The sequence below is a fragment of the Pseudoflavonifractor sp. genome, assembly GCF_050943825.1.
Classification (GTDB): Bacteria; Bacillota; Clostridia; order Oscillospirales; family Oscillospiraceae; genus Pseudoflavonifractor.
This window is the reverse complement of sequence record NZ_JBMNPX010000002.1, coordinates 55,218-170,560: the sequence shown is the minus strand read 5'-3', so window position 1 is coordinate 170,560 and position 115,343 is coordinate 55,218. Positions and strand designations below refer to the sequence as shown.

The window sequence follows — 115,343 nt, the reverse complement described above, 5'->3', positions numbered from 1 at the left end:
CCTCTCGAGTTTGACCGAACCGGTCAAATCCATTATAGCATGTTTGACCGAATCGGTCAAACAAAGTATTTAAAAAATGCGGCATCCGGATAACCGGATGCCGCATTTGGTTGGCGTATAGCGGATGCCGTCAGCGCTGTCCCTTGTCGTAGGGAATACCCTCGGCCTTGGGTGCGCGGGACTTGCTGGAGGTAAAGGCCAGGATGATAAGGGAGATGATATAGGGCAGCATGTTGTACACGCTGCTGGGCAGGTTGAGGGCAGCCAGGAAGTCGAAGCCGGTGTACACGTTGCCCAGGGCACGGAACAGGCCGAACACCAGAGCGGCCAGGGCGATGCGGGTGGGCTTCCACTGGCCGAAGATCATGACGGCCAGGGCCAGGAAGCCGAAGCCGGCCACGCCGTTCTCAAACTTCCACTCGCTGACGCCGGCGGTGATATAAACGATACCGCCCAGACCGCCCAGCACGCCGGAGATGAGCACGCCGGCATAACGCATCTTGTACACGTTGATACCCACGGAGTCGGCAGCCTGGGGATGCTCGCCGCAGGCACACAGGCGCAGACCGAAGCGGGTCTTGTACAAAGTCACATAGGCCAGCACCAGGGCGATGAGGGCCAGGAGCATGAACCAGTTGAACTCAAAGCCGGCGATGTTGACGATAAAGGCCTTCTTAGGCTCGATATACTGGATGGTGGAGGAGACGTTATTCACGTTCTCCGCGGTGTTCATAGCCTTGACGAACACGGTGGCGGCAGCGGTGCCCAGCAGGTTCATGGCGGTACCCACCAGGGTCTGGTCCGCCTTGAAGTTGATGGCGGCCACGGCCAGCAGCAGGGAGTATACCAGGCCCAGACCCATGGCGGCCAGGACCACCAGCAGGATCATCACTGGCGCGGAAGTGCCGGCGGGCAGGAACTTCATCATCAGTGCGCCGCCCAGGGCACCCATGACCATGATGCCCTCCAGGCCGATGTTAATGACGCCGGAGTGCTCCGAGAAGCAGCCGCCCAACGCCACCAGGATCAGGACGGAGGCAAAAATCAGTGTATACTGAATGAGCAGTACCATTACTTGTCCCCTCCTTTCCCGTTTTCACCATCATTCTTAGCAGCCAGAGCCTTGGCTTCCGCCTTGCGGTCAGCCCGCTTGTCCATGAAGCTCTTGAAGAACAGCACGAAGCCGCACAGGTAGATGATCAGGGCAGAGATAAAGTCAGCAATCTGGGCGGAGTACATGGTCTTGTCCACGTAGGCGCCGCCGTTGGTGATATGCTGGATGAAGTAGGAGGAGAAGATGGCGCCGATGGGGTTCAGGCCGCCCAGGAAGGCGGCGGCGATGCCGTTGAAGCCCATGGCGGGCACAGAGGAAGCGGTGGTCTGCCACTGCTCGAAGCCGGTGAGGTAGAACATACCCGCGCCCATGGCGGCCAGTCCGCCGGCAATGACCATGGTGAGGATGATGTTCCGCTTCTCCTTCATACCGCAGTACTTTGCAGCATACTTGTTGAAGCCGGTGGCCTTCAGCTCATAGCCGAACATGGTCTTCTCCAGCACCACCCACACCACGATGGAGATGATGACGGCCAGGGGGATGGCGATGGTCACGTACTGGTTGTTGCTGAAGAAGCTGCCCAGACCCAGGCTGGGCAGGATGGCGCCGGGATTGGTGCTGGAGAGGGTCAGGGTGTAGGGGCTGGCGGTCTCCTTCACGTTGGCCAGCAGCATGTTGACCGCGTAGAGGCTGATCCAGTTGAGCATGATGCAGGAGATAACCTCATTGACGTTGCAGTAGGCCTTCAGAGCGCCGGAGATGCCGCCCAGGATGCAGCCGGCAACGATGGCAGCGATAAGGCACACATACCAGGGCATGCCGAAGGCAAGGGCACAGTAGAGGCTGGCGCCCGCGCCCACCACGTACTGACCGGCGGCGCCGATGTTGAACAGGCCCACCTTATAGGCAAACAGGATGGACAGGGAGCACATAATCAGGGGCACAGTCTTGACCAGGGTGTTGCCCAGATACTTCAGCTGTGCCGCGGGGCTGGGATAGTAGAGGAAGTTCTCCACAATGGTCTTGATGGCTTCCGTCGCGCCGGCGGGATTGATGATGAGCAGGACGATATAGCCCACCAACAGTCCGATCAGGATGCACAGCAGCGAGGCGGCCAGCGACTGAACGCCTTTGTTTTTCCAGATGGAACCGGACTTTTTTCCTTGCTTCATCCTTTATTTCCCCTCCCTCTTGGCGCCCGACATGTACAGGCCCATTTCTTCCACCGTGGTGGTTTTGGGGTCCAGCTCGCCCACGATCTCACCCTCGTACATGACCAGGATGCGGTCGCTCAGGGCCATAACCTCGTCCAGCTCCAGGCTGACCAGGAGGACGGCCTTACCGGCATCCCGCTGGGCCACAATCTGGCTGTGGATGTGCTCGATGGCGCCCACGTCCAGGCCGCGGGTAGGCTGGACGGCGATGAGCAGGTCGGGATTCTTGTCGATCTCACGGGCCACGATGGCCTTCTGCTGGTTGCCGCCCGACATGCTGCGGGCAATGGTGATGGGACCCTGTCCGGAGCGGACGTCGTACTCCTCAATGAGCCGCTCGGCGTAGGCGCGGATAGCCTTGCGCTTCATGAAGCCGGCCTGGACAAACTCGGGCTCAAAGTACCGCTGGAGCACCATGTTGTTCTCCAGGGAGTAGTCCAGCACCAGGCCGTGCTTGTGACGGTCCTCGGGAATATGGCTCATACCGGAGGTGGAGCGCTTGCGGATGGGCATGTGGGTGATGTCCTGGCCCTTGAAGGTGACCGTACCCGAGACAATGGGCTCCAGGCCGGTCAGGCCGTACACCAGCTCGCTCTGGCCGTTGCCGTCGATACCGGCGATACAGACAATCTCTCCGGCCCGGGCCTGGAAGGACACGTTCTTCACGGCGTTGTTCTTGTGGACCTTGGAGGCTACGGTCAGCCCCTTCACATCCAGCACCACCTCGCCGGGCTTGGCAGGCTCCTTGTGGACCACAAAGTCCACGTCGCGGCCCACCATCATCTTGGACAGCTCTTCCTTGGTGGTGTGGGCCACGTCCACGGTGCCGATATACTTGCCCTTGCGCAGGACGGTGCAGCGGTCGGCCACGGCCATAATCTCGTTGAGCTTGTGGGTGATGAAGAGGATGCTCTTTCCCTCCGCCCGCAGGCCCCGCATGATCTCCATCAGCTCGTCGATCTCCTGGGGAGTGAGCACGGCGGTGGGCTCGTCAAAGATGAGGATCTCGTTGTCCCGGTAGAGCATTTTCAGAATCTCGGTGCGCTGCTGCATACCCACGGTGATATCCTCCACCATGGCGTCCGGGTCTACCTTCAGTCCGTACTTCTCGCTGAGGGCCATGACCTTTTTCCGGGCCTCGTCCTTCTTCAGGAAGGGACCCTTGGTGGGTTCCACGCCCAGGATGATGTTGTCCAGAACGGTGAACACCTCAACCAGCTTGAAGTGCTGGTGCACCATGCCGATGCCCAGGTCGTTGGCGTCGTTGGGGTTCTTGATGGAGACCACCTGGCCATCCTTTTTGATGACGCCCTCCTCCGGCTGATAGAGTCCGAAGAGCACGCTCATCAGGGTGGACTTGCCTGCGCCGTTCTCGCCCAGAAGGGCATGGATTTCTCCCTTTTTTAACTGAAGCGTGATGTTGTCGTTTGCGATGATGCCGGGAAACTTCTTGGTGATGTTCAGCATTTCGATAGCATATGCTTGTTCCAAGCCGACGACCTCCCCCTCGTATAGTTCCGCGCCGGGCCTCTGCCGGAGGGCAAAGCCGCCTTGCGCTTAATTGACAATATCATTATACAATATCCATCGGTTTCTTCCAAGGAAATTTGACGGATTTTATAGGAAAATTCACACTGCTTTTGTCTGACTTATCCATTCAATAAAAAGAGGGCGGGACCTGGCCCGCCCTCTTTTCAGGATCTGTTTCTTACTTGATGTTGTCGTAGCTGTTGACAGTGATGGTGGTAGCATTGTCAGCAGGAGCCACGGACACGTCGTTGGAGACGGTGACCTCGCCGTCGAACATGGCCTTCACCAGGGCCTTGTAGTCGTCCTGGGAGAAGCCGTCGCCCCACTGAGTGGTCTCCATGGGCAGCTGGACGTAGTTGGCAGTGGGATCGTCGCCGGACACCAGGCCCAGGCTGTCGATCTTGCCGCCGTAGTTGGCAAAGTTGCCGTTGACGGCCTCGTCGATCATGTGCTGGGTGGTGTTGGCCAGACCCTTCATGGCGGAGGTAACGGTCATGTCCTCACCGTAGGCAGCGAGGATGCCGCTCTGGTCCACGTCCACGCCGATGACCTTGCCGCCGACCTTGGCAGCGGCCTCAGCAGCGGAGGTGTAGATGCCGCCGCCGCAGGCAAACACGACCTCAACGCCCAGGGACTGATACCAGTTGTCCATGTAAGCGGTGATGTCGGCGTCGCCGAAGAACTGGTTGCCGTAGACGTACTCCAGAGTGACGGAAGCGCCGGTCTCAGCGGCGGCAGCGTCAGCGCCCTGGATGTAGCCGTAGCCGTAGCGCTGGACAGCGGGCACAGCCATGCCGCCCAGGAAGCCCAGGTGAGTGTAGCCCAGCTTCACAGCGGCGTAGCCGGCCATGTAGCCGCACAGCTCTTCCTGGTACACGGCGCAGTACACATTGGAGGGAACCACATAGTCAGCACCCAGGTCGCCCTCGCCCACGTCCAGGGCGATGAAGGTGGTGTCGGGGTACATGTCAGCGGTCTCCTTGATGGCCTCAGCGAAGGCGTAGCCGGGGAGCACGATGATGTTGTAGCCGTCGGCCACAGCGGCGTCGATCATGGCCACACGCTCGGGGGTGGAGTCACCGGCGGGCTTGTAGTACTCGAAGGGGATGCCGGCGGGCTCACAGTAGGCCTTGCAGGCCTCATAGGTGGTCTGGTTGAAGGATTGGTCGGTGATGTCGCCATAGTCGGTGATCATGGCCACCTTCACGTCGGTAGCGGCGGGCTCGGTAGCGGGGGTCTGGCTGTCCTCCACAGGCTGGCTGCCGGAGGGAGCGGGGCTGTTGGTGTCTCCGCCGGTCTGCTGGTTGCCGCAGGCGGCCAGCGCGAAGACCATCGCCAGAGACAGAACAAGAGCCAGGATCTTACGAGACTTCTTCAATGTGATCTACCTTCCTTTCAAGAAACAGATCGCCCAGGTTCGGCAACAGACCTATCTCCGTCCCTCCCTGGGCTTGCAACGCTATTATAACGCAGACTTTACCAAAGAGCAATCGTCATTTGACTGTTTAGTCCGAATTTTTTACAAGTTCCATGTAATATTTCCTTGTTGGGACAGGCATTTTGAACAAATGGCCCAGTATTTTTGCCTCTTTTGACCATTTTTCCCGCATCCGCCCTGTCAAATATTTTTCTATCAATTTTTTACTTGACCAAAATGAAATTGTGTGGTAAAGTATATCAGCACAATAAAGCAGGAACGGTACCGCCGTCCTCACCTCCAGCCACAGGCGAAGGGGTCAACATGGTTCAGCGCGCGCCGCTCCACAGGATGCGGCGGGTGTTGTTGTGTTGGACGCGGGTACCGGTTGGTAGCCGCTTTTTTGCGGTTTCAGCCAGGTGCAGGCTTGGCTTGCTTAACGAATTGGAGGTGCTTTCCTATCAGCAAACAGGGTCATCAGCTCAATGAGGAGATTCGGGACAGAGAGGTCCGTCTGGTCGGCGCCGACGGCGCGCAGCTGGGCATCATGTCCGCCAGAGAGGCTCTGGAGAAGGCCATGGAGCAGGGCCTGGACCTGGTCAAGATCTCTCCCACCGCAGTCCCTCCGGTCTGCAAGCTCATGGACTACGGCAAGTTCAAGTTCGAGCAGCAGAAGCGGGAGAAAGAGGCGCGGAAGAACCAGCGTGTGGTTGAAATTAAGGAAGTGCGCATGTCTCCCGGCATTGACGTCAACGACTTCAATGTGAAGGTCCGCAATGCGCAGAAGTTCCTCTCCGACGGCGACCGGGTCAAGGTGACGGTCCGCTTCCGCGGCCGCGAGATGGCCCATACCGAGATCGGTAAGGACCTGCTGCTCAAGTTTGCCGAGCAGTGCGCCGAGGTGGCCACGCTGGACAAGGACCCCAAGCTGGACGGACGGCACATGTCCATCTTCCTGTCCTCCAAGGTCGGTAAGGACGCCAAGAAGTAAAACCGCTGTCCCGGCGGCTGTCCCAGGTATTTAACAGTAAAGGAGATCACGAAAATGCCTAAGCTTAAAACCCACAGCGGCGCCAAGAAGCGCTTCAACCTCACCAAGAGCGGCAAGGTCAAGCGCGCCCACGCCTTCAAGTCCCACCTGCTCAACGGCCACGGCAAGGACACCAAGCGCAAGAGAGGCCTCCGCGCCGGCGCTTACGCGGACAAGACCAACGAGTCCGCCATCAAGCGCATGATTCCCTACAAATAAGAACACTACCTTTTACTCATAACATAGGAGGCTTTTAACAAATGGCTAGAGTTAAAGGCGCGATGATGACGCGCAAGAGAAGAAATAAGGTCCTCAAGCTGGCCAAGGGCTACTGGGGCGCCAAGAGCAAGCACTTCAAGATGGCCAAAGAGCAGGTCATGAAGTCCCTGAAGTACGCTTACACCGGCCGCCGGCTGAAGAAGCGCGACTTCCGTCAGCTCTGGATCACCCGCATCAGCGCCGCCTGCAAGATGAACGGCATGAACTACTCCACCTTCATGAACGGCCTGAAGAAGGCCGGCGTGGAGATCAACCGCAAGATGCTGGCTGAGCTGGCCGTCAACGACAAGGCCGCCTTCACCGCCCTCACCGAGATGGCGAAGGCTCAGCTGGGCTAAGTCCTGAAATCCAGCCTGATACAAGCGGGGCATGGCAGACGCCATGCCCCGCTTTTTTGTCTTCCACCGCATAAATTTGTGCTTTCACGCAGACAGGGCCTCGGCCATCAGCTCGAGGATGTCTGCAGCGGCGGTGCCGCCGCCGATGTACTCCACCGTCAGAATCCTGTTCCCGCTGACGGCGCACAGCTCGACAGTCTGCTCCATCTCCGCGTTCACCAGAGCGAAGTCCACACCCTCGGGGAGCTCGTTTTCTTCGATAGGAACCGCGTCATACAGAAAGATTCTCTTCGCCATCGCCTGCGCGGCTGCTTTCGTACCGACGGGAACGCGGACCTCGACGTAGTGCTGAAACAGCGCCGGGAAGCCGCCGTCCGGGCCGTTCAGCTGCGTACAGTCCAGCTGGAAGGATGCCAGCGGCGACGCGCAGAAGTCCACTGCGCCACTCTCGACGCCGCCCATGCCAGTTCCGGAAAACAGCTCGTTGCCGGGCTCAATCTGCTCAAGGCGGAGCAGATGCCCGTCGCCCGGGGCGCTTCCCAGCGGTGCGGAACGCGGCAGAAGCGACAGGAATGAAACAATCAGCGTGGCGGTCAGCAGCGCCGTCGCCGCGGTCTCCGCTCGCCGCAGCAGAATGCCCCGGCGCAGCCTCTCCCCTTCCGGTCTTTTCCCAGCGCGCAGGCAGCGCACATACTGCGAAAAGTGTACGAACGCCGCGGCCACGGAGGCGACCAGCGCCAGGACGAACAGCAGCAGTATGGGCAGAATCCAGCCCAGCTGCACGAATGCGATGCAAACCGTGTCGCCGAGCGTCATACCGCGGCTGAACATCAGCCTGTTCGCAAACAGCAGCGCCACCCAGAACACAGCGTAGACCGCCTTCGCGATCACATCGTTGCGCAGGCTGCGGCGCACGGGCGCGAGCGTCTCGCTCTGCCACTCCGGGTCGGTGTGCAGCTCCGTCGTACCGGGTGCGGCAGCGTACAGATTGAACCAGTCACTCTTGCACACAAACTCCCATCCGCTGTCTTCATACAGGCGGCGCTGCTCGTCCGGCGGCTCTGCGCCGCGCCTGAGCGCGGCGTCAAGGCGGTATAGCCGCCTGGCCGGCTCACCGCGCTCAAAGCGCGTCAGAACTGCCCCGCAGCGGCGGACAAACAGCCCGCGCGCGGCCATCCGCGCGTAATACTCCTCCCGCTCCGCGACAGCCCACACGGGCAGAGAAATTCTGTAAACCCGTTTCACAGCCGGTCCACCTCCATCTTTTCGCCGTCGGACACCAGCGCCCTCAGCCTCTGGTATTCCGCGCGCAATGCCTCGCGTCCGGTGTCAGTCAGGGCATATGTCTTGCGGCGTTCGTCCTGCTTTTCCAATGCAATCAGGCCCTCTTTTTCCATCTTGGAGAGAAGGCCGTACATCGTCCCCGCGCCCATCGCAATGCGGCCCCCGCTCGCCTCCGACACCTGCTGCATCAACCGGTAGCCGTGCGCGGGGCGCAGAAGTGCCAGAAGCAAATAATACATCGCTTCGGTCATTGGTGTGTTCTGCGCCATGTGTCCTCCCCTCTATCGTATCGTGATATATCGTATCGCGATATATTTTCTCTTTTAGCGTAGCACACGGGAAAAGTATCGTCAAGGCAGAAAAGAGCCCCGCGGAAAATTTTCCGCGGGGCTCTTTGTCTTATTCGTGTTTGATGCACTTCTCCAGCGCCTAGTAGAGCAGCGCCACGTCAATGGGCTTGGAAATATGTCCGTTCATCCCCGCCTTGGTGGTCTTGTCAATGTCCTCGGCAAAGGCATTGGCGGTCACGGCGATGATGGGCACTGTGGCCGCATCCGGCTTGTCTAGGGCCCGGATTGCCCTGGCCGCCTCGCAGCCGTCCATCTCCGGCATCTGCATATCCATCAGAATGGCGTCAATGGAATAAGGGGCCGCCCTCTGGAAGATACGCACCGCCTCCGCGCCGTTGACAGCCTGGAGCACCTCCACGCCGTTCATGCTGAGAATCTCGGTGGCAATTTCCATGTTCAGCTCATTGTCCTCGGCCAGAAGGATTTTCCGACCCGCCAGCTGGAAGGGAGCCTCCTGCTCCTCCTTTCTTTTCTCCTGGGCGTCCTCCTCCACAGCCACCGCCTCCAGCGGCAGGGTGACGGTGAACCGGCTCCCCTTCCCCAGGGTGCTCTCCACGGAAATCTCGCCGCTCATCTGCTGCACCAGGCTCTTGACAATGGGCATGCCCAGGCCGGTACCCACGGTGGCCGCGCTGCTGAAGCAGGTCTCGCGGGAATACGGGTCAAAGAGGTGCTCCAGGAAGTGCTCGGACATGCCGATTCCCGTGTCCTCCACCACAATCTGATACTTGCTGTGCCGCTGGAAGTCAAACTGCCGGATTTCCAGCCGGATTTCCGCGCCGGGATTGCTGTACTTCAGGGAGTTGGAGAGGAGATTGTTGAGAATCTGTCCGATTTTGAACTCATCACCCACCACAATCTCGTTGCGGATGTCCAGCTCGGCGGAGAAGTGCTTTCCCTGGTGCTCCGCCTGCTCACGGAAGATGTCCGCCGCCTCCTCCACATACTTTTTCAGGTCGAAGCGTTTGTTGTTGAGGGCGTTCTTCCCCGCCTCCAGTGCCTCCTGAAGGATGATAGTGTGCTGGAGCTGCTGCCGCTTTTCAATATCCACGTCCCGGAAGCAGAGAATTACCTCGTCAGGCGCCAGCTTCTCATCGTAAAGCGTGCGGATATTCACCCACTTGTAGATCTCGCCAAAACGGCGCCGGTAGTCGCCGCCGTAGTCGGCGATGTGCTCGCTCACCCGCTGGCGGATGCTTTCCAGCGAAAAGCTCAGCTCAAATTCCTGGTAGGTCCCCGACTCCACCACCTGCTTTACCGTGGCCAGCAGAAAGTCGTATCCTCCCGTCCGGGGCATCTGGGGCTCCAGATCCCTGGACATCTTGATGGCCTCATAGGTCCCTTCGCGGAAGTTCACCCGGTAGACGGCGTAAAAGGAGTCGCTGAGAATCCGAATGGTGTTGCCCGCCTTTTTGATCCGCTTGTTCTGCTGCAAATCCCGGATCACCATGGCGGTCAGGACCACAAAGAGCAGCACACCCACACCGGCCAGCACGTTTGCCGCCGCGTTGCGGTCCCCCAGAAGGATGTCCCGGATGGGAATGGTCATAATCACAGTCCAGCCGTTGCTCATGACCGAGTAGTAGGCTCCACGCTCCACCCCCTCCATGTCTTCAAAGGAGGCGTCGTAAGCGGAGAGGGAGCCGTCCTGAATTCCCGCCAGCAGGTAGTCGACATAGGTCTGAAGGGTCTCCTCGTCCGCATCCCACTGAGTCACGGAGTAGAGCATGGTGCCGGCGGCGTCGCACAGGTAGTAGGAGCTGTCTTCCGGCAGGGCCTGGGCCGTATTGTGGAGCCCCTGGTTGCGGATATAGACGTCCATGGCCAGCACATCTCCACCGCGCTCCAGAGCCTTGGAGATGGTGAACACAGGGGCGCCGGTGATGGCGTCGGTGTACACGTCGCTGAACACCACCTCGCCGTCAGCCTCCAGCGCGTTGCGGTACCAGTCGGTGGTCTGATAGTCGTAATCGGCATCTCCGTCCCAGGGATTGGCTGCCACAATCTCCCCGTCAATCACCGCATAGGGGTCCACCATACTCTTTCCCTGCAGCGCCGTCAGCTTGGCAAAATACTCGCTGAGCCAGTGCTGGATTTCATCGCTGTTTCCGGCCTCACTGTCAATCTCGTTTACATACTCGGCGGCCAGGTTGATGGTCCGCCGGAAATTGTCCAGGTGCATCTCCTCCTCCACGGCGTAGCTCTGGGCCAGGGCCATGCCCAGGTCCTGGGTGTTCTCCAGCAGCTTGGTCCGCACAAGGAAGATGCTGAACGTCAGCAGCACAGCCACCAGAACCAGCATGAGAATGCTCAGCGCCGTGTTGGATGAGATGAAATTCTTTTTGCTTTTCAATGGAAGTCCTCCTTTATATCCCGCAGGCCGCTCTGCGGGATACAGCTCGGCATTGCGCCGGTTACAGCAGGGGTGCAAACAGCCGCAGCAGGCACTGTCCGCCCCGCAGCACGGCGGAGCGCGGGGCGCTGTACTGCTCCGTCACCTCCCGGCACTGGGGGAAGGTGTCCAGAAAATCCTGCTCCACCTGCCCCACCGCGGTGCAGCCGTGGAAGAGCACCGCGTTTTCAAAGTGGAGATACAGGCTGCGGTAGTCCATGTTGATGGTACCCACCACGGCGGTCTTTCCGTCGGCCACGCACTGCTTGGCGTGGATAAAACCGGGCGTGTACTCGTAAATCCGCACGCCGCTGCGGACCAGACCGGCATAGTAGGACCGGGTGACGCTGTACACCAGCTTTTTGTCTGGGATGCCGGGGGTGATGATGCGGACATCCACACCCCGCCGGGCCGCCAGGCCCAGCACACGGTTCATCTCATCGCTGATGATGAGATAGGGCGTGGTGAACCACACCCGCTCCTGTGCCCCCTCCGCCATACTCAGATACACGTTTTCCCCCATAAACTCCTGGTCCAGGGGGCTGTCTGCGTAGGGCTGGACAAAAGCGTCCTCCCTGCTCCGGCAGGGAGTCCTGGTCAGGTAGGCGCCCATGTCGCTGTCGGTGGGCCGGACGGCGTTCCACATCTCCAGGAACTGCTCCGTCAGGCTGACCACCGCCTCCCCCTCCAGGCGGATGCCGGTGTCCTTCCAGCGGCCGAAGGGGTGGGTCAGATTGAAGTATTCATCGGCCAGATTGTACCCGCCGGTAAAGCCCACCGCGCCGTCGATGACGGTGATTTTCCGGTGGTCCCGGTTGTTCATGAACACGTTGAGCACAGGGATGACAGGGTTGAACACCCGGCACTGTATCCCCGCCTGCTCCATGCGGCGGATGAAGTCCCGGTCGATAAAGCCGATGCTGCCGATATCATCGTAGAGGAAACGGACCTCCACTCCCTGGGCAGCCTTCCGGGAGAGCACATCCTTCAGCCGCCCAAAGGCCGCGCCCTCCTGTACGGCGTGGTATTCCATAAAGATGAACCGCTCCGCCTGCTCCAAATCCCGCAGCTGAGCCTCCAGCCCGTCGGCGGCGTCGCTGTAAAACGCCACGTCCGTGTTCCGGAAGAGGGGATAGCCTGCAAAGCGCTGGAGATAGCCCGCCAAATTGCCCGCCACGGCATCCCGGGCCTTCAGCTCCTCCACCGTGCCCTCCGGCCCGGCGGGCATAGCCTGCTCCAGCGCCCGATCCACCGCTTCAAACCGCCGGGCCATCCGTCTGGTGGTTCCCTGACGGCCCATCAGCAGATAAAGGCACACACCCAGCACCGGAAACGCCAGCAGGAGCAGCATCCACGGCATTTTAAAGGCCGCGTTGATATGCTTTCCGTACAGCCGCAGCACAATCGCCAGCGCCGCCAGGCGGGTAAACACGCTCAGAATGGCGGAATACTCGTTGAGCCTGATGCACAGCAGGACGATCCACAGCACCTCCAGCAAAATACACAGGCCCACAAATACCAGGCGGCCTATGCTGTTCTGCACGCTGGTTTTCTGCTCGGCTGTCATACGACCCCTTCTCTCTTCTCTCCGGCGGGCTGCCCGGCCCGCCGCGGGTATTTCGGCATGATTATACCAAATTTTCCGGCCGATGTTAAGAGCAGGTGCAGCACAACCCGCTCCGGCCCGCAAAAAACGGCCTCCGGTGCCCGATTTACGGGCTGCCGAAGGCCGTTTTCTCCGCCTACTCCTCCACCAGAATGGCGTTGGGATAGACGTGTTCAATCCGCTCGTCGGAATAGTGGCGGTCCAGGAAGTCGGAGAGGACCGTGGTGGGTGCGTCGGGCACGGTCTGCCGCTGGGTGTACCGGGCCAGGGCCAGGGCGGAGATCGCCGCGTTGCACACCATGAACACCACCAGCACCCAGGTACCGATGCGGCCGATTTTGGGCGGAATCCGCTCAATCAGGCCGGAGAGTTTGGGGTAGATGCCCTTGAGCCACACCACCGCCGCGATGCCCCAGAAGAAACAGTAGAGCAGGTTGATGCGCCCCCCCAGATTGAAGGGGATGTGGCTGTAATCCCAGAACACGGTGCCGAACACCAGCTCGGTGAACACGCTGCACGCATACTCATAGGCGCCGCCCAGAATGGTGCCGGCCAGGAAGATATACCGGTCGCTGCGGTCCTTGTATTTGTACAGCACGGCGGTGAACATCACCGCGCCCAGGCCCCAAACCACGCTGAATGCACCGTAAATCAGGCTGCTCCGGCTCATCCACACCCCCGCCGTCACCCGGCAGAACAATGTCTCGATGATGTCGCCCAGGAAGGCGGCGATGACAAAGAGCCACACCAGCTTGTGGAAGCAGCAGCCCTCGGCAAAGACGCCGCTCTTCTCCGGCGCCTCACTCTGGGCCTCCAGCAGCTTTTCCGCCTCCAGGTTGTGGGCCCGGAGAACACGGCGCTGCACCCTGCGGGTGATGGCGTTGCCGAACAAATTGGACAGATCCCGGAAATCCTCCGACATGCGGGCCAGCCGCTTGAGCCGGAAGCGGAGCTGGAGCACGGACACCAGGGAGACCACAAAGTCGGCCGCCACAAGTCCCCAGCACACCAGCAGGACAATCAGGCCCACAAGGCCGGGAAGGCGGTCAATCAGCCCGGCCAGCAGCGGGTCCAGGAACCAGATGGACACCAGGGCCAGCAGGCCCCAGATCAGCAGCAGCGGGAAGGATATGTACCCTTCGAACTGGAAGCGCCGTCTGGTGTAGTCCCACCAGCGGCGGTGGAAGATGCGCTCCAGCAGGAAGCCGGAGAGGAAGGTGACTACCGCGGCGATGATGGCGCCGCCCACCACCAGGAAAAAGGGGCGCTCGGCCAGCTCGGGCAGGAACACGGCGAAGAGCACCGCGCCGAAGCCGTAGGACGGATTGAGCGGCAGGTTGAGCAGGCCGCTGTTGACAAAGGTATGGCGCCGCACCGCAGCGGCCGCCACGCTGATGCACCATCCGGCCAGGGAGTAAATCAGAAAGAACCAGGCCAGCTGATAGAGGCTGTAATACATAATTTCTCTCCTTCCGGGGCACGGACCCCTCCGTACCCTCACGGAAGCTATTCTGCCATACTTTCCTGCCCATTGCAACCCGTCCTTTTCCGCCCCCTCCCCTTCTGTCAAACTTCTCCTTGAAATGCCGCCGGATTTCCTGTATAATACGGAGTAACGCAGTTGGAGGCGGGTGTCCGTTTCCTGCTCTCATACGCCGGTGTGATGAAATTGGTAGACGTAGCGGACTCAAAATCCGCCGCTGGCGACAGCGTACCGGTTCGAGTCCGGTCACCGGCACCACGTCGCCGCGGACGACATATCGTTCGCGGCGACTTTTTTCAAAAGTCACCTCTCACTCATTTTGTCGCGGCTCCTCTCCAAATCGAACCCGCTGCGCTGGGCTTCGATTTGGTTTTGGGTGCAAATCCGGATGCTGGCGGTATCCATACGGTTGCGGCCAGCTTTTTTATTTTTCTGCAAAGCTCATTCATATATATTAAAAGGAGGACACCCTCAGGGGTGTCCTCCTCTTTTTACAAGCGCTTTTCCGCCGAGCGTCTGTGAAACCTCAACCGGTATATCCCATCAGGAACGTGTCAACCTCGCTGGCGGCGGAGCGTCCCTCCTGGATGGCCCACACCACCAGGGACTGGCCCCGGTGCATGTCCCCGGCGGTAAAGACGCCGGGCACGTTGGTGGCGTACCCTCCCGCTTCCGTTTTCACACAGGAGCGGGGCGTGAGCTCCAGCCCAAAGGCCTCCGGCACATAGCTCTGGGGTCCCAGGAAGCCGGCGGCAATGAGCAGCAGTTCGCAGTCCATCACCTGCTCCGTGCCCTCCACAGGCTTGAGCTTCCCATCCAGCTTGACGGTCCTGATGGCCTTCAGGCTGCCGTCCTCGCCCGGGATGAGCTCGGTCACCGTGGTCTGATAGATGCGGGGGTCATGCCCGAACACCGCGATGCACTCCTCCTGGCCGTAGTCCGTCTTGCACACCCTGGGCCACTCGGGCCAGGGATTGTTCTCCGTCCGGACGTCAGGTGCCTTGGGCATCATCTCCAGCTGGACCACGCTGGCGCAGCCGTGGCGGATGCAGGTGCCCACACAGTCGTTGCCCGTGTCGCCGCCGCCTACAATGACCACATGCTTGCCCCTGGCGCTGGGATAGGCCCCGTCGGTCAGGTTGGAGTTGAGCAGGCTGCGGGTGGTCTCCTTGAGGAAATCCACCGCGAACATGACCCCGCCGGCCTCCCGGCCGGGAACGGCCAGGTCCCTGGGGTTGGCGGCGCCGCAGCAGAGCACCACGGCGTCATACTGCTCCCGCAGCTCCTGGGCGGTCACCGTCCTGCCCACATCCACGCCCGTGCGGAACTCCACGCCCTCGGCGGCCATCTTGTCCAGCCGCCGCTGGACGATGGATTTCTCCAGCTTCATGTTGGGGATGCCGTACATCAGCAGGCCGCCGGGCCGGTCCTCCCGCTCGAACACGGTGACCGAGTGGCCCCGGTGGTTGAGCTGGTCGGCGCAGGCCAGCCCGGAGGGGCCGGAGCCCACCACAGCCACCCGTTTCCCGGTGCGGCTTTTGGGCGGGCGGGGCTGGAGCAACCCTCGCTCCCAGCCGTCCTCAATGATGCCCAGCTCGTTCTCCTTGACGGTCACCGGGTCGCCGTGGAGGCCGCAGGTGCAGGCCGCCTCGCACAGGGCGGGGCACACCCGGCCGGTGAACTCCGGGAAGTTGTTGGTCTTGAGCAGCCGTTCCAGGGCGTGGCCGAAGTTTCCGGTGTAGACCAGGTCGTTCCACTCAGGGACCAGGTTGTGCAGCGGACAGCCGGATACCATGCCGCTCAGCACCGCGCCTGACTGGCAGAAGGGCACGCCGCACTCCATGCACCGGGCGCCCTGCCGTCTCCGGTCCTCCCGGCCCAGCCGGGGATGAAACTCGTTATAATGCCTGATGCGCTCCAGCGGGGACTGTGTGGGATTCCCCTGGCGCTGATATTCCATAAATCCAGTCGGCTTTCCCATACATTACTCCCCCGTTTTTCTGGTATTGACGTAGAAGGCCTCGACCTCGGCCTGCTCTCTGTTCATGCCTTTTTCCTCATACTGGGCAATGGTGCGCAGCATCCTGTCGTAGTCGTAGGGCAGGAGCTTCTTGAAGTGGGGCAGATAGTCCTCAAAATAGTCCAGAATCTCCCTAGCCTTGGCCGATCCGGTGGCGTCGGCATGGGCCTGGATCAGGGACTTCAGCTCGGCGATGTCATGGCGTTCGGTGACCTGGTCCATGGACACCAGCTCCTTGTTGACCCGCAGGTACAGGTCCTGGTGTTCGTCCAGCACAAAGGCCACGCCGCCGCTCATGCCTGCGGCAAAGTTCTTGCCCGTGGGGCCCAGGACCACTACCCGGCCGCCGGTCATATACTCGCAGCCGTGGTCGCCCACGCCCTCCACCACCGCGGTGGCGCCCGAGTTGCGGACGCAGAAGCGCTCACCTGCCACGCCGCTGAGGAAGGCCTTGCCGCCGGTGGCGCCGTACAGGGCCACGTTGCCCACCAGAATGTTCTCCGCCGGGTCAAAGGCGCTGTCTCTGGGCGGATACACCACGATGGTGCCGCCGGACAGGCCCTTGCCCAGGTAGTCGTTGGCGTCGCCCTCCAGCTCCAGCTTCAGGCCCTTGGGCAGGAACGCGCCGAAGGACTGGCCGCCGCCGCCGGTGCACTTGATGGTAAAGGTGCCCTCGGGCAGGCTGCTGCCGTGGAGCCGGGTGATATCGGAGCCCAGGATGGTGCCCACCGCCCGGTCCGTGCTGGAGACGGACAGCTCCAGCTTTCTGGGCTCACCCTTCTGGAGGGCCCTGCCCAGCTTCTTCTCCAGGACCTTCAGGTCCACGGTGTCCTCCAGGCGGAAATCGTACACATCCGCGGGGTCAAAGTGGGTCTTGACGCCGGTGCCCACGTAGGGATTGTCCAGCAGGGCGGACAGGTCCACCGTGGCGGCCCGGGCATTGACGGCGGGCTTGCGCATCTGAAGCAGGTCGGTCCGGCCCACCAGCTCCTCCACGGTGCGCACGCCCAGGCGGGCCATGTGCTCCCGCAGCTCCTGGGCGATGAAGCGCATGAAGTTGGCCACATACTCCGGCTTGCCCTTGAAGCGCTTGCGCAGCTCCGGGTTCTGGGTGGCCACGCCCACGGGGCAGGTGTCCAGGTTGCACACACGCATCATGACGCAGCCCATGGTCACCAGGGGCGCGGTGGCAAAGCCGAACTCCTCGGCGCCCAGCATGCAGGCGATGGCCACGTCCCGGCCGCTCATCAGCTTGCCGTCGGTCTCCACCACCACACGGGAGCGCAGGCCGTTCTGAATGAGGGTCTGGTGGGTCTCGGCCAGGCCCAGCTCCCAGGGCAGGCCCGCGTTGTGGATGGAGGTGCGGGGGGCGGCGCCGGTGCCGCCGTCAAAGCCGGAGATGAGCACCACCTGGGCGCCCGCCTTGGCTACGCCGGCGGCGATGGTGCCCACGCCCGCCTCGCTGACCAGCTTCACGCTGATGCGGGCCTGACGGTTGGCGTTCTTCAGGTCGTAGATCAGCTGGGCCAGGTCCTCAATGGAGTAGATGTCGTGGTGGGGCGGGGGCGAGATGAGGGTGACGCCGGGGGTGGAGTAGCGGCACTTGGCCACCCAGGGGTACACCTTTCCGGCGGGCAGATGGCCGCCCTCGCCGGGCTTGGCGCCCTGGGCCATTTTGATCTGGATCTCCCTGGCGCTGACCAGATACTCGCTGGTGACGCCGAAGCGGCCCGAGGCCACCTGCTTGATAGCCGAATTGCGCTCCGGATCGCCCAGCCGGTCGGGCTCCTCGCCGCCCTCGCCGGAGTTGGACTTGCCGCCCAGCATGTTCATGGCCTGGGCCATGCACTCGTGGGCCTCGCGGGAGATGGAGCCGTAGCTCATGGCGCCGGTCTTGAAGCGCTTGACGATGGAGTCCACGCTCTCCACCTCGTCCAGGGGGATGGGCTCATCGCTGTATTTAAGATCCAGCAGGCCCCGGAGGGTGTGGGGTCTGGTCTCGTCGTCCACCAGGGCGGTGTACTGCTTGAACAGGTCGTAGTCTCCCCGGCGGGTGGACTGCTGGAGGAGGTGGATGGTCTGGGGATTGTAGAGGTGGTCCTCCCCGCCCGCGCGGGCCTTGTGGGCGCCCAGGCTGTCCAGCTCCAGGTTCACGTCCAGGCCCAGGGGGTCAAAGGCCTTGGAGTGGTTCCGGTCCACCATGTCCGCAATCTCCTTCAGGCCGATGCCGCCCACACGGGAGATGGTGTTGGTGAAGTAGCGGTCCACCACCTCCTTGCTGATGCCCACCGCCTCGAAAATCTGGGCGGACTGGTAGGACTGGAGGGTGGAGATGCCCATCTTGGAGGCAATCTTTACGATGCCGTGGAGGATGGCGGCGTTGTAGTCGGCCACCGCGGTGTGGAAGTCCTTGTCCAGCAGGCCCTCCTCAATGAGCTCCACAATGGTCTCCTCCGCCAGATAGGGGTTGATGGCCCGGGCGCCGTAGCCCAGCAGGGCGGCAAAGTGGTGCACATCCCGGGGCTCGGCGGACTCCAGCAGGATGGAGACGGCGGTGCGCTTCCTGGTGCGCACCAGATGCTGCTCAATGGCGGACACCGCCAGCAGCGAGGGGATGGCCACATGGTTCTCGTCCACGCCCCGGTCGGAGAGGACGATGATGTTGGCGCCCTCGCGGTAGGCCCGGTCCACCGCCACGGCCAGCTGCTCCAGCGCCCGCTCCAGCGGCGTGTTCTTATAGTAGAGGATGGAGACGGTCTCCACATGGAAGCCGGGCTGCTTCATGGCCTTGACCTTCATCATGTCGGTGGAGGTGAGGATGGGGTTGTGGATCTGGAGAACACGGCAGTTCTCCGCCTTCTCCTCCAGCAGGTTGCCGTCATCGCCCACATAGACGGTGGTGTCCGTGACCACTTCCTCCCGGATGGCGTCAATGGGCGGGTTGGTCACCTGGGCGAAGAGCTGCTTGAAGTAGTTGAACAGGGGCTGATCCTTGTTGTCCAGCACAGCCAGGGGAATGTCGATGCCCATGGCGGCGATGGGCTCGCTGCCGGTGCGGGCCATGGGCAGGATGGTGTTGCGCACATCCTCGTAGGTGTAGCCGAAGGCCTTGCGGAGCTGCTGGCGGCGGGTCTTGCCGTAGTGCTCCACCCGCCGGTTGGGGATGGGCAGGTCCGCCAAGTGGAGCAGGTTCCGGTCCAGCCACTCGCCGTAGGGGTGGCGGGCAGCGTAGGACTCCTTCAGCTCGCCGTCCTCAATGATGCGGCCCTGCCGGGTGTCCACCAGCAGCATGCGGCCGGGCTGGAGACGTGACTTCTCCACAATCTGTTCCGTCGGGATGTCCAGCACGCCCACCTCGGAGGACAGGATGAGCCTGCCGTCGGCGGTGACATAGTACCGGGAGGGCCGCAGGCCGTTCCGGTCCAGCACCGCGCCCACCACGTCGCCGTCGGAGAAGAGAATGGAGGCCGGGCCGTCCCAGGGCTCCATCAGGGTGGCGTAATACTGATACAGGTCCCGCTTGGTCCTGGTGATGGTCTTGTCGCCCATCCAGGGCTCTGGGATGCAGGTCATAACGGCCAGCGGCAGGTCCATGCCCGCCATCATCAGGAACTCCAGGGTGTTGTCCAGCATGGCGGAGTCGGAGCCCTCCACGTTGACCACCGGGAACACCTTGTCCAGGTCCGCGCCCAGCAGCGGGGTGTGCATGGTCTCCTCACGGGCCAGCATCCGGTCCACATTGCCCCGGATGGTGTTGATCTCGCCGTTGTGGGCGATGAGGCGGTTGGGGTGGGCCCGCTCCCAGGAGGGGTTGGTGTTGGTGGAGAAGCGGGAGTGGACCAGGGCCACAGCGGACTCGTAGTCCGGGCTGCGCAGGTCGGCGTAGAAGGCGCGGAGCTGGTTGACCAGGAACATGCCCTTGTACACCACGGTACGGCTGGAGCAGGACACCACATAGGTGTTGTCGTTGGACTGCTCAAACACCCGGCGGGCCACATAGAGCTTCCGGTCGAAGTCAAGGCCGGGCTCCGTCCCCTCCGGCCGCCGGACAAAGCCCTGCTCAATATAGGGCATCTTGGCCCGGGCCTTGTGTCCCAGGATGTCCGGGCACACCGGCACGGTGCGCCAGCCCAGGAACTCCATCCCCTCCTTGGCGGTGATGACCTCAAACATCTTTTTGGCCTGGCTGCGCTTGAGTACATCCTGAGGGAAGAAGAACATGACCACGCCGTAATCCCTGGGGCCGGGCAGGGCGATGCCCGCCTCTCCGGCCGCCTTGGCGAAGAACTGGTGGGAGATCTGGACCAGAATACCCACGCCGTCGCCGGTCTCACCGGCGGCGTCCTTACCGGCCCGGTGCTCCAGCTTCTCCACGATTTTCAGCGCGTCATCCACCGTCCTGTGGCTGGGGCGGCCCTGGATATCCACCACGGCGCCGATGCCGCAGGCGTCGTGCTCAAAGGAGGGATGGTACAGTCCGCGCTGTCGATAACCTTCTGCATACATGTGCGTTTCCCCTTTCCGGGCAGTTTTGTGTAAAAAAGCGGCAGCCGCGCTCCCGGACTGCCGCCTCGAGACCGCCTTGCCCCATCATTATTTGAATTCTGCACCGTTCCATACCCGCAGTCCCGGACCGGTCCGCTGCTCTGCCCCGACCTGTTCAAGGCGGGAGTGGCACACGCCGCAGCACGGCGTTTTGCAGGCTATCAAGCGCATTCTTTCAAATAAAAAAGGGCAAAGACGTTCCTCTCACATAGGAAGGAACGTCTTTGCCCTTAACTATGAACGAAGTATACCGCCCAATACAGAAAATGTCAAGTATCTTTTTTCTCTTTTCAGTATTTTCTTTACCTTCCAAAAGCATGCTGCTTTTTATTTACGCCCTCACACGCGCAAGTTTTCTTTCAAAAACTTTCATATCCATGAGCAAATGGCTTGCCTCACCCGTGCGGCAGAAAACTTCATGCGCATATGTGCTGTGCCGCTTTTGCATAGAAAAAACAGCCGGGCAGAGCGTTTGCTCTGCCCGGCTGCCCGGATGTACCGTAATTTATTTGTTGCTCGTGGGGATAAAGGGACGGATGGCCATGGCCACACTGCTGATGGGCATGGTCTGGAGCCACACCTTGCCCGGGCCGGTGAGCAGGGTGTTGAACACGCCCTCCCCGCCGAAGAACATGTTCTTCAGTCCGGGCACCTGCTGGATGTCCATGGACACCGTGGGCGCAAAGCCCGCCACGTTGCCCGTGTCCACCACCAGCTGCTGGCCAGGAGCCAGGTCGTACTCCACCAGATCGCCGTCAATCTCCGCAAAAGCCATGCCCCGGCCGGAAAGCCGCTGCATGATGAAGCCCTCGCCGCCGAAGAAGCCTGCGCCCAGCTTTTTGTTGAAGTGGATGGACAGCTCCACCCCCGCCTCGGCGGCCAGGAAGGAGTTCTTCTGCAGAATCATCTCCTGGCCCGGAGCGATTTCGATGGGCATGATTTTCCCGGGAAAGCTGGAGCCGAAGGTGATCATACCGTCGCCCCGGGCGGTGTAGATATTCTGAAAAATATTCTCACCGGAGAAGGCACGGGAGAACATCTTGCCCAGCCCGCCGCCGGAGGTCTCCATCTGCATATTGGGGGACATCCAGACCATGGAGCCGCTCTCGGTGATCATCTTTTCGCCGTTCTCTAAGTAGCACATAACCACGGGGAACGTACCGCCTGCAATTTCGTATCTCATAGCCATCCTCCTTATATGTTTTGGGGATATCTCCATCATAGATGCTGCGCCCCGGGCCGTCAAGCAATTATTACGGATTTCGAAAATTTCTCCCCAATCCCGACCGGATTCTGGAAAAAGGCCCCCAATTCGCCCGGACGTGACAATTTACCGGGGGTATGGTATGATAGTGGCTGCTCAAGCAACTGCTTTTTGAAGAAAGGAAACGCTTATGAGAGAGAATAATAAAATCAAAGTCCTGATGGTGGCGGTGCCGCTGATCATCGCCTTTTTCTCCGTGTTCGTGGTGTCCGGCATCGCCTCGTCCGTGGAGTTCCACGCCGACTCCATCGCCGCCCTGGACGAAAAGCAGACCACTGTTCTGGAGCTGACCGCCGCCTCCACTGCGGCCTCGGCGGCCATTACCCTGCTCCCCGGCGACACCGCCACCCCCATCGCCGAGAAGCTGGCCGACCTGAGTTCCGGCTTCCTGGTGGTGCTGTGCGCCATCTACCTGGAGAAGTACCTGCTGACCCTCACCGGGTTTGCGGCCTTCAACTTCCTCATCCCCATCTCCTGCGTGCTGTACGCCGCCAACGTGTTCCTCAAACGGGACGGCATCCGCACCCTGGCCAAAAAGCTGCTCATCTTCGGCATCGCCATCGTGCTGGTCATTCCGGTCAGCGTCCGGGTATCCAATCTGATTGAGGACACCTATCAGGCCTCCATTGAGGCCACCATTGAGAACGCCAAGGAGACCACCGGCGAGGTAGAAAACAGCACGGAGGAGCTGACCGGCGAGTCGGAAAAGGGCTTCCTGGAGGGGCTCATCTCCAAAATTACCGACGGCATCTCCAACGTGGCCTCGGGCATCTCCGAAAAAGTGGGCGACATGATCAACAGCTTCATTGAGGCCCTGGCCGTGCTGCTGGTCACCTCCTGCGTCATTCCCATTCTGGTCATGCTGCTCTTTGTGTGGCTGGTGAAGGTCACCTTCTCTGTCTCCCTGCCCGTCAGCTACACGGGCGCGGTGAAAGGCGTCAAGGGCGCCTTCCACCGGGAGGGCAAGGAGGACAGTCAGTCCTGACCCCACCATACATATTCCCACCGCCGCTGCATATGCTATCCCCGGGTGATTGCGTATGAACAAGCACACATGGAAGATTTACGGCCTCTGGATTCTGCTCTCCGAGGCGGTGGGCGGCCTGTCCGGCTGGCTGACCCGGGACGGCGTCAAAATTTACAGCCAATCCATCGTCCAGCCGCCCCTGTCCCCGCCTCCGCTGGTCTTCCCCATCGTGTGGGCCATTCTCTTCGCCCTTATGGGCATCGGCGCGGCCCGGGTATTCCTGGGCCCCGCCTCCGCCGCCCGCACCAGAGGCCTGCGGCTCTTCTTTGTCCAGCTGGGCTTCAATTTCCTGTGGAGTATCCTCTTCTTCTGCCTCCAGGCCTTCGGCTTTGCCCTGATATGGCTGGTGGCCCTGTGGGCCCTCATCCTCTGGATGCTCTTCACCTTCCTTCAGGCGGACAGAGTCGCCGGCTTTCTCCAAATTCCCTATCTGCTGTGGGTGACCTTTGCCGCCTACCTGAATCTGGGCGTCTGGATTCTCAACTGAGTGCCCGAACCGTTTCCCCCTCAAAGCCCGGAAGCAGCAAAGCTGCTTCCGGGCTTTTTCTATCTCTGCCTCCCCGCGGTCTTCCGCATGCGAAATTTAAGGTTAAATTCAGACTTCTAGCTATTTTGTTCTATTTTTATCACAAATATCAAATATTAAAATGTTAGTTAGCTTACATATTTACAATTCATTCACATTTACTCCCACCCAGTTAACGTTCTGTTTTAAAAGGGCAGATACAATATTCCCAGCGCACATCCGGACATGGCGCGCCGGCCAAGCAGCTCCGGTCCGGCATTGGGGGAGGTAGTATGGTTGGGAGAGCTCTGGTTTGAGGTTTTGATCTGCTTTCTGGCGGGCGCGGGTGCGGGACTGGGCACCGGCTTTGCGGGGATGAGCGCCGCCACGGTAATCAGTCCCATGCTGGTCACCTTTCTGGGCATCCCCGCCTATGACGCCATTGGCATCGCCCTGGCAAGCGACGTGCTGGCCAGCGCCGCCAGTGCCCGTACCTACGCCAAAAGCGGCGCGCTCGACATCAAAAACGGCCTTGTGATGATGTGCGGCGTGCTGACCATGACGCTGGTGGGCAGCTGACTGTCCACCTTTGTGCCCAACACCACCCTGGGCTCCTTCTCCGTGGTGATGACGCTGGTTCTGGGCCTGCGGTTTCTCATTTTTCCGGTCACCTCCACCCGGCGCACCCTTGCGGGCGCCAGCACACGGGCCCGGATTGTCAAGGGCGCGGCAGGCGGCGCCTGTATCGGGCTGGTATGCGGCTTCTTCGGTGCAGGCGGCGGCATGATGATGCTGATGGTCCTTACCGTCCTGCTGGGCTACGAGCTGAAAACCGCCGTGGGCACCAGTGTGTTTGTCATGACCTTCTCTGCCCTGACCGGCGCGGTCAGCCACTTCGCCCTGGGCAGCATGCCCCGGCTGGACCTTCTGGTCCTGTGCGTGGTGTTCACCCTGGTGTGGGCCCAGATCGCCGCCAAAATCGCCGCCAAGGCCGACGCCGTGCTGCTCAACCGCCTGACAGGGCTCATCCTCACCCTGCTGGGCATTGTTCTGGTGGTCATCACCTTCCTGTAAGGTGACACAATACGCTCTAAGGAAAGCGAGAGAATACAAATGATATCGAAGCGTCTGAAAAAGCTGCTGCTGGCCGCCGTCATCCTTGTTGTGGTGCTGGCCATCTCAGTGCCCATTGTGGTGATGGCGGTCTCCAAGTCCTTCACCGCCCAGGAGCACGTAGTGCGCACCGACTGGGAGATTGACGCGGGCACTGTCATCGACCAGAGCGAGGAGTTCCAGGTGGATATCGCCCAGGCCAAGCTGGGCGACGGACTGAGCGCCCTCCAGCTCATCCCCCAGGACATCGATGAAGAGGGCTTCACCTACTACGACCTGGACGTGCAGCAGCGTCTGGACGGCGCCCTCCAGAGTTTAAAGGAGATGCCCGACATCTCCTGGACCGCCACCACTCCTCTGGCGGTGCTCAATCCCTTCGGCACAGGCAGCAACGGTCTGTACCTGTATTTTGAGACCGACATGGCCACCAAGGTCACCTACACGGTCCATGTGGAGGGCAGCGATATCTCCGACTTCACCGCCGACGCCGCCGACATCTCCGGCCAGGAGTTCACCAAAACCCACGAATTCCAGCTCATCGGCCTGGTGCCCGGCGAGACCAACCAGGTCACCCTGACCATCACCGGCCAGTGGGGCAACACCCGGCAGATTGTAACCTTCACCGTGGACATGCCCGAGACCTCCTCCGGCTACTCCACCCGCCTGGAGGTGGAGAATGGCGACTCGGACCAGGCCCAGTCCGACGGTCTCTTCGCCATGATGCGGGTCAACGGCTATCTGGGCTACGGCTTTTTCTTCGACAACGACGGGGTCCTGCGGTACGAGATGGTGCTGGAGGGCTACGGCCTGGACCGGCTGCTGTTTGACGGGGACGAGATCATCACCTGCGTCTCCTCCTCCAAGCTGGCCCGCATTGACGGGCTGGGCCGGGTGACCCAGGTGTATCAGCTGGACGGATACGACCTGCACCACGACATCGGCTTCGGCGCTGACGGCGAGGTGCTGGCGCTGGCCGAGGTGACCGGCGGCGAGACGGTGGAGGACAGGCTGCTCTCCATCGACCTGGAGACCGGAGCGGTCACCGAGCTGGTGGACTTCAGCCAGCCGATGGAGCCCTACTTTGAAACCACCCGGCCTGTGGGCCCCGGCGACGACTTCTTCTGGCAGGCGGGCGAGTGGGACTGGCTCCACCTCAACAGCGTGCAGTACATGGCGGAGGACGACAGCGTGATTGTCTCCTCCCGGGAGACCTCTGCCATCATCAAGGTGACAGGACTCCACAGCACCCCCACCGTCGACTGGCTGGCGGGCGACGAGCGCTTCTGGGAGGACACCGCCTATGCCGGCCTCTGCCTCACCCAGGAGGGGGACTTTGTCCCCCACTACGGCCAGCACTGCGTGGAGTACTACGCCGACGGCGAGGAGGACGGCGTGTACTACCTGGCGCTGTACAACAACAACTACTGGTCCCTCAACAGCCGGGACTTCACCCTGGAGGTGGCGGACAGCGTGGGCACCGACCTGTACGGCGCTGGGGACGAGACCAGCCAGGTCTATATCTACCGCATCGACGAGAACGCCCGCACCTATGCTCTGGTCTCCAGCTTTGACGTACCCTACTCCAGCATTGTGTCCAACGCCTCTCTGTGCGGGGATAACTGGGTGGTCAACAGCGGCGTGGCCATGGTGTTCGGCGAGTACGACAGCGAGGGAAATCTGATCCGGCAGTACACCTATAACTGCACCATGCAGAACTACCGCACCTTCAAGTACGACATGACCATCTGGTTCCAATAAGTTTCCTGTCTCCCGGAGGGCCTGGGACAGCTGCATCCCGCAGCTGTCCCAGGCCCTCTTTTTCTCCTCCCCCGCCGGTTTCTTTAGTGCCGCTTTAGGGCGGAGCACTATATTGAATCAGGTATGGGCGGCTCATGCCGTCCGGAAACCGCCATTCAAGGCGAGGAGGTTCCGCAATGATAAAAGTTGAGCACTTAACCAAGTACTACGGCGACTTTCTGGCGGTCGACGACCTTTCATTTGAGATAGATGAAGGGCATGTCTATGGTTTCCTTGGCCCCAACGGCGCGGGCAAGACCACAACCATGAACATTATGACCGGCTGTCTCTCCGCCACCTCGGGCCATGTGGAGGTGGGCGGGTACGACATCTTCGAGGACGCCAACAAGGCCAAACGGCTGATTGGCTATCTCCCTGAGCAGCCGCCCCTCTACATGAACGAGACACCGGAGGAGTACCTGCGCTTCGTGGGCGAGGCCAAGGGCCTGCGGGGCAAGGAGCTGGAGGACCAGATTGACAAGGTCATCGACCAGGTGAAGATCCAGAGTGTGCGCGGCCGCCGCATCTCCGCCCTGTCCAAGGGCTACAAGCAGCGTGTGGGCATCGCCCAGGCCCTGCTGGGCAACCCCAGGGTCATTATCCTGGATGAGCCCACCGTGGGCCTGGACCCAATCCAGATCATCGAAATCCGCGACCTCATCAAGCAGCTGGGCCAGGAGCACACCGTCATTCTCAGCTCCCACATCCTCTCGGAGGTCCAGGCCATCTGCGAAAAGATCCTCATCATCGCCCACGGCAAGCTGGTGGCCTTTGACGGGCCGGACAATCTGGAGAAGAACCTGCTGTCCGGGAACGAGATCGTCTTTACCACCGACGCGGAGGAAGAGATGGTGATGGACATTCTCTCCGGCGTGGAGCACATCTCCGCCGTGCGGCTGGAGGAGAAGGAGAACGGGCTGGTGTCCGCCCAGCTGAAGACCGACAGCAGCGATATCTACGGCGTATCCCGCCAGCTGTTCTTTGCCTTCGCCCAGCGCGGGCAGGCCCTGCTGGAGCTGTCCCTAAAGAAGGCCAGCCTGGAGGACATCTTCATCGAGCTGACCGAGAGCGGCGACCCCGGCCAGCCGGGCCCGGGTGAGCCGGAAGATATACCGGAAGAGCAGACCGAAGCGTCCTCTCAGGACGGGGACGAGACCTCCGCCGGTACAGAAAGTGAGGCAGATCAGGTATGACTGCGGTACTGAAACATGAATTGAGGAACTATTTCCACTCCTTCACCGCCTACGTGTTCGGCGCCTTTCTGCTGGCCATCGTGGGCATCGGCTCCATGCTGTACAACCTGCAGGCCGCGGTGAGCAACTTTGAGTACGTGCTCAGCTTCGGCTGCATTGTGTTCGTGGTCATCGTGCCCATCCTGACCATGCGGGTCATTGCCGAGGAGCGCAAGCAGAAGACCGACCAGCTGCTCTACTCCCTGCCCATCACCACCACCCAGGTGATCGCGGGCAAGTATCTGGCCCTGCTGGTGGTCTACCTCATCCCCCTGGCCGTCATCTCCATCTACCCCCTGATTTTCTCCCAGTTCGGCGAGGTCTACCTCCCCACCTCCTACGGCTCCCTCTTCGCCATCTTCATGATGGGCGCCGCACTCATCGCCCTGGGGGTGTTCATCTCCTGCCTGACCGACAACCAGGGTCTGGCCGCCGGCATCGGCATCGCGGTCATTCTGTTCAACTATTACAGCGTCAGCCTGTCTGAGTACGTCTCCTCCACCGCCTTCGGCTCGGTGGTGGCTCTGGCCGTCCTCATCCTGGCCCTGGGCGCTATCATCCGGTACCTGACCAGAAACGAGCTGCTGGCCTACGGGGTAAGCCTGGTGCTGGCGGTGGCAGTGTGCGTGGTGTGCTTTGTGGACGCCACCATGTTCGAGGGCCTGCTGCCCGCCATCATGGAGCAGCTCTCCCTCTTCGAGCGGTTCAACGCCTTTGTCAACGGCGTGTTCGACATGACCGCCATCGTATACTACCTGTCTGTGATCGGATTTTTCCTGTTCCTTTCGGTCCAGTCCCTTGAGAAACGGAGGTACAACTGATGAAGCGCTGGAAGCTCCTTGGCGACGCGGAACAGGCAGGCAGAAACCGCATCGCGCTTCAGGGCGGTTCTTATTCCATTATCATCACGGCCGTGGTGCTGGCCATTCTCATCGCAGTGAATGTGCTGGTATCCGCCCTGCCCACCACCCTGACCAAATATGATATCAGCTCAACCAAGCTCTACTCCATCACCAGCAACACCAAGGTTGTGGTGAACGCCCTGGAGGAGGACGTGACCATCTACTGGATCGTCCAGTCCGGTGAGGAGGACGCCGTCATTGAGAACCTGCTGAACAAGTATGACAGTCTGTCCGACCACATCTCGGTGGTCAAGAAGAACCCGGACGTATACCCCACCTTCGCCGAGCAGTACACCGACGAGACGGTGCAGAACAACAGCCTGGTTGTGGAGTGCGGTGACCGCAGCCGCTTCATCGGCTATGACGACATCTACGTCCAGGAGGCGGACATGTACTCCTACTCCTACAACACCTCCTTTGACGGCGAGGGCGCCATCACCTCCGCCATCGACTACGTGGTCACCGAGGACCTGCCCCAGCTCTACGTGCTGGAGGGCCACGGCGAGCAGGAGCTGCCCTCCACCTTCAGCGACCAGATCGCGAAGGAGAACATTGAGGTCAACACCCTCTCCCTGCTGACGGTGGACGAGATCCCCGAGGAGGCCGACTGCATCCTGATCTACGCCCCCTCCTCCGACATCTCCACCGAGGAGAAGGATATGCTCGCCGAGTACACCAAAAATGGCGGCAAGCTGATGGTGGTGGCCGGTCCCGTGGAGGACGGCAGCCTGGACAACCTGTACAGCCTGCTGACCGACTACGGCGTGGAGCCCTGCGAGGGTATTGTGGTGGAGGCCGACCGGGAGCACTACACCCTCCAGCCCTATGTCCTCCTGCCCGACATGAACAGCGATGAGATCACCGACTCCCTCATTGACGAGCACTACTACACCATCATGCCCATCTCCCTGGGCCTGGATGTGAGCGGCGCCGACAGCTCCGTCACCACCCTGATGACCACCTCCGACACCTCCTTCAGCAAGATTGCCGGCTATGACCTGGCGACCTACGAGAAGGAGGACGGGGACATTGACGGCCCCTTCGCCGTGGCCGTGTCCGTGGACTGCGACAACGAGGGCCAGATTGTGTGGTTCACCTCCTCCGCCTTCCTGGAGGACATGTACAACGCCTTCTCCTCCGGCGCCAACTCCGACCTGGCCATGAACGCCCTCTCCTCCCTCATTGGCGAGCGGGAAGCCATGGCCATCCGCAGCAAATCCCTGAACTACAACTACCTGAATATCAGCAGCTCCACCGCTTCCCTGCTGAAGGTGCTGATGATCGGCGTGTTCCCCCTGGCCTATCTGGGCATCGGCATTGGCGTGATTCTGAGAAGAAGGAGGCTTCAGAATGAAGCGGGCTAAACGGATCTATATCCTGCTGGGCGTGCTGGCGGTGGTGTGTATTGCCGCCTTCGCCGTCATGCAGTACCAGGAGCAGCAGGAGATCATTCAGAACACCGACGAGATCATCCTGGAGGTGGACGCCGGCACGGTTCAGTCCCTCTCCTGGGAGTACGAGTCGGAGACCCTGGCCTTCCATAAGGACGGCACCTGGCTCTACGATGAGGACGAGGCCTTCCCTGTGGACGAGGAGAAGATGAACGAGCTGCTGGAGACCTTCCAGGCCTTCGGCGCCGCCTTCATCATCCACGACGTCACCGACTTCGCCCAGTACGGCCTGGATGACCCCGTCTGCACCATCGACCTGACCACTGAGGACACCAGCTATGAGATCCAGCTGGGCGATTACAGCACCATGGACGCCCAGCGGTATGTCTCCATCGGGGACGGCAACGTGTACCTGGTCCAGGAGGACCCGCTGGACACCTTCGACGTGGAGCTCAGCGACCTCATCGACAACGACGAGACCCCCAGCTTTGACCAGGTGGAGTCCATCCAGTTCACCGGCAGCGACTCCTATCAGGTCATTTATCAGGAGGAGAGCACCTACTCCTACTGCGCCGACGATGTGTACTTCAAGGAGCAGGACGGGAACTATCTGCCCCTGGACACCTCCCTGGTGGACAGCTACCTGAGCGGCATCACCAGCCTGAGCCCCACCGACTATGTGACCTACAATGCCGCCGAGGAGGACCTGGCCACCTACGGCCTGGACAATCCGGAGCTGACCGTCACCGTCACCTACACCCCCGAGACGGACGAGGACAGCGAGGAGGCCAGCGAGCCCGTTGTCTTCACCATCAGCGTCAGCCGTGACCCCGACGAGCGGAGCGCGGCGGAGGAGGCGGAGACCACCGAGGAGGAGGACGCCGCCGACATCACCGCCTACGCGAGAATCGTCGAGTCCAAGATCATCTACCAGATCACCGGCTCCCAGTACCAGTCGCTGATGGCCGCCTCCTACAACGACCTGCGGCACCAGGAGGTGTTCTACGCCGACTTTGCCGACGTCACCAGCCTGGACATCACCCTGGAGGACGCGGTCTATACCATCACCTCCGAGGGCACCGGCGACAAGAAAACCTTCTCCTATGACGGCGAGGAAATCGAAATTGAGGACCTGCAGGACGCCCTGGAGGCCATGACCGCCTCCAGCTTCACCGACGAGAGCCCCGCCCAGAAGGAGGAAATCAGCCTGACCATCCATCTGGACAACGAGACCTATCCGGAAATCCATATCCAGCTGTACCGCTACGACGGCGAGCAGTGTCTGGCCGTGGTGGACGGCGAGCCTGTCTCCCTGGTCTCCCGCTCCTCTGTGGTGGACCTCATCGAGGCGGTCAACGCCATCGTCCTCTAATCTGCCTGCAAACGCAAAAAACCAGGACCGCAAAAGCGGTCCTGGTTTTTTGTATTACAGCTTTACCCGGAAGCGGATGGCACGTCCGTCCAGGCTGGAGACGGTAATTTCACCCCTGTGCTTCTCCACAATGGCCTTGGCAATGGACAGCCCGATGCCAAAGCCGCTGCCGTAGGTTCTGGCCTTGTCGGCCCGGTAGAAGCGGTCAAACAGGCGGCCCAGCTCCACGCTGTCCACCGCGGCATAGCTGTTGTCCACGGTCAGCACCGGATGCCGTCCGCCGGACAGTCCCACCCGGATGGTCCCGCCCTTGTCGCAGTACTTCACCGCGTTGTCCAGAAGAATGGAGAGAAGCTGGCGGATGGCGGCCTCATCCCCGGTGCAGCACACCCCCTGCGGCACGTCCAGCGACAGGGTCATGTCCCGCTCACGGGCCGTCCCGTCAAAGGCCGCCGCCGTCTCGCTCACCGCCTCGCTCAGGCTGAAGCGGGTCATCTCCAGGGTGCTCTGGTCCTCGTCCATCCGGCTGAGCATCACCAGCCGGTTCACCAGCTCGGTCATGATGCCTGTCTCCTCCCGGATGTCGCTGAGCCACTCGTTGGGGCCGTTCTCCGACTCCATAATGTCCAGATTGGTGCGGATCAGGGTCAGCGGCGTCTTGAGCTCGTGGTTGGCGTCGGTGACAAACTGCCGCTGCTTCTGGTAGCTCTCCATGGCTGGCTTCACCGCATGCTTGGAAATCAGAATCACCAGCAGCAGCACCACCACGCTGCCCGCCACAAACACCGAGGAGGCGGTCAGCAGAAAGCGCTGGTTGAGCTCCCTGGTGTCGGTGCCGTTGATGAACACCACCGCGGTGCCCTCCGGTGTGTTGTACACCTTGTATCGGAAGTTCTCAACCCACCCCCGCTCGGCGCCCTTCTCCAGAACAGCGGAGGCGTACTCCTGGGCCTCCTCCCCGCTCACGCTGGCGATGGCCCGGATATCCACCGAGGCCAGCTCTCCTTCCCCGTCGAAGCGGACGGTAAAGAACCGGGTGGTGAAGGGAGACTCCTGGTTTACCCCTTCCGGCGGAAGAATCTGCCCCTCATCCAGACCAAACTGCTCAAAATCCGGGAAAATGCCGTCGTTCTCCGATACCAGGTCGGCCAGGGTGTCCAGCCGGGCGCTGGTCTGCACCTCGGTGACCAGATAGATGGCGATGAAGAGGATGAGAAACACCGCCGCAAAGGACAGCATGCAGATCCGGATAAACTTTCTTCTCAGCCGGTCAATCATGATTCCTGCTCCAGGGTGTAACCGGCGTTGCGGACAAAGCGGATGGTGGCGGGCGCCTTGAGGGCCGCCAGCTTTTTCCGGAGGTTGGAGATATGCACCCACACCACGCTCACGTCCACCTCGCTGTCCCAGCCCCACACGTGGGACATGAACGCGTCGGTGGTGATGATGAAATTGGGACGCTGGAGCAGCATCTCCATGATCTGAAACTCCCTGCCGCTGAGGGCCTGGGTCTGTCCGTTGCAGCTGAGCTCGTAGGTGGAGCGGTTGAGCACCAGCTCCCCTGCCCGCAGCAGGTCCGGGACGTAGTTGTCCTTCCGCCGCAGCATGGCCCGCACCCGGGCCAGCAGCTCGGAGGTGGAGAAGGGCTTGGACAGGTAGTCGTCCGCTCCGGCGTCCAGCCCCTCCACCCGCTGGTCCACCTCGGTCTTTGCCGTCAGAAACAGGGCCGGTGTGGAGATGCCCTGTCCCCGGACGCTGCGCAGCACCGCAATGCCGTCCAGCCCGGGCATCATGATGTCCAGCACCATGCCGTCGTACTCCTCCGTCTCGGCATAGGCCAGGGCCTCCGTCCCGGTGGAGACAGCGTCCACTATGTACTTGTTCTTCTCAAAGATGTGCTTGAGGGATTTCAGCAGCTTCAGGTCGTCCTCCGCCACTAGCAGCCGCATAAGCTCAACCCGCCTTCCTTGCGTCATATTTCCGAGCTGGTGGCCGCTTTTCTCCCTTCGTTTCTTTCCCTGGATTATTATAGTATTCCGCCGCTCCGGTATCAACGTGCGCAGCATTTCGTTTACAAAATGTTTTGATTTTCCGGGGTCTTTAGTCCGGCTTTAGTCCGGAGACGTATCATAACCGGGAACACTGCGCCGGAGGCGTGATATCCCAGTGAAAGAAAGGTTGAATACCATGGCTGAAATCATAGACAACGCCCGCAAAGGCATCCCCGAGGCGATGCGCACCCTCTACGACCAGAACAAGGACCGGATTATGTTCCTGTGCCAGGCGCTGCTCCTGGACGAAAACGCCGCCTGCAACGCCGTGTCCCACGTGTTCAAGGCCATGTGGGAGCTGGTCGTCTCCGGGCAGGTTATCTCGGAGCAGGATTTCCAGGACACCGTCACCAAAAAGGCCGTCAATTACTGTAAGGCCCAGACCGTGAAGAAATATCCAAAGGCCTTCCGGGTGCCTGCCAACCGGAATTTCATGAACACCCCCTAAGACGCGGGAAAAATGACGCTCAGCGGCCAGCCCTGGGAAATCGTCCTGAAAAATCTGCCGCACCTCCACCGCTTTATCTACGTGCTCCACGGGGTGTGCGGGTACGATGACATGCGCATCGCCAAGCTCTTCAACACCTCCACGGAGACTGTCCGGCTGGCCCTCCAGGCGGAGGAGGCCAACATCAGCCGTATTCTCTCCCTGACTCCCGACCACGGAACAGCGGCTATGACAGCGGAGGCCTTCCACCAGGCCCTGCTGGAGCAGCAAAAAACGGTTGCCATTCCCAGAACCGTCACCATTACCGTCCATATGGGCATCGACAACATCTGCCAGCCCTTCCTGGACAAGCGGAAAAAGCAGCGGACCAGGCGCACCGTGCTGATTGTCTCCCTGCTGGTGGCGGTGTGTCTGATTGTGGGAATCTCGGTGGCTGTGGGCGGCGGTACGGCCCAGACCGACCCGTCGGCCACTCCCTCTGAATCCGCCCAGGTGTCCGAGACGCCCGAGCCCACCGACAGCACCGGCACCGATGAGAGCGGCACGGAGACCGGTGACACCGCCGAGGCCGAGACCGCCAGCTACTACGCGGACATCGAAATCCAGGACTACGGTACCATCACCGTGGCGCTGGACGCGGAGGCCGCCCCTGAGACGGTGGCCAACTTTGTGTCCCTGGCGGAGTCCGGTTTCTATGACGGCCTCACCTTCCACCGGATCATCGAGGGCTTCATGATGCAGGGCGGCGACCCCAACGGCGACGGCAGCGGCGGCAGCGGCACCACCATTGTGGGCGAATTCAGCGAGAACGGCTATGAGAACAACCTGTCCCACACCCGCGGTGCCATCTCCATGGCCAGGTCCGACGACTACGACAGCGCCAGCTCCCAGTTCTTCATCGTTCAGGAGGACTATCCCTCTCTGGACGGAAAGTACGCGGTGTTCGGCTATGTGACCGAGGGCATGGACATTGTGGACGCCATCTGTGAAGCCGCCCAGCCCACCGATGGCAACGGCACCATCCCCGCCGAGGAGCAGCCCGTTATCACCTCCATCACCATCCGCACCCCGGAGGCGGAGAGCAGCGGCCAGTAACGGCGGTCTGACAGCGGCAGGGAGTTTCCTCCTTCCTGCCGCTGCTTTTTTCATTCCATATGGGCGGAAAGTCTGCTATACTGGAGACAGCACAGAGCGGCTCCCCCATTTGGCTGGAAGCGAGCCGCCGGAGGAGGGACCATCTGTGATTGTCTATTTTACCGGTACGGGAAACAGCCGTTACTGCGCCAAGCTGCTGGCGGATAGGCTGGGCGACCACTGCACCGACGCCTTTCACTTCATCCGGGACGGCGTGGCGGCCGAGCTGTCCTCCACCAAGCCGTGGGTCTTTGTGTGCCCCACCTACGGCTGGCAGCTGCCCAGGGTGTTTGTCGAGTTCATCCGCGCCGGACGCTTTTCCGGCAGCAAGGACGCCTACTTTGTCATGACCTGCGGCGCCGAAATCGGCAACGCCGCCCCCAAAAACCGCGCCCTCTGCGGTGAGAAGGGATTCCGTTACCGGGGCACCCTTCAGGTGGTCATGCCGGAGAACTACATCGCCATGTTCAACGCGCCCGAGCGGGAGGAGGCCCTGGGCATTGTGGCCGCCGCCCGCCCGGTTCTGGAGCAGGGCGCCGGTTACATCCAGCGGGGCGAGGACTTCCCCGACCGGAAGGCGGGCGCTGTGGATAAGCTCAAGTCCGGCCTGGTCAACACCCTGTTCTACCGCTTCAACGTCAGGACCAAACCCTTCCACGTGGCGGGCAGCTGCGTCTCCTGCGGCAAGTGCGCCGCAGCCTGTCCCCTGGGCAACATCCGCATGGAACAGGGCCTGCCGGTGTGGGGCAATCGCTGCACCCACTGCATGGCCTGCATCTGCGGCTGTCCCACCGGGGCCATTGAGTACGGAAAAATCAGCCGGGGCAAGCCCCGCTACCAGTGCCCCGACTACCAGGGCTGAGCCCAAGGTCAACTATTCCCCACAGAGAAAGGAGCTGAGCGCATGATCTACTGCATGTCCGACCTCCACGGCGAGGAGGACCGCTTTCACGCCATGCTGGAAAAAATTCAGTTCTCCGACCAGGACACGCTGTACATCATCGGGGACGTCATCGACCGAAGCCCCGGCGGCGTATCCATGCTCCAGGAGATTATGGCGGCGGACAACATCCATATGCTGCTGGGCAATCACGAGCAGATGTGCCTGGACACCCTTGGCCCCAACAGCGTCTACGGCAGCCGGGACCTCTGGCGGCACAACGGCGGCAACTGTACCTACCGCCACCTGCTCTACATCTCCTCGGCCCGGGAGCGGTGGGAGATACTGCGGTTTATCGCCAGCTTGCCCGATCATCTGGAGGTAACCGTGGGAGACCGGATCTTCCACCTGGTCCACGGCATGCCGTCGGAGGACCCGTACCGGCGGATCTGGGACCGGCCGGTGCCCGACTGCATCGCCCCATTCCCCGACCGCACCGCCATCGTGGGCCACACCCCCACCTGCTTCCTTACCGGGCGGATGGACGAGACTCTGACCATCTGGCATGGGGACGGGATCATCGACATCGACTGCGGCTGCGGCAACCCCAGCGAGCACCGGCGGCTGGCCTGCCTGCGGCTGGACGACATGGCCGAGTTCTATGTATAAAATCGAACGGGGACAGACAGCGTCTCAGCTGTCTGTCCCCGTTTTCTCTTATCTCCGGCCGCTCCCCGCTCTGACGGTGCACAGCCGCTCCATGTCGTAAGTACGGATAAAGGGCGCCACACTGGAGCCAGAGCGCAGGTGGTGGAGAAGAATCTCCCCGCAGGCCAGACTGTCGCTGCCGGCGTGGTGGTGGTCAAGTTCCAGGCCCAGATAGTCGCTCAACGTGTTCAGCTTGTGGTTGGGCAGCTGGGGCAGCAGGCGGCGGCTCATCTGGCAGGTGCAGGCGTAGCGCACCGTAGGGTGCCAGTAAATGCCGTATCCCCGCAGGCATTTGGCCAGCACCGACATGTCAAAGGGGGCGTTGTGGGCGATGAGCAGGCCGCTGTCCATCAGGGGACCAATCTCCCGCCACAGCTCCGGGAAGGTGGGCTTGTCTGCCACCATCTCAGGTGTAATGCCCGTCAGGGCGATATTGAACCGGTCAAAGCGCTGCTCCGGGTTCACCAGCGTGTAGTACTCCCCCGCAATCTCCCCCGCCTCCACCACCGTGACGCCGATGGCGCTCATGCGGTCGTTGGCGTAGTTGGGGGTCTCCACGTCAAAGGCGATATATCTGCCGTTCATCTCTTTCTCCTCCCGCGGCTGCGTCTCTGATCGGGGACTCCGTCCCGCGCCTGATTGTACCACAGCCCGGACGCCAGGGCAAGCCGGCTCAGAGATACCGCTGGGCAAACCGCTTCATGGGCTTGTTAACCTGCTTGGCAATGAGGCCCACGCAGATGGCCGCCGCCACCGTGCCCTCCCGGACGCCGGTCAGCTTTCCCAGGAACAGGAACGACAGGACAGTAGCCAGCACCACCAGGGTCACATCAAAGCCCACCTTGGCATTGGCAAACTTCACACGGAACGCCTTACACACGGCCAGGACCATGCCCTCGCCGGCCAGAGTGACCACCCCGGCGGTGACCTCAAAGCTGACGCCCACGCCCACCAGCAGAATGCCCACCACGCACAGCAGCCACGCCATGGGGTAGGAGGTACAGGTAATGCCCCGGAGGGCCCACACGCTGAAGTCGGTCAATGTGCCGAACACCAGCGCCACCGGCAGCTGAATGAGCTGGACAGGGTCATACTGCCTGCGCAGCAGCAGGATTTGCAGCACAATCAGCGTGACGTGCATGGCAATGGTGGCAGTGCCCACGGTGAGGGGTGTGAACTGGCTGAGCACGTAGGGCAGGCTGGAGATGGGAGAGGTGCCCAGCCCCCCCTTGATAGAAAAGGCCACTCCAAAGGCCATGATAACAAGGCCCACGCACAGCAGGATATACCGCTTAACATACGCTCTGATTTTATTCTGAAGTTCCGTCTCCATCACCCGTTCTCCCTTCCGTCAGGCGACACCGACGCGTATACTTTTTCCAACAGCACCTGCAGCTGCTCCTGCTCCTCCGGTGTCAGCTGTGCCGCCGCCTGGGCGTCTGCCCGCCGGAAGATATCCGCCATCTGTTCCCCCAGCTTCTCCCCCTCCGGTGTCAAAGACACGTAGAGGGACCGGCGGTTGCCGTCCCGCTGGGTCCGGCGGATCAGGCCGTCCCGCTCCATGCGGAGCAGAATACTCCCCACCGTGGCCTGCTCAATCTCGCAGAAGGCAGCGATGGCCTTCTGGTTGCTCTCCCCCTGCTGCATCAGGCACTCCAGAATCTTGGGCTGTCCCGGCGACAGGCCAAGAGCGGCCGCCTCACTCAGAATCCAGCGGTTCAGGTTGGTGTGGGTCTTCATCAGCAGATAGTGCAGCGCGTCCATATCAGCTCACTCCAATAATAAGCTTTCTTATTATATTGATGCTTATTATAGTCCACCTGCTTCGCCTGTCAAGTCCTGACCACAGAAACGCCCCCGCTCTGTATGATACAGAGCGGGGGCGTTTCTCAGCTTTTATCCGCTTATAGGTGCGGTCAGTCCAGGTTGAGGAAGTCCTTCCGGTAGTTGACGCCGAAGAATTCGGCCAGCTCCTGCATCTGGCTGTCCAGGATGGTGTTCTTCCGGGGCAGGTGGGCGGTGAGCATGTAGATCTGGGCGGCCTTCTCCACGGTCTCAATGAGGCCGAAGGTCTCGTCCAGGGTCTTGCCGGCGCCGTAGATGCCGTGCATGCCCCACACCACCAGGCGGAACTCCTCCATCTTCTTGGCGGTGGCCTCACCGATGGAGTTGGTGCCGCAGAGCATCCAGGGCAGCACGCCCACGCCGTCGGGGAACACGGCGATGCACTCGGTGCACATCTCCCACAGGGTGTGGGTGAACTTCTTCTCGTCCAGCTCGTGGACAAAGTTCATGGCCAGAGTGTAGGTGGGGTGGCAGTGCATGACCACACGGTTCTCCGGGTCCACCTTCAGGCGGGCCATGTGGCTCATCAGGTGGGCGGGCAGCTCGGAGGTAAACTTGCCGCCGTCCTTGTAGCCCCACAGCAGCTCGGCGGTGGTGCCGTCCTGGGCGATGCGGATGACGCCAAGGTTGGTCTCCGGGTCCTTCTCCACGTTCTTGAAGTACTTGCCGGTGCCGGTGACAATGAAGTACTTGCCGATGAGGGGCTTGGCGTCAAAGCCGGTGGGGATGGTGCGGATGACCTTGTTCAGGTCCAGATACTCGGCTACCTCCTCCTCGGGCAGCAGGTAGCTCAGGTTGCCGCCGTTGCGCTCGTCCCAGCCCAGCCGGTACATGTTGGCGGTGGTGCTCTTCATTTCCTCCACAAAGGGAGCGGTCAGAATATCTTTCATTGCGTCTCTTCTCTCCTATCTCACATCAGCTGGCGGAACAGGGCCTTGAAGTCCTCCACGGTGGCCTCTCTGGGGTTGCCGGGGGCGCAGGCGTCGGCGGCGGCGGACTGGGCCAGGAAGTCCAGGTCCTCCTCCTTCATGGCGGGCAGCTTGGTGGGAATGCCCACGTCCACGGACAGCTGGCGCACGGCGTCAATGGCGGCCTTGCGGTAGGCGGCCTGGTCCATACCGGTGGTGTCCACGCCCATGGCCTCGGCGATGGCCTTGAACTTCTCGCCGGTGTACTCCTGGTTGAACTCCATCACGATGGGCAGCATCATGGCGCAGGCCACGCCGTGGGGGGTGTCGTACACGGCGCCCAGGGTGTGAGCCATGGAGTGGGCGATGCCCAGGCCCACGTTGGAGAAGGCCATGCCGGTGACGAACTGGCCCAGGGCCATGCCCTCGCGGCCGTCATCCTCGTTGTTCACGGCGCCCCGCAGGCTCTTGGAGATGAGCCGGATGGCCTCCAGGTTCAGGCAGTCGGCCAGGGCCCAGGCGGCCTTGGTGGTGTAGCCCTCAATGGCGTGGGTCAGGGCGTCCATGCCGGTGGAGGCGGTGAGGCCCTTGGGCATGGTGGACATCATGTCGGGGTCCACGATGGCGATGTCGGGGATGTCGTTGGTGTCCACGCAGACGAACTTGCGCTTGCGCTCCACGTCGGTGATGACGTAGTTGATGGTGGCCTCGGCGGCGGTGCCGGCGGTGGTGGGCACGGCGATGGTGAACACGGTGCGGTTCTTGGTGGGGGCCACACCCTCCAGGGAGCGGACGTCGGCGAACTCGGGGTTGTTGATGATGATGCCGATGGCCTTGCCGGTGTCCATGGAGGAACCGCCGCCGATGGTGATCATGTAGTCGGCGCCGGACTTCTTGTAGGCCTCCACGCCGGACTGGACGTTCTCAATGGTGGGGTTGGGCTTGATGTCGGAGTAGATCTCATAGGCCATGCCGGCCTCGTCCAGCAGGTCGGTGACCTTCTTGGTGACGTTGAACTTGACCAGGTCGGGGTCGGAGGCGATGAAGGCCTTCTTATAGCCCTTGGCGGCCACCAGACCGGGGATTTCCTTGATAGCGCCCTTTCCGTGATAAGAGATAGCGTTGAGCACAAAACGATTGACCATGGTAATACTCCTCCTGTTATCTTTCAGCTTTGTTTTTTCAATTCAGCGCTTGGAGAGCACGTCCTGCTCGTACTGGAGCACGGTGTCCAGCCAGGCACCGTCCAGGGGTGCGCCGCACCGGCGGCAGTACTCGTCCCATACGTCACCGAAGGGCATGGTCTTCAGCTCGTCCTGACGCACCAGCACGGCGGTCAGGTTGCCCGCGTCCTGGTCGGCCTTCAGGCTGTCGCTGGGGGTGAGCAGGGCGTTGAGCAGGGCCTTCTGCCAGTTGCGGAAGCCCAGGGTCCAGGCGGCCACACGGTTGACCGAGGCGTCGAAGTAGTCCAGAGCCATCTTCACGCTGCCTTCCAGACCGCCGCAGCGGACGATCTCCTTGGCCATCTCCCGGGTCTCATCGTCAAAGAGGACCACGTGGTCGCTGTCCCAGCGGACGGGGCGGGTGATGTGGAGGGCAATCTCGGGGAAGAACACCAGCAGGGCGGGAATCTTGTCGCTCACCACCTCGGTGGGGTGATAGTGGCCATTGTCCATGAGGGGGATGCACTTGCCGGGGTTGGCGGCGGCGTAGCTCAGGGAGAACTCGGCGCTGCCCACGGTGTAGGCCTCCACGCCGATGCCGAACACCTTGGACTCCACGCAGGGCTTGACCTTGTTGAAGTCAAAGGGCTCGGAGAGAATCTCATCAATGGACTCCTTGTAGCGCATCCGGGGGCCCATGCGGTCGGCGGGGATGTCCTTGAAGCCGTCGCCGGTCCAGATGTTCATGACGCAGGGCTGGCCCAGCTCCTCGGCCAGGTACTGGCTGATGCGGATGCAGGCCTTGCCGTGGTCGATCCAGAAGCAGCGGGTCTCCTCGTTGGGGGAGGACAGGGTGAGGGGGTCGCACTTGGGGTGGGAGAAGAAGGTGGGGTTGAAGTCGCAGCCCAGACCCCGCTCCTTGCAGAAGTCCACCCACTTCTTGAAGTGCTTGGGCTCCAGCTTGTCCCGGTCCACCCAGCCGCCGTTCTCATCGTCAAAGATGGCGTAGTTGGCGTGGAGGTTCAGCTTCTTCATGCCGGGGCACAGCTTGAGGACCATGTCCAGGTCGGCCATCAGCTCCTCGGGAGTACGGGCGCGGCCGGGGTAGTTGCCGGTGGTCTGGATGCCGCCGGTGAGGGGCTTGGTGGGGTCGGTGTCAAAGCCTCGGACGTCGTCGCCCTGCCAGCAGTGGAGGGAGACGGGAGCCTTCATCAGGCGCTCCATGGCCTGCTCGGTGTCCACACCCAGAGCGGCGTATTTCTCTTTCGCTTCGTTATACATATGCAGCCTCCTGCAGCAGAATATTTCCCAGGGCAGTGGCCTCAGGGGAGCCGGTGATCACGCTCCGGCCGATGGCCTGCTCTGTCAGTTGGTTGAGATAGGTGTTGTTGGCGCCGCCGCCCACAATGCACAGCACGTCGAACTGCTCGCCGGTGATGCTTTCCAGCTCGTCCAGCGCGGCGGCGTAGGCGTGGGCCAGGCTCTGATAGATGGCGTGGGCATACTGGCCGGGGTTCTTGGGCACGGGCCAGCCCTTCTGGGCGCACTCGCCGTCAATCTCCGCCATGACCGACTTGGGGGCCAGGTAGCGGGCGCTGTTCACGTCCAGATGGTAGTCGAAATTGGCCTCATCCCTGGCCATCTGAGCCAGCTGGGCGAAGGAATACTGGTCCTTCAGCTCCCGCTTGAGGCACTGGACCAGCCACAGGCCCATGATGTTCTTGAGGAACCGGATGGTGCCCACGCCGCCCTCGTTGGTAAAGTTGGCCTTCATGGCCGCTGGGGTGGTGACGGGCTGGGCCAGCTCGGCGCCCAGCAGGGACCAGGTACCGCTGGAGATGTAGGCCGTACCCTTTTGGGGCAGGGCGGCAATAGCTGAGGCAGTGTCGTGGGTGGCGGGGAGAACCACGTCGCAGTCAAAGCCCACCTGCGACCCGATGTCCGACTTCAGGCGTCCCAGCTTCACAGGGGGCGTCTGGGGCGTGGCGGCGAAGAGCCGCTTGGGCAGGCCCAGGGCGGAGACAATCTCCATGTCCCAGGTTCTGCCCTTGGCGTCCAGCAGGCCGGTGGAGCTGGCGTTGGTGTACTCGTGGGCCTTCACACCCGAGAGATAGAAACTCAGGTACTCGGGCAGCATGAGGAAATCCGCCGCATGGTCCAGACGTCCGTGGGCCTTGTCCCAGCAGAGCTGGTAGATGGTGTTGAAGGGCTGAAACTGGATGCCCGTCCGCTCGTAGAGCTTCTCAAAGGGGATTACCTTGTGGGCCAGCTCGGCGCCCTCAGCGCCCCGGCTGTCCCGGTAACAGTACAGGGGCAGGATGGGCTGGTCCCGGCTGTCCAGCAGCACATAGTCCACCGCCCAGGTGTCGATGCCCACGCTGTCGGGCACAATGCCCTGCTCCTTACAGGCTCTGAGGCCGCTCACCACCTCCCGGCACAGCCGGTCCAGGTCCCACACCAGGTGGCCGTCCCGCTCATCGGGCAGGTTGGAGAAGCGGTAGACCTCTTTCATCTTCAGTTCGCCGTCCTCCCGCCAGGCGGCAATGTGCCGCCCGGAGGACGCGCCGATGTCAATGGCTAAGTGTATCATGAAGCTCAGTCCTCCTGCTTGTGCCGTGCGGCGATGGCAGCCTGCTCCTCGGGCAGCTTCTTCTCCACGGTGAAGAAGAAGATCAGCGCCGCGCACACCACATAGGCGATGGTCTCCACCCAGATGTAGCCCACGGTGATGGTGCTCTGGACAGCGGCGGACTGGACAAGGGTCTCAGCGGCGCCGGTGGGCTTCTGGTAGTTGACCGCGCCCAGCATGGCCATGAATACGGCGTTCATGATGGGGGTGGCGGCCACCATCAGGGAGGAGTAGATGCTCATGGTCAGGCCGTCGGTGCGGATGCCGCGCTTGAACTCGATGTGGTCGATGACGTCGGCCAACATGGCCAGAATCAGGTAGCAGGCGGGTGCGGAGCCCAGGCACTTGAGGGCCACGCCGATGGCCACCAGCACGAAGTTGTGGCTGCCCACTCCGGCGATGATACCGCCCACAGCGCCGGCCAGCATACCCACCATGCACACGGTGCGCTTGGAGAACCTGTTGGCCAGGGGCACCACGAACAGGGCGGCCACCGCCATGGGGATGGCGCCCAGGACGGACAGAACGGTCTGGGCCAGGCCCCAGTCGATGGTGCCGGTAGCGCCGATGACCCACTCGCAGAAGTAGCTCATGGAGCCGTTCTTCATGGCGCCCGCCCACTGGAATCCCAGGTAGAAGAGGATGACAATCCACCACCACTTCTCGCTGGTGACGGCCCCCAGCTGCTGGCCCAGGGAGGCGGCCTTGGCCTTGGTCTCCTGGCTGCCGCCGGAGGTCATGGCCTCCTCGGTGACCCGCTCACGGGTGAACTTGTACTGGAGGAAGATGGTCAGGGCGGAGAAGATGGCCACCGCCAGCATGACCATGAACCACATGTTCTGGTCGTTCTTCATCACCTGGCTGACCAGGATGGGGAACACCATGGAGCCCACGCCCATGACGCCCAGACCGGCCACGTTGGTGAAGGAGGCCAGAGCGCCCCGCTGCTGGCTGTTGCGGGTGGACACGGGGATGAGGGTGGAGTTGGCGGTGTTGTAGATGGGGTAGGCCACAGCGTAATAGAGGTTGTAGGCGATGGCGATCCAAACCATCTTGGCCGTGCCCTCAAAGGGGACGATGAACATGAGCACGCTGGCCACCGACAGCGTCAGGGCGGACAGCAGCACCCAGGGCCTTGCCTTGCCCGCCATGCAGCGGGTGCGCTCGATGAGCTGGCCCACAATCAGGTTGGCGGCCACGATGAGGAGGGTGGACACCACCTGGAGCACCGAGAGAAAGGCCTCGTCCAGGGCCAGCACGTCGGTGAAGTACTTGTTGAGGAAGCTGGTAAAGATACCCGAAGAGAGCAGGGCGCCGAAGGGACCGATGAAGTAGCCCAGCAGCATCTCGGGGAGCCGGACTTCTGAGGAGCGGATGAGGGAGCTGGTGAGGGGCGTGCTCCAGAAGTCATTCTTTTTATTGTTCATAGTCCATGTCCTTTCTCAGAGCTTGCAGGAGCAGGTGTGGGTTCCGCTGCCATAAATTGTATGACTTCCATCGGGCAGCGTCAACTCACAGCTTGCGCCCACAGGCACCGCCACTGTCACGGTCAGCGTACCGTTCTCCGCCTTCCAGTCCACTGCGGCCCGGCCGTAGGGGGTCTCCACCCAGGCGCTGGCCCAGGTGAGGCCGCCGCCCACCAGAGGCTTGACGGCAAAGCGCTTGTAGCCCGCCTCCAGGGGCTCGATGCCCGCCACGCGGCGGTAGAGGAAGTCGCCCACAGCGCCGGAGGCGTAGTGGTTGTAGGAGATCATCTTGTCGGTGCCGTCGTCCCCGATGGGGCACTGGCCGTTCTCGTCCAGGCCGTCCCAACGCTCCCAGATGGTGGTGGCGCCCACCTTCACCTCGTAGAGCCAGGAGGGGCACTTGGTGTTGAGGAGCATCTTGTAGGCCGTATCGGCGTGGCCGTTGTCGGCCAGGGCGAAGAGGATGTAGGGCGTGCCGGGGAAACCGGTGCCGATGCAGAAGTCGTTCTTCTCCACCAGACGGGCCAGATTGTCCGCCGCCTTGGTCCTGGTCTCCGGCGGGAACATGCCGAACTGGAGGGGCAGGACATAGGCGGTCTGGAACTCGTTGAGGAGCCTGCCCTGACCGTCGGTGAACACAGAGCAGTAGGCGTCGGCCACCTTGGCGCTCAGGTCCCTGTAGTAGGCGGCGTCTCCTGTCTCACCCAGCAGCTGAGCCACCCTGGCGGTCACCGCGCTGGTGTTGCACAGGCTGGCGGTGGCGGTCCACTTGCTGCGGGCCTGCCACTGCTGCATCTTGGGCACATCGGGGGCCACCCAGTCCCCGAAATGGAGCACCGAGGGAGTGCTCCAGATGTACTTCTTCTTGCCGAAGCTGAGCAGTCCCGCCCAGAATTTGCAGGCCTTCACATACTTCTTCATCACGGGGTAGAACTTTTTCAGGATGGACAGGTCACCCCGGGCCATGTACTCCGCCCAGGGCACCAGCACGCAGGCGTCGCCCCACCAGTCCACCGCCATGGCGGGCATAGTGGCTGGGAAGCCGTAACCTTGGACGGGCACCGTGTTGGGGATGCCGCCGCCGGGCAGCTGCTCGGCCTGCACGTCCAGCATCCACTTCTCCAGGAAGCGGCTCATGTCGAAGTTGTAGCAGGCGGTGGGAGAGAACACGGCGATGTCGCCGGTCCATCCCATGCGCTCGTCCCGCTGGGGGCAGTCGGTGGGGATGTCCACAAAGTTGGACTTGGCGCCCCAGCGGATGTTGGACTGGAGCTGGTTGAGCATCTCGTTGGAGCAGGAGAAGCCGCCGTTGTCGTGCAGGTCAGAGTAGAGGGCGGCGGCGGTGACGTGGATGTCCTCCGCGTCAATGCCCTCCACGCCCACATAGCGGAAGCCCATGTAGGTGAACCGTGGGGAGTAGGTCTGCTCCCCGTCCACGCAGGTGTACTCAATGCGGGCCTTGGCGGTGCGGAGAAAGGCGGTGTTCAGGGAGCCGTCCGGGTTGAGGATCTCAGCGTGGCGGACCACAATCTTCTGGCCCTTCCTGCCCCGGATGTCCAGTCTGACCACACCGGCGAAATTCTGGCCGAAGTCGTAGACCAGGCAGTTATCCACCCTGGTACAGGAGATGGGGGAAAATTCCTCGTGGGCGGTGACCGCCGGGCCGTAGGCCGCCCGGATGGAGGGGGAAACCCGCAGGCGCTCTATCACTGCGTTCCGCCAGCCGGTGGTCTCGGCGGTGGCGTCGTACACCTCGCCGTCGTACAGGTCGGCCTCCTTAAGGGGGCCCTCCTCGGTGACCTGCCAGGAGGTGTCGGTGCCCACAATCTCCTCCGAGCCGTCCTCATATGTAACCCGCAGCTCCAGCAGCAGGGCCTGCCGGTCGGCGGTGACCCGGTTTTTCCGGGTGAACACAAAGGAGCCCACCGCCCAGCCGCCGGCCACCACCGCCGTCAGGGTGTTGTCCTCCCGGAGACAGCCGGTCACGTCGTAGGTCTGGTATTGCAGATTGGTCTTGTAGGAGGTAAAGCCGGGGGCGAAGTACTCGTCTCCCACGGCTGCGCCGTTGAGGGTCAGCTGGTAGATGCCCATGGCGGTGGAACGGATTTTGGCCTCCTTCACCTTGCCCCGGAGGGCAAAGGTCTTGCGGAAGGTCATGGGCACGGGGGACACCTTTTTTTCTTTAAAGGAGTAGGCCCCGTCGCTGATCCACTGGGCAGCCCAGGGGGTGTCCAGCCGCCCGGTCTCAAATTCCAGGTCAGCCCGGGCGGTCTCCCCGGCGTCGTCCACCGCCGTCAGCTCCGCCCGGTACCGGGTAAAGGGTTTCAGGGCCGGGCCGCCGTAGGGGATGGCGGCCTGTTGGTCGGTCTCCACCGTCCAGCCGTTGACCGTCAGAACGGCCTTGGCCAGCGCCGCCCCGGCCCGGTCGCTGTCCAGGGAGAAGCCGAACCGGGGGGCTGCCGCGTCGGTCACGCAGTGTTTCCGCTGATTTTCACAGGTGAATGTTCTGATGGTAAGCATATGCCACTGACCTTTCTCATACAGCGTAGGTTCTTTCCGCTCCGCATTCGCGGTCAAAATGGGAAATTGCTGTGCCCGGGGGGAGCACCCGGGCACAGCAATTCAAACCCTGTTCAGGCCTTCAACGCTTGCCCGAAGGTTTCTCAGGCCTCTTTCTTGGTGAGGCGGAAGAAGGCTGCCGCCATGGCGACAACGGCGGACACCGCCAGGCAGATCATGTTGGCGATGGTGCCGGTGGCGGAGGACAGGTTCTCGGGGGTCTGCACCTCCAGGGTGACATCGGCGTTGGAGAAGTAGATATAGCCCAGGCCCTCAGCTCTGGCCGCAATCAGGTTGATGAGGCAGAGGGTGAGGAGCACGGGGACGGCGATGCGCATGGCGCCGGAGATAATCTCCACCGCGGCGGCAGCGCCGCCGGTCAGCTTCAGCTGGGCCAGGACAATCACCAGCACCAGCAGAATAATGGCGGGGATACCGTAGTTCATCATGCTGCTGACGGTAGCGTTCTGGAAGTAGCCCTCGCTGGAGATATTCACGCCGTAGACAATCAGAGAGGCCACTGCCAGGATGGCGGCAATCAGGTTCACCCAAACGCCAGCGGACTGTTTCTTGATGTTCATGGTTATACCTCCTCCTTCTTCTTCTCGGGCACCAGGGTCAGGGCAATCCAGGCCACGGCAGTCACAACGGCCAGGGCGCCGCTGACATAGGTGACGGCAGCCAGCGCGTCATCCCACCAGGTGTTGACCTTCTCGGTGGACACGTTCATGATGGCGCTGTTGGCGTAGGTGTAGAGCTGGTACTTCAGGTTATCCCGGGCCTGCTCCACCAGGTCGGCGTCGCCGCTGACGGTCTCTACGGAGATATAGGGCCAAGTGGCGTCTACGCCGCCCTCGCCCAGATTGATGTGGTTGTCCTGAGTGGCAAAGTCGGCCACCTGGGTGATGCCGGCCATGACCATGGACTCGGCGTTGAAGTAGTACTTGTTGTTCATCATGTCGGTGGAGATAAGGCCGGTGTAGCCCCACTCGTTACGGAGGATATCCACCAGCATGCCGGTGTGGTGGGAGGCGTTGGTGGCGCCGATGCGGTTGAAGGCGATCATGACGGCCATACCGTCGGCGTCGCTCAGGCCGCCCTGGAAGCAGCGCAGGTCGGTCTCACGGAACTTCTGCTCGTTCATGTAGGCGGAGATGCCGCCGCGGTTGTGCTCCTGGTCGTTGAAGCCCATGTGCTTGGGACCGTTGAGGATGCCCATGTCGGCGCAGCCCTGGAGGATGCCGTAGCCGATGCGGTTGGTGAGCATGGGGTCCTCGGAGATGTACTCGTAGTTACGGCCGTTGTAGGGGGTGCGGCGCTGGGTCAGGCCGGTACCCCACAGGTGGTAACGCTTGAGCCACAGGCCGGAGTTGCCCTCAATGCGGCCCCACTCGTAGGCCAGGTCGGGGTTGAAGGAGGAGCCCATCAGGGTCTGGGAGTGGACGTTGAAGCGGTAGGTCTCGCCGGTGGTCTCGTCAGTGTAGGTGGCGGTGAAGCCGCTGACACCCTCGTTCTGGATGACCACGGGGTTGTCCACGTTGGTCAGCACGTCGGACTGGCTGCCGCCGTGGATGACGGCGCCCACAGCCTCGTCGATGGTGATGGAGGAGACCAGGGTATCCCAGAAGGGATCGTCGATGTTCTCCAGCTGCTCGTACTGAATGCTGGTGGTGTCGAAGCGGACGCCCTGGTCGCCGCCCTCAGTGGCGGGGTTCCCGGTCTGGATGGTGTAGGTCTGGCCGCGGAGCTCGGCAATCCACTCGTCCGCCTTGGGGCTGTCGGCGATGTAGATCTCAACCTCGTTATAGTTGATGGGATAGGTGCTCTCCCAGTCGCTGCGGGACAGGTAGGTGACGGTGTCCTCGCCGGTCCAGTAGTTCAGGTCGGCGTCGTCGGCCACGTTGGTGACGGCGGTGCCGTTGGAGACGGAGAAAGTGGTGTCGTCCAGCTCACCCAGGCTCCAGACCTGAGCGGTGCCGGAGGCCTCGGCGTCCATGCCGTCGGCGGTGGTGTAGCCCTGGACAGCCAGGATGTTGTTCACGGCCTCGTGGGCACCGGCAGCGGCGGTGAAGTAGTAGTCGCCGGCGTCCAGGATGTAGGTCTTGGCATTGGTGTAGTCGTAGCTGGCCAGGTACTTGGTGGGCACGGTGATGGTCACCTCAGCGGTGCCGCCGGCGGGAACCTCAGTCTTGGCGGAGTTGAGGAACATCACGGCGGACTTCTCCACCTTGTTCTGCACGTCGTAGTCGGTGTAGGGCTGCTGGACATAGAGCTGAGCCAGGAAGTAGCCGTCCTGGTCGCTGTTGTTCTTGATCTCCACCACGGCGGTGATATTGCCGTCGGGGGTGCGGTCCACGTCCACACTCTTCAGGGTCTGGGTGTAGTCCAGATAGCTCAGGCCGTGGCCGAAGGTGTAGAGCACTTCCTTATTGTAATCCCACGTGGCGTCCTGGGTGGCGCCTGCGCCGGAAGAAGCGCCGGAGGCGGGATTCACGATGGAGTCGTAGTAACGGGTCTCGTAGTACTTGTAGCCCACGTAGATACCCTCGGCCTCCACAATGTAGTAGCCGCCGTTATAGGTGTCGCTGCCGCCAAAGGAGCCGGCGGTGGTATTGGCGATCTCCACGCCGGGATAGCGGGGATCGTCGCCGTCGCTGCCCACGATCTCGTAGTCGGCATAGTAGCCGCCGCCGAAGTTCATCACAGCGGGGTTGGAGGCGTTGTCAGCCACATAGGTGTCGGGCAGGGCGCCGGTGGCGTTGACCTGGCCGGTGAGCACATTCACCACGCCGATGGCCTGGTAGTCGTTGAGGCAGCCGATGTAGGCGATGCCGTCCACTTCGTGGGCGCCGCCGGCGGCAATGTCCTTGATGACCATGGTGTTGCCGGTGTTCAGGAGGACGATGACCTTGGAGCAGGTCTCCTTGGCCACGTCGATGACAGCCAGCTCATCCTCGCTCAGGGCCAGGGGGTCCTCACCGGTCTCCTCACCGGCGTAGTTGACAGCGGAACCGGGGGCGTAGGTGTTGCCCTCGCCGGCGCCGCGGGCGAACACACAGATGCCCACGGTGTTTTCCTTGTCCACCTGGCTCTTCCAGTCGGCGGGAGCGCCCAGCTTCTCGTACTCCGTGGGGGGAACCTCGGCGATCTGGTAGGTGGTCATGTCGCCGGGGGAGGCCACGTAGATGTGGTCGTAGGCCACGGCGGTCTCCATCTCACCGGTCCACTGGTTGGGAACCTCCTCAGTGTGCTTGTTGAGGATGCCGTTCTGGTAGAAGTCCTTCACAGTCTCGTTAATCTTCACGCCAGCATCGGTGAGGGCCTGGACCAGGTCTACCGCGTCGGCGTTGCCGGCCTTGTGGTCGCCGCTGGTGTAGGGATAGGGTGCGTAGGCGGCCAGGCCGAAGAGGGCGACGGTGGTGTCGGAAGCCAGAGGCAGCACGTCATTGTCGTTCTTCATGATGACGGTGCCCTCTTCGCCTTCCTTGATGGCGATGTTCTTGGCGGCAGCCTTCATCTCATCGATGGTGGCATAGTCGCTCTGGAAGCGGGCGGAATCCTCATCGGTAAGGGTGACATAGCTGCTGGTTCCAAGGAAGCCGTCCAGCGCTGAACGATAGCTCTCCGCAATACCTGTGCCCACGACAGACAGGGCAAGCACGGAGGCCATGACAGCCGAAAGGCCTCGCATGACGGGTGCAATTCGTTTCGCTTTCATCATTTATCCTCCCCATAGTAGCATGAACATTAACGGCCGTTCTGTTGTGAGGAATTATAGCACTGTGGTAATCTTTTGTCCACGTTTTAGTGATAATATCCAAGAAGTAGAAAGAACAGCATACTTTTCAGGCTATTTGAACACAAATGAGCATAAATGAACAAAATTTCAGGTAGCAGACCGGCTTCGTGCCCGTAAACGAAATCCATAATATCCCAATCCCAAGGGATTGTTGACAATAAAATGACCGAATGATACAATATCGGCGAATTATGGAGGGGGTAATTATGCATACAAACGAACGTTTTGACCTAATCCTGGACTACCTGAAAATGCACAAACGCGCAACTGTTGCAGATTTGAGCAAATTGGTATACGTCAGCGAGGCCACCGTGCGTCGGGACCTGAACGAGATGCAGCGGATGGGACTGCTCCGCCGGACCCACGGCGGCGCCATGTACTCCGACGGCTCGGAAGAGGTGTCCATCTTCGTCCGGCAGGAGGTCAACGCCACCGGAAAGGAGGTCACCGTCTCCATCGCCCTGCCCCACCTGCCCGAGTTCCATACCATATTTATTGACAACTCCTCCACCTGCCTGGCCCTGGTGCAGCGGATGAACCTGCGCCACAAGGTGGCGGTCACCAACGGCATCCAGGCCGCCACCTGGCTGGTGCAGCAGGATGACGTACAGGTCATCATGCCCGGCGGCGAACTGAAGCTGAACACCGGCTTTACCGGCAGCACGGCCTGCAACGCCCTGCGGGGCTTCCGGTTCGATGTGATGCTCTGCTCCTGCGCCGCCATCGACATGGAGGGCACCTACGAGAACTCTCTGGCGGTGAAGGAGCTGAAGGTCACCGCCATGGACCTGTCCGACCGCTGTATCCTCATCACGGACAAGACCAAGTTCAGCCTGAAGTCTCCCTACCACACGGTAAGCCTGCGGAAGTACGACTGCATCTTTACCGACGCGGAGGACGAGCTGCTGACCCCCTACCGGGAGGCCGGGCTCCAAATCATCAACCGGTGACCGGGCGCAAGGGGGCCTTTTGCGTGAGAATCCGCAGAGTTCCGGAGCTGGCGGGGGTGCTGACCGCCGCGCTGCTGCTCCTGTCCGGCTGCACGACCGGTGGGGAGACTGTGCCCACCTGCAAGGTGGTCTTTGAGGACAACCCGGAGCTGTTCTTCTATAACCAGATCTACGAGACGGAGCGGGGCGGAGATGTGTCAGCCACCGTTGGCGTACCCACCGGCTGTCGGATTGAATCGGTCAGCTTTGACCGGTACACCGTATCAGGCAAGACCGGCTTTTCCGCCAGCTATGACTACTATACCCTCATCCTCCACGACGTCAAATACCCGGCGGTTGTGCGGCTGACCACCGCTCCCGCTCTCACCACCGTCTATGCCCCAGGGGACGGGCATGGAGAGACCATCACCGTCCAGGAGGACAGCCCACGCCTGTCCCCCAACACCCTGCCCTGGCGGGGACAGTTCTCCAGAGAGGGCTTTCTGGCTGTGGGCTGGAATACCGCTCCCGACGGCAGCGGTGTCCATATCGGCTTTGGCAGCCGCTCCGCCAGAGAGGACGGGGCGGAGACGCTGACCCTCTACCCGGAGTGGCTCCCCTGTACGCCGGAGGAGACCTTCACCTGGACCGAGCAGGACGGCGGCGCCATCATCACCGGCTATGACGGCAGAGAGAGGGACCTGGTCATCCCCGAGACCCTGGGTGGGCTGCCTGTCACCGCCATTGCAGCCGGAGCCTTTGGCACTGTGACGGCGGACATTGCGGCCCTGCCGTCCACCCTGACAGCCGTGGAGCCGGGGGCCTTTTCCGCCCTGACAGCGGAGCATCTTTACCTCTTTGATACCCTGGAACAGGTGGACGAAGCCTCCTTTGGGGATTACGCCATCACCCGCCTCCACCTCAACGCCGTCAGGGACCCGGCGTACAGCAGCACCTACTTTGACACCTTCCCCGATAAGGCGGACTATCTCCGGTCGGTGGCGGAGGAGGACAAGCTGGTGCTCTTCTGCGGCTCCTCCGCCCGGTTCGGGTACGACAGCCCCATGCTGGCTGAGGCGTTTCCCGATTACGAGGTGGTGAACATGGGGGTGTACGCCTACGCCAACATGCTGCCCCAGGCCAGAATCGTCCTCCACTATATGAAGGAGGGGGATATTCTGCTCCACTCCCCCGAGCTGGACGCCATTGAGCAGCAGTTCTGCGGCAGTGCCGCTCTGGACAAGGAGACCTTCTGCATGACCGAATCCAACTACGACCTTCTCTCCCTGCTGGACTGCCGGGAGTTCACCAATCTGTTCGGTGCCTTCGGGGACTTCCAGTCCGCCCGGATGGACATGGCGCCCCGGTCCTACCACGACTCCCCCGCCATGTACGATGAGGACGGCAGCCGGCAGGAACAGGCCACCTACAACCGCTACGGGGACTACATCCTCTACCGGGAGAACAACCTGTCCGGGGAGAATTTCGGCATCAAGCGGGCCTTCTACAACGCCAGCCATATCACTGAGACGGACTGGCAGGGCATCAACGCCATGTACGACAGCTTTACGTCCAAGGGCGTGGCAGTGTACTTCACCTACTCACCCCGCAGCCGTACCAGCATCTCGGAGGACAGCACCGAGGAATCCATCACCGAGCTGGACGCCCTGTTCCGGCAGAGGCTCCACGCACCCGTCATCTCCGACATTCAGTCCTCCCTCATGGACCCGCTGTACTTCTACGCCACCGACAACCATCTCAGCACCGAGGGCGTGCACATCCACACCGCCCAGGTCATTGACGACCTGCGCCGGGCACTGGAGGGAGAAGCATGACCTTTGTCTTTCTCCAGTACCCCCTCATTCCCGCCCTGCTGGTTTTATCTCTGATTCTGACCGCTCTGGCCGGGCTGCTCCGCCGGGGCGGCTGTGCGGCGGCGGTACTGGCGGCGTTGTCCGCGTCGGCCATGGTAATCGTTGCGCTGGCCTGCTCAGTGCCCTATGAGGAGCTTCTGCTCCTGCTGCTCCTCCCGGCCCTCACCTGTTTTCTGACTGTGGTAAGGGGGGAGAAGAAATGAGCTTTGTGTCCCCCGGTTTTCTTCTCTTTCTCCCGGCGGTGCTGGCCCTCTACCGGCTCATCCCATGGAAAAAGCGGTGGATGGTGCTCCTGCCCGCCTCCTACTTCTTCTACGCCTGCCACAGCCCCTGGCTGCTCAGCCTTATCTTTCTCACCACCCTGGTGTCCTACGCAAGCGCCCTGCGCATCGAGCGGGCGGAGACCAGAAAGCAGAAGCGCCGGGCGGTGGTTCTGGATGCGGTGGTGTGTCTGGGCATCCTGTTCCTCTTCAAATACCTGGACTTTGCCCTGGGCGGGGTGTTCTCCCTGCTGAAACTGTTTGGGGTGGAGAGCAGCTTTTCCGGCTTCCATCTGCTGCTGCCCATGGGCATCTCCTTCTATGTGTTCCAGACCATGTCCTACACCTTTGACGTCTATCGGGGCACTATCCGGGCCGAGCGCCACCTGGGGTACTACGCCCTGTTTGTCTCTTTCTTCCCCCAGCTGGTGGCCGGGCCCATCGAGCGCCCCGGCGATCTGCTGCCCCAGCTGAAGGCCCCCAACTCCCTGGAGCAGGAGGACATTGCCCAGGGCGTCCGGTTCCTGGTGCGGGGATACGGCAAAAAGGTGCTCATCTCCGACTTTCTGGCCCCCTTTGTGGATACGGCCTATGGGGACGCCGCCGGGGCTGGGGGCGCGGCCATGGCGCTGGCCACCGTGCTCTTTGCCCTGCAGATCTACTGCGACTTCTCCGGCTACTCCGACATCGCCATGGGCTGTGCCCGGCTCATGGGCATCCGGCTCACCGAGAACTTCCGGCAGCCCTACGCTGCCGCATCTATCCGGGACTTCTGGCGGCGGTGGCACATCAGCCTGACCCGCTGGTTCACCGACTACCTGTACATCCCTCTGGGCGGCAGCCGCCGGGGACGCTTGCGGCAGTGCGTCAACATCCTGGTGGTCTTTCTGGTCAGCGGCCTGTGGCACGGGGCCAACCTGACCTTTGTGGTGTGGGGCGGGCTCCACGGTCTGTTTCTGACGGCGGAGACCCTGCTGCTGGGACGGCGGCAGCTCAAGTCGTCCTTGGGCCGGTGGTTCCACAGGGCAGTAACCCTGGTTTTGGTGTGCTTTGCCTGGGTATTTTTCCGTGCGTCCGACCTGTCCCAGGCAGTGTTCATTCTCCAATCCATCTTCACCGACTTCCGCCTGTCCGCCGCCCTGACCGAGCTGAGCATGGGCCGGGTGGAGCTGATACTGGCCTGCCTGCTGGTGCTCCTGCTGCCCCTGCTGGAACGGCTGCCCGCCCTGAGCGTGCAGGAAAACCAGGCCCGGGGGCGGTACGCCGTCCCTCTGCTCTATTTCCTGCTGATTGCGGCCATCGTGATCTGCCGCTGCCTGGTGCTGACGCAGCACGGGGCCACCGCCTTCATCTACTTTCAGTTCTAGGGAGAGGATGCCATGAAACAGCGAAAAACACCCTCCCCTGCCGTCCTCTGCGGCGTACTGGCGGCGGCTCTGTGCCTGCTGGCCGGGCTGCTGCTCCTCTTCGGCTTTGTCCTGCCGCCCCAGTATGAGGACACCTTTCTGGGGGAGATGAAATACAAGATGGAGCGGCTGGAGACCACGAAGGGCCCCCGCATCATCGTGGTGGGGGGCAGCAGTGTGCCCTTCGCCCTGAAAAGCGGCCTGGTGGAGGAGTACCTCCCCGGCTATCAGGTGGTGGACTTGGGCATGTACGCCGGTATGGGCACGGTGGTCATGCTGGACTGGGCCCAGACCCAGGCCCGTGAGGGGGATATCTTCGTCATTGCCCCGGAGCAGAGTGCCCAGACCCTGTCCTGTTTCTTCTCCGGCGAGCTGGCCTGGCAGGCGGCGGACGGCGCCTTTGACCTGCTGCCGCTGATTGACTCCAGCCGGTACGAGTCCCTGGCGGCCGCCTTTCCCGCCTTTGCCGGGAAAAAGCTGTGGTACGCCCTGACGGGAGCCCCGGAACCGGATGGCGTGTATGCCCGGTCCTCCTTTGACGGATACGGCGACATCGTCTACCCGGACCGGACGGCCAACATCATGTCTGGGGGCTACAACCCCAACGACCTCATCTCCTTCTCCCAGGACGTCATCACAGAGGACTTCATCGATGCCCTCAACGACTTCGCCCGGGCGGTGACCGCAAAAGGGGCCAGGGTGGTCTACCACTTCCCGCCCATGAACGCCGCCGCTCTGGAACCGGGCACCGACCAGACGGCGGTGGACGCCTACTATGACTACCTGGACGGACAGCTCCTGTTCCCCATTCTGGGGGACCCGGGCCGCTGCATCCTGGACAGCGGCTGGTTTTACGACACCAATTTCCACCTCAACGCCAGCGGCGCCACGGTGTTTACCAAGCTGCTCATTGAGGATTTGAAGGTCTTTCTGGAGGACACCTCCCCCACCGACATCGTGCTGCCCTCCATGCCCTCCGCCGGGACGGCCGCCCTGGGGACGGACAACTCCGACGGCGCCCTGTTCACCTACCGGCGCACAGAGGACGGCTGGATTTTGTCCGGCCTGACGGAGGCGGGACAGTCCGCCCAGTCCCTCACCCTGCCCGGCAGCTATGAGGGGGAGCCGGTGGTGGGGCTGGATGAGGCCCTCTTTGCGGGAAACACGGTCATCCGCGAAATCAGGGTCCAGCCCAACATCAGCGTGCTGTACGACGGCATGTTCTCCGGCTGCACCGCCCTGGAAAAACTGATTCTCACCGGAGAGGACCCGTCGGCCTACGCAGCGGGGGACGGCCTGCGGGAGGGTGCGGACTTTTTCATCTGCGTGCCGGAGGCGGCCCTGGACCGGTACCGCCGGGACTACTTCTGGCAGACCTATGCCGCCTGGATTCAGCCCTGGCAGGAGGATTCCTGATGCAGTCCGCCATTCCCATTTGAAAGCGGGCGGGTTGTGTGTTATCCTATCAGAAGAGACGGGCCGTGAGCCCGTCCCCTGCAAGGAGTTTCTATGCGGATTATTATCTCACCGGCCAAGAAAATGATTGTGGACACCGACAGCTTTCCGCCGGAGGGCCTGCCCGCCTTTCTGCCCAGGACGGAGCGGCTGCTCTCCGCCCTGCGCTCCATGTCCCCGGCGGCGCTCCAGGCCCTCTGGAAGTGCAACGACGCCATCGCCGCCCTCAACGTGGAGCGGCTAGCCGCCATGGACCTGAGCCGCAGCCTGACCCCCGCCATTCTGTCCTACGAGGGCATCCAGTACCGCTACATGGCCCCCACTGTCTTTGAGCAGTCCCAGCTGGACTATATCCGAACCCATCTGCGCATCCTCTCCGGTTTTTACGGGCTGCTGCGCCCCTTTGACGGCGTCACCCCCTACCGGCTGGAGATGCAGGCAAAGCTGGCGGTGGACGGCTGCCGGGACCTGTACGCTTTCTGGGGCGGAACACTGGCGGAGGCCCTGGCGGCGGAGACTAATTTGGTTGTCAATCTGGCCTCCAAGGAGTACAGCAAGGCGGTGGAGCCCCACCTTCCTGCCTCGGTGCGGTTCCTCACCTGTACCTTCGGCGAGGAAAAAGGCGGAAAGATACTGGAAAAGGGCACCGCCTGCAAGATGGCCCGGGGACAGATGGTCCGCTGGATGGCGGAGCACGGCATTGACCGGGCTGAGGACCTGCGGAACTTTGACGGTCTGGGCTATGCCTTCTCCCCCGCCCACTCCACGGAATCCAATTTTGTCTTTTTGAAAGGAGATACCTGATATGCTGGAAGCCGGAACCAAAGCCCCTGCCTTTACCCTGCCCGACAAGGACGGCAACCCCGTATCCCTGTCTGATTTTGCGGGAAAGAAGGTGGTGCTCTACTTCTACCCCAAGGACAACACCCCGGGCTGCACCAAGCAGGCCTGCGCCTTTGCCGCCGCCTACGGCGAGTTTGAGCGGCTGGGCGTACCGGTTATCGGCGTGAGCAAGGACTCCGCCGCCTCCCACCAGAAGTTTGCCGACAAACACGGCCTGCCCTTCATCCTCCTCTCCGACCCGGAGCTGGCCGCCATTCAGGCCTACGACGTGTGGCAGGAGAAGAAGCTCTACGGCAAGGTGTCCATGGGCGTGGTGCGCACCACCTATGTCATCGACGAGCAGGGCGTCATTGAGAAGGCCATGCCCAAGGTGAAGCCGGACACCAACGCCGCCGAAATTCTGGACTATCTGAAGTCCGGGCAGTGATTTTCTGAGAGGAGGCGCCGGCTGTGAACTGTTCCGAGCACTACGCCGCCGACCTGCTGTTCTACTTTGACGGCAGGCCCCTGGAGCTGTCCCTCTATGAGGCTCTCTTCTCCGCCCTGGACGCCGCCCTTCCCCAGGCCGCGGTCAAGGTACAGAAGAGCCAGATCAGCTTTTACGGGCGGCATCTCTTTGCCGCCGCCTCCCTGCCGGTGCGGCGGAAGAAAACCTGGCCGGAGCACTGCATTCTGGTCACCTTCGGCCTGTCCCACCGGGTGGAGGACCCCCGCATTGCCGTGGCGGTGGAGCCCTATCCCAACCGCTGGACCCACCACGTGGTGGTGGACAAGCCGGAGCAGATTGACAGCCAGCTGCTGTCCTGGCTTCGGGAGGCCTGGGACTTTAGCGAGAGCAAGTGATTTTTTCACCAGGAGGTGTCCCATATGGCGGAGTTTCCCTACTGCAAGCTGGAGATTTTTATTCCGGAGACCCATCTGGCCGTTCTCCAGCAGGCCCTGATGGAGGTAGACGCGGGACACATCGGCAGCTATGACTGCTGCCTGTCCTATTCCCCGGTCACCGGCTGCTGGCGTCCCCTGGCGGGCACATCCCCCTATCTGGGCCGGGAGGGCCAAATCAGTGCCGAGCCGGAACTAAAAGTGGAGGTCACCTGCCGGACCGAGCGGGTGGACGAGACCATCGCCGCCGTCAAGCGGGTTCACCCCTACGAGGAGCCAGTCATCAACGCTATCCCCCTCTACCGTGTGGGGCTGTAAAACGGCATAAAAGGGCGCGTGCTGTATGGTACAGCACGCGCCCTTCTGTCTTATGTATTTTGTACTGCGGCATGGCGCTTATAGAAGTCGGCCAGCAGCACGCTCAGGGCCTCCGGCGCATCCCTGTTGGCCTCGTGACCCCCTTCGGCGATGAGCCGCACCTCCCCATTGGGCAGCATCCGTCCCAGCTTCTCCGCCGCATGGCGGTTGGCGCGGTCCTTCTCGCCGCAGAGCACCAGCGCCGGGCAGGTAATCTGCTCCAGGACAGGCCGCAGGTCCAGCTCCGCCATGGATGTGCACAGCTGAATGGCCGACTGCTTCTCCAGGCCCATTTTACCAAAGCTCTCAGCGGGCATCACCCGGAACAGCAGCTTCTGGAATTTCAGCAGGGCTTTGGGCATGGAAGCCCGGGCGCCGATGAGGGCCAGGCTGTTCACCCGCTCCGGGTGCTCGGCGGCATACTGGAGGGCCAGCACACCTCCCAGAGACAACCCGCACAGGTCCAGCTGCTCCTCCAGGCCGTCACAATATCGTTCAAACGCCCCGTAGAGCGCGGGGTAGTCCTCCCCGTCCCGCTCCAGGGCGTGCAGATTCGGACACAGCGTCCGGCTCCCCTTGTCCAGCCGGTTGATCACCGGGTCCCAGTCTCCGGGTTTCTGTCCCAGTCCGTGCAGGAACACAATGGGCACGGGCAGATCCTCCTTTCTGATGCAGCACGGGTCTGCGCGGCAAACGCCGATTATATGCCCTCAGTATAGAGAATCTCCCGTCTCTCCGCAAGGGGTAAAATTCTTAATTTTACATAAATTTTCTCTTTATTCGGCTGTTTTCCAAACTTTCGGAACAGAAAATGAGCCGTGGGCATATGCTCACGGCTCATTCCCTATTATGGAATTACGCTTCGGCCTGCTGTGCAAATCGCATGAGGATGGTGGCCAGCTGGGCCCGGTCCGTACCGGCGCCGGGCATCAGCTTTCCGCCGTCGCCGCCGGTGATAAGGCCGGTCTCAGCAGCCCAGGCCATGGCGTCCGCCGCCCAGCCGGATACGTCGCCGCTGTCGGAATAACCGCTCAGGTCAGACTCCGTCTCCGGGCTGCCGCTGTACCGGTACAGCATGACCGCCAGCTGCTCACGGGTGATGGTGCCCTCGGGATTGGTACCGTCGGAGATGCCCTCCGCCTCAGCCCAGGTCTGGGCCTTGGCATACCAGCTCTCGCCGCCGTCCGTCTCCTCGCCCGCCATCCGGGCCAGCACGGTCCACACCGTGGCGCGGGTCACGGCACCGTCCGGGTCGAACAGTCCGCCGGACACGCCCTGCATCACGCCCTGCTCGACCGCCCAGGCCACAGCATCGCTGTACCAGGCATCCACAGGCACGTCGGGGAACAGAGGTGTCTTTTCCTCCGCCTTAAAGGTCACGCGCACCGTCACCGCGCTCTTCGGCATGGTGAAGGCATTGTCGCTTACCGCCACAGTCTTGCCGCCGGGAGTGGTTACGGATACGGTGTCCACCTCATAGCCCTCGTCGGGCTGAATGGTCAGCTGCACCTTCCGGCCCGCCCAGGCCCAGGTGGGGCTGGCCTTTACGGTGCCGTGCTCCGCCGCCTCAACCTTGATCTGGTAGGTGGGGACGGTGGGAATATTCTCCTCTGCATCCGCAGTCACCGTGACAACAGCGCTCCCCTTCCAGCTGGGGTCTGCCACCGATGTGGCTGTCACGACCAGCTGTCCGGCCGTCTCATTCCCAGCCACGGTGAGGATACCCTCCGGGCTGACAGCCGTCTCCTCAGACTGATTCCCGCTGACGCTCCAGGTCACTTCCTGAACCGTCTCCGCGCCGGACACTGCGGCGGTGAAGGTTACGCTCTCTCCGGGATGCACCTGTGCGGCAGAAGGCGTCAAATTGACTGCCCCCACAGCGTCGGTATAAATCTTGAAGGCGTCCAGCTTCACGTGGGGGTTTGAGGAGCCGGAGGCCCCGGCCAGACGGATGCTGATGGTATGCTCTCCGTAGGGCAGGCCGGTCTTGGTGAACAGCTCCAGCTGCTTGGTGCCAATGGCCGCGGAGGTGTAGGTGTCCACCGTATCCACCACCTGGCCGTCTATGGACACCTCCACCAGTCCGCAGGATGTGGAAATCTCCGTCACATAGCCCACGCCGGTACCCACAAAGGTCAGGGAGGCCACTGCATCATCGCTGTTGCTGCTGACCTGGTCGCCGCCATAGTAGCCGTCGGCGGCATAGGGCTCCTTCCAGGTGCCGGTGTACACAATGCGGCTGTCCCCGTTGTCCACATATTCCACCGTGGGCTCCAGCGCCGCCAGGGTGACGGTGACCGTATAGACCCGGGTCTTGCCGTCCGCACCCGTGACGGTGTAGGTCACGGAACTGGTGAAGTCCTGGGCCACGCCGCTCTCCGGGGACACCACAGCTCCCTGGGAGACCGTGATTTCAGGGACCAGAGCAGTCAGATCCGTGCCCTCAGGCAGTGCAAGGGTAATGTCCGTGCCGCTGATATGCCCCTGTGTCCCGTTGATGGAGAATGCGGTAATCTGCCTGGGGGAGCCTTCAATCTCCACCGGCTTTTCCATGGAGATGGTCAGGCTGTCCAGCGCGGCGTTAAGGCCGCTGCCGTTGGCGCCCTCACCTGTCACGGTGAGGGTAAAGGTGTTTTCTCCCTCCTTCAGCTCCGCCTGTCCCAGCGCGAGGGTGGTGTAGCCGGAGCCGCTGCTGCCGTCAAAGGCTTCTCCTGTCTCTGTGCCGTTGACAGAGAACTGATAGACCCCGTAGCCGCTGAACTGCTTGAGCCGGAGGGACAGGTCATAGGTTCCTGCCTGGATATCCTTCAGGGTAAAGGTGATGGACTCCCCGGCTTCGTCCGGCTTAAAGGTGACGATGGCGCCGCCGCTGGCAGAGCCGTCCGCCGCCTGGGCAGGGGGAATGGTCATGTCCGGGTTGGAGACGCTGTACTCCAGCGCCTCAAATTCCAGCGTCTGAGACACCGATATGGTGGGCGGGATGATGTCGTCCATCCGGTCGGGGTCGCCGCTCTCCACCTGCAGCGTAGTGATCTGGCCGCCGCTGTACACCAGGCGGACGGCTGTGTTGTAATTGGCGTTGAGGCAGAAATCCACGTCCCACTCCTCCGGCCAGGCCGGGAGGACATAGATCCGCTCCTCATAGCTCTGGAGCAGCATCCGCTGCAGGGCCAGGGAGGCCTGGCCGCCGTTGTCAAAGTCGGGCACCTCGTCGTTGCCCTTCACCCAATAGCCGGGGAATTTGCAGCTGCTGTCCGTGGCGGTGAGGCCATAGGACACGTTGCTCCTGGCGTTCTCCGTCAGGCCCAGAAGCGCGGCCTGGACGCCGTCCTGATGCCAGCACCCGTTCATCTTGAACAGGCGGCTGTTGAAGGTGTTGATGCCCTTTTGCAGGGTCTCCGGGTCGCTGTCGATGGTGGCCAGCCGGTAGGGGAACACGGTGTAGAGCTCCGGATTCTCCGAGTTCTTTGTGGCGCCGTACTGGTAGGCAGGGAGATAGCGGCTGCCGTCGTCGCTCTCCTTGACGGCAGGCAGGGCCTCATAGCAGGCCTGCCACTCCGCCTTCAAATCCGCTGTGGCCGCGCTGTTGGTCAGTGCCAGCAGCCGGGGCAGGATGGCGGTGAGGCCGGCGATGTGGTCGGTGGGATTGGTGCAGTTCCAGTACTCCTCCAGCGCGTTGGAGGGGGTGATGTTCAGCAGGCCGGTGTCCGGGTCGTAGTACATGTTCCAGTAGAACCGGATGAGCTCCTGGGCCAGGGGGACAATGTAGTCCTCCACCATGGTCTCGTCGCCGGTCATGTCGTAGTAGTCCAGCATCATCTGGACCACCTCAAAGCCGTTCTGCCAGTGGTAGGTGGTGTAATCTCCCGTTCCGTCAATGGCCCACTGGAGCTTGTCACGGGTACCGTCAGCGCCGTAGGCGTACATCTGCTCGGGGTAGTAGGCGCCCTCCTTGCCGAAGAATTCCGTGGAGATCTCTTTGCGCAGGGGCAGGGCGTCCAGGTACATGTCAAAGTAGGCCTTCATGAATTCGTAGTCCCCGGCAGCCAGCATAGGCCAGTACACCAGCCGGGTGTTCTGATGCCAGTACATGCTGCCCCAGTCCCGGTAGTCATCCCCCTGGCTCTCGTTGGTGCACATGGTGAACAGTCCGCCGTTGAAGTGGATGGCCTCGTCGGCCCCTCCCATACAGGCCACCTGGTAGCGCTGGAGAATATAGCCCTGGGTCACGGCCTCCGCTGTGGCGTCGCCGGTGATGAAAATCCAGCTGCGGGTCCACACATCCCGCCACCATGCGGTGTGGGCGTCCCAGCGGCTGTCCTTCCCGGCGACCTTGGCAGCCGCCTTCCGCTCCTCCAGCTGCTGCTCCCACTCCTCCGCCGTGTCGGTCTGGGCACAGTGGGTGTAGATGTGCAGGTCAAAGTCCGTCCCCGCCTCGGCGGTGGTCAGGGTCTTGGTATCGGATGCGGTAAAGCCCGCTCCTTCTATCAGGGCGCCGAAGGTATTGTGGAGATAGGGGTCGGGATACTTGGTGTAGTAGTCGGTAATCTCCTGGTCCAGCTTCTGGTAGGAGACCATCTTCTCATAGAGAGAGGTCTCGTTGCGGTGGTACCAGAGGAGCTGATTTTCCCCGGTCCGGTCGGCCACCACATCGGCGCTCTCCGTGGGCAGCTCATCGCCGTAGTTGATGTGGACGCCGATGAAGCTGCGGTTGTTGCCGCCGCTCTTGTCCATGGTCAGCGTCTCGGTGCGCCAGAGGTCGTTGGTCACTGTGAGGGTAATGGGAGAGGCGGCACTGGCCTCCAGCTCCAGCACGTCGTAATCGCCGTCGATCCAGAGCTTGAAGGAGACCTCCTTATCCCCCTCGCCGGCGGTGATGTACACGGCTCCCTCCTCCAGCACCAGCTTCTGCTCAAAAGCTGTACCGGTTGAGAACACATTGCTGCCGTCCTCATATCGGGCGCTCACCCGCACCCGTCCCACCTTCAGCAGACGGGTGGCCTCGCTGTATGCGTCGCTCCGCGAGAGATAGAGCACCAGGTCGCCGTTCTCCTCCACCCAGACATTGGATGCCATGCTGCCGTTGCCGATGGGCATGGAGTCCTTGCTGGTGCTGCCCATGTCGGTAAATACCTGGTCATAGGCCGACAGTTTATCCAGCGCCTGGGACCGGTCAATGGCTCCGCCTGTGTCTGCCGCTGCCGCAGGTGACGCCAGCAGGCCGCAGAGGAGCGCGGTGGTCAGGAGCAGAGAGATGCCGCGTTTTAACATGGGAAGGCCTCCTTTTCCGTTTTGTCCAAGGGCGGCTTCCGGATGGAAGCCGCCCTCGCGCTGTCTTTTATCTGGTCTGCTCGGTGAGGCTTGCAAACCGCATGAGGATGGTGGCCAGCTGGGCCCGGTCCGTACCGGCGCCGGGCATCAGCTTTCCGCCGTCGCCGCCGGTGATAAGGCCGGTCTCGGCCGCCCAGGCCATGGCGTCCGCCGCCCAGCCGGATACGTCGCCGCTGTCGGGATAGCCGCTCAGGTCAGCCGCCGTCTCCGGGCTGCCGCTGTACCGGTACAGCATGACTGCCAGCTGCTCCCGGGTGATGGTGCCCTCGGGATGGGTGCCGTCGGAGATGCCCTCCGCCTCAGCCCAGGCCTGGGCCTTGGCATACCAGCTCTCGCCGCCGTCCGTCTCTTCGCCCGCCATCCGGGCCAGCACGGTCCACACCGTGGCGCGGGTCACGGCACCGTCCGGGTCGAACAGTCCGCCGGACACGCCCTGCATCACGCCCTGCTCGACCCCCCAGGCCACAGCATCGCTGTACCAGGCGTCCACAGGCACGTCGGGGAACAGAGGCGTCTTTTCCGCTGCCTTAAAGGTCACGCGCACCGTCACAGCGCTTCTCGGCATGGTGAAGGCATTGTCGCTTACCGCCACAGTCTCGCCGCCGGAAGTGGTTACGGATACGGTGTCCACCTCATAGCCCTCGTTGGGCTGGATGGTCAGCTGCACCTTCCGGCCCGCCCAGGCCCAGATGGGGCTGGCCTTTACGGTGCCGTGCTCCGCCGCCTCGACCCTAACGCGGTAGGTCGCCACAGTGGGTACCTCTGTCTCTTCTTCATACACCACGCCGTAGACCTCAAATTCCAGGATGCTGGGCGCCAGAGAGGAGTCGTTGCCCAGCACCAGCCGGACCTTCTCGCCGTACACCGGCTGGTCCAGAGTGCCCTCAATCACGGTGGAGTCCGCCGTGCCGGAGGCAAAGGCCTTCCACTCGTTTCCGTCAAAGTACTCCAGGGTGTAGGTCTTGATGCGGGAGTTCATACCGTCCTGGCTGCCCTTGTACTGGGTGATGGAGAAGCTGTCGATGCGGTGGGTGCCCTCCAGGTCCACAGTCAGGACGCTCTCGGTATAGGCTTCCTGGGTGGCCCAGCGGGTGGAGGCATTGCCGTCCACCGCCTTGTCCGGCTCATAGCCGCTGACCGGATCCCCTGCGGCAGAGTGGGTATAGGTGTTGGTGCCCTCGGCGGGCTTATTGAGCACGATGTTGAAGGGGACCTCGGAGGGATCCAGCTGGTTCTCCAGCTTCTCCTCCAGCTCGTCCATGTAGAAGGCCACATCCTCCTCCGTGGCCGACGGGTCATCTGCAATCCGCCGTGCCGCGGCCAGGCTGCTCTGCAGCTCGGCCCAATCCTCCTCTGTGTAGAGGGTCTCGCCGGCCTGCTCAGCCTGAGCAATATCCTCCTTCAGTTCGGTCTTATCCACCGTACCGTCGCCCAGACCGGTGACGGTCAGTGTCTCGCTGTCCTCCGCCAGCGCCACGCCCAGCAGCGGAATCTGCACGTTGTAGGGCGCGTGACCGCTGTACGGGCTCTGTCCGTCCTTGGTAGTGGCGCAGCAGAGCAGGACGGGGATGCCGTCCTCCAGGTAGACCTGAGCACGCTCCAGGTTGGTCACCTTCTGCGGGCCGCTCTCCCAGGGGATTTCGGTGACAAAGGCCAGGGCGTTCTCCGACACGGCCCAGTCCGTCATGCCGTCAGAGGACTCAAAGAGGGCATAGGAATAGGGGTAGCCGGTGACGCCGGTGAAGTAGTTCTTGAAGTCCTTGGCCAGGGCGTAGAACTTCCCGTTGCTGCTCCAGAGGAAGCAGTCCTCCACGCTCCAGCCGTCGGTGGGATTCTGCATGATGGCCTCTTCGCTGCGGGTGAAGGGACCGTAGGGGCTGTCGGACCAGCCGCAGCCGGACACCACGATGTCGTTGCCGTCCAGGGGCTTGCCGGTGGGGCTGGACACGCCCTTGTACACGGTGTAGTAGGTGTAGGTGCCGTCGGGGTTCTTCACCTCGGTGACCGAGGGGTTGGAGGTGAGGAGGCTGTCAAACATGCCCTCCCGCACGTCGATGACCGGCTCGTCGTACACAGTCCAGGGACCGGCGGGGGTGTCCGCCACCGCTACGCCGATGCGCTGGTGGTTGCGGCCGTAGCTGTACGTATAGCCGCCCTCAGAGGCGTTGGTGCCCATAAAGTAGAGGTAGTACTTGCCGTCCTTCTCGCTGTGCATCAGGGTGGGGTTGTGGAAGACCTCCAGGTCGCCCACACCCTCCCAGTACACAGGCTCAGTGTTGGTGGTGTTGGTGTAATTGGCGTCCAGGGCCAGACCCTGGTAGACAAAGGGTCCGTCGGGACTGGTGGACACGGCATAGCCCAGTTCGGAGTACACCGCCCAGTCGTTACTGAAGCCCTGGGTGTTATGCCAGGTGGAGAAGATCATGTAGTACAGGCCGTCGGGGCCCTCGGTGACGGTGGCGCCCCAGACCTCACGGCCCTCCACCTCAAAGTAGTTATCGTCAGGTACGGTCTGGATAATCTGGCTGAAGTCGCTGTAATCCCGGATGGAGGCCTGGATGACATAGGTGCCGTCGGCGGGCAGGGTAAAGACGCACTTCCAGTTCCCCGCCTCGTCCAGGGTTTCGGCCACATAGCGCTGGTCCAGGTCGCCGTCCACAATGACCTCCACCTTCAGGTCCTCCAGGTTCACGGAGGTACCGGTGACCGTGACGGTCTCGCCGTCCCGGGTGACATCGGTGATGGTCACCTCTCTGGGGGTGGGCGGCTCCACCTTCTCCAGGGTCAGAGTAACGGGAACCAGGTCCTTGCCGTTGCCCGAGATGAAGGAGACAGTCACGTTTCCGGCCTCCTCCAGGGTGACCTCGCCCAGAGTCACGTCATAATAGCGGCCGTTCTTACCCTCATCGTTGAAGTCAATGGTCTTGCCAACGGTCTGGCCGTTGACTTCAAAGCTCCAGGTGCCGTAGCTGCTGTAGAACTTGGAGTTCAGGGTAATCTCATAGGTGCCAGTGGGCATCTCGCCCAGGCTCATAGACACGGTGCCGCCCTGCTGGCCGCCTACCAGCTTGAGCCGGTCCACCTTCAGGCTGGTGTCCTGCACCACAGTGGTGCTGGCGCCGCCGGAGACGGTCACCTTCCCGCTCTCGGACAGGTCCAGCAGATCCCACTCCTTCTCAGCGGTAACCTCAACCACGGCGCTGCCGGTGACCGTTCTGCCGCCCGCTTCAGCGGTGGCGGTGATGGTGGCCTGGCCCGCTGCCACAGGGGTCAGGGTGCCGTCGGCGGACACGGTGAGGACCGCCTCGTTGTCGGAGGCAAAGACAGCGGCAGGCAGATTCTCGGTGACGGCGGTGCCGTCGGTGTACACCACGGAGGTGACCCTGGCGCTGCCGGTTCCGTCAAAGAGAGAAAGCGTCTCGGGCGCCTCCACCGTCAGGGATGCCGGCGCAGCGGCGGTGACGGTGATGGAGCAGGTGCCCTTCACGTCTCCGAAGCCGGTGGCGGTGATGGTGGCGGTGCCCTCCTTCAGAGCGGTGACCAGGCCGGAGGCGGACACGGTGAGGACGGTGTCGTCAGAGGAGGTCCAGGTCACGTCCTTGATGGTTGCGTTGTCCGGCTTCACCTCAGCGGTGAGCTGGAGCTTCTCACCCACGGCCAGGTCCCGGCCGCCGGTGACGGTGACGCTCTCCACGTCCACATACTGGAAGTCATCCACATTCACCTTTACGGACTGCTCAAAGAGGCCGATGCCATAGGAGATGGTGATGTAGGGAGTGGAATTGCTGAGGGTGTAGGTGCCGGTGAATTCGGTGCCGGCGGCGGCGTTCTCGGTGACGGCCACCTGCTGGGCATTGCCGGAGGAATCGGTCACCCAGACGTAGCCGGTCTCCACCACAGCGTCATCCAGGTTCAGGGGTGCGTCCAGGGTGATGGTGATCTCCTCGCCTCTCTTGCCGCTGGTCTTGCTGACGCTCAGGTCGGTAGCGTCTGCGGAGGAGTAGGCCAGGGACTCGTTCCAGGCCGTGTTGTAGGCCACCCAACCCTCGGTGTAGCCGGTGTTGTAATTCTCGGGGGTGTAGGGGTAGCAGCTCTCAGGGGCATTTGCGTCGATGACGGCGGTGCACTGATGCAGATCGCCGTAGCCGCCGGTGGGCTGGGTCCACCAGCCCAGGTCGCCGCCGGGGAAGTCACGGGTCAGGTCGTAGAAGGCGGCCCGTCCGGTGGGGTTACGGCCGAAGAGGTCGTCGATGGCCGCGGTGCCCATGATCTCCAGCTCCGCCTTCAGGTCCTCATCCTCCAGCACCCGGGAGGCGGCGTAGGCGATGGCCTGGAGGCCGCCCTGGTTGCCGGGCTCGTTCTTGGGGGCGGGGTTCTGGCCGTCGGCGATGGCGTAGGCCGCGCCGGTCCAGAAGATCTGGTTCACCGGCTTTCCCTTGTTGCCGCCTGTGTGGAAGGTGTAGCCCTTGTCCAGGTCGCTGGGGGCCACTGCCATGCGGATGTCCCACAGGTTGTCGGTGCGGGCCACGTTGGCCTTGGCCCACTCAGTGATGGTTTCCAGCAGACCGGCGGGGGCCTCATCGGGATACATCTCCAGGAAATAGGCCAGGCCCTCCATGGTGACATGCTCACTCATACGCTGGCCCTTGTTGTAGTAGGGGTCGGTGATGTCGAAGTCGTCGGACACCAGATACTCGCAGTTGATGTAGGCCGCGTCAAAGAACTTCTGGGCCACGTCCTCGCCCAGGCCGTCCCGCAGGGCAACTTCGTACATCATCAGGTTGGGGATGATGGAGTGTCCGGGAGGCTGGGAGCCCTTCAGGCCGCCGAAGGCCGTCTGGAGCGCGTAAAGGTCGTGGTTGGTGTTGTCCACGGGGTACCACTGCTTGTTGCAGCTGTTGACGCCCCACTGGGCGATGGTGTAGTCCCGGACGTTCTCATAGAACTCCCGGTCCACCCACTTGCTGATATAGGGATACACATAGAGGAAGTAGGCCAGCTGCTCTTTGATGAGGATGTGGAGCTTCACCTTCTGGTTGGCGCCCAGGTCGTAGTACCGCATGGCGCCGAATTTGATGAGCCAGACGATGTCGGGCTCGTCCTCGCCCTGGGTCCGAAGCTCGGGGTAGACGCACTGGTCGGCGTCGGAGATACCGCCGGTCAGGTTGTCGTAGGCGGCGGGGTTGGCCATGTACTGGAGCACCAGGCTGTTGAGCTCAAAGCTGAACTGGTGGCTGTCCCGCCAGGCGTAGCCGGTGGGTCCACTGTTGCTTCCGCCTACCTTGTAGTCCTGCCGGGTCTCCTCCATGAACTGGAGGGCCTGCTGAACGGTGCTCTGGTACATCAGATTCTTACCGATCTGGAACTGATAGGAGTCGGCGCCGTAGCAGGTGATGTAGTAGGTGGTGGTCTCATCAGGCTCCAGCTCAGTGAAGTCAATGATGCCGCCAGTGACGGCGCTGTCCCCTTCTCCTCCGTAGGCTTCCTCCACGGTGCCGGTGTAGTCCACTTGCCCCGTCTCGGCGTTGATGACCTGGAAGGGGGTACCGCCGGGGATGTTGGCCGCGGTGGCCCGCTTGCTGCGGCCGATGTCGTAGCCCAGCTGGTTGACGATGACCGCCGGGTCGGTGTTGCTGCCGGCGCCAGGGGTGTACACCTCATCGGGAGATGCGTTTGTCTCCACAATTTTGATGGCGTCGGCGTAGGCTGCGCCGTCGCCGGTCAGACTCATGGTAATGGACAGGGAGGTACCCTCAGTGGCCGCCACGGTGCCCAGCTTCACCCAGCCGCCCTGGTTCTCATTGGGGTCCAGGGAGAAGCGCCAGTTACCGTCCTGGCTGCTGACGCTGAAGCGGAGCGGTGCTCTGGTCTCTCCGTCCTGCGCGGCAGGATTCCAGTAGTAGAGGCCGAAATTGCCCGTCTTGGGGGGATAGTCCGCCCAGGTGGCTATGGCGGCGGTGTCCTCTGTACGCTTGACGGCGCTGCTGTTCTGGCCCAAACCGGCAGTCTCGGTCCACTCACCGCTGGCAGAAAAGACCTTGTCCTCGTTATTCCAGATGACGGTCTGATAGCCCGGGTCTTCCGTCTTGACAAACTTCACGTCAGCCACCCGGCTGTGGGTGCCGGCGGTGGTGATGGTGAGCGTCAGGGACTCGTCCCCGGTGCCCGCGAAGTAGAACGCTCCCAGAGAGGTCCAGCCGTCCGCCGTGACGGCGGCAGGCTTCACGTTCTCCTCCCCGCCATCGGCGGAGATGGTGGCAGTCATCTTCATGGTCCCCTGTCCGTTGGCAATGTTCCAGAAGAATACCTCATACCAGCCCTCCTCCATCTTGGCAGGCTGGAACTGGACATACTCACCAACGGTACCAGAGTACACAGATCCGACGTCCGATGTGGAGCCGGTCAGGCCGCTCTTGCTCCAACCGTCGGACATGGTAACACCCTCACCCACCAGCGTCTCACCGTCAAAGCTCATGTGGATGGTGTCCGGATCCTCGGGCTCCGGAGGATCGACCTCCCCGCCCTCTTTTACCAGCCGGAAGTAGTCCACCACCATGCCATACTTGCTGGTGGCGTTCTCATTCTGTCCGGTGAGAACAGCGTCGATGGTCAGCGCGCCGCCCTCGTGGGTCAGGGTGCCCAGGTCGTGCTCCACGTAGCTGCCGTAGCTGCCGGTGTAGCTGCTTTCCGGCACATACATGTCCAGCGGCGCACCCAGAGACGTCCCGCCAACAGAGAACTGGTAGATACCCCGGTCTGTATTGTCCTTGGTGTGGATATAGACCTGATAGGTACCGGCGTCCACGTCTCCCAGTGAGAAGGATGCGCTGTTATCCTTCACTTCCTCCCAGGAAGCGCCGTTTGTGCCCGGCACCTGTAAAAAGTAGAACTTTCCGCCGCTGCAATCCTTGTCGTTTGTAGTGCGGGATTCGGCGATACCCCAGTTGCCCTGAGGCGTTACCGTCAGACTCTCACACTCGTAGGTGGTGCCGCTGCCCGCAGCCAGCGCCGCCGTGGGGAACAGCCCCATCAGCATGGCCAGCACCAGCAGCAGGCTGATGATAGTCCGTCTTTTCATTTCTGTACCTCCCTTGTGGCGTTTCGTCCAGATTCACTCTGTTTACAGTCCAGAACCCGCTATGTCTCCGCACGTTTCTTTTTTCGCAATATTTAGCAACTATTGCAGACGATATCCCACCTTTTTTCATCTTTTTATTATCTCTATGCCACGATCTTAGCAGATTGAATCTGTTCTTTCCTTGACTATTCTGCCTTATCTCTGGACAGATCCACACAAGTACAGCAGCAAAAAAGCACAGAACAGCAGGCAATTTCGCTCCGCAATTCTGTGCAAAACAACTACAATGTTTAAAATTTCAGTAAAAAAAGGACCGGAGCCCGGCTCCGGTCCTTTTTTCGTCACGTGTCCATTTCATAGCAGTAGAGAACTCCACTCCCCTTGTCATAAATCGCCAAAGTGAAGTTGTAGGAGCCGCGTCCGAAGAGCCCGCTGTCGTCCTCCGGGTTCTCTGCCTCGCTGTGGCGGTCCAGGAAATAGTACCAGCCGTCGGTCAGGTCTTGGGGGACGTCCTCACACAGGTCCCCGAAATACTCCTCATACACCACCCGGTTCAGATTCTCCGTCAGGGGCAGGGCCTTCCAGCCGTCGGCCTTGGCTATTTCCTCCTCCAGGGCAGTCCGATTCTCTCCAGTGAAGGTAAGTATCAGAGTGGTATCCCCGTCGCCGAGAAAGCCGCCGTGGGTGTCCTCCTCCTCCACCGTGTGTCCGTCAGTCAGATTTACTCCCAATGTCCGGGAGAACTGCCCCTTCACTCCGGCAGACGGCCAGGGAGCGCACCCGGCCAGCTGTACCACCATCAGCAGCGCCGAGAAAAAGGCCAGTATTCTGCTCACTGCTCTCCCTCCTCCGGTACGTACTCCAGAATATCCCCCGGCTGACAGTCCAGGGCCTTGCAGATGGCCTCCAGGGTGGTGAACCGCACCGCCTTGGCGTGGTTGTTCTTGAGCACCGACAGGTTGGCCAGGGTCAGGTCCACCCGCTGGGCCAGCTCGCTCAGGCTCATCTTCCGCTTTGCCATCATCACATCCAGATTGACGATAATGGGCATATCTCTCCCCCTCCCTCAGATGGTCAGGTCGTTCTCTTCCTTCAGCTCGGCGGCCTGACGGAAGAGGGCGGACATGACCATGCACAGCAGAAAGCCCATGAGGAACAGGGGGACAAACAGGGTGTTATAGGTGAAGACCGGAATAATGGAGTGGTAAAAGGCCACGGCCCACACCGTTCTGACCAGCGCCACCAGGGCGACGACCAGGCAGCACACCGCCGCCCGCTTCAGGCTGCGGGCGTTGTCCCTGCAGAAGGGGTTTCCCTTCCGGATGGTACCCAGCACCCGCCTGGCCTGCCAGAGGATGATGGCCGTACACACTCCGCAGAACATGAGAAAGGCGGCGATGGCGGCGGTGTGGGGCGTGCGCCAGATGCGCCAGAGGAACTGCCAGCAGACCATGAAGAAGAGCGTCACCGCCGTAGGGGCACCGGCGGACGCATTGTCCTGGGATACAAAGTCGGCAAAATATCTCAGTCCGCCCTCCGAGGCGATGCCCACCAGGCCGGGCACCAGGGGCAGGGCCACCAGATTGCAGACAAAGGCGATGAGTACCAGAATGTTCAGGATTTTGGCCAGCTTTGCGGCGTCTGATTTTTCCATGGGAAATCCCTCCTTGCTGATGGGGCCATTATAGCGCCTCTCATATTGTTTGTCAATCTATTTTTATTGTTTTTCGATAAATCTTTATTGATAAGAGAGGTGGACAGGCAAGCGTCTGTCCACCTCTGCCGCTTTATTTCACTGTGATGCCGCCCAGCACCTGGCCGATAGGCGCGGCAATAACCAGGTCGGCGTTCCGGTCGTAGGGCGTGGGGCTCTTGTTGATGAGCACCAGCTTATTGCCCCGGTAATAGTTCACCAGGCTGGCCGCCGGGTAGACCGCCAGGGAGGTTCCGCCGATGATGAGCATGTCCGCCTTCTGGATGGCCTCCAGGGCGGCGGTGAGGATCTGCTGGTCCAGGGCCTCCTCGTAGAGCACCACGTCAGGCTTCACCCGGCCGCCGCACTTATCACACCGGGGCACGCCGGAAGAGGCCATCACGTCCTCCAGGGAGAAGAATTTGCCGCACTTCTCGCAGTAGTTGCGCAGCACCGAGCCGTGGAGCTCCAGCACGTTCCTGCTTCCCGCCTTCTGATGGAGGCCGTCGATGTTCTGGGTGACCACGGCGGTCAGCTTGCCCGCTTCCTCCAGCTCGGCCAGTTTTTTGTGGGCCGCGTTGGGCTGTGCGTCGGGAAAGAGCATCTTGTTCCGGTAAAACCGGAAGAACTCCTCCGGCCTGGCCTCATAGAAGGTGTGGCTGAGAATGGTCTCGGGCGGATAGTCATACTGCTGGTTGTACAGCCCGTCCACGCTGCGGAAATCGGGGATTCCACTCTCGGTGCTCACCCCGGCGCCGCCGAAAAACACAATCCGGCTGCTCTCGTCAATCCAGCGCTGAAGGAGCGCTCTGTTTTCCTCCATGGCCGTCATCCTCCTCGATTGTCTGATGTTATTCCTAGTGTACCACAGTCCCGGCCCCATTCCAACAGCGGGAAATTCCGCCCCGTGAAAATCTTGACATTTGGGTATTTTCTCCGGTATACTGAAGCCAACTTGACCGCGCGGTAGCAGGTGATACTTTTATGACCAACAACTTGAGAAAGCTGGAGCTGAAGGAGCGCATCCAGGCCGCAGCCAAGCGCGTCTTTCTGGCAAAAGGCTTTTCTGAGGCAAAAATAAGCGACATTGCAAACGAGGCAGGAGTCTCCCCCTCCACCATCTATCTCTACTTTTCCGGCAAAAAGGACCTCTTCGCCTCCCTGGACATCCAGCACATGGCCGATATCCGGCCGGAATTTGAGCGCAAGCGGGAGGATATCTGCCGCATCGCCCTGAAAATCTTCGGTGAGGAGGGCTTTGAGCGCACCACCATGGACTCCATCGCCGAGAAGGCAGGGCTGTCCAAGGCTGCACTGTACCAGTACTGCTCCAGCAAGGAGGATTTGTTCCTTCAGGTGCTCCAGTACTATATCTCCAGCGGCTTTCAGGGCCCCGACGACACCCGGCACGATAACGACGACTGGCGGGAGCATCTGCGTACGGTGGCCAAAAGCTGCCTGAACAACGCCCGCAGCTCTGAGCGCAGCGCCTTTTTGGGTACAGTTATCCGGGACTCCAACAAGTTCCCCAGCTTCGGCGCGGCCTACTATGAATACAGCTACTGTACCGCCCGCAAGGGCCTGGTGCGGTTTCTCACCCTCCAGCAGCAGCGGGGACTTATCCGGGCCGATGCCGACATTCCCGGCATCTCCGATGTCTTCCTGGGCACGCTGATGTCCTATGTGGTCATCTACCACATTATCAACGGCGTCACCTGCGACGTGGACGAGCAGGACTATATCAACAACACGGTGGATACCTTTATCCGGGCTCTGGAGCCCTGAATCTGACAAACAAAGCGCGTGTGTCTCCTCGACGGAGGCACACGCGCTTTTGTTTCAGTCTTTCTTTTTTCCGCAGCAGGAGCAGTCGCCGCTGCACCCGCCGCCGCAGGAGCCGCAGTCGCCCTTGAGCTGGCGCCGGACATGGCGGACCAGATAGACCACCGCCCACACCACCAGAGCGGCCACAGCTGCATAGATGATGTATTTCACACAAAACCTCCCGCGGACTCAGCCGCGCATACTTAGAAAATCAGGCTGCCAATCTGGTATACCAGGAAGGAGACGAGGTAGGCCGAGCAGAGCTGCCAGAGGATGGACCGGATGGTCCACTTGGTGGAGTTCATCTCCTTGTGGATGGTGGACACCGCCGCCACACAGGGCACATAGAGCAGCACGAAGACCAGGAAGGCGTAGGCCGCCACCGGGGTCTGGAAGGTGCCGGACAGGGCGGAGGCCACCACCGCACCGCTGGCGCTCAAGGAGAAGCCGTAGAACAGGCTCATGGAGGATACCACCGCCTCCTTGGCGATGAGGCCGGACAGCAGAGCCACCGCCGCCTGCCAGGTGCCGAAGCCCAGGGGCACCAGCACAGGGGCAATCAGGCCGCCGATGCCGCCCAGCAGGGACTGTCTGGCGTCCTCCACCATGACCAGGCCGCTGTTCCAGCCGAAGGACTTGAGGAACCACAGCACCACGCTCATGGCCAGGATGAGGGTACCGGCCTTCACCAGGAAACCCCGTACCTTCTCCCACACGTGCATCAGGCAGTTTTTCAGGGTGGGCAGGCGGTAGGGGGGCAGCTCCAGCACAAAGGCGGCGGGCTCACCCTTGAACATGGTCTTTTTCAGGATGAGGCCGGAGCAGATGGCCATCAGCAGGCCGATGATGTACAGGGAAAAGACCACCAGACCGGCGTACTGGGGGAAGAAGGCGGCGGACAGCAGGCCGTACACCGGCAGACGGGCGGAGCAGGACATGAAGGGCACCAGCATGATGGTCATACGGCGGTCCTTTTCGTTCTCCATGGTACGGGCGCCCATGACGGCGGGCACCGTGCAGCCGAAGCCCATCAGCATGGGGATAAAGGCCTTGCCGCTCAGGCCGAAGCGGCGGAGCAGCCGGTCCATGATGAAGGCCGCGCGGGCCATGTAGCCCGAGTCCTCCAGCAGGGAGAGAAACAGGAACAGCAGGGCGATCTGGGGCAGGAAGGTGAGCACGCCGCCCACGCCCGAGATAATGCCGTCCACCAGCAGGCTGGACACCCAGGGGGCGGTATCCGCCGCAGCCAGTGCGCCGGTGACCCAGGTGCCCAGAGCGCCCATCAGCTCCTCAATCCGGTCGGACAGGAACACGCCCGGCCCGAAGGTGAGGGAGAACATGGCCAGCATCATCAGCAGGAACACGGGCACGGCAAACCACTTGTGGGTGACGATGGAGTCGATTTTGTCCGACAGGGTCAGCTCCCCCGCCTTCCGTCCCTTCTCCACCGACACGCTGGTCACCCGCTGGATGAACTGGTACCGGGCGTCGGCGATGAGGGTCTCCCGGTCGCCCAGGGCGTAGGCCTCCTCGTACTCGTGGCAGATTTTCTCCAGCTTTGTCTTGGTCTCAGCCGGCAGGTCCAGGGCCTTCTCCACCAGCTCGTCCCCCTCGATAAGCTTGATGGAGGCCCAGTGGGCGGGAAGGCCAATTTCATAGGCCCGGTCGTGGATCAGCTCGCCCACCTCATGGTGGATGAGGTGCGTGTAATCGTCATAGAGGTCGTCGGGCTCCAGGGTGACGCCCACGTGCATCTGCTGGTGGGCCACCCGCAGCAGCTCCTGGATGTTCTCACCCGTGCGGGCGGTGATGGGGATGACCGGCACGCCCAGCAGCTCGGACAGCCGCTGGCAGTCGATCTTGTCCCCGTGGCGCCGGGCCTCGTCCATGAAGTTCAGGGCAATGACCATGGGCCGCTCCAGCTCCAGCAGCTGGGCGGTCAGGTACAGGTTCCGCTCAATGTTGGTGGCGTCGATGATATCGATGATGGCGTCCGGGTGCTCACCCACGATGAAGTCCCGGGCCACAATCTCCTCCATGGAGTAGGGGGACAGGGAGTAGATGCCGGGCAGGTCCACTACGGTGACGTCCTTTCCGTCCACCTGGGCCCTGCCCTCCTTCTTCTCCACCGTGACGCCCGGCCAGTTGCCCACGTACTGGTTGGAGCCGGTGAGGGCGTTGAAGAGGGTGGTCTTGCCGCAGTTGGGGTTGCCCACCAGGGCCAGCTTCATCTCACGGGTGTCGTGGCTGGCGTAGTCGGGCACGGAGCTGTGCTCCGCCTCCTCGTGCTGGTGGGCGGCGCTCATCCGCCGCAGGGTCTCCTCGTCGGGCACACGCTGAATCATCCCGGACCGGCGCCTGCGCTCGGTGCGGCAGGCCTGGGCCTCGTCGCCCATGGCCAGAGTGATCTGGCTTGCGTCCTCCTTCCGCAGGGACAGCTCGTAGCCCCGCAGATTGACCTCAATGGGGTCGCCGAAGGGGGCAACCTTGCGTACCATCACTTCCGTGCCCGGCGTCAGGCCCATGTCCACCAGGCGGCGCTTCACCGCGCCTTTATCGCTGCCCACGCGGAGGATAATGCCCCGCTCACCGGGTACCAAATCCTCCAGGGTTCGCTTTTCCTTCTCCGTCTTCATTGGAATTCCGTCCTATTCAAAAAGTTTGATGCGACTAACTTCGTCTGTATTATACCGTCCCCTCTTCTTCCGGTCAAGGGAAAACCTGCCCGAAAATCCAGGCTTTTGCTGGGGTTTTCTCTGTGCCCTCCCGGCGCGCGAAGTTTTATGTTGGTTTTATATTTTCTGCAAAAGCAGAACTTTCTCTTGACAAGCATTTTCTGCAATTGTAGAATATGCTTGAAGATAAGATTTGCATTTGCAGAAAAAGGAGGTGCACCCTGTGGATTTCTTCAAGCGTCTGCCTGAGTCCGAGCTGGACATCATGCTGGCCGTGTGGACGGCGGAGGGTGAAATTTCCGCGCCGGAGATTCTCTCCGCCCTGGACCGGCCCCTCACCGCCAGCGCCCTCCACAGCTACCTGAAGCGTCTGGAGGAGAAGGGCTTTCTCTCCTGCCGCAAGGAGGGTAAGACCAACCTGTACACCCCCCTCATCTCCAAGGCCCGCTATCAGGAGGAGGAGGGAAAGACCATTCTGGGCAAACTCTACGCCGGCTCTCTCCGCCGCTTTGCCGCCGCACTCCACGACGGCGGCAGCCTGCGGCAAGAGGATGTGGCCGAGCTGAGGGCTTACCTGGATCAACTGGAAGAGGAGGCGAGATAAATGGAAGACCTGCTGCTGCGTACGCTTACCTTGTCGGCGGCCTGCTCGGCCGTGCTGCTGCCCCTGCTGCTCCTGGCCCGGCGTATCCGCCACCGGTACGCTGCCCGCACCCTCTACGTGCTCTTTCTCCTGCTGGCCCTGCGGCTGGTTCTGCCGGTGCAGCTGAGCTGGTCCGCCCCCGCCGTCACGGTGGAGGTGCCCACTTATTCCATCTCCGCGCCGGTGCAGCGCCCTGCCCCGGTGCAGAACATGACCCCAGCCGAGCAGAATCCCTCCGGCCAGACCAATCAATCCCCGGCCCAGTCTCTGCCCCAGCAGGTTCAGACCGCCCCGGAGGCTGAGCCTGTGACCATCCGCTCCACCCAGCTGCTCTCCATTCTCTGGCTGGCGGGCGCGGGAGTCTTCCTGGCCTTCCACTGCGTCTCCTACCTGCTTGCCCGGCGGAAGCTGCTCCGCTCCGCCCTGTCCCCCACGCCGGATCAGGCGGACAAGTGCTCCGCACTCCGTCAGGAGCTGAACATCTGCCGGTCCGTTGGGCTGATGCGCTCCTCCGCCGTCAGCTCCCCCATGATGCTGGGGCTGGTGCGGCCGGTCATCCTTCTCCCCGAACGGGACCTGACCATCAGCGAGCTGGACCTGACCCTCCGCCATGAGCTGCTCCACCTGAAGCGCCGGGATGTGGCCTACAAGGCGGTCATGCTGCTGGCCAACGCGGTCCACTGGTTCAACCCCCTGGTGTGGTGGATGGCCCGGGAGGCGGGCCGCAACCTGGAGCTGTGCTGTGACGAGGCGGTCATCCGCAGCCTGAACGGCGGCGGACGTCGAGAGTACGGCCAGGTGCTGCTCCAGGCCGCCGCGGATGCCTCCGGCCCCGCCCTGTCCACCCGCTTCGGCAGCGGGAAGGGGCAGCTGAAGGACCGGCTGGGCAATCTGTTCCTGAAAAAGCGCAGGGGCGTGCCCCTGCTGTGCTGCGCCCTGGCCCTGGTGCTGGCCCTGGGCGGCCTGGTTGCCTGTGAGCAGGTGGACGGCGGGGAAACCCCGTCCGGAAACACCCTCACAGCCCAGGAGGCTCTGGACGCACTGAAGGAGAGCATTGCCTTTGACCCCGAGACCGCTACGCTTACCTTCACCGTCCCGGCGGGTTACTCCCCTGCCTCTGACTGGTCCATCCACATTGCGGGACGGCAGGAGATGGACAGCGAGAGCGGCATGAGCCTCCACTACCTGGACGGCACTGTGTGGGAGGCGGGTGAGACCTACACCATCCCCCTCACCGGCGCCCAGATTGCCGCCATCCGCACCCAGGACGAGGAACTGCTGGCGTCGTGGGACCTCTCCGCCTTCACCGAGCTCACCCTGGACGCCGCCCTGCCCGACCCGGAGAACGGCGAACAGAGCATCTCGGTGGACCTTCTTCCCGTGGTTCGGACGGAGGTCAACCCCTCCTACACCAGCGAGGTCTGGGGCTTCACCCTCCAGCTGCCCGAGAACTGGGCCGGGCTGTACGAGGTGGCGGAGGGGCCCGACAGCTGGAACTTCTACCTGAAAAACCGGGATGAAATGGGCGGCTGGCTCCTGGGCGTGCATACAGCGGATTGGGACGTCTTCTATGAGGAGTGGGGCGATGATCCTGAGTCCAGTTACCCCACCATGATGGTGATTCTGGCGGAGACAGAGGACACTGTTTTCTACGCCACCTATCCCAGCGATGTGCAGTTTTCCGAGGCGAATCAGGATGAGTACCGGGCCCTGGACGCCACCGGCCGGCAGCTTGCCCCGGAGGACTTCACCCTCAGCGGCGCCCCCTTCCCCACCCGGCTGACGGGACAGGTGGCCTCCTTCTCCGACAGCTCGCTCACCTTCCGGGCCGCGGACGGAAATGAGCGTACCTACTCTCTTTCCGACCCTGACTTCCCCGTAAACCTCTTCATGCACGGCTTTGAGCACAATCCTCCCTTTTCTTACTCCGCCGCCATGTTCTCTCTGGGGGGACGTCTGAACTCGAATTATATCCTCTATCTGGACGGAGATGAGCGGGTGCTTGGCCTGACTGAGTTCGACCTCCAGCCCCAGCCCGTCACCTACAGCGGCTATCTCTGGCCCGTTATCAGCCACTACCAGATCGCCCGTCCTTTCTCCCAGGACCACCCGGGTGTGGATATTATCGCCTTCGCCGCTGCCTCCGCCTGTTCCGGCACCGTCACTGAGACAGGCACGGACCCCCAGTACGGGGACTACATCGTTGTCTCCTGCGAGGAGGGCTCCTTCCGCTATGCCAATCTGGCGGAACTCTATGTGGCAGTTGGCGAGCAGGTGGAACCCGGAGACATGCTGGGCCGTCTGGCCAGCTGGGGCGGGGAGGACAGGGTGCTCCATCTGGAGTGGATTCCCGCCCGGACCGGCCAGCCCGCGGACCCGCTCTCTCTGACCTTTGTGGATGAGGATAATTTCCCCATCCGCGACCGGTTGACCGACCTCCCCGTGGACGAGGCCGTGGACGCCTTCCTGGCCGCCGAGGACGGCTATGAGGTGGCGGCAGCCATCCCCTACGACACCGGCTATCTGATTATGGGCAGCTGGACCGGGGACGGCGAGGTGGGCTATGTAGCCCGGGTGGCCTGGCGGAATGAGGACGGCAGCTGGCGTCTCTCGGAGCGGGGCACCTGTCCGCCCCTGATGAGCCCCCGGGTCACCGCCGGGGTGCTGCGGTATGACGAAAACAACGCCCTGGTGTTCGGCTTCCTGGGCGGCTCCACCTGGACCGACCCCAACGGCCCCGACGTGCCCTTCACCACGGTGGAAATCTCCGTCCAGACCGCCGGGAGCCTCGTTCACGACACCAATCCCATAGAAGCAGCCGCCAACAGCTGGTTCCTCTGCTATGTCAGTGGGGAGTATCTCCCGGTGGAGGACCTGCTCTTCTCCATGGACAACGGCGTCTCCTTCCGGTACAGCGACTTCTTCGGCGACGCCCTCTCGCAGGAGTAATCCATATAAAAAGTGCCCGGAGCATAAGCTCCGGGCACTTTTTCTGCTTAATGCTTCAGAGAGAGGATGATGCTCTTCTCCTGGCTGGGATCGGTGTCAGGGAAGTCGGTGCGGGTGTGGCAGCCCCGGCTCTCGGTCCGCCGGAGGGCCGACTGGAGCACCAGATCGGCCAGGTAGACCAGCTGGGTCAGGCGGCGCTTCTTCTGCTGCTGGGCAAAGTTGGGGGTGGGCAGCTCGGAGAGCTGCCGATCCAGATACCCCAGCTCCACCAGACCCTGGGTCAGGCCCTGGGCGTCCCGCAGGATGCCGCCGTACTGCCAGAGAATACGGCGGATCTTCTTCTCGCCGCCGGTAAGCATGCTCTCGGTCTCCTGGTCAGGCGGACAGTCGGTGCACCGGTCCGGTGCGTCCCAGGTCAGCCCGGCGGGCGCGGGCGTCTTTTCCGCCTCCTCCGCTGCAAGCTGCCCGGCAATCTGGCCAAAAACCACGTTCTCGGTCAGGGCTGTGGCCCCCAGCCGGTTGGCGCCGTGGATGCCGCCGGCCACCTCGCCTACGGCGTACAGGCCGGGCACGTCGGTGTGGCAGTCCACGTCGATGATCACGCCGCCGCAGGAGAAGTGGGCCGCGGGCACCACCTCAATCAGGTCCTTGGACGGGTCGATGCCCGCCGCCCGCAGGGCCTTGCAGGCGCCGAAGCTCTGGAGCAGGGCCTTTTCGGGGATATGTCGGGCGTCCACATACACGCCGCCCATGGGGCTGCCCCGCCCGGCGGCCACCTCCTTGGCGATGGCGGCGGACAGGATGTCCCGGGCAGCCACATCCTTCAGCACCGGGTCATAGCGCTCCATGAACCGCTCACCCTCGCTGTTGAGGATGGCGGCACCCTCACCCCGGAGGGTGTCATTGACCAGCCTGCCCTTCAGGCCCGGCGGCGCGGCCAGGGTGGTGGGCATGAACTGGACAAACTCCATGTCCCGCAGGCGGCAGCCCGCCTCCAGGGCCAGGATGTATCCCTCACCGGTGAGGCCGGGGGCGGTGGTGGTGTGCTCGTAGAGGGCCGCCATGCCGCCGGTGGCCAGCACCACCGTCTTGGCGGCGATCATCAGTGGCTTGCCTTCCCCGTCCATGCCCGCCGCGCCGCACACCCGGCCGTCCTTCAGCAGCAGCTGGGTGATGAGGGCGTTTTTCAGCATAGTCACGCCCTCGTCTCCCGCCCGGCGGAAGAGGACGCCGTAGGAATCGCTTCCCCGGCCGGAAGCGCACCGCAGAGACCGGGGCACCGAGTGGCCGCCGGAGCGGAAACGGCGGTAGCTGCCGTCCTCGTTGCGGTAGAACTCCACGCCCCACTCCGTCACCCGCTCGATGGCGGGGTAGGCCCGCTCGGCCAGACGGCGCAGCAGGGTCTGGTCCACCAGCTCCGTACCGCTGCGCAGGGCGTCGGCCATCAGGCGGTCCATGGAGTCGTCCGCCGCGTCAGGCAGCACCACGGCGTACCCGCCCGCGGCCACGGCGGTGGCGTTGCCGCCCGCCTTGTAGGCCAGGGTCACCCGGGCCCCCGCCTCACGGGCCGACATGGCCGCGCACAGTCCGGCGCTGCCGCCTCCCAGCACCAGCACATCAGTCTCCAGCTTTACAGGTGTCATACTCCGGCTCCTTTCCGTCCTCTCCGCTTTTACAGCCGCCCGGGGCGGCATATCTTCTTCCCTATCAGAATAACCCCTCCTCCTGGGGGAATGTCAAGAGGATTTTATGGCGTCCCCCAGGGGCGGTGATTTTCATGGTTGCAGCCGCTCCTCTTCCGCATTATAATAGGGGCTGCCCATTCTCTACCGAAAACGAGGGATTTTTATGGAAAAACGCGGGCCCGCCCTGTATTGGCGGCTCTTCTCGTCCACCTTTCTGCTCTCCGCCTTCACCTTCGGCGGCGGCTATGTAATCGTCCCCCTGATGAAGCAGCGCTTTGTGGATAATCTGGGCTGGCTGGAGGAACAGGAGATGCTGGACCTGACCGCCATCGCCCAGTCGGCTCCCGGACCCATCGCAGTCAACGCCTCCATCCTGGTTGGATACCGGGTGGCCGGGCTGGCGGGAGCGGCGGTGGCCATCCTGGGCACTGTGCTGCCTCCTCTGATCATTCTCTCTGTGCTCTCTCTGTTCTACTCCGCCTTTAAGTCCAATCCCGTTGTGGCCGCCGTGCTGCGGGGTATGCAGGCCGGTGTGGCCGCGGTCATCGCCAGCGTGGTGGTAGACATGGCGGGCAACATTCTCCGCCAGCGGGACTGGCTTTCCACGGTGATTATGGTCATCTCCTTTGCCGTCACCTGGTTCCTGGGCGTCAACGTCATCTGGATCATCCTGGCCTGCGCCGCCATCGGCATTCTGGCCACCCTGCTCCACCTCCGCCGCGCAACAGGAGAGGAGGGACAGGTATGATCTACCTCCAGCTTTTCTGGAGCTTTTTCCAGGTTGGCCTGTTCAGCTTCGGCGGCGGCTATGCCGCCCTGCCCCTGATTCAGGCCCAGGTGGTGGACGGACACGGCTGGCTCACCATGTCTGAGTTCACCGACCTCATCACCATCTCCCAGATGACCCCCGGCCCCATCGCCATCAACTCGGCCACCTTTGTGGGCACCCAGATTGCCGGTCTGCCCGGCGCTGTCATCGCCACCATCGGCTGCGTGTTTCCCTCCTGTATCATCGTCTCCCTGCTGGCCTTCCTCTACTACCGCTACCAGAAGCTCACCGCCATCCAGGGCGCCCTCTACGGGCTGCGGCCCGCCGTGGTGGCCCTCATCGCCTCCGCCGGCCTGTCCATCCTCATCACCGCCTTCTGGGGTGAGGGCGGCTTTGTCCCCGCAGTCCCTGACCTGGCAGCGGTTGGACTCTTTCTCATCGGCTTTGTGGTGCTGCGGAAGTGGAAGCCCGACCCGGTATGGGTCATGCTGGGCGCCGGTGTGCTGGGCGCCGTCATCTATCTCCTCTTCCCCGGACTGGCCGTCTGAACTTCCCTTCAAAAAGAACAGCGGGCGGATGCAGATGCATCCGCCCACTGTTTTTCTTTTGTTCTCAGCGCTCCGACATGCTCTTATAGGTCTGGCGCTGTCCCACATACTGATAGGCAGGACGAATAATCTTGCCCATGTTGATGAGCTCCTCGATGCGGTGGGCGCTCCAGCCCGCCACACGTGCCAGGGCGAAGATGGGGGTGTACAGCTCCAGAGGCAGGTCCAGCATGTGATAGACAAAGCCGGAGTAGAAGTCCACGTTGGCGGACACGCCCTTGTAGATCTTCCGGTCGCCTGCGATGATCTGGGGCCCCAGCCGCTCCACCAGAGAGTAGAGCTCGTACTCCTCCGTGCGGCCCTTTTCACGGGACAGGCGCTCCACAAAGGAGCGGAGGATATTGGCGCGGGGGTCGGACAGGGAGTACACCGCGTGTCCCATGCCGTAGATGAGCCCAGCCTTGTCAAAGGCCTTCCGGTCCAGCAGGGCCTGGAGGTAGGCCTTCACCTCGTCCTCATCCTTCCAGTCCCGCACCTGCTCCTTCATATCCTCAAACATGCGGATGACCTTGATGTTGGCGCCGCCGTGCTTGGGGCCCTTGAGAGAGGCCAGTGCCGCCGCCATGCACGAGTATGTATCCGTGCCGGAGGAGGTGACCACGTGGGTGGTAAAGGTGGAGTTGTTGCCGCCGCCGTGCTCGGCGTGGAGGGTGAGGCACACGTCCAGCACGTGGGCCTCCCAGAAGGAGTAGGAAGCGTCAGGGCGCAGCAGGGCCAGGATGTTCTCGGCCGTGGACAGCTCCGCCCGGGGAGCGTGGATATAGAGGCTGTTACCCTCCTTGTAGTTGTAGGCCTGGTAGCCGTACACCGCCAGCAGCGGGAACACGGCGATCATCTGTAGGCACTGGCGCATGACGTTGGGGAGAGAGGTGTCGTCGGCCCGGTCGTCATAGGCGGCCAGATTGAGCACACTGCGGGCCAGGGAGTTCATGATGTCCTTGCTGGGCGCCTTGAGAATCACGTCCCGGACAAAGTTGGTGGGCAGAGAGCGGTAATAAGAGAGCTGACCACGGAAGGCGGAGAGCTCTTCAGCGTTGGGCAGGCGGCCCACCAGAAGCAGATAGGCCGTCTCCTCAAAGCCGAACCGCTTCTCCGCCAGTGCGCCGCTGACCAGCTGCTCCACGTTGATGCCCCGGTAGTAGAGCTCACCGTCACAGGGCATCTCCTTGCCGTCCACAAGCTTCTTCGCTACAATCTCCGATATCTCTGTCAGGCCCGCAACAACGCCCTTGCCGTTAAGGTCGCGCAGTCCCCGCTTCACGTCGTACTTCACATAGTCGTCCGGGGAAATACTGCTGTTGGCCAGGGCCAGATTGGCCAACTCGGTTACCTCAGGCGTCACTTCATTATAGTTCGGATTGCTTGCCATTGTCAGACCTCCTTCTTCCGGGAAAAGACCGCTTCCCTGCGGCTCTTTGGTTTACCAAGAGATAGCTTGCTGATTATTATAGCCTGAAATTGTTTCTATTTTATGAATGGATACATAATGTTTTTGTAAAACAGGGCTTTTGAAACTTATTTTATATATCTATGCCCTGTCTGAGAGCCAAAATAATGTCCATTAAACACAAAAAATGTGCGCTGTCCATAAGACAGCGCACATTTTTTGTGGATATTTATTCTCTGTCGGAGCAGATACCTTACAGGATATCCTCGGCAACAGAGGCACCGGCGATACGGCCGAAGGTCACAGCTGCGCTGTAAGCGCCGCTGATCCAGGTGACCTCACCGGCGGCATACAGGCCGGGCACCACGGTGCCGTCCTCATACAGGACCTGGGCGCGCTCGTCAGCGGTGACGCCGCCCTTAGTCATGTGATTGGCGGTCTGAACCTTGGCACCGTAGTAGGGGCCCTCAGCGTCGAAGGGACGGGCGCCCTCGGGCAGGTTGGCATTGTAGTCAGCAACAGCGGCCTTCAGGCCCTCGGCGTCAATACCCAGCTTCTCAGCCAGCTCGTCCAGGGTCTCGCCCTGCTGATAATAGCCGGCGGCCACGTGCTTGCGGGTACGGTAGTTATCCTCGTACAGGGTACGGTCAGCCAGATAGAAGGCAGCGCCGTCGGGCTGAGCCAGGATGGCGGTGCCCAGCTCCAGGCCAGAGGTAGAGGCCTCGTCGATGAAGCGGGAGCCGTCCTTGTTCACCAGCAGGAAGCCGGTGCCGCCGCCGGTCAGGTCGCGGCGGGGATTGAGGATGTAGGAGAAGACGGACATCTTGCCCATGTTCTCCAGGCCGAAGCCGTTCTTCTCAAACACGGGGACGAAGTCGCCGGTGGTACCCATGGAGTTGGAGGTCTCCAGCACCTCATAGCCGGGGGCGTACTTGGCCAGCAGCTCCTTGTTGTTGCAGAAGCCACCGGTGGCCACCACCACAGCATCAGCGGTGATGTTGTAGGTGCCACCCTTGGTCTCGACCACAACGCCCTTGCACACGCCGTCCTCCATGATCAGGTCGGTGCCCTTGTTGTCCAGACGGATGTCCACGCCCAGCTCATAGGCTTCCTTCTCCAGACCAGTCTGGATGTGGTCGCCGGCGTAGACGTCGCTCTCAGCCATGTGGTTGGTGCCGCCGTTGGACTGGTTGAGCAGGATGTCCATCTCGCGGAGCCAGGCGTCCAGGGTCCACTCGCCCTCAGCCCAGGCCTGCAGACGCTCGGGGGTGTTGCCGGCGTCCTTCTTCTCCTCGATGAACTGCTCGACGGTGTACTCAATGCCAGCCTTCTGCTGGGCCTTGGAGTTGATGAGGTCGAAGAAGTTCATGTCGAACTTGCCGTTGCCGGACAGGATGCCCAGCTTCTCAATGAGGATCACGTCCTCCACGCCGTTCTGCTTGGCGGAGATGGCAGCAGCGAGGCCGGCAGGGCCGCCGCCCACAACAACCAGCTGAGTGGTGGTGTCCTCAGGAGCAGCGGGGGTCTCGGCGCTGGCAGTGGTCATGGTGATGTCGCCGAAGTCCTGGCCGTACTGGCTGGCAGCGTCAGCCACAGCAGTCTTCACGGCGAAGGAGGTAAAGGTGGCGCTGGTAACGCTGTCCACCACGGGGGACTGGGCGGCCAGGATACGCTCCTCCAGAATGGGGAACGCACGGTTGGCCACAGGAGCGCTCTCGTTGTTGTCCAGCAGGCGCAGGTCGGTCATCTTGCCGTCCTCAACGGTCACCAGGACAGAGAGTTCACCGCCGTAGCCGCTGCCCTTGCCCTCAAAAACGCCGTTGACCGCACCGGTCTGGGCGGGCTCAGTGGCCTGGGGCTGGCTGGCGGAGGGGGTGCCGGTGGGGGTACCGGCTGCAGGAGTGTTGGAGCAGGCTGCCGTCAGGAGGAGAGCTCCGGCTGCAACCAAGCTAAGCACGCGTTTGCTTCTTTTCATACTTTCCTTCCTTTCATTGCTGCGCTCTTTCAGCGCGATTCAGGGGGGTGGCCGCCCGCCCTCTTTCCCCGGAAGCGGACGGTACCCGTTGTTGCATTGTGAATTATATATCAATTTCTATGATTGTCAATACCTGCCGCTGTTTTTTGTCCTCTGCACAAGAGCAAGCAAAGCGCCGTATGTTTTTTTGTGCAAACATACGGCGCTTTGAGCTTTGAGATATTCTGTTGTCAGCTATTCAAAAGAGGTCGTGCCGCTTCAGTATCAGCGCTACCAGTCCAATAATGACAACCGCCAGGATCAACGGAATCCACCAGAACTGGTCCAGCGGCAGTCCGGCGGTGATGTTCATGCCGTAGAAGCCGAAGATGATGTTGGGCACGGTAAGCAGAACCGTGATGGAGGTCAGCACCTTCATGATCACGTTCAGGTTGTTGGAGATAACGGAGGCAAAGGCGTCCATCATACCGGAGATGATGGAGGAGTAGATGTTGGCCATCTCGATGGCCTGGCGGACCTCAATCAGCACGTCCTCCAGCAGATCATGATCCTCCTCATAGAGGGTGATGATACGGCCGCGGAGGATTTTCTCCAGGGTGACCTCATTTGCCTTCAGGGAGGTGTTGAAGTAGACCAGGGACTTCTCCAGGTCCAGCAGCTGGATGAGCTCCTTGTTCCGCTGGGACTTGTAGAGGTGCCGCTCCATGTAGTTATAGATCTTGTCGATCTGCTTCAGATATTGCAGGAATCGTTTGGCTACCTGAAGGAGCATATAGAGGATGAATCGAGTCCGCTTCTGGGTCTCGGCGTTTTTCACCAGCCCGTCCTGGAAGTCCTTCACAATGGAGGATTCCTTCAGGCAGACGGTAATGATGTGCTTTTCCGTCACGATGATGCCCAGAGGGATGGTGGAGTAGACCACCGCATCGTCCTTCTCCACAGCGGGGACGTCGATGATAATCAGGGTCTGGCCGTCCTCGGTGTCGATACGGGAGGTCTCCTCTTCGTCCAGCGCGGCCCGGAGGAAGCCCGGGTCCACATTCAGCGCCTCGGATACCGTGTTCAGCTCATCTTCGGTGGGGTAGGTCAGGTTGATCCAGCAGCCGTCCTGAATAGCGTCCAGCCGGGTCATTTTCTTGTCAATGGTCTTATGGATGGAGAGCATTTCAATCACGTCTTTCCGACGCGCGGAGGCTGACAGAACGCTTCTTGGGGCCGCAGCGCCTATAATACGGCAGTCTGCCCCCTGTCTCTTCCGTTTATCTCTGCCGGGATGCCGGCTGCTGTCCGCGCGTCTTTTTTGTGGCCGCCGCTGAAACACTCCCTGTCATACGCTCATCCAAACTCCGTGTCCTCCACGGACCTTGGATGAGTGCGTGACGCATTTCCACGGACGGCAATAACGGCGCGCAGACATGAGGAGCCTCCGTCAGCTTCTCAGCCTTCCTGCGCCGTGCTGGGCATATCATTCTTCCATGTTCGACTCAGAGGGTCGCTGCTCACGGCGCATATCACTCCTTATCCATTCGAGTCCCGGGACATCCCCAGGCATTCCACCAGATATTATAATGTGTATTGAACAAAGCCAAAGTTTTCAAGGCCATCCGGCTTTGTTCAAGTGCAAGGGTTTTGGACGAAAACGTCTGAAACCCTTGCACCTTTCGCTGGTGCATCGAGGTGCACCAGCGAAAATACGCATTGCAACAATGGCTGAATTCCATAAAAGCGGCTCCTTTGAGCCATTTTTATGGAATTGCGCGGCTGCCGCCGCGCGAATAAACCGATTTTCGGTTTATTCAGCAGACATTATTATAAGCCTCTTTCCCCCGGAATGCAACCCGGGGCGCACAAAGGAATGTACCCTGCACAGAAAAAGCGCCGGTCTGCCCCAGGGCAGGCCGGCGCTCTGCTGCGCGGAGTTATTTTCCCCTGTTGAAAATCTTGAAGATATCGTTGAAGGGGTCGTCCTCAATCTTGGAGTCGGCTTCCGTCATGGGCTCCAGACCCTTGGGCGCCTGGGCGGCGGCAGGGGCTGCGGGCGCCTTCTGCTCCCCGCCTCTGGAGAAGGGGGTGGTGGAGATCTTGCCCTCCAGCTCCTCAAAACCGGTGGCAATAACGGTGACCCGGATCTCGTCATCCAGCGTGTCGTCAAAGGCGGCGCCGAAGATGATGTTGGCCTCCTCGTGGGCGGCCTCCTGCACCAGGTTGGCGGCGGTCTCAACCTCCTCCAGGCCGATGTCCATGGAGCCGGTCACGTTGACCAGGACGCCCTTGGCGCCGTTGATGGAGGTCTCCAGCAGGGGGCTGGAGATGGCCATCTTGGCGGCCTCCTCGGCCTTGTTCTTGCCGGCGGCCCGGCCCACGCCCATATGAGCCATACCCGCGTTCTGCATGACCGCGGTCACGTCGGCAAAGTCCAGGTTGATGAAGCCGGTGTTGCTGATGAGGTCGGAGATGGACTGCACCGCCTGGCGGAGCACGTCATCGGCGATCTCGAAGGCGTTAGCAAAGGTAATCTTCTGGTCGGTGGCGTACTTGAGGCGCTCGTTGGGGATGATAACCAGGCTGTCCACCCGGGTACGCAGCTCCTCAATGCCCTTTTCCGCCTGCATCATGCGGCGGCGGCCCTCAAACTTGAAGGGCTTGGTGACCACGCCCACGGTGAGGATGCCCATCTCCTTGGCGATGTCCGCCACAATGGGAGCCGCGCCGGTGCCGGTGCCGCCGCCCATACCGGCGGTGATGAACACCATGTCCGCGTCCTCCAGAGCCTTGGAGATCTGGCTGCGGCTCTCCTCGGCGGACTTGCGGCCCACCTCGGGGTCGCTGCCCGCGCCCTGGCCGCCGGTGAGCTTCTCGCCGATCTGAATCTTATAGGTAGCGCTGGACACAGTAAGCGCCTGCTTATCCGTGTTCACCGCGATAAAATCCACGCCCTTCATGCCGGACTTTACCATCCGGTTGACCACGTTGTTGCCGCCGCCGCCGACACCGATGACCTTGATGGTGACTACCGTATCGGGACCGCTGTCCAATCCAAAAGGCATAACTGCTCCTCCTATGTAAAAGAAGTGAAATCTCTCTTTTTTTGAAAATTATGGCAGCTCATTTTCTGAGGTCTGCGCATGATTTATGTCTTGTTCTATTCTAGCCTTCTTTTTGCGTGAGGTCAATAGTTCCCGCCGGATTTCCGCAAAGTTTTGGAACATGCGGGTGCCGAAGACCACCACTGCCGCAAGATATAGCGGCAGGCCCAGCTTGTCCCCCAGCCAGGCCAGGAACACGGCGATGATGGCATTGCCGAAAAATCCGGACAGGAAAATGGACAGGTTGAAGGTCTTTTTGATGCGGGCATTCATGCCTCCCAGGGCGGAATCCAGCGCGGCCAGCAGGCCGGTGGCCACGTAGAGGCTGTACTGGCTGGGCACATGCCAGGGCAGGAAGCAGCCGATGACAAGGCCCACAATCAGACCGGCAAGCTCAATCATCCTACCGCGCCCCCTTCCGTATCCTCGCTCTGGGCGGTGGAGGGCTGGGCGTACTGAAATTCAACCACACCGTTGTAGGCGGGCACAGTCAGCATCTCGCTGGGAGTCACCTTTACCTCAATCTTCCACTGGCCCAGCACATCCACCACGCCGTTGCGCATGGTGAGGGCGGAGTAGAGGGTGTTGGGGTCGCCGATGGCGTTGAACACAAAGGGCGCGGTGTAGCGCCGGCCGTTGACAATGACCACTGACCCGGCGCAGCGGATCTCGGTGGTGGCCAGAATCCGCTCGCCGTTGAGAGAAATGGCCTCCGCCCCTGCGTCCCGCAGCTCGTTGAGCACGGAGAGCAGGTCGTTGTCATGGATAAGGTAGTCGGCCTCGTCGCCAGTGACATTGGCGGCGGTGGAGTCCTGAAGGCTCACCATCACGCCGGGGCCCACAACCTCCACCATGCCCGCGGCCATCTCCAGCTTGTCCACCTCAGCCCGCAGGGCTTCGCTCTCGCTGCTGCCGGAGGCGGCCGCATCCCGGTAGGTCTGGAGCTCGGCCTGGACCTGCTCCAGCTGGGCTCTTGTGGTCTCCAGGCTGTTGACAGTCTCATTGTAGAGCTCCTGAAGGGTCTCCAGCCGCCCGGCATTGGTGGTGTCCGCAGCGGTATTCACCTTGACGCTGCGCAGCTGCACAGCCAGCAAAATGCCCAGCAGCACACAGACGCCGCCGATGGCCAGCTCCCCCCAGTTCTTCTTCCTGCGTTCGGTCTGTTCCATCTGTTCTCCTTCCTCCTGCCAGGCTTGTCAGCCCAGCATGGATGCGTAGGGGATAAAGTGAGGCTCGTCCAGGGTCAGGTCAATCACGCCCCGGTCTGTCTCATCCAACACCTCTATGGCGGCCTCCAGAATCTTGGCCGCCTGATTGAAGTCGGTATTCATGGGGATCTTGACCGTAAACCGGCCGCCGTAGCCCATCTTGATGAAGTTGATGGCAGTCAGGTCAAAGCTCTCGGCCTGGTCCGTCATGCCCCGGGCAGCCAGGGCGGCGAAGAGCTTCTCCAGGCTCTCCAGCTTGTTCTCCTCGCCCTCGGCCACCTCCAGCTGACTGCCCACCACGGGGCTGTCCGGCGTCAGGCCGGTGAGCGGCGGAAATTCCGCCGCACGGGTCTCATCCGCCCGCTCCAGAATCTTGCCCTTGGTGTCGATGATCCACCAGGCGTCGCTGCCCTGAATGGCCGCCGCCGGGACACACTCGCTGACGTTGATCACCAGCGTGTCGGGCAGACGGCGGTAGACCGAGATCTCGTCCACATAGGGCAGGCGGGAGAGCACCTGCCGCATCACCTTGAATTTGTTGATGGAGAAAAAGAGGTTGTCCCCCTGCTCCACCTCGGCGGCGCTGATGATCTGCTCCGCCGTGTAGGCCGACTGGCCGCTGACCTCGATATTCTCCACCCGGAAAAATACCGCGCAGCCCGCCACAATCGCCGCCACAATCACGGCGGCGGACAGCAGCTTATAGAGGAAGCCGAAGCGTCCCCTGTTCCGCCGTCCACGCTTTTTCCGTCTCGCCGCCATTTCCGTGCTCCTCTGCTGCCGCCGGGCAGCGCCCGGCGGCTCGTTTTTTCTATCCAGTATAGCGAAGATAATCGAAAAATTTGTAAGGAAATTCTTAAGTTTCCCTTATTCGTCCTCTTCCAGGCGGACAATATCCGCTCCCAGGCTCCGCAGAGCCCCGTCCAGGTCCTGATAGCCCCGGTCCACGTGGTGCAGGCCGGAGATGGTGCTCCGTCCCTCCGCCCCCAGGGCAGCCACCACCAGGGCAGCGCCGCCCCGCAGGTCGGCGGCACGTACCGCCGCGGCCTTCAGCCGCTCTACGCCGAACACCACGGCCACCCTGCCCTCCACCCGGATGCTGGCTCCCATGCGGGAGAGCTCATCCACGTGGCGGTAGCGGCTCTCAAAAATGTTCTCCACAAAGACCGAGGTCCCCGCGGCCGTGGTCAGGGCGGCCATCAGCGGCGCCTGGGCGTCGGTGGGAAAGCCGGGGTAGGGCGCGGTGCGCACCGGACTCACCCCCCTCAGGGGGCCTGACCGGGCGAGAGAAATCCTGTTGTCGTCGCTATGTATTCTGCACCCAGCCTGACTGAGCACAGCCGTCACCGTGGACAGGTGGCGGCAGTCGGCGCCGGTGACCTCAATCTCGCCTCCGGCTGCGGCAGCCGCCGCCAGATAGGTGGCGGCCACAATGCGGTCGCCCATGACGGTGTGTTCCGCCCCGTGGAGAGGCAGTCCGCCCCGGATGGTGATCATGGAGCTGCCCGCCCCCCGCACGTCCGCGCCCATGGAGCGCAGGAAGGCCTGGAGATCCGCAATCTCCGGCTCCCGGGCGGCATTGGTGATGGTAGTGACGCCCTGTGCGGCCACCGCCGCCAGCATGGTGTTCTCCGTGGCCCCCACGCTGGGGATGGAGAGCACAATGTCGGTCCCCGCCATGTGATTTCCGGTGCAGCGCAGGGCGCCGCCGGTCTCGTCCACCCTGCCCCCAAGGGCCCGGATGGAGGCCAGATGCAGGTCGATGGGCCTGGGGCCCAGCTCACAGCCTCCGGGCGCGGAGAGCACCGCCTCCCCCATCCGGCCCAGGATGGCCCCCAGGAAGATGACAGAAGAGCGCATCTCCCGCATCAGGTTGTCGGGCACGTCGCACCGGGACAGGCTGGAGGCGTCCACCCGCACCGTGTCCCCCTCCCGGGCTGTTTTGCAGCCCAAGTGCTCCAGAATGGCCAGGGAGGCGGTCACGTCCGACAATTCGGGGCAGTTGCGGATGACGCTCTCCCCTCTGCCCAGGATCGTGGCCGCCAGAATGGGCAGCACGCTGTTCTTGGCGCCGTGGGTACGCACTGTCCCCTCCAGCCGCCTGCCGCCCTCCACCAGAAATATACTCATATCCTCCGTCCTCCGCAAAGTTGGTCTTGTTTTCACTCAGGCCATACTATGCGGGGGTTCACAGGGGCGTTCCCGGCCCAAACGGGGCAAAGGACGGCGGAACATAGAAAAACAGGTCTGTTTTTCTTTATTTCCGGTCCATCAGCTCCACCAGAGTGCGGTAGATGTGCTCGCTGGCGTCGGGGATGGCCATCTCCCGCAGGGCCTTTGCCATGGCCTCCCGCTTTTCGGGATGGTTCAGAAGATCGGAGATGGTATTGAAGAGGGCGTCGGTCTTGCCGTCGCACTCCTGCTCGCTCACCAGCAGGGCCGCGCCCCGGTCGGAGAGCACCCTGGCGTTTTTGGTCTGGTGATCGGCCACCACGTTGGGGGACGGCACCAGCACCGCCGGCTTGGCAATGGCGGTCAGCTCCGAGATGGTGGACGCACCCGCCCGGCAGACCACCAGGTCGGCGGCCGCCATGATGAGGGGCATGTCGTAGATGTACTCCCGCAGCTCCACGCCGGTGTCCTTGGGATCGGCGGCCAGCTTCACGCTGTCGCCGTCCACCGTCAGGCCCTCCTGCTCCAGCCGGGCACGCATGCCCGCGTAGTCCCGGCCGGCGCCGTGGATGTGATGGAAGGGCGCGCCCATGCGCACCTCCCGGGAGAGAATGGCAGTCATGTGGTCGTTCATCACCGCCGCGCCCAGGGAACCGAAGAAGGACAGCAGCAGGGGCCGGTCATCGGCAATGCCCAGCTTCTCCCGGGCCTCCTTCTTGGTGTACTGGAAGAAGTCGCCCCGGACGGGGGTACCCGTCACCACCACCTTCTCCGGGTTGTCGTAGTGGCTGCGGCTCTCCTCAAAGCCCACCATCACCACGTCCACCACCTTGGACAGGGCCTTGGTGGTCAGGCCGGGGACTGCGTTGGACTCGTGGACCGCGGTGGGGATCTTCCGCTTGGCTGCGGCATTGACCACCGGGTAGGAGGCGTAGCCGCCGGTACCCACCACCAGGTCTGGCTTGAAGTCGTCCAGGATGGCGTCGGCCTGCTTCCGGGAGCGGTTCATGTTGAAGAGGGTCTTCAGGTTGTGGCCCACCGCAGCGGGGGTCAGGGAGCGCTGGAAGTTGGTGATGGTCACCGTGCGGATGTCATACCCCTCCTTGGGCACCAGGCGGGTCTCCATGCCCCCGTCCGCGCCCACGAAGAGGATGCGGCAGCCGGGATTCCGCTCCTGAAAGAGCCGGGCCAGCGCCACCGCCGGATTGATATGTCCCGCGGTTCCGCCGCAGGTAAAGAGAATGTTCATCAATGCCTCACTCCAAACGTCTCAGCCTGTAAAATTATGATTATCCCTGTCTCGGGGCCGGTATCTGTCTTGATACTGACAACACAATTCCCATTTCCACCAATTGTATCACCAGTGCCGTACCGCCGTAGCTGAAGAAGGGCAGGGAGATACCGGTGGGGGGAATCAGATTGGTGACCACGGCGATGTTCAGGAACACCTGCACTGCCACCAGGGTGGTGATGCCCACCACCAGCAGCGCGCCGAACCGGTCCCGGGCGTGGAGGGCAATCCAGTAGCCCCGGATGACCAGCAGGGCGAAGAGAATGATGATAATGGCCGCGCCGATGTAGCCCAGCTCCTCGCAGGTGATGGAGAACACGTAGTCGTTCTCCGGCTCGGGCAGATAGTTGAACTTCTGTCTGGAGTTGCCCAGGCCCACGCCCAGCAGTCCGCCGGAGCCGATGGCGTAGAGGGACTGGATGGTCTGGTAGCCGCCGTTGAGGGGGTCGCTCCAGGGGTCCTTCCAGATGGCCAGACGGGCGGCCATGTAGCTGGTCTTGGTCATGATGAACCACAGGCCTGCGCCCACCACGGTGCCGCCGGCCACGAACCAGCCCAGCTTGATGCCGCCGGCAAAGAGCACCGCCGCGCCGCCCACCAGGATGAGGATGGTGCCCGACATGTGGGGCTCCATGAGCATGAGCAGCGCCACCGCGCCCAGAATGAGCATGTAGGGTACCAGCTCCACAAAGCCGATCCGGTCCAGCAGGTCCAGCAGGCGGCCGGAGGGCTTGCGCAGGTCGTATTTCTTTCGCTTCTCCGTGCTCCGCTTGGACAATCGTGAGGAGAAATAGAGGATAACGCCCAGCTTCGCCACCTCAGAGGGCTGGAAGCTGCCCAGGCCGGGCACACGGATCCAGCGCTGGGCGCCGGTGGTCGCCTTGCCGAAGCCCAGGGGGGTAAACACCAGAATGAGGCACAGGAATGCCGCCATCAGGGCAAAGACCGCCAGCCAGCGGTAGTGCTGGTAGTTGATCTTACTGACCACATACAGGGCCACAATGCCGAGGACGCCGAACAGTGCCTGACGGACAAAGTAATAGGTAGGGTCGTGCTTGGCCACCACGCCGTCGTAATAGGCCGTGGCGTAGGAGGCGGAGAACACCATCACCAGCCCGATTCCCGTGAGCATCAGCGTCAGCATCAGGAAGGGCAGGTCCATGGGCCCCCGTGCCAGCTGCTCCTCCACGGTGAGATCCCGCTTCATTTTCCGCGCCGTGACGGTCACCTCCCAAAGGTTTCTTCCGCTCTGTCAGAGACTCAGAACGGATAGCGGTTGATAAGGCCGAAATAGGCCAACAGACAGGCTGCCAGCGTAATGAGGGTAAAGACGGCGAAGAGCTTCACTTCGGTCCAGCCGCCCAGCTCCAGGTGGTGGTGCAGGGGGGCCATGCGGAAGATCCGCTTGCCGTGGGTCAGCTTGAAGTAGGTCACCTGGATGATGTCGGACAGGGTCTCGGCGATGTAGATGATACCCACCAGAATCAGCAGCAGGGGGATATCCAGCGCGAAGGCCATGCCGCACACCACGCCGCCCAGGAACAGGGAGCCGGTGTCGCCCATGAACACCTTGGCGGGGTGAAAGTTGTAGATCAGGAAGGCGCACAGGCCGCCGAACAGGGCGGCGGAGAACACGCTCAGCTCGGCGGCCCCCCACAGGACGGACACCGCCAGGAAGAACAGGGACACGGGCATGGTCACGCCGGTGGCCAGGCCGTCAATACCGTCGGTCAGGTTGACGGCATTGACCGTGCCCACCATGACAAAGGCGGCAAAGACCATGTACAGCCACTCGGGCAGGTCGATTGTCAGGTTGACAAAGGGAATGTACAGGTCAAAGCTCAGGTAGCCGAAGCGGCGCAGCAGCAGAGTGTACACAATGGCGGCCGCCAGCTGGAGCAGGAACTTCATTCCGGCGGACAGGCCGTCGCCGTGGTGGTACTTCACCTTCATAAAGTCGTCGAAGAAGCCGATGGCGCCGAACACCAGGGCGAAGGCCAGCACCAGCAGCGCGCCGTAAGCGCCGGAGGCGATATCCTGCCAGCCCACGGTGAGCACCGCCACGGTGATGCCCACGATAAACATCAGGCCGCCCATGGTGGGGGTATTCTGCTTGGAGTTGTGCCACGCCGGGCCGTACTCCTTCACGCCCTGTCCGGCCTTCAGCCGGCGCAGCAGGGGGATGAGCACCTTACCCGCCAGAAAGGCAACCACAAAGGCCACCAGGAAGCTTACTACATATCTCATCTTTTGAACCTCCCAAACCTCCGCCCGCACACGCCGGGCTTCTCCGGTCCTTTTTCACAAAGTGGTATTTTACCATAACCGCGCCGGTCTTTTCCACTCAAAAAGTAACAAAGTTTCTCTCTGCTTTTCCCTTTTCATGGACAGTACGGGGGCTGACAGCCAAAATAGGCCGCCACCTCCTCCCGCTCATCCAGATGGCGGCGGCGGGTGCCAATCTCCTGATAGGTCTCGTGTCCCTTCCCCGCCAGCACCACCGTGTCGCCGGTTTTGGCTGCGTCCAGGGCCCGGCGGATGGCCTCACGACGGTGAGGCACCACCATGCAGGGGGTGTCGCTCCCCTCCATACCCGCCTGAATGTCGGCCAGAATGGCCTCCGGGTCCTCGGTGCGGGGGTTGTCGGAGGTGAGCACCACTAGGTCGGCCAGCTCCGCCGCAATGGCGCCCATCATGGGCCGCTTGGTCCGGTCCCGGTCGCCGCCGCAGCCGAACAGGCAGATGACCCGGCCCGGCGTGAAGTCCCGGACGGTGGTGAGGATATTCTCCAGGGCGTCCGGGGTGTGGGCGTAGTCAATGATAACCGTGTAATCCGTGGGGGTGGGAACCACCTCGATGCGGCCCTTGACCCCTTTCGCCTCCGCCAGAGAGGCACACACCTGGGGCAGGGGCAGCTTCAGGGCCAGGCCGCAGGCGATGACGCCCAGGGCGTTGTAGATGGTGAAGCCGCCGGGGATGGGCAGACGCACCCGGGCGATGGCCCCGGTGGTGAGAGCCTCGAACTCCACCCGGTCAGGGAACAGGCGGATGTTCTTGGCCGTCACGTCCGCCTCGTCCTTGTTCTCTGAGTAGGTCACCGCCGGACAGGTGACGGCGGAGGCGTAGTACCGCCCGGCCTCGTCGTCCAGGTTGAGGACTGCCGTACCGGTCTGGCGGAAGAGGAGCCCCTTGACCCGCCGGTACTCCTCCATGGTGCCGTGGAAATCCAGGTGGTCCCGGGTCAGGTTGGTGAAGATACCGGCCTTGAACCGGATACCGTCCACCCGGCGGAGGGCCAGGGCATGGGAGGACACCTCCATCACCACATGGGTACAACCGCTGTCCGCCATGTCCCGCAGCAGCTTCTGCACCTCCCAGGACTCAGGGGTGGTGCGGTGGGCGGGGATGACCTCCTCCCCAATCATGTTCTGGTTGGTGCCGATAAGCCCCACCTTTGCCCCCAGTACCCCCTCCAGCATGGCCTTCAGGAGATAGGTGGTGGTGGTCTTGCCGTTGGTGCCGGTGACGCCGATGACGGTCAGCTCATCGGCCGGATGGCCGAACCAGTTGGCGGACACCGCCGCCAGAGCCGCCCGGGTGTCAGGAGCAGTGTGCCAGGGCCCCGGCTCGTCGGGGGCCTTATGGCAGATGACCGCCGCCGCCCCCTTCTCCACCGCCTCACGGAGGAAGCGGTGGCCGTCGGTCTTGTAGCCGGTGAGGGCTACAAAGAGCTCCCCCGGCTGGATGGTACGGGTGTCGTAGCTGATTCCTGAAATTTCCACATCCTCGTTCACAGCGCCCCCAAGGAGGGTCACGCCGGACATAAGCGTCTTCAGTCTCATGCTGTCACCCCTCACTCTGCGTCGAAACAAGAATAGCCGTTCCGGCCCGGCCTGTGGACAGTGCGCGCAGGCCGGGCCGTTTTTTCAGGTTGGCCGGGCGGCTCAGACGCCTGCTCCGGCGGTGGTTGCGGTGTTGTCCATGAACTGGACCTCCACCACGGTACCCCGATCCACCATGGTGCCCGCGGCAATGGACTGCCCCGCGGCAATGGTGCTGGAGGTGTAGTAGTCGGACACGCCTGTGGCCTTCATGTACAGGCCCAGGTTGCTGAGGGTCTGGCGCACTGTCTCAGGGGACTTGCCCGACAGGTCGGGCACCTCCACCTGGTCGGTGGGCTTGGCCTCGCCCAGGTAGAGCACCATCTCGCTGCCGCCGGGGATGGACGCGCCCTGGATGGGGATCTGGTCGGTGACGGTCTCGCCGCTGCCCACAGTACGCACCTTCAGGCCGGCGGCCTCCGCCTTGGCCTGAGCGTCGGCCAGAGACAGGCCGGTGACGCTGGGCGCCAGCACGTCGGCGCCGGAGAGCTCCTCGGCGGTGTACTGCTTCTCCACGCCCATGTAGTCCAGGATGTTGGCCAGCAGCTCACCGGCCCGGGTAGCGCCCATGACGCCGCCGCTGATGTAGTAGCCGCCGGAGGTGTAGTTGCTGCCGGGGGACACGGGCTTGGGATTGTCGAAGGCGATGAGGACCACCACCTGGGGGTCATCCGCCGGGGCAAAGCCCAGGAAGGAGACGATGGTGTGGTCGTCTTCCAGGGTCTCGGAGGAACCGGTCTTACCGCCGATGCGGTAGCCCGCCTGGTAGGCGTTCTTGCCGGTACCGCCGTTGACTACGCCCTCCAGAATGGTGCGGCACTTCTCGCTGGTGGCCTCGCTGACCACCTGGCGGCGCTCAGTGGGCTCGGTGCTCTGGATCACGTTGCCGTCGGCGTCGGTGATGGACTCCAGCACATAGGGCTGCATCAGGTGACCGCCGTTGATAACGGCGGAGGCGGCGGTGATAAGCTGGATGGGGGTCACGTTGAAGCGCTGGCCGAAGGACGCGGTGGCCAGAGATGCTTCGCCGTAGGGACCGGTAAACCAATCCCGGGACCACACCGTACTGTTGGCCTCACCCTGCATGTCGATGCCGGTGGTTTCCAGAAAGCCGAAGTCCTCCAGATAATCGTAAAACCGCTCTGCGCCCAGCCGCTGGCCGATGGCGATGAAGGCCGGGTTGCAGGAGTTGGCCACTGCCTTGGCCAGAGTCTGGGTACCGTGTCCGTCACGGTCGGAGCAGCGGATGGTGCTGCCGGCGATGTTAACCGATCCGGTACAGCTGAAGGTGTCGCTCTCGCTGACCACGCCCTCCTCCAGGGCGGCGGCCAGCACCATGGATTTAAAGGTGGAACCGGGCTCGTAGGTGTCGTTGATGGCCTTGTTACGCCACTGGAGCAGCTGGGCGTTGCCCAGAGCTTCCTTATACTCGTCACTGTCCTCACCGTAGGTGGCCTTCAGGGCCTCCAGCTCAGCCAGGGTGTCCGGGTCGGTGACCGCACTGGGGTTATTCAGATCATAGGTGGGGGAGTTGGCCCAGGCCAGGATGGCCCCGGTGTTGGGGTCCATGGCGATGGCAAAGCCGCCGTTCTGCACGTCGTACATCTCGATGCCCTTCTCCAGGGCTCGCTCACAGTAGTACTGGATGGTAGCGTCAATGGTCAGATGCAGATCATTGCCGTCAGTGGCGTCGTAGTAGTTCTCATAGCGGGAGAGCATTTCGGTGCCGTTGCCGTTCTTGGCCGTCACCACACGGCCGGTCTCGCCGGAGAGCACGCTGTCATAGTAGGCCTCCATGCCGTAGGCGCCCTCGTTCTCCGAGTTGACAAAGCCGATGACCTGGGCGGCCAGACTGGAGTGGGGGTAGTACCGCTTGGAGGTGGGGGTGGAGTAGAGGGCGTTGGACAGGCCATACTCCAGCTTGAAAGCCATGACCTGCTCGTTCACGTCCTGCTCTACCTTGGCAGCCAGACGCACGTAGGAGGTATCCTTCTGGAGACGGAGGAGAATGGTGTCCTTATCCAGGCCCAGAATCTCCGCCAGTCCGGAAGCCACTGCCTCATCGGTGGGCTCCGGGCCGGGAGCCGTCTTGCTCTCGCCCTTCTGGTAGGCCTCTACCTTCTTTTTGTAGTTCTCCTGGACGGTGTCCAGGTCCCGTGGGGAGACAATGATGTCGTAGGCCGTGGAGCTCAGCGCCAGAGGGGTGCCCTTGCTGTCGTAGATGGTGCCCCGGTTGGCCGTTACCGCCACGTCTCTGGTCTGCTGGCCGATGGCCAGTTCCTGATAGTACTCATGGTTGGTGATTTGGAGGTCGTACAGCCGGACCAGCAGTGGGATGAAAATCACCACGCCGAAGAGGCCCATCAGAAAGATAGTGCGCCCCAGAATGGTCCGGTTTCCCCTGCGGTCCGGTTGTTGGTTCTGTCTCTTTTCGCCGTTCATCATACGATCACCTCTGTGCCTGTAAAACGCGCTGTCTGTCTCTATCTATGAGACAGGAGAAGCCGTTAAAAGGCTGAGCGTCCTTTCTCCGTGTTCTCCCTGCCCACCTGTTTTCACTTCCATCGTTCTTTCCCGCTGAAATATCGAGGGCGTAAGAAAAATTCCTTTTTTCTTACGCCCGGGCCGCTCTGCGGCCCGGTTCCGTCTTCCCCTCCGGGTCAGCCGGTCGCCTGCGGGCGGGTGATTCCACGCGAAAGCGGGGGCTCCGCCCCCCTTTCACACTATTCCCCCGCTCTGTTTTCTCAGTCTCCGCCTCTGTCCCTCACTGAAATACCGAGGGCGTAAGAAAAATTTATTTTTTCTTACGCCCTCTCTCTGTGTGTGGGCTGCGGGTGCAACCCTTTTTCTCTTTTCGGGTCTTACAAAACTATATGGGGTGGGTTACTTAAAATATTCCACCACATTGCCCAGGATCTCCTGGATGCCGCGGACGGCGCCGTTGATGCCCTGCACCGGAGTCTCCTCCTCGCTGAACAGCACCACGCTGTCGGGCTCGGACAGGTCCAGATAGAGAATCTGACCCGCCTGAGGCTTGACCATGGAGCCGTCGGCCGTCACGGCAGTCTCGATGCTGGCCAGATCAAAAGCCAGCTCATACTGAGTGCGGAGGTAATTCTCCTGCTCCTCCAGCTCGGACAGGTCGCTCTTCAGGCCGGCGATGTCGTCGGACAGGGCGGTGAGCTGGATGGAGCTGAGCAGCACCAGCACGGCAAACACGCCCACAGCCAGAAAGCCCACAACCGCAAAGGGAGAGACGGCGCCCGCCTCCCGCACCCGGGCCTTGGGCCGCACCGCCGCACGCTCTCTGGGCCGGACCAGGGGGCGGGTACGGGTCTGTTCTCCGCCCCGGAGCGGACGGGCAGCAGTCTCAGCATAATCCAGATCGTAGGCCACGCTGTCATAGTTGGCGCGAGGCGTGTTATAGCGTCTTTTTCGGGCTGCGGCAGTTGCCATGGGGCGTCCACTCCAATCTTTTACAGATACACGTCCGGAAGGCTGTCCCTTCCTCGGTTTTTACAGCTTCTCCGCAATCCGTAGCTTGGCGCTGCGGGCGCGGGCGTTCTCGTTCAATTCTTCCTCGCCGGACACGATGGGCTTTTTGTTCACCAGCCGGATAACCGGCTTCTTCCCGCACACACACACGGGGAAGTCGGGCGGGCAGGTGCAGCCCTTGGCAAAGGCGGCGAAGGCATTTTTCACAATCCGGTCCTCCAGCGAGTGGAAGGAGATGATGGCCAGCCGTCCGCCGGGCGCCAGGGCGGGCACTGCCGCCTGGATCAGCTTGTCCGCGGCGGAGAGCTCGTCGTTCACCGCGATGCGGATGGCCTGGAAGGAACGCTTGGCCGGGTGCTGCTTCTCACGCAGGGCGTGGGCAGGCATGGCCGAGCGGATGATATCCGCTAATTCAAGGGTGGTCTCAATGGGGGCCTTCTCCCGGGCGCGGACAATGGCCGCAGCGATGGCGGGGGCGTACCGCTCCTCACCGAACTGGAACAGGATCCGCCGGATCTCCTCCTGGGGCCACTCGTTCACCACCGTTCTGGCAGTCAGGGCCTCGGACTGGTCCATTCTCATGTCCAGGGGGGCGTCAGCCATGTAGGAGAAACCCCGGCTGGCGTCGTCCAGCTGAGGGGAGGACACGCCCAAGTCGGCCAGTACGCCGCTCAGCTTGTCCAGCTTCAGCTTGTCCAGAATGTCCGCAAGATCGCCGAAGTTGCCGTGGACTAGGGTTACCCGGTCCATCAGGCCCTCCAGCCGGACCGGCGCCGCGTCCAGCGCGGCCTGGTCCCGGTCAATGCAGATGAGCTGTCCCGTGGTCAGCCGCCGGGCAATCTCCCGGGAGTGTCCGGCACGGCCCAAGGTGGCGTCCACGTAGGTACCCGTGGGGTCAATATTCAATCCGTCGATGCACTCCTGGAGCAGCACCGGCTTGTGGGAAAATTCCATCTCACTCATATTACAGCCCCAGCCCCTTGAGGATGGCGTTCATCTTCTCGGGGGTGATCTCCTCCTGCTTCTCCTGCCAGCGCTCAGCGCTCCAGATTTCCGCCCGGTTGTGGACGCCGGTGATGACCGCGTCCTTCTCCAGGGCGGCGAACTTCCGCAGCATGGCCGGGATGACAATCCGGCCCTGGCTGTCCGGCTCGCACTTGGCGGCGTTGGCAAACAGGGGGCGCATAGCTACCGACTCACTCATGGGCAGGGCGGCAAATTTGGCAGTAAAGGTGTCCCAGGTCTCCTGTGGGTAGACGGCCAGGCAGCCGTCCAGGCCCATGGTGACATAGAGGGTGTCTCCCAGCTCACGGCGAAGCTGGGCGGGGATGAACAGACGGCCCTTGGCGTCGAGACTATGCTCATAGGTGCCAGTGGCGCTCATCATCTCCCCTTCACCTCTCCTCCACTTTCCCCCTTTTGGGTTGCGGCAGGCTCCATTTTGCCCCACCAGTGTTTTTAGTATAATTGTTATGTAACCAAATTGCAACCCTTTTTTAACTCTTTTTTCCCTGCCAACCCCGGTATTTTCGTGTGAAAACAAGTGATTTCCGCACAAGAAACGTATGTTCGATTACTTTTGTAAAGCGGAAGTCCTGACCAATTATCCTGTTTTATGTCTCCTTTCCGCCAAAGGGTGCACAGGTCGTTACTTTTTTGCATTTGCGCGCACTTTTTCGTTTTCACGTTACCGTCTCCTTCGACAATTTCTGACCGCCGGTAAATTTTCCGCTTCCCGTTTTTCCGCCCTCTCCCTGTTCAACTTCCAAATCATGTGATATAATGCTCTGCGTTGTCTTTCGGCAATCATTTGACCCACATCTTATCAATGAGGTGAATCATATGCTGCGCTTTGCTCACTTTAACTTCAATGTTCTGGACCTGGACAAGTCCCTGGCCTTTTACCGGGAGGCCCTGGAGCTCTCCCCGGTGCGCACCAAGGAGGCGGGAGACGGCTCCTTCAAGCTGGTGTACCTGGGCGACGGGGAGACCGGCTTTGAGCTGGAGCTGACCTGGCTGAAGGACCGCACCGAGCCCTACGATCTGGGCGAGTGCGAGTTCCACCTGGCCTTTGTCACCGACCGGTACGACGAGCTCTACCGCCGCCACAAGGAGATGGGCTGCGTCTGCTTCGAGAACCCGGCCATGGGCATCTACTTCATCGAGGACCCGGACGGCTACTGGATCGAGATCGTCCCTGCCAGGGGGTAATCCTCCATGGCCAAGACCTCTGACGGCCGTCTGGCCTACGCTGACCTGCTGCGTGTGCTCTCCATCGCGGCGGTGGTGGTCATCCATGTGGTGAGCCTGTGGATCTACAATGTGCCCGTGGGGAGCGGCGCGTGGGATATATATAATGTATACGACAGCCTGGTGCGCTGGTGCGTGCCCGTGTTCGTCATGCTCTCGGGCATGTTCCTGCTGGACCCCAAGAAGAGCCTGACCCTGCCCAAGCTGTTCTTTCACCATATCCTGCGTATCTTTGTGGCCCTGGTGGTGTGGGGTGCGGTGTACGCCATTGTGGACTTCGGCCGGGTGGACGGCGCCTTCACCTGGGCGGGCATCCGCTCCGCCCTGTACACCGCCCTGCTGGGCAACACCCACTATCACCTGTGGTTCCTCTATATCATCCTGGGGCTCTACCTGGTGACTCCCATTCTCCGCGCCTTTGTCCAGGGCGCCTCCCAGAGGGATTTTCACTACTTCTTCCTGCTGTGCTTCGTGGTGACCTATCTGCTGCCTCTCCTGCTCCAGCTCCGGCCCAGCCAGACCGTCTCCACCTACCTCTCCCGGCTCAACCTGCACATGGTCATGGGCTATGTGGGGTACTACGTGGCGGGCTATTACCTGAAAACCTTCACGCTGGGCCGGGTGGCGGAAATCATCATCTACCTGCTGGGCATCGGCGGAGCGGCGGCCACCATCTGGGGCACCCGAGTGCTCTCCCTTCGCAGCGGCACCCTGTCGGGCGTGCTGTACGAGTACATGACCCCCAACGTGGCGGCCATGGCGGTGGCGGTGTTCGTGCTGTTCCGGTACCTGCTGGGGGTGAGCGACGAGCGCTCCCGGCGGCAGAGCCTGTCGGGACTGGCCAAAATCACCTTCGGCGTCTACCTGGTCCACGACCTGTTTCTCATCGTCTACCGCCACTTCGGCATCACCCAGCTGCCCCTGCCGCCGGTGCTGGCGGTGCCCGCTGTCACCGCCCTGGTGCTCATCCCCTCGGCGGCGGTGGCCTGGCTCATCAGCAAGATCCCCTTCGCGGGCCGTTACCTCACCTGACGGCCCCAATCTTCACTAAGGAGTTCGACCCATGCTTTTTTCCAGCTCTGTGTTCCTGTTTCTGTTCCTGCCGGTGGTGCTTCTGGTGTACTACCTCCCCCTTCGGAAGTGGCGGCAGGGACAGAACATCTTTCTGACCCTAGCGTCCCTGTTCTTCTACGCCTGGGGTGAGCCCTGGTTTGTCCTGGTGATGATGGGCTCCATCGTGGCCAACTACCTGTTCGGCCTGTGGGTGGCCGCCTGGAAGAACCGCGGCCGCAGCCTGCGGCTCCCCGTCACCATGGCGGTCATCTGCAACCTGTCTATTCTCTTTATCTTCAAGTACCTGACCTTTGTGCTCACCAACCTGAATCTGCTGGGCTTCCAGCTGACGGTGCCCATCATCAACCTGCCCATCGGCATCTCCTTCTTCACCTTCCAGGCCATGAGCTATGTGCTGGATGTGGCCAGGGGCCGCGGCGAGGCTCAGAAGAGCCTGCTCAATGTGGGGCTCTACGTCTCCTTTTTCCCCCAGCTCATCGCCGGCCCCATCGTGAAGTACGAGACAGTGGCGGAGGAGATCCTCCACCGCCGGGAGAACTGGGACGACTTCACCGCCGGTGTCCAGCGCTTCCTGATGGGCCTGGGCAAGAAGGTCATCCTCTCCAACCAGCTGGCCGTTGTGGCCGACGCCGCCTTCAACCACGGCCAGCCCCAGTCGGTGGCCTTCGCCTGGATCGGCGCCGTGTGCTACATCCTCCAGCTCTACTACGACTTTGGCGGCTACTCCGACATGGCCATCGGCCTGGGCCGGATGTTCGGCTTCCACTTCCTGGAGAACTTTGACTACCCCTACATCTCCACCTCGGTCACCGAGTTCTGGCGCAGGTGGCATATCTCCCTCACCTCCTGGTTCCGTGACTACGTCTACTTCCCCCTGGGCGGCAGCCGGGTGGACAAGAAGTGGAAGGTGGTGCGCAACATCTTTGTGGTGTGGCTCCTCACCGGCATCTGGCACGGCGCCAACTGGACCTATGTGGTCTGGGGCCTGCTGAACTACGCCCTGCTCATGCTGGAGAAGTACGGCAAGATGGGCAAGGGCTGGCCCAAGGCCATCGGCTGGTTCTACACTCAGGTAGCCTTTGTGCTCACCTGCGTGGTGTTCCGGTCCGACTCCCTGTCCGCCGCCGGTTCCTACTTCCTCTCCCTGTTCCATATCGGCTCCATGCCGGTGTGGAGCAGCCAGGCCGCCCTCTACCTGCGGGAGTACTGGATCATCCTGCTGGCCGCCGCGTTCTGCGCCGCCCCCACCGCCACCTGGATTCGGAAAAAGCTGACGGTGGCAGCCAATGGAAAGCTGCTGCCGGTGTGGGACTGCGTGTCCACCCTGGCCCTGCTGGCGGTCTTTGTGGTGGCAGTGTGCTTCACCATCAAGGGCACCTACAACCCCTTCATCTACTTTAATTTCTGAGGAGGACGCACCATGAGCAAACTGAAACGCAATCTTACCGCCGTCCTCTTCCTGTTGGGCATCGGAGCCGGTCTGGTGGTGGCCATGGCCGCCTTTTTCAGCGGCAGCGGCAACCTGCGGGCCGAGTTCGGCAAGCTGCGCCGTGACTTCTCCTACCTGCCCACCTTCCTCTCCAGCGCGGAGAATGCACTGAATCAGGACCTGGACAAGGACCACCACTTCATCCAGCTCTACGGCGGCATCCAGCGGCTCATGGGCCGCCGGGTGGTGGAGGACGTGGAGGCGGACTACACCGTCATCAAGCTGGACAATGGGGACCTGGCCTTTGAGAACCTGTACGGCGGCCCCACAGACACCCGGCCCCACGCCCAGGCGGTGGCCGACTTCCAGGAGCAGCTGGCCGAGAAGGACATCCCCCTGCTCTATGTCCAGGCCCCCCAGAAGGTGAGCCAGAGCGGCGAGGAGCTGCCTGAGGGCGTCACCGACTACGGCCACGAAAACGCCGACCTGCTCCTTTCCACCCTGAACGACCTGGGCGTGGACACCCTGGACCTGCGGCCCGTGCTGGAGGAGGCATCTCAGGCCCCCGGCGCTCTCCCCTTCTACTTCCGCACAGACCACCACTGGACCCCCGAGGGCGGCTTTGTGGGCTATCAGGCGGTGACCCAGCGGCTGTCGGAGATTCTGGGCTATGAGGTCAACCCCCTCTACACCGACCCGGACAGCTACACCAAAATCACCTATGAGGACTCCTTCCTGGGCAGCCAGGGCAAGCGGGTGGGCACGCTGTACACCGGCGTGGACAGCATCAACCTGTGGAAGCCCAACTTTGAGACCAGCTTCACCTACTCGGTGCCCCTCAACGCCATCGAGCGCACCGGTCCCTTTGAGGAGTCACTCCTGTTCCCGGAGCGGGTGGAGGAGATTGACTACTTCAACGGCAATCCCTACACCCTCTACGCCGGCGGCGACTACAACCTGGCCCGTATGACCAACCACCTGAATCCTGACGGACCCCGGGTGCTGCTGGTGCGTGACTCCTACTCCTGCATTCTGGCCCCCTTCCTGGCCCTGGACTGCTCGGAGGTCATCACCATTGACCTGCGCTACTTCAAGGACAATCTGATGGACTATATGGACTGGCTGGACCCGGACATGGTGGTGGTGATGTACTGCGCCAGTTCCACCCGCCTGCCCGAGCTGTTCCAGTTCTTCGGCGCCGACACAAAGCCGGAATTCCGCTACTAAAACGTAAGAGGTGAACGGATTGAACGCCGCACAGCCCTCCCTCCGCAGGCTGGACCTGCACTATATTGTCATGCAGATGGGCTATTGGGCCATGTTTGCCGCCATCTGCGCCTACCTGGCCGCCCTGCTGGGGGCGAGGGGCTTCTCCAACAGCCAGATCGGCCTGCTCATCGCCATCCGCTGTCTGGCGGGCATCATCTTCCAGCCCCTGCTGGGCGGCTTTGCCGACCGGCACCCGGAGATCCCCCTGAAGGTCATCGTCTCCCTGTCCCTGGCCCTGTCTCTGGCCGCCTCTCTGGCCTTTCTCCTCTGGCCCATGGGCATGGGAGGCACCGCCGTTATCCTCATCATCCTGGGCGGCTTTGAGATCTCCGCCTATCCCCTGATGGACGCCATGGCCATCCAGTTCATCAACGCGGGCATGCCCATCCGGTACAGCCTGGGCCGGGGCATCGGCTCCATGGCCTATGCCATTACCTGCGTTATCCTGGGCCTCCAGACCCAGGCCATGGGCGTGGAGAGCCCCCTCATCACCCACGCGGTGCTGGTGGCGGCGGTCATCGCCCTGACCATCTCCTACCCCACCTTCCGCTCCGCCCCTGCGGCAGCGGACGCGCCCCCTGCTGAGAAGCCCCATTCGGTGTGGTACCTGCTGAAGAACAATCCCCCCTTCACCCTCATGCTGGTGGCCATTCTGCTGGGCCTCACCGCCTGCCTGCCCATGTCCAACTTCCTGGTCAACGTGGTGGAGAGCCGGGGCGGCAACAGCGCCAACCTGGGTGTGGCACTCTTCCTCATGGGCGGCTTCGAGTTGCCCACCGCCTTCTTCTTCCAGCGCATGCTCCGCCGCCTGGGCAGCGGGAAGCTCATTCTCATCAGCATGGTCTTTACCGTGCTGAAGGCCGTGGCGCTGCTGCTGTCCTTCAATCTGGCCACCGTGTTACTGGCCCAGCCCCTCCAGATGCTGGGGTACGGTCTGTTTACCCCGGCGTCGGTGTACTTTGTCAATGAGTCAGTGCCCGAGGCCGACCGGGTGCGGGGTCAGACGGTGATGATGGTTGCCTCCAACGGCATGGGCGGTATGCTGGGCAGCTATATCAGCGGCCTGGCCCTGGACGCAGGCGCGTCCCTGCCCATGGGCGGAGCCAACCTGATGCTGCTGTGCTGTATTGTGCTGGGCTGTGTGGCCACCGCGCTGGCTGCTGCCGCACTGGCTTGGAGCCGCATGATAAATAAATAACAAAAACAGGGCTTTGACAGCCCTGTTTTTGTTTTACTCCCGATTTTTCTGCAAATATTTTCGTTTTACTCTTTTCAACTGCTTTGCTACCATGCTATAATGTTTCCACATATGGAACAGACCGGAAAATACTTCGGAGTTGGAGCGATTTTGACATGAGCCAAACCAGTCCCACGTCCCGTTTTCTGCCCCGAGTGGGCATGCGCAACATCAAGACAGCCACGGCCGCAGCCCTGTGCGCCCTGGTGTACTTCTTCCTCAACCGCAGCCCCGCCTTCGCCTGCATCGGCGCCATCTTCGGTATGGGCAGCGACCTGGAAAATTCCCGGCTTCACGGCGGTAACCGTCTCTTCGGCACCCTTATCGGCGGCCTGCTTGGCATGGTCCTGTTCCGGGTATACCTGATCTTCTACCCCAACGGCGGCCACTCCCTGCTGCTGGTGCCTCTGGTATTTGTGGGTGTAGTGATTCTCATTCTCCTGTGTCAGGTCTTCTGGGTGGGCGGCGTACAGCCCGGCGGCGTGGTGCTGTGCATCCTGCTGTTCAACACCCCGCCGGACACTTACATCAGCTACGCCCTCAACCGCATCCTGGACACCGCCATCGGCGTGGTGGCGGCCATGGTGGTCAACAGCCTGTTCCCCGGCGGCTTCACCTTCCAGCATCTGAAGGAACACCATTTCCGCTCCATGGAGCGGCGGAAACAGCGGCTGAAGGAGCGGCTGGGCCGGAACGCCTCCGATGGAGACCGCATCGAAAACCAGACCAATTGACAAAAAAGCGCGTGGGAATCTGGGTTCCCACGCGCTTTTTCTTTACGCCAGCCCAAGCAGGGCCCGGGCCCGGCGGAGCAGCTTAAGGTACACATGATCCATCTGCCACTCGTTGGTCAGCTCGGTGAGGCGGTCGGCGGGCAGCCAGGCCACGCCGGTGTTCTCTCCCTCCCGGATGGTGAGGACGTCGCTCTCGTCGGCGGTCAGCAGATAGGACACATTGAGGTGCTGGTGGGCCGCCACGTATTTCCCCCGCTTCACGTGCCCCCACACGGGCAGGATGTCCAGAGAGGCGATATCGCTTGAAAGGGGGCGCACATGGGTGATTCCAGTCTCCTCACTGGCCTCCCGCAGGGCTACAGCCAGCAGGTCGCTGTCCCCGTCGGCGTGGCCGCCGGTCCAGGCCCACACCTTGTAGATATTGTGGTGGGCCATGAGCACCTTGGTGGCGTCGGCGTTGACCACAAAGCCGGAGCTTGTGATGTGAGCGTACTCATTCTGCCGGGTGAGCACGGTGTCGGGGTACCGGTCCACATACTCCAGAATAATCCGCTTGTCGGTCTCCTCCTGCTCGTCCTGAGGGCGGTAGGCCCGGATGTCGTCTGCGTACATCTCGTTACCCCTTTCTCCGGTAGGTGGCGTAGTGGAAGGTCAGACCCCCGTCCTCCAGCACCGGCTCCTCCTCCGTCAGCTCCCACTCGGGCAGGTCGTCCAGGTTGGGGAACCAGGCGTCCGCCTCAAAGGAAGCGTGGATTTTGGTGATATAGGCCGTGTCGCACCAGTCCAGCGCGGCCCGGTACACCTGGGCCCCGCCGATGACAAAGGTGTCCGCCGGGCAGACCGCTCTGGCCTCCTCCAGGCTATGGAGCACAACAGCGTTTTCCACCTTGTAGTCCGGATTGGTGGAGAGAATATAGTTCTGCCGTCCGGGCAGGGGCTTCCCGCCGGGGAAGGTCTCCAGGGTCTTTCGCCCCAGCAGCACCGGGTGCCCCAGGGTCAGGGCCTTGAACCGCTTCAAATCAGGGGAAATCCGGGCCAGCAGCTTGTTCTGGTAGCCGATGGCCCAGTTCTGATCCACCGCAGCAATCAGGTACATTCAGCCTTCCTCCTTGATAAAGTCCAGAAATTCCGCCCAGTGCTCCTCGTCAAACACCGGAATACCGGTGCTCTTGAGCCGGGCGGCGGTCACACCGTCGCCGGGGATTTTCCGCCCGGTGAAGGTACCGTCATAGATGACGCCGCTGCCGCAAGAGGGGCTGCGTGCCTTCAGCAGGGCGCACCGGCAGCCCATCAGACGGGCCAGCTCCTCCGCCTGGACCGCTCCCCGGGCATACTGCTCCGTCACGTCGACCCCATCCCGGGTGAGCACCCGCTCCCCCACCCGCTCGGAGGGCAGACGGGGTGTGGACAGGCCGCCCAGCTGCTCGGGGCACACGGGCACAAAGCTCAACTCCTCCCGGTTCAGCAGCTCCGTCAGCGGCGGAAATGCTTTGCCTTCCCCGCTGTACCGGCATGTCAGGCCCAGCAGGCAGGCCGACACCAGAATCCGCATCTGCCCTTCCTCCTTACACCGCCACCGGAATCTTCACGTCCAGGGGGTAGGACTGGTACCCCTCCAGCTTCAGGCTGTCCCTAGTAAAGGCGTAGAAGTCATCCACCGCCGGGTCCATCCACAGCGTGGGGGCGTCGTAGAGCTTGCGGGCAATGATCTCCTCCACAATGGGTACATGCCGGTCGTAGATGTGGGCGTCGGCAATGACGTGGACCAGCTCCCCCGCCTCCAGGCCGGACACCCTGGCCAGCATGTGGACCAGGGCGGCGTACTGCATCACGTTCCAGCCGTTGGCGGTGAGCATATCCTGGCTGCGCTGGTTGAGGATGGCGTTGAGGGTCTTGCCTGTCACGTTGAAGGTCATGGACCAGGCGCAGGGGTAGAGGGCCATCTCGTGGAGGTCGTGGTGGTTGTAGAGGCTGGTCATAATCCGTCGGGAGGCGGGGTTGTGCTTCAGGTCGTAGAGCACCCGGTCCACCTGGTCGAACTCCCCCTCAGGGTAGACGTGCTTTACCCCCAGCTGGTAGCCGTAGGCCTTGCCGATGGAGCCTGTTTCGTCAGCCCAGGCGTCCCAGATGTGGCTGTTCAGGTCGTGGATGTTGTTGGACTTCTTCTGCCAGATCCACAGCAGCTCGTCCACCGAGCTCTTGAAGGCCATCTTCCGGATGGTCTGGACAGGGAACTCCTTCTTCAGGTCGTACCGGTTCACCACGCCGAAGAGCTTGATGGTGTGGGCGGGGGCTCCGTCGTCCCACCGGGGGCGCACCGCCTGGTCCGTGTCCCAGGTCCCGTGGGCGAGGATGTCTTTGCAGTTCTGGATAAATCTCTCGTCGGCGTAGCTCATATGCGTTCCTCCTGTTGTATTCGTTCCGGTCTATTTTATTATATGGCGCGCCCTGGCGCAAGCCTTTTCGGCGCGCTTCCCTCTTGGCGCTCCGGGTATGTTATGGTAAAATGATAAAAACGCTCCGTTTCCGCGGAAGCTGGTCGAGGTGAGGGGAATGTACCAGGATATCCGTGCCCAAAAGGGCCGCTTTCTGCTCCGTGCCCTGCTGTGGTTGATTTTTGTGGCCCAGTTTGCCCAGGCGCTGATTCCGTTCATCCGGGCCGGCGGGGGTCTGGAGCCCCTGACGCTCCTCTCTGCCCTGGCTACCCTGCTGCCCTCCGCCGTGGTGCTGTGGGCCCTGCACCGGGGCAACCGTGCCGCCCTGGTGGTGTTCTGCCTCATCGGCCTTGAACAGATCGCCGCCTTCAGCTACTGGATTCTCCCCCGCTACCAGGAGGCCATGGCTCCCGTGGACTCCCTTGGCTCCGCCAGTCTGGTGCTCACGGTCATCGACCTGGTCCTGCGGCTGATTGTGCTCTACCAGATGTTCTCCGGCTCCACCGTGCCCATCTGGCTGGAGTGCCGCCGGGACATGCGGCGCAGAAAGGACCTGATTCTGGAGCTGGTACTCTTCGGCGTGTCCATTCTGGCCATGGTGGTGCTTGTCTTCCTCACCCTGTAAATGCAGACGCCCGCCCACTTCCCAAACAGAGAAGTGAGCGGGCGTTTTTGTTTTGTGTTTACCAGACCAGGGTGGCGAAGTAATCGTCGGGGGTCTCGGCACGGCGGATGAGCTGGGTGGAACCGTCCTCCTTCAGCAGCACCTCGGCGGAGCGGAGACGGCCGTTGTAATTGTAGCCCATGGCGAAGCCGTGGGCGCCGGTGTCGTGGATGACCAGCAGGTCGCCCAGGTCAATCTCGGGCAGCATACGGTCCACGGCGAACTTGTCGTTGTTCTCGCACAGGGAGCCGGTGACATCGTACTTGTGGTCGCAGGGGGCGTCCTCCTTGCCCATGACGGTAATGTGATGGTAGGCACCGTACATGGCGGGGCGCATCAGGTTGGCAGCGCAGGCGTCCACGCCCACATACTCCTTGTAGGTGTGCTTGAAGTGGGTGGCCTTGGTCACCAGGCAGCCATAGGGCGCCAGCATGAAGCGGCCCAGCTCGGTGAAGATGGCCACATCGCCCATGCCGGCGGGGGTGAGAATGGCCTCATACTGCTTGCGCACGCCCTCGCCGATGACAGCGATGTCGTTGGCGGGCTGCTCGGGGCGGTAGGGCACGCCCACGCCGCCGGACAGGTTGATGAAGCGGATGTCGCAGCCGGTCTCCTTCTTCAGGTCCACGGCCAGCTGGAACAGGATGCCCGCCAGAGTGGGATAATACTCGTTGCTCAGGGTGTTGGAAGCCAGGAAGGCGTGAATGCCGAAGTGCTTGGCGCCCATGTCCTTCAGCTTCTTGAAGCCCTCAAAGAGCTGCTCCCGGGTGAAGCCGTACTTGGCCTCGCCGGGGTTGTCCATCACCTGGAAGCCCTCCTTGGACTCGCCGATGGAGAAGGTGCCGCCGGGATTGAAGCGGCAGGAGATGGTCTCGGGGATATAGCCGATGGTCTCCTTGAGGAAGTCGATGTGGGTGAAGTCGTCCAGGTTGATGGTGGCGCCCAGCTTGGCGGCCAGAGCGAACTCCTCGGCGGGGGTGTCATTGGAGGAGAACATGATCTCGCTGCCGGAGAAGCCGCAGCGGTCGGACATCATCAGCTCGGTGAGGGAGGAGCAGTCGGTGCCGCAGCCCTCCTCATGGAGGATCTTCAGAATGGTGGGGTTGGGCGTGGCCTTGACGGCGAAATACTCCTTGAAGCCCGGGTTCCAGGCAAAGGCCGCCTTCAGCTTCCGGGCGTTTTCCCGGATGCCCTTCTCGTCGTAGAGATGGAACGGGGTGGGATAGGTCTTGGTCATTTCCTGGAGCTGGTCCAGGGTCACGAAGGGCTTTTTCATGGAAGCTTCACTCCCCGATGCAATTTCACCTGAGGGACACACAGGCCGAACTCAGGCCTATTTATAAAAATTCATATCTTATACTACCGAAATCGAGCCAAAAAGTCAATCCGCTAAACCCACAAGCCTTTTCTTCCTTTTTTCTGTCTTTTTGCCCATTCGGGAGAAAACGACAGAAGTCTCTTTTCCCTCTTGCATCTTTCCGTCGGTTCTGCTATGATATCCCGGATACTGAAAGGAGGGAACCGTCATGATGCTGTTTTTCTGTGTGAATTGCTTTTGCGGCTCTTTCCTTTCCGTTTTTGCCTGACAATCACGTAAGTGATTGTTTTTTTTTGCCCTCACAGGCAGTGTGTGTCCGCAATGTAAAGAAGGGAGAATCCATATGAATCAACAAGAACCCATTCGCGACGCCCGAACCCTGGGCATTCCCAAGATGCTCATCCTGGGCCTCCAGCACATGTTCGCCATGTTCGGCGCCACC

Annotated in this window: 92 protein-coding genes, 1 tRNA gene and 1 pseudogene (1 of these 94 only partly in view); 38 read left to right on the top strand and 56 right to left on the bottom strand. The window is 61.9% G+C overall.

Annotated features, from left to right (window positions below; translation table 11 throughout):
* Nucleotides 1-130: 130 nt before the first annotated feature.
* The 4 genes from ACOX7T_RS03230 to ACOX7T_RS03215 form a co-directional block, all read right to left on the bottom strand.
* Nucleotides 131-1,072: an ABC transporter permease gene (locus tag ACOX7T_RS03230; protein ID WP_433439844.1), complete on the bottom strand. Its 942-nt coding sequence runs from the start codon at nucleotides 1,070-1,072 to the stop codon at nucleotides 131-133.
* A complete protein-coding gene (locus ACOX7T_RS03225; RefSeq protein ID WP_433439842.1) occupies nucleotides 1,072-2,226 on the bottom strand; it encodes an ABC transporter permease in 1,155 nt (384 codons plus the stop codon). Before ACOX7T_RS03225 ends, ACOX7T_RS03230 begins: the two co-directional genes overlap by 1 nt.
* A gap of 3 nt (nucleotides 2,227-2,229) precedes the next feature.
* A complete protein-coding gene (locus tag ACOX7T_RS03220; RefSeq protein ID WP_433440113.1) occupies nucleotides 2,230-3,735 on the bottom strand; it encodes an ABC transporter ATP-binding protein in 1,506 nt (501 codons plus the stop codon).
* Between the two features lie 241 nt (nucleotides 3,736-3,976).
* Nucleotides 3,977-5,176, bottom strand: a complete 1,200-nt coding sequence (locus tag ACOX7T_RS03215) for a BMP family lipoprotein (protein WP_433439840.1) — start codon at nucleotides 5,174-5,176, stop codon at nucleotides 3,977-3,979.
* A gap of 466 nt (nucleotides 5,177-5,642) precedes the next feature.
* Here ACOX7T_RS03215 and infC point away from each other — a divergent pair, with 466 nt between their 5' ends.
* The 3 genes from infC to rplT are packed head-to-tail and all read left to right on the top strand — an operon-like array spanning nucleotide 5,643 to nucleotide 6,862.
* Nucleotides 5,643-6,206, top strand: coding sequence for a translation initiation factor IF-3 (gene infC, locus ACOX7T_RS03210; RefSeq protein ID WP_433439838.1), 564 nt, complete (start codon nucleotides 5,643-5,645; stop codon nucleotides 6,204-6,206).
* Between the two features lie 54 nt (nucleotides 6,207-6,260).
* Entirely contained in the window at nucleotides 6,261-6,464 is a 204-nt protein-coding gene (gene rpmI / locus ACOX7T_RS03205; protein WP_006574162.1) for a 50S ribosomal protein L35, read from the top strand.
* 41 nt (nucleotides 6,465-6,505) lie between these two features.
* A complete protein-coding gene (gene rplT / locus ACOX7T_RS03200; protein ID WP_006574163.1) occupies nucleotides 6,506-6,862 on the top strand; it encodes a 50S ribosomal protein L20 in 357 nt (118 codons plus the stop codon).
* Between the two features lie 84 nt (nucleotides 6,863-6,946).
* On the opposite strand, the gene ACOX7T_RS03195 is transcribed toward rplT, so the two are convergent.
* From ACOX7T_RS03195 to ACOX7T_RS03175, 5 genes are all read right to left on the bottom strand, one after another.
* Complete coding sequence (locus ACOX7T_RS03195; RefSeq protein WP_433439836.1) at nucleotides 6,947-8,107, bottom strand: DUF2812 domain-containing protein; 1,161 nt, start codon at nucleotides 8,105-8,107, stop codon at nucleotides 6,947-6,949.
* On the bottom strand, nucleotides 8,104-8,415 hold the full coding sequence (locus ACOX7T_RS03190; protein ID WP_433439834.1) for a PadR family transcriptional regulator: 312 nt from the start codon (nucleotides 8,413-8,415) through the stop codon (nucleotides 8,104-8,106). Before ACOX7T_RS03190 ends, ACOX7T_RS03195 begins: the two co-directional genes overlap by 4 nt.
* Before the next feature lie 160 nt (nucleotides 8,416-8,575).
* A complete protein-coding gene (locus ACOX7T_RS03185; RefSeq protein WP_433439832.1) occupies nucleotides 8,576-10,849 on the bottom strand; it encodes an ATP-binding protein in 2,274 nt (757 codons plus the stop codon).
* 61 nt (nucleotides 10,850-10,910) lie between these two features.
* Nucleotides 10,911-12,455: a cardiolipin synthase gene (gene cls, locus ACOX7T_RS03180; RefSeq protein WP_433439830.1), complete on the bottom strand. Its 1,545-nt coding sequence runs from the start codon at nucleotides 12,453-12,455 to the stop codon at nucleotides 10,911-10,913.
* 175 nt (nucleotides 12,456-12,630) lie between these two features.
* Nucleotides 12,631-13,953: a putative ABC transporter permease gene (locus ACOX7T_RS03175; protein WP_433439828.1), complete on the bottom strand. Its 1,323-nt coding sequence runs from the start codon at nucleotides 13,951-13,953 to the stop codon at nucleotides 12,631-12,633.
* Between the two features lie 195 nt (nucleotides 13,954-14,148).
* Between ACOX7T_RS03175 and ACOX7T_RS03170 the strand changes: the two genes are divergently transcribed.
* A tRNA-Leu gene (locus ACOX7T_RS03170) sits at nucleotides 14,149-14,235 on the top strand.
* A 268-nt stretch (nucleotides 14,236-14,503) separates the two neighbouring features.
* On the opposite strand, the gene ACOX7T_RS03165 is transcribed toward ACOX7T_RS03170, so the two are convergent.
* The 3 genes from ACOX7T_RS03165 to ACOX7T_RS03155 all read right to left on the bottom strand — a co-directional run bounded on the left by ACOX7T_RS03165 (nucleotide 14,504) and on the right by ACOX7T_RS03155 (nucleotide 21,725).
* Entirely contained in the window at nucleotides 14,504-15,958 is a 1,455-nt protein-coding gene (locus tag ACOX7T_RS03165; RefSeq protein WP_433439826.1) for a glutamate synthase subunit beta, read from the bottom strand.
* Nucleotides 15,959-15,961: 3 nt separating this feature from the next.
* Nucleotides 15,962-20,503, bottom strand: coding sequence for a glutamate synthase large subunit (gene gltB, locus ACOX7T_RS03160; RefSeq protein ID WP_433439824.1), 4,542 nt, complete (start codon nucleotides 20,501-20,503; stop codon nucleotides 15,962-15,964).
* 544 nt (nucleotides 20,504-21,047) lie between these two features.
* On the bottom strand, nucleotides 21,048-21,725 hold the full coding sequence (locus ACOX7T_RS03155; protein WP_433439822.1) for a TIGR00266 family protein: 678 nt from the start codon (nucleotides 21,723-21,725) through the stop codon (nucleotides 21,048-21,050).
* A gap of 211 nt (nucleotides 21,726-21,936) precedes the next feature.
* On the opposite strand from ACOX7T_RS03155, the gene ACOX7T_RS03150 reads away from it, so the two are divergent.
* The 8 genes and pseudogenes from ACOX7T_RS03150 (at nucleotide 21,937) to ACOX7T_RS03115 (ending at nucleotide 31,145) form a co-directional block, all read left to right on the top strand.
* Nucleotides 21,937-22,791 carry a hypothetical protein gene (locus tag ACOX7T_RS03150; RefSeq protein ID WP_433439820.1) on the top strand — a complete coding sequence of 285 codons (855 nt, stop codon included), beginning with the start codon at nucleotides 21,937-21,939 and terminating at the stop codon, nucleotides 22,789-22,791.
* Nucleotides 22,792-22,846: 55 nt separating this feature from the next.
* Nucleotides 22,847-23,320, top strand: coding sequence for a TspO/MBR family protein (locus tag ACOX7T_RS03145; RefSeq protein WP_433439818.1), 474 nt, complete (start codon nucleotides 22,847-22,849; stop codon nucleotides 23,318-23,320).
* 315 nt (nucleotides 23,321-23,635) lie between these two features.
* A pseudogene (locus tag ACOX7T_RS03140) lies at nucleotides 23,636-24,412 on the top strand (sulfite exporter TauE/SafE family protein).
* A gap of 39 nt (nucleotides 24,413-24,451) precedes the next feature.
* On the top strand, nucleotides 24,452-26,209 hold the full coding sequence (locus tag ACOX7T_RS03135) for an aryl-sulfate sulfotransferase (RefSeq protein ID WP_433439816.1): 1,758 nt from the start codon (nucleotides 24,452-24,454) through the stop codon (nucleotides 26,207-26,209).
* A gap of 176 nt (nucleotides 26,210-26,385) precedes the next feature.
* Entirely contained in the window at nucleotides 26,386-27,441 is a 1,056-nt protein-coding gene (locus tag ACOX7T_RS03130) for an ABC transporter ATP-binding protein (protein WP_433439814.1), read from the top strand.
* Entirely contained in the window at nucleotides 27,438-28,301 is an 864-nt protein-coding gene (locus ACOX7T_RS03125) for an ABC transporter permease (protein WP_433439812.1), read from the top strand. The genes ACOX7T_RS03130 and ACOX7T_RS03125 overlap by 4 nt, the downstream gene beginning before the upstream one ends.
* Nucleotides 28,301-29,746 carry a GldG family protein gene (locus tag ACOX7T_RS03120; RefSeq protein ID WP_433439810.1) on the top strand — a complete coding sequence of 482 codons (1,446 nt, stop codon included), beginning with the start codon at nucleotides 28,301-28,303 and terminating at the stop codon, nucleotides 29,744-29,746. Before ACOX7T_RS03125 ends, ACOX7T_RS03120 begins: the two co-directional genes overlap by 1 nt.
* Nucleotides 29,733-31,145 (top strand): DUF4340 domain-containing protein, encoded by a 1,413-nt coding sequence (locus ACOX7T_RS03115; protein ID WP_433439808.1) that lies wholly within the window; start codon nucleotides 29,733-29,735, stop codon nucleotides 31,143-31,145. Before ACOX7T_RS03120 ends, ACOX7T_RS03115 begins: the two co-directional genes overlap by 14 nt.
* Nucleotides 31,146-31,199: 54 nt before the next feature.
* On the opposite strand, the gene ACOX7T_RS03110 is transcribed toward ACOX7T_RS03115, so the two are convergent.
* A complete protein-coding gene (locus tag ACOX7T_RS03110; protein ID WP_433439806.1) occupies nucleotides 31,200-32,423 on the bottom strand; it encodes a sensor histidine kinase in 1,224 nt (407 codons plus the stop codon).
* On the bottom strand, nucleotides 32,420-33,094 hold the full coding sequence (locus tag ACOX7T_RS03105) for a response regulator transcription factor (RefSeq protein WP_433439804.1): 675 nt from the start codon (nucleotides 33,092-33,094) through the stop codon (nucleotides 32,420-32,422). The genes ACOX7T_RS03110 and ACOX7T_RS03105 overlap by 4 nt, the downstream gene beginning before the upstream one ends.
* Nucleotides 33,095-33,332: 238 nt before the next feature.
* On the opposite strand from ACOX7T_RS03105, the gene ACOX7T_RS03100 reads away from it, so the two are divergent.
* The 4 genes from ACOX7T_RS03100 (at nucleotide 33,333) to ACOX7T_RS03085 (ending at nucleotide 36,327) form a co-directional block, all read left to right on the top strand.
* The gene (locus tag ACOX7T_RS03100; protein ID WP_433439802.1) at nucleotides 33,333-33,644 is read left to right on the top strand and encodes a hypothetical protein; all 312 of its coding nucleotides are present in this window, start codon (nucleotides 33,333-33,335) and stop codon (nucleotides 33,642-33,644) included.
* 12 nt (nucleotides 33,645-33,656) lie between these two features.
* Complete coding sequence (locus tag ACOX7T_RS03095; protein WP_433439800.1) at nucleotides 33,657-34,739, top strand: peptidylprolyl isomerase; 1,083 nt, start codon at nucleotides 33,657-33,659, stop codon at nucleotides 34,737-34,739.
* 145 nt (nucleotides 34,740-34,884) lie between these two features.
* Nucleotides 34,885-35,640 (top strand): EFR1 family ferrodoxin, encoded by a 756-nt coding sequence (locus ACOX7T_RS03090; RefSeq protein ID WP_433439798.1) that lies wholly within the window; start codon nucleotides 34,885-34,887, stop codon nucleotides 35,638-35,640.
* 42 nt (nucleotides 35,641-35,682) lie between these two features.
* Entirely contained in the window at nucleotides 35,683-36,327 is a 645-nt protein-coding gene (locus ACOX7T_RS03085) for a metallophosphoesterase (protein ID WP_433439796.1), read from the top strand.
* 48 nt (nucleotides 36,328-36,375) lie between these two features.
* Here ACOX7T_RS03085 and ACOX7T_RS03080 read toward each other — a convergent pair whose 3' ends face one another.
* The 11 genes from ACOX7T_RS03080 to ACOX7T_RS03030 form a co-directional block, all read right to left on the bottom strand.
* Nucleotides 36,376-36,951, bottom strand: coding sequence for a 3'-5' exonuclease (locus tag ACOX7T_RS03080; protein ID WP_433439794.1), 576 nt, complete (start codon nucleotides 36,949-36,951; stop codon nucleotides 36,376-36,378).
* Between the two features lie 88 nt (nucleotides 36,952-37,039).
* Nucleotides 37,040-37,699 (bottom strand): YczE/YyaS/YitT family protein, encoded by a 660-nt coding sequence (locus ACOX7T_RS03075; protein ID WP_433439792.1) that lies wholly within the window; start codon nucleotides 37,697-37,699, stop codon nucleotides 37,040-37,042.
* Entirely contained in the window at nucleotides 37,699-38,130 is a 432-nt protein-coding gene (locus ACOX7T_RS03070) for a MarR family winged helix-turn-helix transcriptional regulator (RefSeq protein ID WP_433439790.1), read from the bottom strand. The genes ACOX7T_RS03075 and ACOX7T_RS03070 overlap by 1 nt, the downstream gene beginning before the upstream one ends.
* A gap of 152 nt (nucleotides 38,131-38,282) precedes the next feature.
* Nucleotides 38,283-39,101, bottom strand: coding sequence for a rhamnulose-1-phosphate aldolase (rhaD, locus tag ACOX7T_RS03065; protein ID WP_433439788.1), 819 nt, complete (start codon nucleotides 39,099-39,101; stop codon nucleotides 38,283-38,285).
* Between the two features lie 20 nt (nucleotides 39,102-39,121).
* Nucleotides 39,122-40,264, bottom strand: coding sequence for a lactaldehyde reductase (fucO, locus tag ACOX7T_RS03060; RefSeq protein ID WP_433439786.1), 1,143 nt, complete (start codon nucleotides 40,262-40,264; stop codon nucleotides 39,122-39,124).
* A gap of 42 nt (nucleotides 40,265-40,306) precedes the next feature.
* Complete coding sequence (locus tag ACOX7T_RS03055) at nucleotides 40,307-41,563, bottom strand: L-rhamnose isomerase (protein ID WP_433439784.1); 1,257 nt, start codon at nucleotides 41,561-41,563, stop codon at nucleotides 40,307-40,309.
* Nucleotides 41,556-42,872, bottom strand: a complete 1,317-nt coding sequence (locus ACOX7T_RS03050; RefSeq protein ID WP_433439782.1) for a rhamnulokinase — start codon at nucleotides 42,870-42,872, stop codon at nucleotides 41,556-41,558. Before ACOX7T_RS03050 ends, ACOX7T_RS03055 begins: the two co-directional genes overlap by 8 nt.
* 5 nt (nucleotides 42,873-42,877) lie before the next feature.
* Entirely contained in the window at nucleotides 42,878-44,338 is a 1,461-nt protein-coding gene (locus tag ACOX7T_RS03045; protein WP_433439780.1) for an MFS transporter, read from the bottom strand.
* Between the two features lie 15 nt (nucleotides 44,339-44,353).
* Nucleotides 44,354-46,897 carry a family 78 glycoside hydrolase catalytic domain gene (locus ACOX7T_RS03040; protein ID WP_433439779.1) on the bottom strand — a complete coding sequence of 848 codons (2,544 nt, stop codon included), beginning with the start codon at nucleotides 46,895-46,897 and terminating at the stop codon, nucleotides 44,354-44,356.
* 143 nt (nucleotides 46,898-47,040) lie between these two features.
* Complete coding sequence (locus ACOX7T_RS03035; protein WP_433439777.1) at nucleotides 47,041-47,517, bottom strand: hypothetical protein; 477 nt, start codon at nucleotides 47,515-47,517, stop codon at nucleotides 47,041-47,043.
* Between the two features lie 2 nt (nucleotides 47,518-47,519).
* A complete protein-coding gene (locus ACOX7T_RS03030; protein WP_433439775.1) occupies nucleotides 47,520-50,654 on the bottom strand; it encodes a glycoside hydrolase family 3 C-terminal domain-containing protein in 3,135 nt (1,044 codons plus the stop codon).
* A 287-nt stretch (nucleotides 50,655-50,941) separates the two neighbouring features.
* Here ACOX7T_RS03030 and ACOX7T_RS03025 point away from each other — a divergent pair, with 287 nt between their 5' ends.
* The 9 genes from ACOX7T_RS03025 (at nucleotide 50,942) to cutA (ending at nucleotide 58,702) form a co-directional block, all read left to right on the top strand.
* Complete coding sequence (locus tag ACOX7T_RS03025) at nucleotides 50,942-51,685, top strand: DeoR/GlpR family DNA-binding transcription regulator (RefSeq protein ID WP_433439773.1); 744 nt, start codon at nucleotides 50,942-50,944, stop codon at nucleotides 51,683-51,685.
* Between the two features lie 23 nt (nucleotides 51,686-51,708).
* Complete coding sequence (locus ACOX7T_RS03020) at nucleotides 51,709-53,499, top strand: hypothetical protein (protein ID WP_433439771.1); 1,791 nt, start codon at nucleotides 51,709-51,711, stop codon at nucleotides 53,497-53,499.
* Nucleotides 53,496-53,741 (top strand): hypothetical protein, encoded by a 246-nt coding sequence (locus tag ACOX7T_RS03015; RefSeq protein WP_433439769.1) that lies wholly within the window; start codon nucleotides 53,496-53,498, stop codon nucleotides 53,739-53,741. The genes ACOX7T_RS03020 and ACOX7T_RS03015 overlap by 4 nt, the downstream gene beginning before the upstream one ends.
* The gene (locus tag ACOX7T_RS03010; RefSeq protein WP_433439767.1) at nucleotides 53,738-55,165 is read left to right on the top strand and encodes an MBOAT family O-acyltransferase; all 1,428 of its coding nucleotides are present in this window, start codon (nucleotides 53,738-53,740) and stop codon (nucleotides 55,163-55,165) included. Before ACOX7T_RS03015 ends, ACOX7T_RS03010 begins: the two co-directional genes overlap by 4 nt.
* Before the next feature lie 12 nt (nucleotides 55,166-55,177).
* Nucleotides 55,178-56,620 carry a hypothetical protein gene (locus tag ACOX7T_RS03005; RefSeq protein ID WP_433439765.1) on the top strand — a complete coding sequence of 481 codons (1,443 nt, stop codon included), beginning with the start codon at nucleotides 55,178-55,180 and terminating at the stop codon, nucleotides 56,618-56,620.
* Between the two features lie 93 nt (nucleotides 56,621-56,713).
* Entirely contained in the window at nucleotides 56,714-57,463 is a 750-nt protein-coding gene (gene yaaA / locus ACOX7T_RS03000) for a peroxide stress protein YaaA (RefSeq protein ID WP_433439763.1), read from the top strand.
* 1 nt (nucleotide 57,464) lies between these two features.
* The gene (gene bcp, locus ACOX7T_RS02995) at nucleotides 57,465-57,929 is read left to right on the top strand and encodes a thioredoxin-dependent thiol peroxidase (RefSeq protein ID WP_433439762.1); all 465 of its coding nucleotides are present in this window, start codon (nucleotides 57,465-57,467) and stop codon (nucleotides 57,927-57,929) included.
* A 23-nt stretch (nucleotides 57,930-57,952) separates the two neighbouring features.
* Nucleotides 57,953-58,345, top strand: a complete 393-nt coding sequence (locus ACOX7T_RS02990; RefSeq protein WP_433439760.1) for a DUF5655 domain-containing protein — start codon at nucleotides 57,953-57,955, stop codon at nucleotides 58,343-58,345.
* A gap of 24 nt (nucleotides 58,346-58,369) precedes the next feature.
* Nucleotides 58,370-58,702, top strand: a complete 333-nt coding sequence (gene cutA, locus ACOX7T_RS02985; RefSeq protein WP_433439758.1) for a divalent cation tolerance protein CutA — start codon at nucleotides 58,370-58,372, stop codon at nucleotides 58,700-58,702.
* Between the two features lie 50 nt (nucleotides 58,703-58,752).
* On the opposite strand, the gene ACOX7T_RS02980 is transcribed toward cutA, so the two are convergent.
* The 7 genes from ACOX7T_RS02980 to ACOX7T_RS02950 all read right to left on the bottom strand — a co-directional run bounded on the left by ACOX7T_RS02980 (nucleotide 58,753) and on the right by ACOX7T_RS02950 (nucleotide 73,666).
* Complete coding sequence (locus tag ACOX7T_RS02980; RefSeq protein WP_433439756.1) at nucleotides 58,753-59,391, bottom strand: alpha/beta fold hydrolase; 639 nt, start codon at nucleotides 59,389-59,391, stop codon at nucleotides 58,753-58,755.
* A 205-nt stretch (nucleotides 59,392-59,596) separates the two neighbouring features.
* Nucleotides 59,597-64,012, bottom strand: a complete 4,416-nt coding sequence (locus ACOX7T_RS02975; RefSeq protein WP_433439754.1) for a DUF5703 domain-containing protein — start codon at nucleotides 64,010-64,012, stop codon at nucleotides 59,597-59,599.
* A 67-nt stretch (nucleotides 64,013-64,079) separates the two neighbouring features.
* Nucleotides 64,080-71,150, bottom strand: a complete 7,071-nt coding sequence (locus ACOX7T_RS02970; RefSeq protein WP_433439752.1) for an Ig-like domain-containing protein — start codon at nucleotides 71,148-71,150, stop codon at nucleotides 64,080-64,082.
* A 341-nt stretch (nucleotides 71,151-71,491) separates the two neighbouring features.
* Nucleotides 71,492-71,986 carry a hypothetical protein gene (locus ACOX7T_RS02965; RefSeq protein ID WP_433439750.1) on the bottom strand — a complete coding sequence of 165 codons (495 nt, stop codon included), beginning with the start codon at nucleotides 71,984-71,986 and terminating at the stop codon, nucleotides 71,492-71,494.
* Nucleotides 71,983-72,201, bottom strand: coding sequence for a helix-turn-helix domain-containing protein (locus tag ACOX7T_RS02960; protein WP_433439748.1), 219 nt, complete (start codon nucleotides 72,199-72,201; stop codon nucleotides 71,983-71,985). Before ACOX7T_RS02960 ends, ACOX7T_RS02965 begins: the two co-directional genes overlap by 4 nt.
* Before the next feature lie 15 nt (nucleotides 72,202-72,216).
* Complete coding sequence (locus tag ACOX7T_RS02955) at nucleotides 72,217-72,804, bottom strand: DUF2975 domain-containing protein (protein ID WP_433439746.1); 588 nt, start codon at nucleotides 72,802-72,804, stop codon at nucleotides 72,217-72,219.
* A gap of 133 nt (nucleotides 72,805-72,937) precedes the next feature.
* Complete coding sequence (locus tag ACOX7T_RS02950; RefSeq protein WP_433439744.1) at nucleotides 72,938-73,666, bottom strand: NAD-dependent protein deacylase; 729 nt, start codon at nucleotides 73,664-73,666, stop codon at nucleotides 72,938-72,940.
* Nucleotides 73,667-73,827: 161 nt separating this feature from the next.
* On the opposite strand from ACOX7T_RS02950, the gene ACOX7T_RS02945 reads away from it, so the two are divergent.
* Complete coding sequence (locus ACOX7T_RS02945) at nucleotides 73,828-74,628, top strand: TetR/AcrR family transcriptional regulator (RefSeq protein WP_433439742.1); 801 nt, start codon at nucleotides 73,828-73,830, stop codon at nucleotides 74,626-74,628.
* Nucleotides 74,629-74,682: 54 nt separating this feature from the next.
* On the opposite strand, the gene ACOX7T_RS02940 is transcribed toward ACOX7T_RS02945, so the two are convergent.
* Both ACOX7T_RS02940 and feoB read right to left on the bottom strand, forming a co-directional pair.
* Entirely contained in the window at nucleotides 74,683-74,838 is a 156-nt protein-coding gene (locus ACOX7T_RS02940; protein ID WP_006574918.1) for a hypothetical protein, read from the bottom strand.
* A gap of 32 nt (nucleotides 74,839-74,870) precedes the next feature.
* On the bottom strand, nucleotides 74,871-77,303 hold the full coding sequence (gene feoB, locus ACOX7T_RS02935) for a ferrous iron transport protein B (protein WP_433439740.1): 2,433 nt from the start codon (nucleotides 77,301-77,303) through the stop codon (nucleotides 74,871-74,873).
* Between the two features lie 262 nt (nucleotides 77,304-77,565).
* Here feoB and ACOX7T_RS02930 point away from each other — a divergent pair, with 262 nt between their 5' ends.
* Together ACOX7T_RS02930 and ACOX7T_RS02925 are read left to right on the top strand one after the other, a co-directional pair.
* A complete protein-coding gene (locus ACOX7T_RS02930) occupies nucleotides 77,566-77,946 on the top strand; it encodes a BlaI/MecI/CopY family transcriptional regulator (protein WP_148319641.1) in 381 nt (126 codons plus the stop codon).
* On the top strand, nucleotides 77,947-80,934 hold the full coding sequence (locus tag ACOX7T_RS02925; RefSeq protein ID WP_433439737.1) for a M56 family metallopeptidase: 2,988 nt from the start codon (nucleotides 77,947-77,949) through the stop codon (nucleotides 80,932-80,934). It abuts the gene before it with no gap.
* Nucleotides 80,935-80,981: 47 nt separating this feature from the next.
* Here the strand turns inward: ACOX7T_RS02925 and ACOX7T_RS02920 are convergent, their stop codons facing one another.
* Nucleotides 80,982-82,577 carry an L-aspartate oxidase gene (locus ACOX7T_RS02920; protein ID WP_433439735.1) on the bottom strand — a complete coding sequence of 532 codons (1,596 nt, stop codon included), beginning with the start codon at nucleotides 82,575-82,577 and terminating at the stop codon, nucleotides 80,982-80,984.
* A 205-nt stretch (nucleotides 82,578-82,782) separates the two neighbouring features.
* Here ACOX7T_RS02920 and ACOX7T_RS02915 point away from each other — a divergent pair, with 205 nt between their 5' ends.
* Together ACOX7T_RS02915 and ACOX7T_RS02910 are read left to right on the top strand one after the other, a co-directional pair.
* On the top strand, nucleotides 82,783-83,367 hold the full coding sequence (locus ACOX7T_RS02915; RefSeq protein WP_433439733.1) for a chromate transporter: 585 nt from the start codon (nucleotides 82,783-82,785) through the stop codon (nucleotides 83,365-83,367).
* A complete protein-coding gene (locus ACOX7T_RS02910) occupies nucleotides 83,364-83,936 on the top strand; it encodes a chromate transporter (protein ID WP_433439731.1) in 573 nt (190 codons plus the stop codon). The genes ACOX7T_RS02915 and ACOX7T_RS02910 overlap by 4 nt, the downstream gene beginning before the upstream one ends.
* Nucleotides 83,937-84,000: 64 nt before the next feature.
* On the opposite strand, the gene ACOX7T_RS02905 is transcribed toward ACOX7T_RS02910, so the two are convergent.
* The 16 genes from ACOX7T_RS02905 to mraZ all read right to left on the bottom strand — a co-directional run bounded on the left by ACOX7T_RS02905 (nucleotide 84,001) and on the right by mraZ (nucleotide 103,878).
* Complete coding sequence (locus tag ACOX7T_RS02905; protein WP_433439729.1) at nucleotides 84,001-85,365, bottom strand: citrate/2-methylcitrate synthase; 1,365 nt, start codon at nucleotides 85,363-85,365, stop codon at nucleotides 84,001-84,003.
* A 271-nt stretch (nucleotides 85,366-85,636) separates the two neighbouring features.
* Nucleotides 85,637-87,358: an FAD-binding protein gene (locus tag ACOX7T_RS02900; protein WP_433439727.1), complete on the bottom strand. Its 1,722-nt coding sequence runs from the start codon at nucleotides 87,356-87,358 to the stop codon at nucleotides 85,637-85,639.
* A gap of 238 nt (nucleotides 87,359-87,596) precedes the next feature.
* Entirely contained in the window at nucleotides 87,597-88,523 is a 927-nt protein-coding gene (locus tag ACOX7T_RS02895; RefSeq protein ID WP_433439725.1) for a magnesium transporter CorA family protein, read from the bottom strand.
* 754 nt (nucleotides 88,524-89,277) lie between these two features.
* Nucleotides 89,278-90,405, bottom strand: coding sequence for a cell division protein FtsZ (gene ftsZ, locus ACOX7T_RS02890; RefSeq protein WP_433439723.1), 1,128 nt, complete (start codon nucleotides 90,403-90,405; stop codon nucleotides 89,278-89,280).
* A 48-nt stretch (nucleotides 90,406-90,453) separates the two neighbouring features.
* Nucleotides 90,454-90,846 (bottom strand): small basic family protein, encoded by a 393-nt coding sequence (locus ACOX7T_RS02885; RefSeq protein ID WP_433439721.1) that lies wholly within the window; start codon nucleotides 90,844-90,846, stop codon nucleotides 90,454-90,456.
* Entirely contained in the window at nucleotides 90,843-91,613 is a 771-nt protein-coding gene (locus ACOX7T_RS02880) for a DUF881 domain-containing protein (RefSeq protein WP_433439720.1), read from the bottom strand. The genes ACOX7T_RS02885 and ACOX7T_RS02880 overlap by 4 nt, the downstream gene beginning before the upstream one ends.
* A 27-nt stretch (nucleotides 91,614-91,640) precedes the next feature.
* The gene (locus ACOX7T_RS02875) at nucleotides 91,641-92,414 is read right to left on the bottom strand and encodes a cell division protein FtsQ/DivIB (protein WP_433439718.1); all 774 of its coding nucleotides are present in this window, start codon (nucleotides 92,412-92,414) and stop codon (nucleotides 91,641-91,643) included.
* A gap of 105 nt (nucleotides 92,415-92,519) precedes the next feature.
* The gene (gene murA / locus ACOX7T_RS02870) at nucleotides 92,520-93,782 is read right to left on the bottom strand and encodes a UDP-N-acetylglucosamine 1-carboxyvinyltransferase (protein ID WP_433439716.1); all 1,263 of its coding nucleotides are present in this window, start codon (nucleotides 93,780-93,782) and stop codon (nucleotides 92,520-92,522) included.
* Nucleotides 93,783-93,909: 127 nt separating this feature from the next.
* Nucleotides 93,910-95,073, bottom strand: coding sequence for an undecaprenyldiphospho-muramoylpentapeptide beta-N-acetylglucosaminyltransferase (murG, locus tag ACOX7T_RS02865; RefSeq protein ID WP_433439714.1), 1,164 nt, complete (start codon nucleotides 95,071-95,073; stop codon nucleotides 93,910-93,912).
* 40 nt (nucleotides 95,074-95,113) lie between these two features.
* Entirely contained in the window at nucleotides 95,114-96,322 is a 1,209-nt protein-coding gene (ftsW, locus tag ACOX7T_RS02860) for a putative lipid II flippase FtsW (RefSeq protein ID WP_433439712.1), read from the bottom strand.
* Nucleotides 96,323-96,375: 53 nt separating this feature from the next.
* Nucleotides 96,376-97,362 (bottom strand): phospho-N-acetylmuramoyl-pentapeptide-transferase, encoded by a 987-nt coding sequence (gene mraY / locus ACOX7T_RS02855; protein ID WP_433439710.1) that lies wholly within the window; start codon nucleotides 97,360-97,362, stop codon nucleotides 96,376-96,378.
* Between the two features lie 134 nt (nucleotides 97,363-97,496).
* Nucleotides 97,497-98,957: a UDP-N-acetylmuramoyl-L-alanyl-D-glutamate--2,6-diaminopimelate ligase gene (locus ACOX7T_RS02850; protein WP_433439708.1), complete on the bottom strand. Its 1,461-nt coding sequence runs from the start codon at nucleotides 98,955-98,957 to the stop codon at nucleotides 97,497-97,499.
* A gap of 102 nt (nucleotides 98,958-99,059) precedes the next feature.
* The gene (locus ACOX7T_RS02845; RefSeq protein WP_433439707.1) at nucleotides 99,060-101,441 is read right to left on the bottom strand and encodes a penicillin-binding transpeptidase domain-containing protein; all 2,382 of its coding nucleotides are present in this window, start codon (nucleotides 101,439-101,441) and stop codon (nucleotides 99,060-99,062) included.
* 438 nt (nucleotides 101,442-101,879) lie between these two features.
* Nucleotides 101,880-102,452: a hypothetical protein gene (locus ACOX7T_RS02840; protein WP_433439705.1), complete on the bottom strand. Its 573-nt coding sequence runs from the start codon at nucleotides 102,450-102,452 to the stop codon at nucleotides 101,880-101,882.
* 60 nt (nucleotides 102,453-102,512) lie between these two features.
* A complete protein-coding gene (gene rsmH, locus ACOX7T_RS02835; RefSeq protein WP_433439703.1) occupies nucleotides 102,513-103,454 on the bottom strand; it encodes a 16S rRNA (cytosine(1402)-N(4))-methyltransferase RsmH in 942 nt (313 codons plus the stop codon).
* Between the two features lies 1 nt (nucleotide 103,455).
* Entirely contained in the window at nucleotides 103,456-103,878 is a 423-nt protein-coding gene (gene mraZ / locus ACOX7T_RS02830) for a division/cell wall cluster transcriptional repressor MraZ (protein WP_433439701.1), read from the bottom strand.
* 455 nt (nucleotides 103,879-104,333) lie between these two features.
* On the opposite strand from mraZ, the gene ACOX7T_RS02825 reads away from it, so the two are divergent.
* The 6 genes from ACOX7T_RS02825 (at nucleotide 104,334) to ACOX7T_RS02800 (ending at nucleotide 110,484) form a co-directional block, all read left to right on the top strand.
* Nucleotides 104,334-104,702: a VOC family protein gene (locus tag ACOX7T_RS02825; protein ID WP_433439699.1), complete on the top strand. Its 369-nt coding sequence runs from the start codon at nucleotides 104,334-104,336 to the stop codon at nucleotides 104,700-104,702.
* Nucleotides 104,703-104,708: 6 nt separating this feature from the next.
* The gene (locus ACOX7T_RS02820) at nucleotides 104,709-105,773 is read left to right on the top strand and encodes an acyltransferase (RefSeq protein ID WP_433439697.1); all 1,065 of its coding nucleotides are present in this window, start codon (nucleotides 104,709-104,711) and stop codon (nucleotides 105,771-105,773) included.
* A 31-nt stretch (nucleotides 105,774-105,804) separates the two neighbouring features.
* Nucleotides 105,805-107,223, top strand: a complete 1,419-nt coding sequence (locus ACOX7T_RS02815; RefSeq protein WP_433439695.1) for an MBOAT family O-acyltransferase — start codon at nucleotides 105,805-105,807, stop codon at nucleotides 107,221-107,223.
* 12 nt (nucleotides 107,224-107,235) lie between these two features.
* On the top strand, nucleotides 107,236-108,471 hold the full coding sequence (locus ACOX7T_RS02810; RefSeq protein ID WP_433439693.1) for a DHHW family protein: 1,236 nt from the start codon (nucleotides 107,236-107,238) through the stop codon (nucleotides 108,469-108,471).
* 10 nt (nucleotides 108,472-108,481) lie between these two features.
* The gene (locus tag ACOX7T_RS02805) at nucleotides 108,482-109,711 is read left to right on the top strand and encodes an MFS transporter (RefSeq protein ID WP_433439691.1); all 1,230 of its coding nucleotides are present in this window, start codon (nucleotides 108,482-108,484) and stop codon (nucleotides 109,709-109,711) included.
* Nucleotides 109,712-109,866: 155 nt separating this feature from the next.
* On the top strand, nucleotides 109,867-110,484 hold the full coding sequence (locus tag ACOX7T_RS02800; protein ID WP_433439689.1) for an FUSC family protein: 618 nt from the start codon (nucleotides 109,867-109,869) through the stop codon (nucleotides 110,482-110,484).
* A gap of 42 nt (nucleotides 110,485-110,526) precedes the next feature.
* On the opposite strand, the gene ACOX7T_RS02795 is transcribed toward ACOX7T_RS02800, so the two are convergent.
* From ACOX7T_RS02795 to thyA, 4 genes are read right to left on the bottom strand one after another with little or no spacing between them, the layout of a single operon-like run.
* On the bottom strand, nucleotides 110,527-111,096 hold the full coding sequence (locus ACOX7T_RS02795; protein ID WP_433439687.1) for an NUDIX hydrolase: 570 nt from the start codon (nucleotides 111,094-111,096) through the stop codon (nucleotides 110,527-110,529).
* Nucleotides 111,097-111,100: 4 nt separating this feature from the next.
* Entirely contained in the window at nucleotides 111,101-111,580 is a 480-nt protein-coding gene (locus ACOX7T_RS02790; RefSeq protein WP_433439686.1) for a dihydrofolate reductase, read from the bottom strand.
* Nucleotides 111,581-112,036: a DUF523 domain-containing protein gene (locus ACOX7T_RS02785; RefSeq protein WP_433439684.1), complete on the bottom strand. Its 456-nt coding sequence runs from the start codon at nucleotides 112,034-112,036 to the stop codon at nucleotides 111,581-111,583.
* Between the two features lie 13 nt (nucleotides 112,037-112,049).
* Complete coding sequence (gene thyA, locus ACOX7T_RS02780) at nucleotides 112,050-112,880, bottom strand: thymidylate synthase (protein ID WP_433439682.1); 831 nt, start codon at nucleotides 112,878-112,880, stop codon at nucleotides 112,050-112,052.
* 157 nt (nucleotides 112,881-113,037) lie between these two features.
* Here thyA and ACOX7T_RS02775 point away from each other — a divergent pair, with 157 nt between their 5' ends.
* On the top strand, nucleotides 113,038-113,544 hold the full coding sequence (locus tag ACOX7T_RS02775) for a hypothetical protein (RefSeq protein ID WP_433439680.1): 507 nt from the start codon (nucleotides 113,038-113,040) through the stop codon (nucleotides 113,542-113,544).
* A 58-nt stretch (nucleotides 113,545-113,602) separates the two neighbouring features.
* On the opposite strand, the gene ACOX7T_RS02770 is transcribed toward ACOX7T_RS02775, so the two are convergent.
* Nucleotides 113,603-114,859, bottom strand: a complete 1,257-nt coding sequence (locus ACOX7T_RS02770; RefSeq protein WP_433439678.1) for a diaminopimelate decarboxylase — start codon at nucleotides 114,857-114,859, stop codon at nucleotides 113,603-113,605.
* Between the two features lie 385 nt (nucleotides 114,860-115,244).
* Here ACOX7T_RS02770 and ACOX7T_RS02765 point away from each other — a divergent pair, with 385 nt between their 5' ends.
* Nucleotides 115,245-115,343 carry the 5' end (the start) of a uracil-xanthine permease family protein gene (locus ACOX7T_RS02765; RefSeq protein ID WP_433439676.1) on the top strand. 1,257 nt of this gene lie beyond the right edge of the window, so 99 of the gene's 1,356 nt are visible here — the first part of the coding sequence; its start codon is at nucleotides 115,245-115,247; its stop codon lies off the right edge, out of view.

Excerpts from the sequence above, each read along its gene's own strand:
- gltB (WP_433439824.1), bottom strand. The coding sequence starts at position 20,503 with ATGTATGCAGAAGGTTATCGACAGCGCGGACTGTACCATCCCTCCTTT.
- ACOX7T_RS02950 (WP_433439744.1), bottom strand. The coding sequence starts at position 73,666 with ATGGAGGAAAACAGAGCGCTCCTTCAGCGCTGGATTGACGAGAGCAGC.
- ACOX7T_RS03010 (WP_433439767.1), top strand. The coding sequence starts at position 53,738 with ATGAGCTTTGTGTCCCCCGGTTTTCTTCTCTTTCTCCCGGCGGTGCTG.
- ACOX7T_RS03190 (WP_433439834.1), bottom strand. The coding sequence starts at position 8,415 with ATGGCGCAGAACACACCAATGACCGAAGCGATGTATTATTTGCTTCTG.
- ftsW (WP_433439712.1), bottom strand. The coding sequence starts at position 96,322 with ATGAAGCGGGATCTCACCGTGGAGGAGCAGCTGGCACGGGGGCCCATG.
- ACOX7T_RS02970 (WP_433439752.1), bottom strand. The coding sequence starts at position 71,150 with ATGAAAAGACGGACTATCATCAGCCTGCTGCTGGTGCTGGCCATGCTG.
- ACOX7T_RS03145 (WP_433439818.1), top strand. The coding sequence starts at position 22,847 with ATGAACAAGCACACATGGAAGATTTACGGCCTCTGGATTCTGCTCTCC.
- ACOX7T_RS03230 (WP_433439844.1), bottom strand. The coding sequence starts at position 1,072 with ATGGTACTGCTCATTCAGTATACACTGATTTTTGCCTCCGTCCTGATC.
- ACOX7T_RS03075 (WP_433439792.1), bottom strand. The coding sequence starts at position 37,699 with ATGGAGACGGAACTTCAGAATAAAATCAGAGCGTATGTTAAGCGGTAT.
- ACOX7T_RS02945 (WP_433439742.1), top strand. The coding sequence starts at position 73,828 with ATGACCAACAACTTGAGAAAGCTGGAGCTGAAGGAGCGCATCCAGGCC.
- ACOX7T_RS03105 (WP_433439804.1), bottom strand. The coding sequence starts at position 33,094 with ATGCGGCTGCTAGTGGCGGAGGACGACCTGAAGCTGCTGAAATCCCTC.
- ACOX7T_RS02825 (WP_433439699.1), top strand. The coding sequence starts at position 104,334 with ATGCTGCGCTTTGCTCACTTTAACTTCAATGTTCTGGACCTGGACAAG.
- murA (WP_433439716.1), bottom strand. The coding sequence starts at position 93,782 with ATGAGTATATTTCTGGTGGAGGGCGGCAGGCGGCTGGAGGGGACAGTG.
- mraY (WP_433439710.1), bottom strand. The coding sequence starts at position 97,362 with ATGAGATATGTAGTAAGCTTCCTGGTGGCCTTTGTGGTTGCCTTTCTG.
- ACOX7T_RS02895 (WP_433439725.1), bottom strand. The coding sequence starts at position 88,523 with ATGCTCTCCATCCATAAGACCATTGACAAGAAAATGACCCGGCTGGAC.
- bcp (WP_433439762.1), top strand. The coding sequence starts at position 57,465 with ATGCTGGAAGCCGGAACCAAAGCCCCTGCCTTTACCCTGCCCGACAAG.
- ACOX7T_RS02785 (WP_433439684.1), bottom strand. The coding sequence starts at position 112,036 with ATGCGGATTCTGGTGTCGGCCTGCCTGCTGGGCCTGACATGCCGGTAC.
- ACOX7T_RS03055 (WP_433439784.1), bottom strand. The coding sequence starts at position 41,563 with ATGTATAACGAAGCGAAAGAGAAATACGCCGCTCTGGGTGTGGACACC.
- ACOX7T_RS02920 (WP_433439735.1), bottom strand. The coding sequence starts at position 82,577 with ATGACACCTGTAAAGCTGGAGACTGATGTGCTGGTGCTGGGAGGCGGC.
- ACOX7T_RS03130 (WP_433439814.1), top strand. The coding sequence starts at position 26,386 with ATGATAAAAGTTGAGCACTTAACCAAGTACTACGGCGACTTTCTGGCG.
- ACOX7T_RS02900 (WP_433439727.1), bottom strand. The coding sequence starts at position 87,358 with ATGAAAAGAAGCAAACGCGTGCTTAGCTTGGTTGCAGCCGGAGCTCTC.
- ACOX7T_RS02880 (WP_433439720.1), bottom strand. The coding sequence starts at position 91,613 with ATGGAACAGACCGAACGCAGGAAGAAGAACTGGGGGGAGCTGGCCATC.
- ACOX7T_RS02770 (WP_433439678.1), bottom strand. The coding sequence starts at position 114,859 with ATGAAAAAGCCCTTCGTGACCCTGGACCAGCTCCAGGAAATGACCAAG.
- ACOX7T_RS03085 (WP_433439796.1), top strand. The coding sequence starts at position 35,683 with ATGATCTACTGCATGTCCGACCTCCACGGCGAGGAGGACCGCTTTCAC.
- ACOX7T_RS03115 (WP_433439808.1), top strand. The coding sequence starts at position 29,733 with ATGAAGCGGGCTAAACGGATCTATATCCTGCTGGGCGTGCTGGCGGTG.
- ACOX7T_RS03040 (WP_433439779.1), bottom strand. The coding sequence starts at position 46,897 with ATGCTTACCATCAGAACATTCACCTGTGAAAATCAGCGGAAACACTGC.
- ACOX7T_RS02960 (WP_433439748.1), bottom strand. The coding sequence starts at position 72,201 with ATGCCCATTATCGTCAATCTGGATGTGATGATGGCAAAGCGGAAGATG.
- feoB (WP_433439740.1), bottom strand. The coding sequence starts at position 77,303 with ATGAAGACGGAGAAGGAAAAGCGAACCCTGGAGGATTTGGTACCCGGT.
- fucO (WP_433439786.1), bottom strand. The coding sequence starts at position 40,264 with ATGGTCAATCGTTTTGTGCTCAACGCTATCTCTTATCACGGAAAGGGC.
- ACOX7T_RS03035 (WP_433439777.1), bottom strand. The coding sequence starts at position 47,517 with ATGAACATCAAGAAACAGTCCGCTGGCGTTTGGGTGAACCTGATTGCC.
- ACOX7T_RS03095 (WP_433439800.1), top strand. The coding sequence starts at position 33,657 with ATGACGCTCAGCGGCCAGCCCTGGGAAATCGTCCTGAAAAATCTGCCG.
- ACOX7T_RS03015 (WP_433439769.1), top strand. The coding sequence starts at position 53,496 with ATGACCTTTGTCTTTCTCCAGTACCCCCTCATTCCCGCCCTGCTGGTT.
- ACOX7T_RS02885 (WP_433439721.1), bottom strand. The coding sequence starts at position 90,846 with ATGATTGAGCTTGCCGGTCTGATTGTGGGCCTTGTCATCGGCTGCTTC.
- ACOX7T_RS03080 (WP_433439794.1), bottom strand. The coding sequence starts at position 36,951 with ATGAACGGCAGATATATCGCCTTTGACGTGGAGACCCCCAACTACGCC.
- ACOX7T_RS03100 (WP_433439802.1), top strand. The coding sequence starts at position 33,333 with ATGGCTGAAATCATAGACAACGCCCGCAAAGGCATCCCCGAGGCGATG.
- yaaA (WP_433439763.1), top strand. The coding sequence starts at position 56,714 with ATGCGGATTATTATCTCACCGGCCAAGAAAATGATTGTGGACACCGAC.
- ACOX7T_RS02775 (WP_433439680.1), top strand. The coding sequence starts at position 113,038 with ATGTACCAGGATATCCGTGCCCAAAAGGGCCGCTTTCTGCTCCGTGCC.
- ACOX7T_RS03165 (WP_433439826.1), bottom strand. The coding sequence starts at position 15,958 with ATGGGAAAGCCGACTGGATTTATGGAATATCAGCGCCAGGGGAATCCC.
- ACOX7T_RS02905 (WP_433439729.1), bottom strand. The coding sequence starts at position 85,365 with ATGGCAAGCAATCCGAACTATAATGAAGTGACGCCTGAGGTAACCGAG.
- ACOX7T_RS03050 (WP_433439782.1), bottom strand. The coding sequence starts at position 42,872 with ATGATACACTTAGCCATTGACATCGGCGCGTCCTCCGGGCGGCACATT.
- mraZ (WP_433439701.1), bottom strand. The coding sequence starts at position 103,878 with ATGATGAGCGCCACTGGCACCTATGAGCATAGTCTCGACGCCAAGGGC.
- thyA (WP_433439682.1), bottom strand. The coding sequence starts at position 112,880 with ATGAGCTACGCCGACGAGAGATTTATCCAGAACTGCAAAGACATCCTC.
- ACOX7T_RS02790 (WP_433439686.1), bottom strand. The coding sequence starts at position 111,580 with ATGTACCTGATTGCTGCGGTGGATCAGAACTGGGCCATCGGCTACCAG.
- ACOX7T_RS03025 (WP_433439773.1), top strand. The coding sequence starts at position 50,942 with ATGCATACAAACGAACGTTTTGACCTAATCCTGGACTACCTGAAAATG.
- ACOX7T_RS02850 (WP_433439708.1), bottom strand. The coding sequence starts at position 98,957 with ATGAGACTGAAGACGCTTATGTCCGGCGTGACCCTCCTTGGGGGCGCT.
- ACOX7T_RS02810 (WP_433439693.1), top strand. The coding sequence starts at position 107,236 with ATGAGCAAACTGAAACGCAATCTTACCGCCGTCCTCTTCCTGTTGGGC.
- ACOX7T_RS03225 (WP_433439842.1), bottom strand. The coding sequence starts at position 2,226 with ATGAAGCAAGGAAAAAAGTCCGGTTCCATCTGGAAAAACAAAGGCGTT.
- cutA (WP_433439758.1), top strand. The coding sequence starts at position 58,370 with ATGGCGGAGTTTCCCTACTGCAAGCTGGAGATTTTTATTCCGGAGACC.
- ACOX7T_RS02915 (WP_433439733.1), top strand. The coding sequence starts at position 82,783 with ATGGAAAAACGCGGGCCCGCCCTGTATTGGCGGCTCTTCTCGTCCACC.
- cls (WP_433439830.1), bottom strand. The coding sequence starts at position 12,455 with ATGACAGCCGAGCAGAAAACCAGCGTGCAGAACAGCATAGGCCGCCTG.
- ACOX7T_RS03155 (WP_433439822.1), bottom strand. The coding sequence starts at position 21,725 with ATGAGATACGAAATTGCAGGCGGTACGTTCCCCGTGGTTATGTGCTAC.
- ACOX7T_RS03150 (WP_433439820.1), top strand. The coding sequence starts at position 21,937 with ATGAGAGAGAATAATAAAATCAAAGTCCTGATGGTGGCGGTGCCGCTG.
- rpmI (WP_006574162.1), top strand. The coding sequence starts at position 6,261 with ATGCCTAAGCTTAAAACCCACAGCGGCGCCAAGAAGCGCTTCAACCTC.
- ACOX7T_RS03070 (WP_433439790.1), bottom strand. The coding sequence starts at position 38,130 with ATGGACGCGCTGCACTATCTGCTGATGAAGACCCACACCAACCTGAAC.
- ACOX7T_RS03005 (WP_433439765.1), top strand. The coding sequence starts at position 55,178 with ATGAAACAGCGAAAAACACCCTCCCCTGCCGTCCTCTGCGGCGTACTG.
- rhaD (WP_433439788.1), bottom strand. The coding sequence starts at position 39,101 with ATGAAAGATATTCTGACCGCTCCCTTTGTGGAGGAAATGAAGAGCACC.
- ACOX7T_RS03125 (WP_433439812.1), top strand. The coding sequence starts at position 27,438 with ATGACTGCGGTACTGAAACATGAATTGAGGAACTATTTCCACTCCTTC.
- ACOX7T_RS02925 (WP_433439737.1), top strand. The coding sequence starts at position 77,947 with ATGGAAGACCTGCTGCTGCGTACGCTTACCTTGTCGGCGGCCTGCTCG.
- rplT (WP_006574163.1), top strand. The coding sequence starts at position 6,506 with ATGGCTAGAGTTAAAGGCGCGATGATGACGCGCAAGAGAAGAAATAAG.
- ACOX7T_RS02800 (WP_433439689.1), top strand. The coding sequence starts at position 109,867 with ATGAGCCAAACCAGTCCCACGTCCCGTTTTCTGCCCCGAGTGGGCATG.
- ACOX7T_RS03110 (WP_433439806.1), bottom strand. The coding sequence starts at position 32,423 with ATGATTGACCGGCTGAGAAGAAAGTTTATCCGGATCTGCATGCTGTCC.
- ACOX7T_RS03045 (WP_433439780.1), bottom strand. The coding sequence starts at position 44,338 with ATGAACAATAAAAAGAATGACTTCTGGAGCACGCCCCTCACCAGCTCC.
- ACOX7T_RS02820 (WP_433439697.1), top strand. The coding sequence starts at position 104,709 with ATGGCCAAGACCTCTGACGGCCGTCTGGCCTACGCTGACCTGCTGCGT.
- ACOX7T_RS02845 (WP_433439707.1), bottom strand. The coding sequence starts at position 101,441 with ATGATGAACGGCGAAAAGAGACAGAACCAACAACCGGACCGCAGGGGA.
- ACOX7T_RS02975 (WP_433439754.1), bottom strand. The coding sequence starts at position 64,012 with ATGTTAAAACGCGGCATCTCTCTGCTCCTGACCACCGCGCTCCTCTGC.
- ACOX7T_RS02840 (WP_433439705.1), bottom strand. The coding sequence starts at position 102,452 with ATGGCAACTGCCGCAGCCCGAAAAAGACGCTATAACACGCCTCGCGCC.
- ACOX7T_RS02910 (WP_433439731.1), top strand. The coding sequence starts at position 83,364 with ATGATCTACCTCCAGCTTTTCTGGAGCTTTTTCCAGGTTGGCCTGTTC.
- ACOX7T_RS03135 (WP_433439816.1), top strand. The coding sequence starts at position 24,452 with ATGATATCGAAGCGTCTGAAAAAGCTGCTGCTGGCCGCCGTCATCCTT.
- ACOX7T_RS02815 (WP_433439695.1), top strand. The coding sequence starts at position 105,805 with ATGCTTTTTTCCAGCTCTGTGTTCCTGTTTCTGTTCCTGCCGGTGGTG.
- ftsZ (WP_433439723.1), bottom strand. The coding sequence starts at position 90,405 with ATGCCTTTTGGATTGGACAGCGGTCCCGATACGGTAGTCACCATCAAG.
- ACOX7T_RS03175 (WP_433439828.1), bottom strand. The coding sequence starts at position 13,953 with ATGTATTACAGCCTCTATCAGCTGGCCTGGTTCTTTCTGATTTACTCC.
- murG (WP_433439714.1), bottom strand. The coding sequence starts at position 95,073 with ATGAACATTCTCTTTACCTGCGGCGGAACCGCGGGACATATCAATCCG.
- ACOX7T_RS02875 (WP_433439718.1), bottom strand. The coding sequence starts at position 92,414 with ATGGCGGCGAGACGGAAAAAGCGTGGACGGCGGAACAGGGGACGCTTC.
- ACOX7T_RS02955 (WP_433439746.1), bottom strand. The coding sequence starts at position 72,804 with ATGGAAAAATCAGACGCCGCAAAGCTGGCCAAAATCCTGAACATTCTG.
- ACOX7T_RS03030 (WP_433439775.1), bottom strand. The coding sequence starts at position 50,654 with ATGAAAGCGAAACGAATTGCACCCGTCATGCGAGGCCTTTCGGCTGTC.
- ACOX7T_RS03220 (WP_433440113.1), bottom strand. The coding sequence starts at position 3,735 with ATGCTGAACATCACCAAGAAGTTTCCCGGCATCATCGCAAACGACAAC.
- rsmH (WP_433439703.1), bottom strand. The coding sequence starts at position 103,454 with ATGAGTGAGATGGAATTTTCCCACAAGCCGGTGCTGCTCCAGGAGTGC.
- ACOX7T_RS03120 (WP_433439810.1), top strand. The coding sequence starts at position 28,301 with ATGAAGCGCTGGAAGCTCCTTGGCGACGCGGAACAGGCAGGCAGAAAC.
- ACOX7T_RS02795 (WP_433439687.1), bottom strand. The coding sequence starts at position 111,096 with ATGTACGCAGACGACATCCGGGCCTACCGCCCTCAGGACGAGCAGGAG.